This window comes from Agromyces sp. NPDC029043 (assembly GCF_055564615.1).
This window is the reverse complement of the sequence record NZ_JBVHVX010000001.1, coordinates 448642-561958: the sequence shown is the minus strand read 5'-3', so window position 1 is coordinate 561958 and position 113317 is coordinate 448642. Positions and strand designations below refer to the sequence as shown.

112 protein-coding genes, 1 tRNA gene and 2 pseudogenes (1 of these 115 cut by a window edge) are annotated in these 113317 nt (G+C 70.8%); 48 read left to right on the top strand and 67 right to left on the bottom strand.

Annotated elements, in window-relative coordinates; all coding sequences use genetic code 11:
• On the bottom strand, positions 1-513 hold the 5' portion of the coding sequence (locus tag ACZ4TW_RS02690; RefSeq protein WP_465539871.1) for a DUF4166 domain-containing protein. 159 nt of this gene lie to the left of the window's left edge; only the first 513 of its 672 coding nucleotides appear in the window; it begins with the start codon at positions 511-513; the stop codon falls past the left edge of the window.
• Between the two features lie 694 nt (positions 514-1207).
• Positions 1208-1414, bottom strand: a complete 207-nt coding sequence (locus tag ACZ4TW_RS02685) for a hypothetical protein (RefSeq protein WP_465539869.1) — start codon at positions 1412-1414, stop codon at positions 1208-1210.
• Positions 1415-1529: 115 nt separating this feature from the next.
• On the opposite strand from ACZ4TW_RS02685, the gene ACZ4TW_RS02680 reads away from it, so the two are divergent.
• The 8 genes from ACZ4TW_RS02680 (at position 1530) to ACZ4TW_RS02645 (ending at position 7190) form a co-directional block, all read left to right on the top strand.
• A complete protein-coding gene (locus ACZ4TW_RS02680; RefSeq protein ID WP_465539867.1) occupies positions 1530-1757 on the top strand; it encodes a hypothetical protein in 228 nt (75 codons plus the stop codon).
• Positions 1758-1889: 132 nt separating this feature from the next.
• A complete protein-coding gene (locus ACZ4TW_RS02675; RefSeq protein WP_465540259.1) occupies positions 1890-2213 on the top strand; it encodes a response regulator transcription factor in 324 nt (107 codons plus the stop codon).
• A gap of 145 nt (positions 2214-2358) precedes the next feature.
• Positions 2359-2697 (top strand): hypothetical protein, encoded by a 339-nt coding sequence (locus tag ACZ4TW_RS02670; protein WP_465539866.1) that lies wholly within the window; start codon positions 2359-2361, stop codon positions 2695-2697.
• A 259-nt stretch (positions 2698-2956) separates the two neighbouring features.
• Positions 2957-3027, top strand: a tRNA-OTHER gene (locus ACZ4TW_RS02665).
• Positions 3028-3130: 103 nt separating this feature from the next.
• Positions 3131-4336, top strand: coding sequence for a hypothetical protein (locus ACZ4TW_RS02660; RefSeq protein ID WP_465539864.1), 1206 nt, complete (start codon positions 3131-3133; stop codon positions 4334-4336).
• A 27-nt stretch (positions 4337-4363) separates the two neighbouring features.
• Positions 4364-5023: a hypothetical protein gene (locus ACZ4TW_RS02655; protein ID WP_465539862.1), complete on the top strand. Its 660-nt coding sequence runs from the start codon at positions 4364-4366 to the stop codon at positions 5021-5023.
• A 53-nt stretch (positions 5024-5076) separates the two neighbouring features.
• Positions 5077-6243, top strand: a complete 1167-nt coding sequence (locus tag ACZ4TW_RS02650) for a serine hydrolase domain-containing protein (protein WP_465539860.1) — start codon at positions 5077-5079, stop codon at positions 6241-6243.
• 254 nt (positions 6244-6497) lie between these two features.
• Positions 6498-7190, top strand: a complete 693-nt coding sequence (locus ACZ4TW_RS02645) for a hypothetical protein (RefSeq protein WP_465539858.1) — start codon at positions 6498-6500, stop codon at positions 7188-7190.
• 239 nt (positions 7191-7429) lie between these two features.
• Here ACZ4TW_RS02645 and ACZ4TW_RS02640 read toward each other — a convergent pair whose 3' ends face one another.
• On the bottom strand, positions 7430-7552 hold the full coding sequence (locus tag ACZ4TW_RS02640) for a hypothetical protein (RefSeq protein WP_465539857.1): 123 nt from the start codon (positions 7550-7552) through the stop codon (positions 7430-7432).
• A 182-nt stretch (positions 7553-7734) separates the two neighbouring features.
• Between ACZ4TW_RS02640 and ACZ4TW_RS02635 the strand changes: the two genes are divergently transcribed.
• Positions 7735-8193, top strand: coding sequence for an SRPBCC family protein (locus ACZ4TW_RS02635; protein WP_465539855.1), 459 nt, complete (start codon positions 7735-7737; stop codon positions 8191-8193).
• A 40-nt stretch (positions 8194-8233) separates the two neighbouring features.
• Here ACZ4TW_RS02635 and ACZ4TW_RS02630 read toward each other — a convergent pair whose 3' ends face one another.
• Positions 8234-8908 carry a TetR/AcrR family transcriptional regulator gene (locus ACZ4TW_RS02630; protein ID WP_465539853.1) on the bottom strand — a complete coding sequence of 225 codons (675 nt, stop codon included), beginning with the start codon at positions 8906-8908 and terminating at the stop codon, positions 8234-8236.
• Positions 8909-9021: 113 nt separating this feature from the next.
• Here ACZ4TW_RS02630 and ACZ4TW_RS02625 point away from each other — a divergent pair, with 113 nt between their 5' ends.
• From ACZ4TW_RS02625 to ACZ4TW_RS02600, 6 genes are all read left to right on the top strand, one after another.
• Positions 9022-10065 carry an NAD(P)-dependent alcohol dehydrogenase gene (locus tag ACZ4TW_RS02625; protein WP_465539851.1) on the top strand — a complete coding sequence of 348 codons (1044 nt, stop codon included), beginning with the start codon at positions 9022-9024 and terminating at the stop codon, positions 10063-10065.
• Positions 10066-10162: 97 nt separating this feature from the next.
• On the top strand, positions 10163-10654 hold the full coding sequence (locus tag ACZ4TW_RS02620) for a DUF6326 family protein (RefSeq protein WP_465539849.1): 492 nt from the start codon (positions 10163-10165) through the stop codon (positions 10652-10654).
• A gap of 131 nt (positions 10655-10785) precedes the next feature.
• Positions 10786-11316 (top strand): thioredoxin family protein, encoded by a 531-nt coding sequence (locus ACZ4TW_RS02615; RefSeq protein ID WP_465539847.1) that lies wholly within the window; start codon positions 10786-10788, stop codon positions 11314-11316.
• Between the two features lie 4 nt (positions 11317-11320).
• Positions 11321-12061: a cytochrome c biogenesis CcdA family protein gene (locus tag ACZ4TW_RS02610; RefSeq protein WP_465539845.1), complete on the top strand. Its 741-nt coding sequence runs from the start codon at positions 11321-11323 to the stop codon at positions 12059-12061.
• Positions 12051-12794, top strand: coding sequence for a response regulator (locus ACZ4TW_RS02605; RefSeq protein ID WP_465539843.1), 744 nt, complete (start codon positions 12051-12053; stop codon positions 12792-12794). Before ACZ4TW_RS02610 ends, ACZ4TW_RS02605 begins: the two co-directional genes overlap by 11 nt.
• Positions 12791-13942 carry a sensor histidine kinase gene (locus ACZ4TW_RS02600; RefSeq protein WP_465539841.1) on the top strand — a complete coding sequence of 384 codons (1152 nt, stop codon included), beginning with the start codon at positions 12791-12793 and terminating at the stop codon, positions 13940-13942. Before ACZ4TW_RS02605 ends, ACZ4TW_RS02600 begins: the two co-directional genes overlap by 4 nt.
• 92 nt (positions 13943-14034) lie before the next feature.
• Here the strand turns inward: ACZ4TW_RS02600 and ACZ4TW_RS02595 are convergent, their stop codons facing one another.
• On the bottom strand, positions 14035-14781 hold the full coding sequence (locus ACZ4TW_RS02595) for a patatin-like phospholipase family protein (protein WP_465539839.1): 747 nt from the start codon (positions 14779-14781) through the stop codon (positions 14035-14037).
• 272 nt (positions 14782-15053) lie between these two features.
• Here ACZ4TW_RS02595 and ACZ4TW_RS02590 point away from each other — a divergent pair, with 272 nt between their 5' ends.
• Entirely contained in the window at positions 15054-16193 is a 1140-nt protein-coding gene (locus tag ACZ4TW_RS02590) for an endo-1,4-beta-xylanase (RefSeq protein ID WP_465539837.1), read from the top strand.
• Between the two features lie 154 nt (positions 16194-16347).
• Complete coding sequence (locus tag ACZ4TW_RS02585) at positions 16348-17346, top strand: aldo/keto reductase (RefSeq protein ID WP_465539836.1); 999 nt, start codon at positions 16348-16350, stop codon at positions 17344-17346.
• A 44-nt stretch (positions 17347-17390) separates the two neighbouring features.
• Here the strand turns inward: ACZ4TW_RS02585 and ACZ4TW_RS02580 are convergent, their stop codons facing one another.
• Positions 17391-17660, bottom strand: coding sequence for a hypothetical protein (locus ACZ4TW_RS02580; RefSeq protein ID WP_465539834.1), 270 nt, complete (start codon positions 17658-17660; stop codon positions 17391-17393).
• A 67-nt stretch (positions 17661-17727) separates the two neighbouring features.
• Complete coding sequence (locus tag ACZ4TW_RS02575; protein ID WP_465539832.1) at positions 17728-18186, bottom strand: YdeI/OmpD-associated family protein; 459 nt, start codon at positions 18184-18186, stop codon at positions 17728-17730.
• 331 nt (positions 18187-18517) lie between these two features.
• On the opposite strand from ACZ4TW_RS02575, the gene ACZ4TW_RS02570 reads away from it, so the two are divergent.
• From ACZ4TW_RS02570 to ACZ4TW_RS02560, 3 genes are all read left to right on the top strand, one after another.
• Complete coding sequence (locus ACZ4TW_RS02570; protein WP_465539831.1) at positions 18518-18877, top strand: PRC-barrel domain-containing protein; 360 nt, start codon at positions 18518-18520, stop codon at positions 18875-18877.
• Positions 18878-19163: 286 nt separating this feature from the next.
• Complete coding sequence (locus tag ACZ4TW_RS02565) at positions 19164-20357, top strand: globin domain-containing protein (protein WP_465539828.1); 1194 nt, start codon at positions 19164-19166, stop codon at positions 20355-20357.
• Positions 20358-20368: 11 nt separating this feature from the next.
• Positions 20369-21142 (top strand): DivIVA domain-containing protein, encoded by a 774-nt coding sequence (locus ACZ4TW_RS02560; protein ID WP_465539826.1) that lies wholly within the window; start codon positions 20369-20371, stop codon positions 21140-21142.
• 66 nt (positions 21143-21208) lie between these two features.
• Here the strand turns inward: ACZ4TW_RS02560 and ACZ4TW_RS02555 are convergent, their stop codons facing one another.
• Positions 21209-22429 (bottom strand): globin domain-containing protein, encoded by a 1221-nt coding sequence (locus ACZ4TW_RS02555; protein WP_465539824.1) that lies wholly within the window; start codon positions 22427-22429, stop codon positions 21209-21211.
• A gap of 96 nt (positions 22430-22525) precedes the next feature.
• Positions 22526-23542 carry a LacI family DNA-binding transcriptional regulator gene (locus ACZ4TW_RS02550; RefSeq protein WP_465539822.1) on the bottom strand — a complete coding sequence of 339 codons (1017 nt, stop codon included), beginning with the start codon at positions 23540-23542 and terminating at the stop codon, positions 22526-22528.
• 200 nt (positions 23543-23742) lie between these two features.
• Here ACZ4TW_RS02550 and ACZ4TW_RS02545 point away from each other — a divergent pair, with 200 nt between their 5' ends.
• The 8 genes from ACZ4TW_RS02545 (at position 23743) to ACZ4TW_RS02510 (ending at position 32666) form a co-directional block, all read left to right on the top strand.
• The gene (locus ACZ4TW_RS02545) at positions 23743-24678 is read left to right on the top strand and encodes a dihydrodipicolinate synthase family protein (protein WP_465539820.1); all 936 of its coding nucleotides are present in this window, start codon (positions 23743-23745) and stop codon (positions 24676-24678) included.
• 148 nt (positions 24679-24826) lie between these two features.
• Positions 24827-26137: an Nramp family divalent metal transporter gene (locus tag ACZ4TW_RS02540; protein ID WP_465539818.1), complete on the top strand. Its 1311-nt coding sequence runs from the start codon at positions 24827-24829 to the stop codon at positions 26135-26137.
• A gap of 74 nt (positions 26138-26211) precedes the next feature.
• On the top strand, positions 26212-27087 hold the full coding sequence (locus tag ACZ4TW_RS02535) for a hypothetical protein (protein ID WP_465539816.1): 876 nt from the start codon (positions 26212-26214) through the stop codon (positions 27085-27087).
• Between the two features lie 11 nt (positions 27088-27098).
• On the top strand, positions 27099-27866 hold the full coding sequence (locus tag ACZ4TW_RS02530; protein WP_465539814.1) for a hypothetical protein: 768 nt from the start codon (positions 27099-27101) through the stop codon (positions 27864-27866).
• The gene (locus ACZ4TW_RS02525) at positions 27863-28069 is read left to right on the top strand and encodes a hypothetical protein (protein WP_465539812.1); all 207 of its coding nucleotides are present in this window, start codon (positions 27863-27865) and stop codon (positions 28067-28069) included. Before ACZ4TW_RS02530 ends, ACZ4TW_RS02525 begins: the two co-directional genes overlap by 4 nt.
• A 148-nt stretch (positions 28070-28217) precedes the next feature.
• On the top strand, positions 28218-29414 hold the full coding sequence (locus tag ACZ4TW_RS02520; protein WP_465539810.1) for an NAD(P)/FAD-dependent oxidoreductase: 1197 nt from the start codon (positions 28218-28220) through the stop codon (positions 29412-29414).
• 82 nt (positions 29415-29496) lie between these two features.
• On the top strand, positions 29497-31842 hold the full coding sequence (locus ACZ4TW_RS02515) for an arylsulfatase (RefSeq protein ID WP_465539808.1): 2346 nt from the start codon (positions 29497-29499) through the stop codon (positions 31840-31842).
• A gap of 113 nt (positions 31843-31955) precedes the next feature.
• Entirely contained in the window at positions 31956-32666 is a 711-nt protein-coding gene (locus ACZ4TW_RS02510) for a hypothetical protein (protein ID WP_465539806.1), read from the top strand.
• Positions 32667-32712: 46 nt separating this feature from the next.
• Here ACZ4TW_RS02510 and ACZ4TW_RS02505 read toward each other — a convergent pair whose 3' ends face one another.
• Positions 32713-33864, bottom strand: a complete 1152-nt coding sequence (locus ACZ4TW_RS02505; RefSeq protein ID WP_465539804.1) for a BtrH N-terminal domain-containing protein — start codon at positions 33862-33864, stop codon at positions 32713-32715.
• On the bottom strand, positions 33861-35129 hold the full coding sequence (locus tag ACZ4TW_RS02500; RefSeq protein WP_465539802.1) for a haloacid dehalogenase type II: 1269 nt from the start codon (positions 35127-35129) through the stop codon (positions 33861-33863). Before ACZ4TW_RS02500 ends, ACZ4TW_RS02505 begins: the two co-directional genes overlap by 4 nt.
• A gap of 154 nt (positions 35130-35283) precedes the next feature.
• Here ACZ4TW_RS02500 and ACZ4TW_RS02495 point away from each other — a divergent pair, with 154 nt between their 5' ends.
• The 6 genes from ACZ4TW_RS02495 to ACZ4TW_RS02470 all read left to right on the top strand — a co-directional run bounded on the left by ACZ4TW_RS02495 (position 35284) and on the right by ACZ4TW_RS02470 (position 40307).
• Positions 35284-35520 carry a hypothetical protein gene (locus tag ACZ4TW_RS02495; protein ID WP_465539800.1) on the top strand — a complete coding sequence of 79 codons (237 nt, stop codon included), beginning with the start codon at positions 35284-35286 and terminating at the stop codon, positions 35518-35520.
• A gap of 160 nt (positions 35521-35680) precedes the next feature.
• On the top strand, positions 35681-36418 hold the full coding sequence (locus ACZ4TW_RS02490) for an AfsR/SARP family transcriptional regulator (protein ID WP_465539798.1): 738 nt from the start codon (positions 35681-35683) through the stop codon (positions 36416-36418).
• Between the two features lie 102 nt (positions 36419-36520).
• Entirely contained in the window at positions 36521-37267 is a 747-nt protein-coding gene (locus ACZ4TW_RS02485) for a hypothetical protein (protein WP_465539796.1), read from the top strand.
• A 93-nt stretch (positions 37268-37360) separates the two neighbouring features.
• Positions 37361-37546, top strand: coding sequence for a hypothetical protein (locus ACZ4TW_RS02480; RefSeq protein WP_465539794.1), 186 nt, complete (start codon positions 37361-37363; stop codon positions 37544-37546).
• Positions 37547-37609: 63 nt separating this feature from the next.
• Complete coding sequence (locus ACZ4TW_RS02475) at positions 37610-37813, top strand: hypothetical protein (protein WP_465539792.1); 204 nt, start codon at positions 37610-37612, stop codon at positions 37811-37813.
• Between the two features lie 76 nt (positions 37814-37889).
• The gene (locus ACZ4TW_RS02470) at positions 37890-40307 is read left to right on the top strand and encodes an AAA family ATPase (protein WP_465539790.1); all 2418 of its coding nucleotides are present in this window, start codon (positions 37890-37892) and stop codon (positions 40305-40307) included.
• A gap of 28 nt (positions 40308-40335) precedes the next feature.
• Here the strand turns inward: ACZ4TW_RS02470 and ACZ4TW_RS02465 are convergent, their stop codons facing one another.
• From ACZ4TW_RS02465 to ACZ4TW_RS02390, 16 genes are all read right to left on the bottom strand, one after another.
• Complete coding sequence (locus tag ACZ4TW_RS02465) at positions 40336-42000, bottom strand: FAD-dependent oxidoreductase (RefSeq protein ID WP_465539788.1); 1665 nt, start codon at positions 41998-42000, stop codon at positions 40336-40338.
• A gap of 54 nt (positions 42001-42054) precedes the next feature.
• On the bottom strand, positions 42055-43725 hold the full coding sequence (locus ACZ4TW_RS02460; RefSeq protein ID WP_465539786.1) for an ABC1 kinase family protein: 1671 nt from the start codon (positions 43723-43725) through the stop codon (positions 42055-42057).
• 116 nt (positions 43726-43841) lie between these two features.
• Positions 43842-44609, bottom strand: coding sequence for a hypothetical protein (locus ACZ4TW_RS02455; protein WP_465539784.1), 768 nt, complete (start codon positions 44607-44609; stop codon positions 43842-43844).
• 1 nt (position 44610) lies between these two features.
• Entirely contained in the window at positions 44611-45261 is a 651-nt protein-coding gene (locus ACZ4TW_RS02450; protein ID WP_465539782.1) for an RNA polymerase sigma factor, read from the bottom strand.
• 158 nt (positions 45262-45419) lie between these two features.
• Positions 45420-45803: an SHOCT domain-containing protein gene (locus ACZ4TW_RS02445; protein ID WP_465539780.1), complete on the bottom strand. Its 384-nt coding sequence runs from the start codon at positions 45801-45803 to the stop codon at positions 45420-45422.
• A 102-nt stretch (positions 45804-45905) separates the two neighbouring features.
• Positions 45906-46100 carry a hypothetical protein gene (locus ACZ4TW_RS02440; protein ID WP_465539778.1) on the bottom strand — a complete coding sequence of 65 codons (195 nt, stop codon included), beginning with the start codon at positions 46098-46100 and terminating at the stop codon, positions 45906-45908.
• Between the two features lie 76 nt (positions 46101-46176).
• On the bottom strand, positions 46177-47958 hold the full coding sequence (locus tag ACZ4TW_RS02435) for a SulP family inorganic anion transporter (protein WP_465539776.1): 1782 nt from the start codon (positions 47956-47958) through the stop codon (positions 46177-46179).
• 43 nt (positions 47959-48001) lie between these two features.
• On the bottom strand, positions 48002-48808 hold the full coding sequence (locus ACZ4TW_RS02430; protein WP_465539774.1) for a phosphatase PAP2 family protein: 807 nt from the start codon (positions 48806-48808) through the stop codon (positions 48002-48004).
• On the bottom strand, positions 48789-49607 hold the full coding sequence (locus ACZ4TW_RS02425; RefSeq protein ID WP_465539773.1) for a phosphatase PAP2 family protein: 819 nt from the start codon (positions 49605-49607) through the stop codon (positions 48789-48791). The genes ACZ4TW_RS02430 and ACZ4TW_RS02425 overlap by 20 nt, the downstream gene beginning before the upstream one ends.
• A gap of 95 nt (positions 49608-49702) precedes the next feature.
• Entirely contained in the window at positions 49703-49870 is a 168-nt protein-coding gene (locus ACZ4TW_RS02420; RefSeq protein ID WP_465539772.1) for a methionine/alanine import family NSS transporter small subunit, read from the bottom strand.
• Positions 49867-51471: a sodium-dependent transporter gene (locus ACZ4TW_RS02415; RefSeq protein ID WP_465539771.1), complete on the bottom strand. Its 1605-nt coding sequence runs from the start codon at positions 51469-51471 to the stop codon at positions 49867-49869. The genes ACZ4TW_RS02420 and ACZ4TW_RS02415 overlap by 4 nt, the downstream gene beginning before the upstream one ends.
• Positions 51472-51579: 108 nt before the next feature.
• Positions 51580-53064 carry a DUF2252 domain-containing protein gene (locus tag ACZ4TW_RS02410; protein WP_465539769.1) on the bottom strand — a complete coding sequence of 495 codons (1485 nt, stop codon included), beginning with the start codon at positions 53062-53064 and terminating at the stop codon, positions 51580-51582.
• Positions 53061-54746 (bottom strand): MFS transporter, encoded by a 1686-nt coding sequence (locus ACZ4TW_RS02405; protein ID WP_465539767.1) that lies wholly within the window; start codon positions 54744-54746, stop codon positions 53061-53063. The genes ACZ4TW_RS02410 and ACZ4TW_RS02405 overlap by 4 nt, the downstream gene beginning before the upstream one ends.
• Positions 54721-55560: a class II glutamine amidotransferase gene (locus ACZ4TW_RS02400; protein WP_465539765.1), complete on the bottom strand. Its 840-nt coding sequence runs from the start codon at positions 55558-55560 to the stop codon at positions 54721-54723. The genes ACZ4TW_RS02405 and ACZ4TW_RS02400 overlap by 26 nt, the downstream gene beginning before the upstream one ends.
• A gap of 88 nt (positions 55561-55648) precedes the next feature.
• Positions 55649-56932, bottom strand: a complete 1284-nt coding sequence (locus tag ACZ4TW_RS02395) for a serine hydrolase domain-containing protein (RefSeq protein ID WP_465539763.1) — start codon at positions 56930-56932, stop codon at positions 55649-55651.
• Positions 56933-57125: 193 nt separating this feature from the next.
• A complete protein-coding gene (locus tag ACZ4TW_RS02390; protein ID WP_465539761.1) occupies positions 57126-58445 on the bottom strand; it encodes an ATP-dependent DNA helicase in 1320 nt (439 codons plus the stop codon).
• A gap of 175 nt (positions 58446-58620) precedes the next feature.
• Between ACZ4TW_RS02390 and ACZ4TW_RS02385 the strand changes: the two genes are divergently transcribed.
• Positions 58621-59670 carry a hypothetical protein gene (locus tag ACZ4TW_RS02385; RefSeq protein WP_465539760.1) on the top strand — a complete coding sequence of 350 codons (1050 nt, stop codon included), beginning with the start codon at positions 58621-58623 and terminating at the stop codon, positions 59668-59670.
• Between the two features lie 14 nt (positions 59671-59684).
• Here the strand turns inward: ACZ4TW_RS02385 and ACZ4TW_RS02380 are convergent, their stop codons facing one another.
• From ACZ4TW_RS02380 to ACZ4TW_RS02320, 13 genes are all read right to left on the bottom strand, one after another.
• Complete coding sequence (locus ACZ4TW_RS02380; protein WP_465539758.1) at positions 59685-60221, bottom strand: gluconokinase; 537 nt, start codon at positions 60219-60221, stop codon at positions 59685-59687.
• Positions 60218-62131 (bottom strand): bifunctional copper resistance protein CopD/cytochrome c oxidase assembly protein, encoded by a 1914-nt coding sequence (locus tag ACZ4TW_RS02375; RefSeq protein WP_465540257.1) that lies wholly within the window; start codon positions 62129-62131, stop codon positions 60218-60220. Before ACZ4TW_RS02375 ends, ACZ4TW_RS02380 begins: the two co-directional genes overlap by 4 nt.
• A gap of 221 nt (positions 62132-62352) precedes the next feature.
• Positions 62353-62640, bottom strand: coding sequence for an HU family DNA-binding protein (locus ACZ4TW_RS02370; protein WP_204391098.1), 288 nt, complete (start codon positions 62638-62640; stop codon positions 62353-62355).
• A gap of 248 nt (positions 62641-62888) precedes the next feature.
• Complete coding sequence (rpsN, locus tag ACZ4TW_RS02365; protein WP_465539756.1) at positions 62889-63194, bottom strand: 30S ribosomal protein S14; 306 nt, start codon at positions 63192-63194, stop codon at positions 62889-62891.
• Positions 63195-63197: 3 nt separating this feature from the next.
• Entirely contained in the window at positions 63198-63365 is a 168-nt protein-coding gene (gene rpmG, locus ACZ4TW_RS02360; protein WP_021760158.1) for a 50S ribosomal protein L33, read from the bottom strand.
• Positions 63365-63601: a 50S ribosomal protein L28 gene (gene rpmB / locus ACZ4TW_RS02355; protein ID WP_465539754.1), complete on the bottom strand. Its 237-nt coding sequence runs from the start codon at positions 63599-63601 to the stop codon at positions 63365-63367. Before rpmB ends, rpmG begins: the two co-directional genes overlap by 1 nt.
• A gap of 202 nt (positions 63602-63803) precedes the next feature.
• On the bottom strand, positions 63804-64442 hold the full coding sequence (locus tag ACZ4TW_RS02350) for a hypothetical protein (RefSeq protein WP_465539751.1): 639 nt from the start codon (positions 64440-64442) through the stop codon (positions 63804-63806).
• A gap of 4 nt (positions 64443-64446) precedes the next feature.
• Complete coding sequence (locus ACZ4TW_RS02345; protein ID WP_465539749.1) at positions 64447-65832, bottom strand: glutamate decarboxylase; 1386 nt, start codon at positions 65830-65832, stop codon at positions 64447-64449.
• 104 nt (positions 65833-65936) lie between these two features.
• Positions 65937-66335 (bottom strand): Fur family transcriptional regulator, encoded by a 399-nt coding sequence (locus tag ACZ4TW_RS02340; protein ID WP_465539748.1) that lies wholly within the window; start codon positions 66333-66335, stop codon positions 65937-65939.
• Complete coding sequence (locus tag ACZ4TW_RS02335; protein ID WP_465539746.1) at positions 66332-67174, bottom strand: metal ABC transporter permease; 843 nt, start codon at positions 67172-67174, stop codon at positions 66332-66334. Before ACZ4TW_RS02335 ends, ACZ4TW_RS02340 begins: the two co-directional genes overlap by 4 nt.
• A complete protein-coding gene (locus ACZ4TW_RS02330; RefSeq protein WP_465539744.1) occupies positions 67174-68118 on the bottom strand; it encodes a metal ABC transporter permease in 945 nt (314 codons plus the stop codon). The genes ACZ4TW_RS02335 and ACZ4TW_RS02330 overlap by 1 nt, the downstream gene beginning before the upstream one ends.
• Before the next feature lie 67 nt (positions 68119-68185).
• Positions 68186-68953, bottom strand: coding sequence for a metal ABC transporter ATP-binding protein (locus tag ACZ4TW_RS02325; protein ID WP_465539742.1), 768 nt, complete (start codon positions 68951-68953; stop codon positions 68186-68188).
• Positions 68954-68957: 4 nt separating this feature from the next.
• Positions 68958-70019: a metal ABC transporter substrate-binding protein gene (locus ACZ4TW_RS02320; RefSeq protein WP_465539741.1), complete on the bottom strand. Its 1062-nt coding sequence runs from the start codon at positions 70017-70019 to the stop codon at positions 68958-68960.
• 129 nt (positions 70020-70148) lie between these two features.
• Here ACZ4TW_RS02320 and ACZ4TW_RS02315 point away from each other — a divergent pair, with 129 nt between their 5' ends.
• Complete coding sequence (locus tag ACZ4TW_RS02315) at positions 70149-70646, top strand: GNAT family N-acetyltransferase (protein ID WP_465539739.1); 498 nt, start codon at positions 70149-70151, stop codon at positions 70644-70646.
• A 3-nt stretch (positions 70647-70649) separates the two neighbouring features.
• Here the strand turns inward: ACZ4TW_RS02315 and ACZ4TW_RS02310 are convergent, their stop codons facing one another.
• The 4 genes from ACZ4TW_RS02310 to ACZ4TW_RS02295 all read right to left on the bottom strand — a co-directional run bounded on the left by ACZ4TW_RS02310 (position 70650) and on the right by ACZ4TW_RS02295 (position 75363).
• The gene (locus tag ACZ4TW_RS02310; protein WP_465539737.1) at positions 70650-72038 is read right to left on the bottom strand and encodes a dihydrolipoamide acetyltransferase family protein; all 1389 of its coding nucleotides are present in this window, start codon (positions 72036-72038) and stop codon (positions 70650-70652) included.
• 25 nt (positions 72039-72063) lie between these two features.
• Positions 72064-73023: an alpha-ketoacid dehydrogenase subunit beta gene (locus ACZ4TW_RS02305; RefSeq protein WP_465540255.1), complete on the bottom strand. Its 960-nt coding sequence runs from the start codon at positions 73021-73023 to the stop codon at positions 72064-72066.
• A gap of 80 nt (positions 73024-73103) precedes the next feature.
• Positions 73104-74237: a thiamine pyrophosphate-dependent dehydrogenase E1 component subunit alpha gene (locus ACZ4TW_RS02300; protein WP_465539734.1), complete on the bottom strand. Its 1134-nt coding sequence runs from the start codon at positions 74235-74237 to the stop codon at positions 73104-73106.
• Positions 74238-74253: 16 nt separating this feature from the next.
• A complete protein-coding gene (locus ACZ4TW_RS02295; protein WP_465539733.1) occupies positions 74254-75363 on the bottom strand; it encodes a histidinol-phosphate transaminase in 1110 nt (369 codons plus the stop codon).
• Between the two features lie 52 nt (positions 75364-75415).
• On the opposite strand from ACZ4TW_RS02295, the gene ACZ4TW_RS02290 reads away from it, so the two are divergent.
• Entirely contained in the window at positions 75416-75796 is a 381-nt protein-coding gene (locus tag ACZ4TW_RS02290) for a phage holin family protein (protein WP_465539731.1), read from the top strand.
• Here ACZ4TW_RS02290 and ACZ4TW_RS02285 read toward each other — a convergent pair.
• The 3 genes from ACZ4TW_RS02285 to ACZ4TW_RS02275 form a co-directional block, all read right to left on the bottom strand.
• The gene (locus tag ACZ4TW_RS02285) at positions 75793-77277 is read right to left on the bottom strand and encodes a hypothetical protein (protein ID WP_465539730.1); all 1485 of its coding nucleotides are present in this window, start codon (positions 77275-77277) and stop codon (positions 75793-75795) included. The two genes, ACZ4TW_RS02290 and ACZ4TW_RS02285, sit on opposite strands and share 4 nt — an antisense overlap.
• The gene (locus tag ACZ4TW_RS02280) at positions 77274-77579 is read right to left on the bottom strand and encodes a hypothetical protein (protein WP_465539728.1); all 306 of its coding nucleotides are present in this window, start codon (positions 77577-77579) and stop codon (positions 77274-77276) included. The genes ACZ4TW_RS02285 and ACZ4TW_RS02280 overlap by 4 nt, the downstream gene beginning before the upstream one ends.
• 111 nt (positions 77580-77690) lie before the next feature.
• Entirely contained in the window at positions 77691-78608 is a 918-nt protein-coding gene (locus tag ACZ4TW_RS02275; protein ID WP_465539726.1) for an aminoglycoside phosphotransferase family protein, read from the bottom strand.
• A gap of 98 nt (positions 78609-78706) precedes the next feature.
• On the opposite strand from ACZ4TW_RS02275, the gene ACZ4TW_RS02270 reads away from it, so the two are divergent.
• Together ACZ4TW_RS02270 and purB are read left to right on the top strand one after the other, a co-directional pair.
• Positions 78707-79234 carry a low molecular weight protein-tyrosine-phosphatase gene (locus ACZ4TW_RS02270; protein ID WP_465539724.1) on the top strand — a complete coding sequence of 176 codons (528 nt, stop codon included), beginning with the start codon at positions 78707-78709 and terminating at the stop codon, positions 79232-79234.
• Complete coding sequence (purB, locus tag ACZ4TW_RS02265; RefSeq protein ID WP_465539722.1) at positions 79231-80616, top strand: adenylosuccinate lyase; 1386 nt, start codon at positions 79231-79233, stop codon at positions 80614-80616. Before ACZ4TW_RS02270 ends, purB begins: the two co-directional genes overlap by 4 nt.
• Before the next feature lie 263 nt (positions 80617-80879).
• On the opposite strand, the gene ACZ4TW_RS02260 is transcribed toward purB, so the two are convergent.
• The 4 genes from ACZ4TW_RS02260 to ACZ4TW_RS02245 all read right to left on the bottom strand — a co-directional run bounded on the left by ACZ4TW_RS02260 (position 80880) and on the right by ACZ4TW_RS02245 (position 84850).
• Positions 80880-81158 (bottom strand): ABC transporter ATP-binding protein, encoded by a 279-nt coding sequence (locus ACZ4TW_RS02260; protein ID WP_465539720.1) that lies wholly within the window; start codon positions 81156-81158, stop codon positions 80880-80882.
• Positions 81155-81757: a DUF308 domain-containing protein gene (locus tag ACZ4TW_RS02255; protein WP_465539718.1), complete on the bottom strand. Its 603-nt coding sequence runs from the start codon at positions 81755-81757 to the stop codon at positions 81155-81157. The genes ACZ4TW_RS02260 and ACZ4TW_RS02255 overlap by 4 nt, the downstream gene beginning before the upstream one ends.
• 71 nt (positions 81758-81828) lie before the next feature.
• A complete protein-coding gene (pntB, locus tag ACZ4TW_RS02250; protein WP_465539717.1) occupies positions 81829-83244 on the bottom strand; it encodes a Re/Si-specific NAD(P)(+) transhydrogenase subunit beta in 1416 nt (471 codons plus the stop codon).
• Positions 83245-83284: 40 nt separating this feature from the next.
• The gene (locus ACZ4TW_RS02245) at positions 83285-84850 is read right to left on the bottom strand and encodes a Re/Si-specific NAD(P)(+) transhydrogenase subunit alpha (protein ID WP_465539714.1); all 1566 of its coding nucleotides are present in this window, start codon (positions 84848-84850) and stop codon (positions 83285-83287) included.
• A 387-nt stretch (positions 84851-85237) separates the two neighbouring features.
• On the opposite strand from ACZ4TW_RS02245, the gene ACZ4TW_RS02240 reads away from it, so the two are divergent.
• Positions 85238-85954, top strand: a complete 717-nt coding sequence (locus ACZ4TW_RS02240) for an IclR family transcriptional regulator (RefSeq protein ID WP_465539712.1) — start codon at positions 85238-85240, stop codon at positions 85952-85954.
• Between the two features lie 73 nt (positions 85955-86027).
• Here ACZ4TW_RS02240 and ACZ4TW_RS02235 read toward each other — a convergent pair whose 3' ends face one another.
• Both ACZ4TW_RS02235 and ACZ4TW_RS02230 read right to left on the bottom strand, forming a co-directional pair.
• Positions 86028-87932, bottom strand: a complete 1905-nt coding sequence (locus tag ACZ4TW_RS02235) for an FAD-binding monooxygenase (RefSeq protein ID WP_465539710.1) — start codon at positions 87930-87932, stop codon at positions 86028-86030.
• 173 nt (positions 87933-88105) lie between these two features.
• Positions 88106-89281: an aminotransferase class I/II-fold pyridoxal phosphate-dependent enzyme gene (locus ACZ4TW_RS02230; protein WP_465539709.1), complete on the bottom strand. Its 1176-nt coding sequence runs from the start codon at positions 89279-89281 to the stop codon at positions 88106-88108.
• Between the two features lie 126 nt (positions 89282-89407).
• Here ACZ4TW_RS02230 and ACZ4TW_RS02225 point away from each other — a divergent pair, with 126 nt between their 5' ends.
• The gene (locus ACZ4TW_RS02225; RefSeq protein ID WP_465539707.1) at positions 89408-89779 is read left to right on the top strand and encodes a hypothetical protein; all 372 of its coding nucleotides are present in this window, start codon (positions 89408-89410) and stop codon (positions 89777-89779) included.
• 69 nt (positions 89780-89848) lie between these two features.
• Here the strand turns inward: ACZ4TW_RS02225 and dnaB are convergent, their stop codons facing one another.
• From dnaB to ACZ4TW_RS02195, 6 genes are all read right to left on the bottom strand, one after another.
• A complete protein-coding gene (gene dnaB, locus ACZ4TW_RS02220) occupies positions 89849-91222 on the bottom strand; it encodes a replicative DNA helicase (protein WP_465539706.1) in 1374 nt (457 codons plus the stop codon).
• 490 nt (positions 91223-91712) lie between these two features.
• A complete protein-coding gene (gene rplI / locus ACZ4TW_RS02215; RefSeq protein WP_465539704.1) occupies positions 91713-92165 on the bottom strand; it encodes a 50S ribosomal protein L9 in 453 nt (150 codons plus the stop codon).
• Between the two features lie 11 nt (positions 92166-92176).
• Complete coding sequence (gene rpsR / locus ACZ4TW_RS02210) at positions 92177-92434, bottom strand: 30S ribosomal protein S18 (RefSeq protein ID WP_092673953.1); 258 nt, start codon at positions 92432-92434, stop codon at positions 92177-92179.
• A 78-nt stretch (positions 92435-92512) separates the two neighbouring features.
• Complete coding sequence (locus ACZ4TW_RS02205; protein ID WP_465539701.1) at positions 92513-93025, bottom strand: single-stranded DNA-binding protein; 513 nt, start codon at positions 93023-93025, stop codon at positions 92513-92515.
• Between the two features lie 5 nt (positions 93026-93030).
• Complete coding sequence (rpsF, locus tag ACZ4TW_RS02200; RefSeq protein WP_465539700.1) at positions 93031-93420, bottom strand: 30S ribosomal protein S6; 390 nt, start codon at positions 93418-93420, stop codon at positions 93031-93033.
• Positions 93421-93559: 139 nt separating this feature from the next.
• Positions 93560-95005 (bottom strand): CCA tRNA nucleotidyltransferase, encoded by a 1446-nt coding sequence (locus ACZ4TW_RS02195; protein ID WP_465539698.1) that lies wholly within the window; start codon positions 95003-95005, stop codon positions 93560-93562.
• 102 nt (positions 95006-95107) lie between these two features.
• Here ACZ4TW_RS02195 and ACZ4TW_RS02190 point away from each other — a divergent pair, with 102 nt between their 5' ends.
• The 6 genes from ACZ4TW_RS02190 to ACZ4TW_RS02165 all read left to right on the top strand — a co-directional run bounded on the left by ACZ4TW_RS02190 (position 95108) and on the right by ACZ4TW_RS02165 (position 102936).
• Positions 95108-97288 (top strand): DUF6049 family protein, encoded by a 2181-nt coding sequence (locus ACZ4TW_RS02190; RefSeq protein WP_465539696.1) that lies wholly within the window; start codon positions 95108-95110, stop codon positions 97286-97288.
• Complete coding sequence (gene murJ / locus ACZ4TW_RS02185) at positions 97285-98907, top strand: murein biosynthesis integral membrane protein MurJ (RefSeq protein WP_465539695.1); 1623 nt, start codon at positions 97285-97287, stop codon at positions 98905-98907. The genes ACZ4TW_RS02190 and murJ overlap by 4 nt, the downstream gene beginning before the upstream one ends.
• Positions 98908-99071: 164 nt before the next feature.
• Positions 99072-100079 carry a thioredoxin-disulfide reductase gene (gene trxB / locus ACZ4TW_RS02180; protein WP_465539694.1) on the top strand — a complete coding sequence of 336 codons (1008 nt, stop codon included), beginning with the start codon at positions 99072-99074 and terminating at the stop codon, positions 100077-100079.
• Between the two features lie 61 nt (positions 100080-100140).
• Positions 100141-100464, top strand: coding sequence for a thioredoxin (gene trxA, locus ACZ4TW_RS02175; protein ID WP_465539692.1), 324 nt, complete (start codon positions 100141-100143; stop codon positions 100462-100464).
• A 168-nt stretch (positions 100465-100632) separates the two neighbouring features.
• Entirely contained in the window at positions 100633-101955 is a 1323-nt protein-coding gene (locus tag ACZ4TW_RS02170) for an aminotransferase-like domain-containing protein (RefSeq protein ID WP_465539690.1), read from the top strand.
• Between the two features lie 21 nt (positions 101956-101976).
• Positions 101977-102936: a D-alanine--D-alanine ligase family protein gene (locus ACZ4TW_RS02165; RefSeq protein ID WP_465539687.1), complete on the top strand. Its 960-nt coding sequence runs from the start codon at positions 101977-101979 to the stop codon at positions 102934-102936.
• A 22-nt stretch (positions 102937-102958) separates the two neighbouring features.
• On the opposite strand, the gene ACZ4TW_RS02160 is transcribed toward ACZ4TW_RS02165, so the two are convergent.
• The 8 genes and pseudogenes from ACZ4TW_RS02160 to rpmH form a co-directional block, all read right to left on the bottom strand.
• A complete protein-coding gene (locus ACZ4TW_RS02160; RefSeq protein WP_465539686.1) occupies positions 102959-103933 on the bottom strand; it encodes a ParB/RepB/Spo0J family partition protein in 975 nt (324 codons plus the stop codon).
• The gene (locus ACZ4TW_RS02155) at positions 103933-104805 is read right to left on the bottom strand and encodes a ParA family protein (protein ID WP_465540253.1); all 873 of its coding nucleotides are present in this window, start codon (positions 104803-104805) and stop codon (positions 103933-103935) included. Before ACZ4TW_RS02155 ends, ACZ4TW_RS02160 begins: the two co-directional genes overlap by 1 nt.
• A gap of 3180 nt (positions 104806-107985) precedes the next feature.
• Entirely contained in the window at positions 107986-108639 is a 654-nt protein-coding gene (gene rsmG, locus ACZ4TW_RS02150; protein WP_465539684.1) for a 16S rRNA (guanine(527)-N(7))-methyltransferase RsmG, read from the bottom strand.
• Between the two features lie 26 nt (positions 108640-108665).
• Positions 108666-109163 (bottom strand): Jag family protein, encoded by a 498-nt coding sequence (locus tag ACZ4TW_RS02145; RefSeq protein ID WP_465539681.1) that lies wholly within the window; start codon positions 109161-109163, stop codon positions 108666-108668.
• Positions 109164-109168: 5 nt separating this feature from the next.
• Positions 109169-110146 carry a membrane protein insertase YidC gene (yidC, locus tag ACZ4TW_RS02140; RefSeq protein WP_465539680.1) on the bottom strand — a complete coding sequence of 326 codons (978 nt, stop codon included), beginning with the start codon at positions 110144-110146 and terminating at the stop codon, positions 109169-109171.
• 197 nt (positions 110147-110343) lie between these two features.
• Positions 110344-110631: pseudogene (yidD, locus tag ACZ4TW_RS02135) on the bottom strand (membrane protein insertion efficiency factor YidD); the annotation flags it as partial.
• Between the two features lie 89 nt (positions 110632-110720).
• Positions 110721-111038 (bottom strand): annotated as a pseudogene (gene rnpA, locus ACZ4TW_RS02130) (ribonuclease P protein component); the annotation flags it as partial.
• A gap of 8 nt (positions 111039-111046) precedes the next feature.
• Complete coding sequence (gene rpmH / locus ACZ4TW_RS02125) at positions 111047-111184, bottom strand: 50S ribosomal protein L34 (protein ID WP_019181680.1); 138 nt, start codon at positions 111182-111184, stop codon at positions 111047-111049.
• Positions 111185-111596: 412 nt separating this feature from the next.
• Here rpmH and dnaA point away from each other — a divergent pair, with 412 nt between their 5' ends.
• A complete protein-coding gene (gene dnaA, locus ACZ4TW_RS02120) occupies positions 111597-113102 on the top strand; it encodes a chromosomal replication initiator protein DnaA (RefSeq protein ID WP_465539677.1) in 1506 nt (501 codons plus the stop codon).
• The last annotated feature ends 215 nt before the right edge of the window (positions 113103-113317 follow it).

The window sequence follows — 113317 nt, the reverse complement described above, 5'->3', positions numbered from 1 at the left end:
GCGTTCGCGCAGGGTCGCCCGCCCGCTGAAGGACATTGGGAAGCGGAAGCCGATGACTCCTTCGTAGAATCGCTGCGCGTCCGAGGTCAGCAGCAACCCACCGTCCTTATCCAAGGTGAGGTCGAGGTCGACGGCGAGGTGCTGGTGCGTGCCGAGGTAGTCGACGATCCGATCACCGGCCAGGATCATCGTCGCGTCGAACCTGCGCCGCCGTCCGCCGACGGTGTACTCGCGTACGAAGGTGACCGTCTCACGGCCGAACGGGTCGACGTAGGGGTAGTTCTCGATAGTGAAGGGAACGTCGGTGCCGACATCCGGTACCAGGATGTTGCGGAGCCGGCCGATCTGCAGGAAGGGCACGGTCCACCACGGGCCGCGCCGAATCTCACTCATTACGCCCCTGCCGATGCAGGCCTCGCCGCGGTCCAGGCCGACGCCGAACCTGCGCTGCATCATCGGGTGCAGCCGCGCGAACGCTTCGGCCCCGAGTGCGCTCTCGAACATGGAGGTCATCGCCGCGTCTGCGGGTCGGGCAGTGCCGATAGCGTCGCCGGCGCCGTTCGCAGGTGGTCGGCGCGCCTTCGCTGCCCCTCAGGCGCCCGCCGGCACCGGGACGCGCGGGGGCGATCCGGTCGCCACAGCCAGGCGGCGCTCGCCAGCGGCCAACGCTCCGGCGGTGCACCCTGCTCGAGCCAAATCCGGAGCCGGTCGAAGCTCCAGGCCGTGGCCCACCCGATGACAGGTCGGACCAGCACATCGAGCGGCCCCCAACCCGGCTCGTAGTCGTACCCGGTGATGAAGCGCACGCCGCCGGGCACCGGCTCGTACCGCCAGTAGCCGCGCCCGGAGCGGATCGGTGAGAACCGGTCCGGGGTCTCCAGAACCGAAGGGCGGAGGTGCGGGTCCCGTCCGGGCGGGAGACCTCCCCCAGGTTCACTCCCGTGCCGTGCACAGTGCGAAACGGTGTGCGGCGGACGTACTCAAACCGCGCGGCACCGGCCTCGGCGACGCCCGCCGGCCGGATCTCGGAGAAACGGACGTCCCACCTCGCATGCTGGGCCGGGTCCTGCGTCGCAGCCCAAACTGTGTCGAGGTCCGCCCGGATGGTCGTCTCGACGTAGATGCTGCGGGAAGACACGCCTCGACACTAAACGAGCAGCGCGCTTCGGATCCCTCAGCCCGCTTCGGCAATTCCTCAAACGATCGGTTACTCGGCCACGCGACGGCGACGGCCGAGGGCGAAGCCAACTACGGCAGCACGTCCGCTGAGTCCTACGACCGCCAGGACGCCACCGACGATGGCCGTCTGCGTCAGGACGATGAATCCGCTGGGGATGAACGCCGCATCGGAGAGCGGCTGGTAGGCGAACCATCCGAAGGACGCTGATGCCTGAGGCGCGACGAGAATCACCACCGCTCCAGCCACTACGAGAACGCCCGAAAGGATAAGCGCTACGAGTAGGGGCGCCGGCATTCGCTGTATGGCGGCACACTACTGAGCGTCGCCACCTTCTAGGCTCATCCCAGCCATGATCCTCTTCGCACTGATCACCGTCTTCGACCTACTGGTCTCTGTGTTGCTCGTGGCGGCCCCAGCCCGGGTGAACGACGTGCTCGACGCGATTCAGCACCGAGCACTCGGACCGGGCCGGGGCGTCATGCTCTCCAACGGGCTGCTTCGGGCAGTTGGGCTGTTCGGCCTGCTGCTGTCCTCCATCTTCGTTGCCGCGCTGATCGGGTTCTTACTGGCTCGTTAGCCGGTCCGCGTTCGCGTTGGAGATCGCCCCGCCATCCCCGGTGCGAACGGATGGCCGTTTCTCCTCGCGCATCCGGCTCGAATATGGTGAACGGCTGCGACGGGCAAGGTCGGCCACGGTGCGCGGCACCAGCTGCTCACCGCCGCCGAGACATTCGACTCGCTCGAAGCGACGTGGTGGGCTACGCGGGCGCGAACCGAGCTACGCGCGACGGGCTGGGCTTCAGAGATTTCTTCCGCCGAAGAGCTCACCCCGCAGGAGCAGGAGATCGCGAAGCTCGCTGCCACGGGGCCCACGAACAAGCAGATCGGCCAACGCCTCTACCTGTCGCCGCGTACGGTCGGCGCACACCTGTACCGAGCGTTCCCGAAGCTCGGCGTCACCTCACGCGCCGGACTGCGCGACGCCCTCAACACCCATAGTGCCGAGTCGGGACCTGGGGCTGACAGATCCTGAGCATGACGAGTCTTCGCTCGGACGTGCTGACGCTCCTCGTCCTTCCCCCGGCCGTCGTCAGCATGCCGTTCGAGCCGCTCGAGACTCCCGACGCCTTCGCCATAATGGGTCCTAACCAACCGGCCGTACCGTCCTGGGAGGGGTCATGCCGTTCCGCACGATCGCCACGTTGCAGTCCTGGGTTGAGGAGTTCAGGACCCTCGGGCGTTCGAGTTTGAGCTCGATTCGGGTGATCCCGCAGGATGGGGAGGGTGGTGCCGACACCGGTCTCGTGGCGGTTCGTATACCTGATTCCCCGACCGAGATCGTCATCGAGCCCCCGTCGCCCACAACAGGACCGGAGTGGTCGATCACATTCGAACCTCGCGAGGAACCAGTGACCTTGGGCGCTTCGGCAGTCGCCCGGATGGCGGCGGAAGTCGGAGCGCTCGCGGAGCTGTGCGCGTTCCTGCAACGCAAGTCAGACGAGTTCCTCGCCCGGTGATCACCAACTCGGTACCTATCTTCGCCGTCTGACCTCGGAGCAGGCCGCCTGAGCGGCTGCCCTTCTCGCCGACACCGCGGCATCAACGATGAGCTGCGCCGGAACATGGAAGCCGGCTCCCGCGACGTTACGCTCGAACCGAGCCCGTGAGCGCGAAGCAGACGGGCTAGTGGTCACTTAATGGTCACAAATTCCGCATCACAGTGATTCACTCGAGTTCACACTCCCCCAGGTTCCGGGGCTCGTGAGCCCCGGTGAAGCCGATGAATCACTACCGGATAACTTCTGCTTCCCAAGCAGACAGCGCGGGTTCGATCCCCGTCATCGGCTCTTTTCTGATGTCTCACGACAGCGTGAACGGCTGAACCCCGCGGATGGCGCGGCTTCAGCCGTGTTTCGCTGCCGGTTGATACGTACGTTCGGGGTCGATGCGGTGCTGCGCACGGTGTTCGCGTCCACACCGAGCGCATGGGCGATGTCCTTCGAGGGCGGCAGTCGCTCGTCGGGCGCGGCCTCCCCGTCGGCGATGGCTCGATCTCCGCGGCAACTTGCTCGTAGATCGGTCCGATCGTTTCGATCGAGGTTGACATCGATCATGATGCTAATCATAATAGCGTCATTGGTAGGAGCGGCAAAGATGACCATCTTCCTGACCGGCCGTCCGCCAGACCACTCACGGCCCGACGGACGAGACGGAGAACAGCACGACGAATCGCTCGCCCGGAACGGTGAGCATTCGGCCACGCTCGATGCGCAGGTCATCCGCGAAGTGTCCACGGTGCGCTCCGCGCGGCCCGACGTCGAAGACACGCCGCCGGTCATCGAAGACGGCGTGATCGCCGATGCCCGACGGCGCACCCGGCGACGACGGGCCCGGTACGGGATCACCGCAGCGGTCTCGGCGCTCGTACTCGGAGCCGGGGCGTTCATGATGCTGAGCGGACCCTCCGACACCGATCGCACGACGGTCGACCCGGAGCCTGGAGGGGCCGCCTGGCCGGCGCCGCCGGCCGATGCGGCCGAGGTCGTCGCCGAGTGGGTACAGTTCCACGCGGGTTGGGCGTACGTCTACGACGACGGGCGTGTGTTGTGGCGAACTGATGGCGGCCGCATCACCCAGCAACGCCTCAGCACTGAGGGTCTCGACCTCGTGCGCGAAGGCGAGATCGATCCGGCGTCCTTCGTCGTCGGCGGGCGTGACTCGATCCCGGCCTACGCCTGGGCGGAGCCGGTGCCGATCGTGTACCGGCCGTCGAACTACGCGATCTGTGCGATCGACAACTCGTCAGAACGCGGGGCGGCCGGTCCCCCGGCCGATCAGGTCGAAGCTCGTCTGCCGGTGGCCGTGCGGGCGCTGGTCGCCGGAACTGCGGGGAGGTTCAGGCATGGCGATTGGGGCGGCAACCCCGGCCCCCCAGGTGGCGCAGGCCCCATGCAGATGTGCTTCATCCTCGGCGCGGAACGAGCGAGCGCGGTGTGGGCGCACACGAGCGCCGACCCGAACGTGCCCGGGGCGGACGGCGTGATGCAGGTCAACGACCTCACGTTCGGGACGTTGAGGATGACGGACGGCACGACAGCGCAGTTCTGGTCCCTGCCGATCCTGCCCCACGGTGTCGGGGGCAGTTGGGGCGGCTGAGCAGGCCATCACCCGAGGAGGGTCGACATGCCCCACAATCGCAGGAGCCGCGCACTCCGCCCAGCCGTCATCGCCGCGGTGATCGGCGCCCTGTCGCTCGGTTCGCTCTTCGTCGCGAGTCCGGCGGCCGCCGACGACGAGATCACCTACGGTGATGTCCTCTCGCACTTCCAAGCGGCCGAGGGCGCGGGAAGCGTGATCGATCAGCTCGCGGGGCCGCCGGCGGCCGACCTGGCCGGTCCCGCGGCCTTCTTCGAACACGGCATCCGCCCGTTCGCCGACTTCCCGTGGAACGGGTCGTCAGTATGCGAGCACGACTGGCAACTCCTGGTCTTCTCGTTGATCGTCGGCGCCCTCGAGGGCGAGCCGCCGGTCAAGCGTGAGGTCGGAGTCGCAGTGCTCGAACCCGTCATGGTCGACCTGTACCTCGACGGCACGAGACTCGACGACACCGTGCGCTCACCGATCAAGCGCCTGATCAGCGGCATCGCCGCCCTCGAGGACGGAACGATCGTCGAAGTCACCGACGGGTGGTGGACCCAGACCGGTGCAATCCGCGCACCCGGCGACCTCGCGATCGGGAGCCACACGTTCGGCGCTGTGATCACCATTCCCGATTTCGGCGAGTTCGTGCTGGAGGAGATCACCTTCTCGGTCATCGCCTCGGGCACGGGGAGCTGTCTCTGACCCGCCGAGCTCGGATCGGAGGTGTGCAGATGTCGCACCATCGGAGCCTGGCCGTGAGAATCGGTGCGGTGCTCGCCGTCGTCCTGCTGGCCGGGGGCTGCACCGCGACGAGACCCCTCGACGACACTGCGTCGGCGGCCTCACCGACCACGCTCGCCCCGCTCCTGCCCGCCGCGCCATCGGAAGCCGACCTCGCGGTGGACCAGCAGCTGGCAGCGGTGCTGGATCAGGAGTTCGCCTCGGACGACTACGCCGGGCTTGCCTCCGTCATCGTGCTCGCCGATGGCCGGACCGCGTACGAGCGGTACTACGACTCGGTGGCGACCGACCACCACCACGTCTGGTCGGTGACGAAGAGCATCATCAGCACGCTGGTCGGCATCGCGATCGGCGAGGGGAAGATCCCCGGGGTCGACGCGACACTCGCCCAGCTGCTGCCCGACCACGCCGAAGACATGACAGCCGCCGTGGCCGGAATCACCCTGGAACAGCTGCTGACCATGACCGCCGGCCTCGCGGACGACCTCCCGAGCTCGGACGACGCAGTGGCCTCCATCCTCACGAAGCAGGCATTCGACCCGGGCATCCAGTTCTCCCACGCCAACAACAGCGCCCACCTCGTCGCGGCGATCCTCGTCGAAGCGACCGGCAGGCCGCTGCTGGAGTACGCCCGATCCACGCTGTTCGACCCATTGGGCATCCCGACCCGCCCGGCCGATCAGCCCACGTTCGCCGACTGGTCGGACCTGGCCGATCCCTCGGGCTTCGGGTGGTACGTCGACACCCAGGGAATCAACCTCGGGGGCCTCGGCATCTCGCTCCGCGCCCAGGATATGGCCAAGATCGGCCTGCTCTACCTCAACCACGGAGAATGGCAGGGACAGCAGGTCGTCCCCGCCGCCTGGGTGACGACCGCCACAACCGAGCACGTCCCGCTCGACGCCGGCGTCGAGGGCTTCGCTCCGACCGGTGAGGTGGGCTACGGCTACCTGTGGTGGACCAGCGACGTCGACGGCGACGCGGCCTATTCGGCCAACGGAAGCTTCGGGCAGAGGATCCTCGTGGTCCCCAGCCGACACCTCGTCGTCGTCACCCAAGCGAGCTTCACGTCCACAACGCGCGATTGGGCGCCCGGCGACACTGCACTCAACGACGCCCTTCATCTCCCTCATCGTCCCTGCCCTCGGATAACCCTGCCCACAACAGCCGGACTTCGATGAGCCCGAAGGCCGGCCCGCGGTATTCGATGTCGACCGCTTGGGAGCAGTGAAGCAGACTGGTCGACCGTTGGCCGCCCCTCGACCTCGAGCAGCTGGCGTTCCCCGCCGCTCCCCTGGGCGCACGCACGCGCGAGGTTCAACCCACATGCCACGCGGTCTGCCCCCATCGCGACTCGGGGCATGCCCCGATGGAGGCTCGGCATCGTCTCCGTAGACTGACCGCCGTCATCCATCGAGATCGGGGGTGCGTCGACGTGTATGCCTCGAGGACCGGACTGGGAACCGCCCGAGCGGATGCGTCCCCGCGCGCGTCAGGGATCGCCTCGATCCTCGTCGGCACGGTGTGCGGCGTGGTGTGGGCCGCCGCCTTCCGGGCGTACATGTCCGAGATCGCGGGTGGAGGGTCGCGATTCGACTGGTACGGCACGTTCGTCGCGATCCTTCTCGCCGGGGCGATCACGGGCGCATTGCTCGGGCTCGCCGAGTACTTCCGCCGTACCGGCGGCAGGCCCCACTGGCGTTGGCTGGCCCTCGCCCCGCTCGCGTTCGCGATCCTGCCGCTGACGATGCCCGACGCGATCCTCGCTCTCCTCACCATGGGACTCGGTGGTGGAGCCGTGGCCGTCCCGCTCACCGGGATGGCCGGCGGATTCGCCGTGTCCGGCCGTGGTCCGATCTGGGCTCGGCTGGTATGCGGTGTGCTCGCCCTTGCCGTCCTCGCCGGCATCGTGGCCACCGTTCCCGCCGTCGGCGGCCTCCGACTGGGGCTCGACCAGCCGCGCGGCGCCTGGGTGGCGATACTGGGGGCCGGATGTGTCGTGGCGCTGTGCCTCGCGTGCTCGATCCCATTCCGTCGAGTCGAGCAGGCACCCGACACCTCGACCGCACGCGATGCAGTCGAGGTCTCCTCGCCGATGCGCCACGAGACCCGGCGCGCCGCTCGATGATGCCGTCGTTCATGCCGAGCGCGTCCGCACCGTTCTCGATCGCGACACCGACCAGTTCGGCCAGGTCCGCGCCGGCCCCGAGGGTGACGACCTCGATTCCCAAGTCCACTGCCCGCTCGACCACCCCGGCGCGGGCAGCGGCACCGTTGCCCGAGCGCGGATTCACGAACAGCGCCCGCGACGGGACCCGGAGGAGAGCCACACCGAGCCCCCGACCGCATCGGTCCAGGCGCCGGGGGTCAGCCGCGGATGATCTGCTGAAGGACCTGGAAGGCGACAGCCACGACGAGTGCGTTGTAGCGAATGGCGAAGACGGTCAGCCTCCATGCCTTCGTCGTGCTCCTCGTGATCACGGCAGGCACGCCGTCGGCAGCGTGATCGGAGCCTTGCTCGCCGTCCCGCTCACGGCGCCGTGTGGGGCGGAGTCCAGGTGTGGGACGGCGATGACGTGCCGGCGCGGTGGGCGCGCCCGAAGGCTCGCGGCATCCTCGCGTCCTGAAGGGGTGCTCTCTACAATCGGCGTCAGGCAGAGAACGGGGATCAGATGTCCAGCGCCGCGTCCGATGGAGTCGCCTCGACGACCCGGACCACGTTCAGTCGCTCCACCCGGATCGCTCAGCACATCGACGCCGACGTCGCCACAGTATGGCGACTGCTGACCACTGGAGTGGAGTACCCGAGGTGGAACTCGACGGTCGTCTCGCTGGACGGCCGGATCGCACTCGACTCGACCATCAAGCTCGTCTCGAAACTCGACCCGAGCCGCACACTCACGCTGAAGGTCAAGGAGTTCGAGCCGAACGCGCGCCTGACGTTCGGCAATGCGCTCTTCACTCGCACGTGCTCCCTCACCGGCGAGGCTGGAGGCACGCGAGTGGTGATCGTCGAGCGCATCGGCGGTCCGTTCTACCCGTTCGTCGCTCGGATGATCCCCCCACTGGAGAAGAATTTCGAGCAGTTCACCGCCGACCTGAAGGGGGCAGCGGAGGCCGCCGCGTCCTGACCAAAGGGATCCGCGAGCGTCGCCGAGTCGATGAGCGTCGCTACCCGGAGGCCCTCAGGGGCTCGAGGGCGGCGAGGACGAGGTCGAGGCCGAACATGAACTCCTCGGCCGGGTCGTAACCGGACGCGACGAGCGCCGCGGCCGACTCGTTGAGGAAGGGGAACTCGTCAGGAGGAAGCTGGGGCAGGTAGACATCCTCGGTCATCTCCGCGAGCTCGTCGGCGGTGTCGAACGGCAGGCTGGCCTCCTGCAGGGCGTGACCGTAGACATAGCTGTTGAGGAGCCAGTTGGCGTGCGTCGCCGCCAGGACCGAGAAGCCGGCAACTCGCAGGCAGGCGGTGAACGCCTCGCGGTGGCGGAGATTCGCGGGCCCCGGCGATGTCCTCGACTCCATCAGGCCGATCGCCCAGGGGTGGCGTGCGAGAGCCTGTCGGGTCGATACCGCGAGCCCTCGCATCGCCGACTGCCAGTCGGTTCCTCCGGGCGGGAGTTCGATCTCCTCGAACACGACGTCGATCATGGCGTCCAGCAGCTCGTCCTTGCTCGCCACGTAGTGGTAGAGCGACATCGCGCCCGCACCCAACGAGACAGCGAGCCGGCGCATGCTCAGCCCGTCGACCCCCTCGCGGTCGGCGAGCCGGACCGCCTCGTCTACCAGCCGCCGTTTGCTCAGCCCCGCCTCGGACGCGACCTGGCGTTGTCCCTTCGCAGCCACCGGCCCCCCTCCGCTCGAACCGCTTGACAATCGTACAGCGTACGCGCCATAGTACGGTGTACGACGTACGGTGTACGGGCCGGCGGATCCAGCTCGGACGTGAGGAGTCTTCTATGGGAATCGATCAGGGACCGCATGCCGCAGCACCCTCTGGGCCGCGGGCGAGTCGGGCTGGGGCGGCGACGACGATGCGGGCCGCCGTCCAGCACCGCTACGGCCCGCCCTCCCTGCTCCAGTCGTCCGAGGTGGGCATTCCGTCGCCCGGTCGAGGCGAGGTGCTCGTCCGTGTGAGGGCGGCCTCGATACATCCGGGCGACTGCTTCGTCATGACCGGGGAGCCGTACGTGGTGCGCCTGGTGTTCGGACTCCGCCGACCGCGCCACGGCGTCCCCGGTAGGGATCTCGCCGGCGAGGTGGCAGCGGTCGGGGACGAGGTCACGGCTCTCCGCCCCGGCGACGAGGTGTTCGGTTGGAGCACCGCGGGAACGCTCGCGGAGTACGCCTGCGCCCCGGCGGCGAACCTCGCGCCCGTGCCGGCCCCCCTGTCGGTCGCGGAGGCGGCCGCGGTGCCCACGTCGGCCGTGACGGCGTTGCAGGCACTGCGCGACATCGCGAAGGTTCGACCGGGCCAGACGGTGCTGATCACGGGCGCGTCGGGCGGCGTGGGCTCCTTCGCCGTGCAGATCGCCAAGGCATTCGGCGCCGAGGTGACGGGTGTGTGCAGCACCCGCAACGTCGAGTTGGTCCACTCACTCGGTGCCGACCACGTCATCGACTACACGAGGACCGACTTCACCCGCGCCGAGGAGCGCTACGACGTCATCCTCGACAACGTGGAAGCCCAGCCCCTGGCGGCCGTCCGCCGAGCGCTGACGCCGATCGGCACGCTGATCCCCAACAGCGGTCGCGGCGGCCGCTGGCTCGGGCCCCTCGGCCGGATCGCCGAAGCGCGTGTGCGGTCCGGGTTCACCCGTCAGCAGCTGAAGCCCTTCACCTCGTTCGCGAGGCGCCCGGACCTGCTCACCCTGGCCGAGCTGCTCGCGAGGGGGCAGGTCAGGCCCGTCATCGATCGCACCTACGCCCTCGACGAAGCCGCCGACGCCCTCCGCCATGTCGCGGACGGCCACACCCGAGGGAAGGTCGTGATCACCGTCTGACGACCGGACCGACGAGAACGACCCAGGCTCCGCGCAGGCCCGCGCGACCCCGCCGCCACTCGGGCGGACGGACCGCTCGAGTCGAAGGAAAGAACCGATGACCACCACGACGACAACCCCGAACCAACTCGACGATCCGCCGATCCCCGTACGGGTCAAGCTGGCCGCGGCATGGTCCAGCTTCATGTTCCTGTACGTCTACGTGGACTACTACCACCTCTACAAGCCCGGCGCGGTCGACGACATCCTCGCCGGCGTCGTCTTCGAGTTCGACATCAGCCCCCCATTGCTGACCGCATTCCTCGCGCTGATCGCGATCCCGGCCCTGATGGTGATGCTCTCCATGACGCTGCCCGCCCGAATGAACCGAGCCACGAACCTCGTCGTGGCGTCGCTCTACATCCCCGTCACGGTGTTCAACGCGGTCGGGGAGTCGTGGGACTGGGCCTCCTTCTTCGCCCTCTCCATCGGACTCGAGTTGCTGCTGCTCGCCTTCATCCTGCGTTCCGCCTGGGCTTGGCCTCGAACGTCCGCCGCCCTCAGCCCGGTGTCGGCGAGGCGATCACTGGCCGGTGGGCACCGCCCGTGATGGCACCGTCGCGCCGGAACCATCCTCATCCGTCAGGGTTTCGTAATCGTGCGGTCGGGGTGGCGGGCGATCGGCCCGCGTAGCGTCGTGGATCGGAGGCGGGCCGAGGAGCTCGCGGAAACGAGGGCATCATGGGCGCACGAGCACACGGGCACGTCTCCCGTGTGGGATGGGTCGTGCTGCTCGCCGGTGCGCTCGCGCTGGCCGGGTGCGCGACGACGGATGGCTCCGGCGCTGGCGCCGACCCGGCGGCCACGTCGCACTCCGAGGCGATGACAGCGGAGCCGATGGACGGCGCGACGGAGACGCCGGCGGCATCCGCCGAGTCGATGAACGATGCGGAGGCGGCGCCGGCCGAGGGCGCCTACCTCGACTACGAGGACGGCGCGATCGAGGCGACGCCCGGTGCGAAGGCGCTGTTCTTCCACGCGAGCTGGTGCCCGAAGTGCCGGGCGCTCGACGAGGACCTGAAGGCGCAGGGCGCACCCGACGGGCTCACCGTCTTCAAGGTCGACTACGACTCCCGCACCGACCTGCGTCAGCGATACGGCGTGACGCTCCAGACCACGATCGTGTTCGTCGACGAGGCCGGCGAGAAGGTCTCGAGCGTGGTGCTGTACGACGACCCGTCGGTGGAGTCCCTCGTCGCGGCGATCCCCTGACCCGATGACCGCATCACTCACCCTCGCGCTCGCGGCGGGCGTTCTCACGGTCGCGGCGCCGTGCGTGCTGCCGCTCCTGCCGGTGGTGGTCGGCGGCGCGATCGTGCAGGGCGGAGACGCGCGTCGTGCGCGGTGGCGCCCGTACGTGATCGCGGGGTCGCTCGCGGCATCCGTCGTCGCCTTCACGCTGCTGTTGAAGGCGACCACCGCCCTGCTCGGCGTGCCGCCGCAGGTCTGGCAGGTGGTGTCGGGCGGCATCGTGATCCTGCTCGGCGTCGACCTGCTGTTCCCGCAACTCTGGGGCCGGGCCTCGACCGGGCTCGGCCTCGGCGCGCGCAGCGGCGCGATGCTCGACCGGTCCGTCCGCCGGCAGAGCGTGGGCGGCGACATCCTCACCGGCGCGGCCCTGGGCCCCGTGTTCTCGAGCTGCAGCCCGACGTACGCGCTGATCGTCGCGGCCGTGCTGCCGGTCTCGTTCGTCGAGGGGTTCGCGTACGTCGTCGCCTACGCGATCGGCCTCGCGGGCATGCTGCTGCTCATCGCACTGCTCGGCCGGCGCCTGGTGCGCCGCCTCGGCTGGCTCGCGAACCCCGACGGATGGTTCCGCCGAGCGATCGGCGTCGTGTTCATCGTCGTCGGCGTGATCGTCGTCACCGGCCTCGACAAGCAGTTGCAGACGTGGATCCTCGATGCCGGGCTGTACGATCCGATCGCACGCCTCGAGGAGGTGATCGGTGGCGGCTGACGCAGACCTGCTGCTCGACGGGCGCCTCGTGCTGCTCGTCGACGACGACCCGACCGTACTCGAGGTGTGCCGCAGCTACCTCGAACAGGCGGGCTTCCGCGTGGCCGACGCCTCCGATGCCTTCGCCGCCCTCGATCGCGTCGCGCGCGACCGTCCCGACCTCGTGGTGCTCGATCGGATGCTCCCAGGGCTCGACGGCATCGAGGTGTGCCGCCGCATCCGCGCATCGTCGCCCGTGCCGATCATCATGCTCACCGCGCTCGGCGCCGAGGGCGACCGCATCGCCGGACTCGAGGCGGGCGTCGACGACTACCTCGCCAAGCCCTTCTCCCCACGCGAGCTGACCCTGCGCGTCCGCACGGTGCTCCGACGATCGCTCGCGGTCGAAGCCGCGAGCATCGCGCCGTCCCACTCGGCGACCGCCGTGATCGAGCGCGGCGGCCTGCGCATCGACACCTCCGCACGCACAGTCGATCTCGACGGGGCACCGATCGCACTGACGGCGCGCGAGTTCGATCTCCTCGCGTTCCTGGCGCGCCGGCCCGGCCACGTGTTCTCCCGCGACGAGCTCCTCCGCGCCGTCTGGGGCTGGAGTCACGGTGACCTCTCGACCGTCACCGTGCACGTTCGCCGGCTCCGGGAGAAGGTCGAGGCGGATGCCGCGCACCCGCGCCTGCTCGTCACCGTGTGGGGCTACGGGTACCGGTTCGATGCGCCCGAGGAGGCTCCGTGACCGGATCGGACCTCCTCCTCGTGGTCGCCCTGTCGGCGGTCATCGCCGCCGCGGTCGGAGCGGCGGCCTGGCTCGTGCTTCGATCGATCGCCCGGGCGCCGATCGTCGTGCACCTGGTCACGGTGGTGGTCGCCGCAGTGGCCGCGGTCGTCGGCGGAGTGCTCATCGCCGCACAGGCGATGTACCTCTCCGAACACGACGCCCGCATCACGATCGCGATTGCCGCGGCCAGCGGAACGGTCGCCGTGGTCACCGCGTCGATCCTCGGGTCGCGCATCTCGCGGGCGGCACGTACGCTGCGGTCCGCGGCGGAGGACGTCGGGCGCGGTGTGCCCGTGCAGCCGCGACCGCTGCCGGTGCGCGAGTTCCGCGAGGTGCTCGACCAGCTCGCGGCATCCGATGCCCGCCTGCGCGACGCGCGCGAGGCGATCACCCGGCAGGAACGCGCACGCAGCGATCTGGTCACCCGCATCGCGCATGACCTGCGCGTGCCCCTGGCCGGGATCCGCGCGCAAGCCGAGGCGCTGCAGGACGGACTGGCACCCGACCCCGACCGCTACCTCGCCCAGATCGCGGCGCAGGTGGACCGCGTCGACGCGCTCGTCTCCGACCTGTTCGCCGTGTCCCAGATCGACGCGGGCACGCTCGCGCCACGGCGCGAGCGCATCTCGCTCGCCGACCTGGCCAGCGACGCCGCCTCGGATCTGCGCACGATCGCCGACGCCGCGGGCATCCGGCTCGACGTCGAGGTGGCCGACGCGGGCGTCGTCGAAGCCGATCCCGGCCAGCTGACCCGCGCCGTCGCCAATCTGCTGGCGAACGCACTGCAGCACGCCCCGACCGGAGGGCACGTGCTGTTGACCGTCCGCACCGAGGGCGACCGCGTACTGCTCCGTGTCGAGGACGACGGGCGGGGCTTCGCGCCGGGCGAGGCGACGGTGGCGTTCGAGCCCGGATGGCGCGGATCATCAGCGCGTTCACCGCACCACGTCGACCTCACGGGCGGCGCCGGGTTGGGGCTCGCCATCGCCCGCGGCATCGCCCGAGCCCATGGCGGCGACGCGAGCGCCGCCAACCGACCGGAGGGCGGGGCCCGTGTCGAGATCGGACTGCCCGCGGCGACAGGAACCGGCTCACGGAGTCACTGAAGGTCGCCGAATCGAGGCCACCTCGATCCGCTGGGGTCAGCCGGGGCAGCCATGACGGCGCCCTCGCATACGGCCGACTGAGGGTGCGGCCGTCATCTCGCGTCCGAGGCCCGCCGCCCATCAAGTGCCAGCTCAGCCGCACGCCGGCCCTCGTCGATCAGGCGAGGCACATCCGTCATCCTCCACTGGGCCATACGTTCCATCTCCGGCTGGATGAGCACCACGGACGGATCCCTGACGAGTTCGGCGGTGCGCGTGACCGTGCGCATCATGCGCACGGTCTCCCATTTGGCATGCAACCGCACGACGATGAGGCGGTCGGCGCCCAGCCCACGAGCAGCGGCGATGGGAACGTTGTCGACCATCCCGCCATCGGCGAGCAGGGTGCCTCGGTGCGGAACCGGTGGGAGCAGACCCGGCACGGCGATGGTCGAGCGCAGGGCACGGCTCAGGGGTCCCGCGTCGATGACCACAGCACGACGGGTACGAAGGTCCGTGGCGACCGCCGCGAAACGGCGAGGCAGCTCCTCGATCAACGGGTCGCGGCCGAGCACGCGGCGCACCGCGTCCTCGATGCCCCGCGTGTCGAGCAGGCCCCACCTCGGGCGCATCGACCACGCCGCGACGCTCCGCCATCGGAACTCGCGCGTCGCGTGCTCGATCGTCGTCAGCTCGAGGTCAGCGGCATAAGCGGCGGCGACGAGCGCTCCGGAGCTGGTGCCGGTGACGATCCCGGGTCGTACGCCGCGCTCGGCCAATGCCTGGAGGACGCCGACATGCGCGGCGCCGAACGCGCCGCCACCGCCGAGCGTCAGCCCCAATGAACGATCGTCGCTCACGGTGCCGCCGCGCCGCCGCATCCTCGAAGGAGCCCGCCGCGATGGTCAGGGGCACATCCGGTTCGAACCATGGGCCGAGCGTACAGCGCCACCTCCCTGGGCAATGCAGAGCGTGCGAAACGACAGATGATGGTCCATTCGATGTTTCGGAGTCAAGCCCAAAACATATTTGTTGACGGCTCCTACTTATCTCTGCCTACCATTCCGAGGGTCGCTGGCCGGCGGAGGTCCGGCACGCGCCATCCAGCTCAGAATCATGCAAAGGAGCATTCATGCGCACATCACGTCCCCTGCTCGCCGGTGTCCTCGCACTGGCCTCTGTGGCCATCGTCCCGGGCACGGCGTTCGCGGCCCCGGCTCCGCCGGCCGACCCGAACGCGTCCGAGCACTCGGCGGTCATCGGCGACAACACGCTGCGAGCACTCGCCGAAGCCGCCGGCATCGAGATCGGCGTTGCCGTCAACGCCGACCTGCTCGAGAACAGCGTCAAGTACCGAAACATCGTCAACACCCAGTTCTCGAGCGTGACGGCCGAGAACGTCATGAAGTGGGAGGCCCTGAACCCACAGCCCGGCGTCTACGACTGGGCGGCTGCGGAGGCGCTCATCGCGAACGCCGAGGCGAACGACCAGGTCGTCCGCGGCCACACGCTCGTGTGGCACAATCAGCTGCCGACGTGGCTGACGACCGGCGACTACAGCGCCGAGGAGCTGCGCGCCATCCTCGAGACCCACGTCAAGACGGTCGCAGCGCACTTCGCCGGTGACATCCAGCAGTGGGATGTCGTCAACGAGATCTTCAACGACGACGGCACGTTCCGCGAGACGATCTGGTACCAGGCCTACGAGGAGCTCGGCCTGCCGGGCGAGCAGTACGTCGCCGACGTGTTCCGCTGGGCCGACGAGGCCGACCCTGAGGCCCTGCTGTTCTACAACGACTACAACCTCGAGTTCACCGGCCCCAAGAGCAATGCCGCGTACGCGTTCGTGCAGGAGCTGCTCGCCGCCGGCGTGCCGATCGACGGCGTCGGCTTCCAGGGTCACCTCGATACGCAGTACGGGTTCCCCGACCTGCAGAACAACCTGCAGCGGTTCGCCGATCTCGGACTCGAGGTCGCGCTGACCGAGGTCGACATCCGCACCTTCGTCACCCAGAAGCCGAACGGCACGTACACCAACACCCCTGCCGACCCGGCCGAAGGTGCGCAGCAGATCGACTGGTGGGCGCGCACCCTCGAGGCGTGCCTCGCGGTGGAGGCGTGCAACTCGTACACCGTCTGGGGCGTCTCGGATGCGAACTCGTGGATCCCGGGCTGGTTCACCGGCCAGGGCGCGGGCCTGCTGTACGACATGCACAACAACCCCAAGCCGCAGTACGACGCACTTCGCGAGGTCCTGCGCGAGGCAGTCTGACGACGATCACGCTAGGCCCACGAGGGGCACGTCCATACGGACCTGCCCCTCGTGGCGATCGGGAGGGCGGACCCCATGCGGCACGGGGATCGGGCAGTCGCCCGGTCCCCGCGTCCCATTCAGGAACGCCCCGCACAATGATTGAGAGGCGAACATGAGAACCGATCTGCCGGTCGTCCCCTTCGGCCGCACCGAACTCGAGGTCACCCGCGTCGGGTTCGGCGCCTGGGCGGTCGGGGGCCCACGCCGCGGAGACTGGGCCTTCGGCTGGGGTGCGCAGGACGATGACGAGTCGATACGGACCATCCGGCACGCGATCGAGAGCGGCGTCAACTGGATCGACACCGCGGCGATCTACGGGCTCGGGCATTCCGAGGAACTCGTCGGACGCGCGATCCGCGGCTTTCCGGCCGAGGACCGACCGTACGTCTTCACCAAGGGCGGCGTGGTGTGGGACGACGACGACCACACGAAGCCGTCCCGGCGGATGGCGGACGCGCGTTCCCTGAAGCGCGAGGTCGACGACTCACTGCGGCGCCTCGGGGTCGAGCGGATCGACCTGTACCAGGTGCACTGGCCGCCGACGGACGGAACGCCCATCGACGAGTACTGGCAGGCGATGCTCGACATCCGGGCGGCGGGCAAGGCGCGCGCCGTGGGACTCTCGAACCACTCGGTGGAGCAGCTCGAGCGTGCAGAACGCCTCGGTCATGTCGACTCGCTCCAGCCGAAGTTCTCCGCGATCGCGTCGCAGAGCGCCGCCGACGTGCTGCCCTGGTGCGCCGACAACGGCACCGCGACGATCGTCTACAGTCCCATGGGATCCGGGCTCCTCAGTGGTGCATTCACGGCACAGCGCGTCGAGCGGCTTCCCGACGACGACTGGCGCAAGCGGAGCGAGGACTTCACGGCGAACCTCGACGGCAACCTCGCCATCGCGGAGGCGCTCGGCAAGGTGGCGGACCGACACGACGTTCCGCACGCCGCCGCCGCAGTGGCGTGGACCCTCGGCTTCCGGGGCGTGACCGGCGCCATCGTGGGAGCCCGCCGCCCGGACCAGGTCGATGGATGGCTGCCCGCCGCATCGCTCGAGCTCACCCCCGAGGACTACGCCGAGGTTCGCGCGGCGGGCGCAGCCGCCAGGCCGGCCTGAGCACCGACCGGCGACCTCTGCGACAGGACCTCCGGTGGGCGGACCTACCAGACGGTGCCGCCGCCGACCGAGATGCCGCCCCACGTGAGCGCGATGAAGATCGCGGCGAATACGACGGGCGCGATGCCCTTGCCGTTGCGTGCGAGGCCCTTGAAGAGGCCGATCACGGCGAGGACCGCGGCGATGATGGAAAGGCCGCCGCCCAGGATCAGCCCGATGAACAGCGGGATTGGCATGAGCACGAGGCCGGCCAGTGCGACCCAGAACGCGGCCCAGGCGGTCGGGTTGGAGCGGGGTTCGACGGAGGACGACATGCGTCCAGTATGTCGCGTCCGTGGGCCGCGGGCCGTGAGACGCGGCGGCCGCGCGTCAGGCAGTGCATCACCTGAGCTCGTCGATGAGGGCGTCGAGTCGCCGCGCCCGGGTATCGGGGCGAGCGGCCGACTCGATCGGGTACAGGCGGCGACGGCGGTCCGCCGGGGGCAGCCCCTCCCACCGCTCGAGCAGGTCTTCGTCGGCGAGTCGCGCCGCGACATCCGGGGGAAGGAGCACATCGTCGTCGTGGGCGGGCCGCAATCGGCACTCGACCACGGCCCCGGCCTCGGCGCCGATGCGGCGGAGCAGCGACCGTCCGGCCCACACGAACGGTCCGTCGACGACGGGCGCTCGGGTCACCGCGAGGTTCACGGAGACGCCGCGGATGGTGCCTTCCAGCCGGCGCGAGCCGGCCTGCCGTGCCGCTTCGGCGAGCTCCTCCGGGATGCGGATGACGGTGTAGGTGCTGCGGCCCCACGGCACGGGCTCGATCGACGCCACGAACGCCGTCTCGTCAGGCGGCATCCGCTGCCCCACCCGTCGAGCCCGCGTCGTGCAGCGGGAGGTGGCCTGTCTCGGCCACGATGGCGGACCGCTCGCGAGTGCGAGCGAGCATGCGGATCACCCCCGTGAGCCTCGACGGTGCAGCCGGAACGTTGCGAACCGGGCCGTGCGAGAAGACTACGCATTCCGAGGATCCGCCGCGCGGGCGGGCGCGATCCGCGCGGCGATCGCACCGGGGCGGCCGTGGACCGGCGCCGCAGCTGTCAACCCCCTTCAGGCGCCTCGGGCGCCGACGTACGGTCGCCGCATAACCCGAGCATCAGGGCCACCAGCCCTGAGGGAAGGAGGAGAGATGAGCGCGACATGGGACGCATGGAGCTACCGCTCCTCAGCCGCGCGCACGCCGCAGACCGCAGACATCGTGGGGTACGAGGTGCACGCGAGCGACGGTCACATCGGCAAGGTCGACAAGGCGAGTTACGACGTCGGCTCGAGCCAGATCGTCGTCGACACCGGTCCATGGATCTTCGGCCGGAAGGTCCTGCTGCCGGCGGGGACGATTGACCGGGTCGATGACGCCGACAAGAAGGTCTACGTCGACCTGACCAAGGACCAGATCAAGGCGTCGCCCGAGCTCGACGAGGGAGTCACGTGGGAGGACCCCGCGTACCGCGAGCGAGTGGGCGGCTACTACAGCGGTCTCTACCGCTGATCACCGAATCCACACCGCTGATCACCCAATCCACGCGCCCGCCGCCCCGACTGCACCGGTCGGGGCGGCGGGCGCCCGTCATCTCGAGCAGCGAGGGCCTCGCCTCCACACCGCACGCGCTCCAGTCACCGACGTGGGCCGACCTTCCGTACTGACGGAGGTCGGACTCTGCTATGAAGGGTAGATCCCCTGCCCTGCCAGTGATTGGATGAACCGATGGATGCCAGCGGGCCGCGCAGCCTGATCCACGCGCGCAGCGACGACGACACGGCGGGCGGGTGACGCGGTGAACACCGCCGCGCTGAAGGAGACGTGGGCGCTCGCGCAGAGCCTCGGCGACGAGGTGCCCCTCTACTTCTACTCGCACCTGTTCCTGTCCCACCCCGAACTGCGGAGCATGTTCCCCATCTCGATGGCGACGCAGCGCGACCGGCTCGTGGGGGCGCTCGGACGGATCGTGTCGAGCGTCGACCAGCTCGACGAGGTGGTCGACTTCATCGAGCAGCTGGGGCGCGACCATCGCCGCTTCGAGGTCATCGCCGCGCACTACAACGCGGTCGGCGCGTCCCTGCTCGCCACGCTGAAGCACTTCCTGGGCGAGAGGTGGACCGTCGAGCTGGCGTCGGACTGGGCCGAGGCGTACGGCGTGATCGCCACGGTGATGGTGAAGGCGGCCGAGGCGGCGGAAGAGACCAGTCCGGCGTCGTGGTCGGGCGAGGTGATCGCCGTGGAGCGGCGGGGCCTCGACATCGCGGTCATCCAGGTGCGCCCCGAGCCCGAGTTGCCATTCCTGCCGGGTCAGTCCATGGCGGTGGAGGTGCCGGCTCGCCCGCGGCTGTGGCGCTATCTCAGCCCCGCCAACGCCCCGCGCGCCGACGGCACCATCGAGTTCCACGTGCAGATGGTCGCCGGCGGGCAGGTCAGCAGCACCATCGTCCGTTCGCTCCAGGTCGGCGAGACCATCCGCCTCGGTGCTCCGGTCGGCCAGGAGCTGACCCTGAACGAGGAGGAGAAGCACCGCGACCTCATCATGGTCGCGGGCGGCACCGGCCTCGCCCCGCTGCGCTCCCACCTGGAGCGGATCGACCAGGAGTGGCAGTCGACCGGCCGGGCGCCCCGCGTGCGGTTGTTCCACGGGGCGCGCCTGCCCTGGAGCCTCTACGAGAACCGGCTGCTCCAGAACCTGGCCGGCAGGCCCTGGTTCGACTACACGCCGGTGGTCTCCGACGACCCGAGCTTCCCAGGCCGGAAGGGCCTGGTCGGGGATGCCGCGGCCGAGAGCGGTTCGCTGCACGGGCTGCTCGCGCTCGTGTGCGGGTCGCCCGAGATGGTCCGGCACACGGTGTCCCGCCTCCGTGCCGCGGGTGTCGCGCACACCGATGTCCGCTTCGAGCAGTTCGCGACCCTCGACGAGGACAGCCACGACCTGCACCACCACACCCACGAATCGCAGCCGTCCGGGCTGCCGCAGAGCGACTAGGGGGACCACTCATGGAGCAGAACGGGACCGACCCCGACCACGTTGCCGACACGTCCGGCACCGCACCCGAAGATGCCCTCGACCTCGCGGTGAGCCACCTGCCCGACACCCGGACCGTGGACTTCACCATGAAGGTCCGGGGCGGCGCGTACGACCGGCTCGAGGTCGACACGTTCATGGGTCGGCTGTCGCAGGCCGTCACCGAGGTCAGGGCCGCTGCGACGAGGGTCCGGCAGGAGCTCGCCACGCTGCGCGCCGAGAACGCGAAGGGCGGCACGTCTGGTGCCGACTCCGAGGATGAGATCACGGCCGGTGCGGTCGGACTGCTGACGCAGGCCCAGCTGATCGCCGACAAGGCGGTCGCCGACGCCGAGCTGTACGCCCGCGACCTGGTGCTCACGGCTCGCAACCAGTACCGCGAGATCCTGGAGCGCGCCGAGAGCACCGCCAGCCAGACGACCGCGACGATGCCGACGCAACCCGGCCCTCCCGTCCCCGAGATCGAGTACGTGCGGACCTACGCCCAGGTGGCGCAGATCCAGCTGCGCTCGGTGCTCGATGCGCTCACCGAACAGGTCGACCGACTGGGCAACCTCCCGCAGCCCTCAGGCGAGTCCGCACCCCAGGCCGGTGCCCAGCCGGACTCCGAGGACGGCCCCGCGGGCGAGCCGGACTGGACGCCCTCGACCTCTGCCGCGACCGCGACCTCCACCGCGCAGGCGGCCGGCGAGGAGCCGGAGTGGGCCCCTTCGACGTCGCGGCCGACCGGCGAGCAGTCGGGCTGACCTGCGCCTGACGCCGGGAGGCAGTCGACGTCCGCGTCGCGGTGGTCGACTGCCTCCTCGTCGGCGTCAGGCGGCGACGGTGGGCGGGTTGTGCGCCCAGAGGTCCGGGCCGAACACCTCGTAGTTGATCCGTTCGCCCGGGATGCCGCGATGGATGAGCGTCTCGCGCATGCTCCGCATGAACGGCAGCGGGCCGCACATGAACACCGTCGCGTTGCTGGGCAGTTCGACGGCGCTCAGATCCATGAAGCCCGGCAGCGCGGGCTGCAGCGTCGGGGCCTCCGACGCGTCCTCCTCGTACCAGTTCTGCGCTCGGGCATCGCCCATGGCGAGCACCTGGCGCCGGAGCGATTCGTAGAGCGCGTGCGTGTCGTGGCTGCGGTCGGCGTGGAACAGCCGCACCGTTCGCTGCGGCTGGCGACGAGAGAGATCCTCCAGGATCGCCGCGATCGGCGTGATGCCGATGCCCGCCGAGACGAGCACCAGCGGGGCGTCCGACTCGTCGAGCAGGACATCGCCCGCCGGCTGGGAGACGTCGAGGATGGCACCGGGCTGCGCGTGCTCGTAGAGCCAGTTCGAGACCTGGCCGTCGGGTGCCCCATCCACGCCGCGCACCCGCTTGATCGTCACTCGCAGCGAGTCGCCGCGCGGCCCGGACGAGATCGTGTACTGGCGCGGTTGGCGCGACCCATCGGGCAGGTCGACGGCGATCGCGACGTACTGCCCAGTGTGGTGCGAGGGGACCATGCCGTCGACGGGAACCATGAGCAGCGAGAAGACGTCCTCGGATTCCTCGAACCGTTCGACCACTCGGTACCGCCGCCACGGCTGCTCGGGGTCGGTGCCGCCGAGTGCGTAGAGCTTCGCCTCCTCCGCGACGAGCGAGACCCCGAACAGCCAGTACACCTCATCCCATGCGTTGTGCACCTCCGGGGTGACGGCATCGCCCAAGACGGTGCCGACGGCCTCGAGCAGGTACTTGCCGACGATCGTGTAGTCGCGCGCCTTGATGCCGAGTGACACGTGCTTGTGCGCGATCCGTCGCATCACCGGGCTGAAGTCGGGAGCATCGGGATCGATCAGCTGCACCGCGAAGGCGACGACGGATGCCGCCAGCGCCTTCGGCTGGTCGCCGATCGCCTGGTTCGCGCGGTTGAAGACCCGCAGCAGTTCTGGGTGGGCGGCGAACATCGCCGGGTAGAACTCGCGGGTGATCTCCTCGGCGTGCTCGGCGACGACCCCGGCGGTGGCGCGGACGATCGCTTCGGACTCTGGTGAGAGCTGCATCATGTTCCTTTCCGTTCGCGAACGCATCGGTTCGAGTCTGGCGTCGCGGATGCGCGACGCGCCAGTCGGTTGCAGCGGATTCGGACGAGCCCGCGGCTAGGGACGGGACGTCGGCGCCGTCGACGCCCGGGGCATGAGGGTCGGCAGGGCGAGGCGGATGCCGCCGCCGGCGCCGTCGGGCGCGAGGAGCAGCTCGAGCGCCGTCGCGGCGATCTGCTCGAACGGCGTGCGGACCGAGGTGAGCGGCACGGGCAGGCGCGAGACCAGCGGGATGTCGTTGTAGCCGACGATCGAGAGGTCGGCGCCGATTCGCAGTCCGAGGCCGCTCGCCGCCGTGAGCACGCCGAGCGCGAGGTTGTCGTTCGCCGCGAAGACGGCCGTGGGCCGGTCGGGGCGATCGAGCAGGCGCGTGCCGGCGGCGATGCCGTCGTCTATGCCGTACCCGACCGAGAGCATCCGCTCCTCGACCACCGGGATTCCCGCCTCACGCAGGGCGCGCTCGGCCCCGGCCCGCCGATCGCGCGCGCTCGAGGTGAACCACGGCCCGGTCACCATGGCGATGTCGCGGTGCCCGAGATCGACGAGGTGCCGCGTGGCGAGGTAGCCGCCCGTCTGGTCGTCGCCCAGCGACGACGGGCTGATGCGGTCGGTGCGCAGCACGAGCACGTGCGGGATGTCGCGGGCTCGGAGCGATGCGGGCAGCTCGTCGTCGAGCCGTGCGGTGGCGAGGATGACCCCGTCGACGCTGCGGTCGAGCAGGGTCTCGGTGGCCCGGCGCTCATCCTCGGGCTCGTCGCCGCAGGTCGCGACGACGGCGAAGTAGCCCCGTCGGCCGGCGGCCTGCTCGATCGCCTGGAACATGAGCGCCATCACGGTGTCGGTGAGGCGAGGTACAAGCACGCCGATCGTCGCGGTCGCACCGCGCCGCAGGCTCGACGCGAACACGTTGCGGCGGTAGCCGAGCTCCTCGGCGACGCGTCGGACACGCTGGGCCGTCTCGCTGCGTGAGGCCGGGGTGCGGTCGTCGAGGATGCGGCTGACGGTCGAAACGCTGACTCCAGACGCCAGGGCGACCTCGCGCAGGGTCACCGGCCCCCGTTGCGTGCGCTCCACGCTCCACCTCCTGCCACCGCGAGTCTACGGGCGGCACGTGCGGTCGCTGCGGGTCGAAGGATGCCGCGCCCCGCGCCATCCGGAATCAGGTGTTGACATCGACTCACATGTCGAGCATACTTGCAAACGTTCCCGCAATCGTTCCCGATAACGTTTCCATCCAGCGGGTCTCGACGAAGAGAAAGAGAAGGAGTCGAACGATGGCACTCGACCTTCGCGGACTGAACCCCGCCCCCGTGACCCCGTTCACCACCGACGGCGACATCGACTTCGCCGCCATCCAGCGCCTGGGCTCGTGGCTGGGCTCGATCGACGGCGTCAAGAGCCTCGTCGTGCTCGGCCACGCCGGCGAGGGCACGTTCCTCACCATCGACGAGCAGCTCGACGTGATCCGCGCGTTCGTCGACTCGACCGACGGCCGCGTGCCCGTGATCGCCGGCATCACCGGCGAGGGCAACAAGGTCGCCGCGCTCGAGGCCGAGCGTGCGAAGGCCGCCGGCGCCGCCGCCGGCCTCGTGTACCCCTCGCACGGCTGGCTGCGCTTCGGCTACCAGAAGGGTGCGCCGCAGAGCCGCTACCGCGAGATCTACGAGACCAGCGGCCTGCCGTCCATCCTGTTCCAGTACCCCGACAACACCAAGGCCACCTACGACCTCGACACCCAGCTCGAGATCGCCGGCCAGGAGGGCGTGTTCGCGACCAAGAACGGCGTGCGCAACATGCGCCGCTGGTACACCGAGATCCCCGCGCTCCGCGCCGCGTATCCCGAGCTGCAGATCCTCTCGTGCCACGACGAGTACCTGCTGCCGACGATGTTCGACGTCGACGGCCTGCTCGTCGGCTACGGCAACATCGCTCCTGAGGCGCTCATCGAGCTCATCGAGGCGGGCAAGGCGCAGGACTACCCCCGCGCCCACGCGATCCACGAGCGCCTGCTCCCGGTCACGAAGAACGTGTACCACCGCGGCTCCCACATGGAGGGCACCGTCGCTCTCAAGTGGGGCCTCGTGCACCGCGGCATCCTCGACCACGCCACGGTCCGCACCCCGCTGCTGCCGCTGCCGGATGGCGCGGACGCCGAGATCGCCGCCGCCTTCGCGTCGGCGGGTCTCGAGAAGGTCGCGGTCACGGTCTGATCGCGCGGCAGGGGTCGGCGACGTCCGGCCCCCGCCCATCCCTCACCGATCCCGCCGACGAGGCGTAGGATCGGCGCCGTCGAAGTGCGGCACCCGAGTCAATGACGACTGAGCGGCCCGAGCCGCACTCCGAAGAAGGAGGCTCGCCATGAGTGAGCGCACCAAGACCCGCCACACCTCCACCACCCCGGGCACCGGATACGGACGCGTCTCGACCGAGTCGATGCGCACCATCGTCGAGTCGAGCGGCCGGCGCCGCTCGTTCTGGCAGCAGCTCGCGCTGATCGGCCCGGCCTTCGTCGCCGGCGCATGGCAGTTCGGCCCCGGCAACCTCACCACCGCCGTGCAGGCCGGCAGCGGCTACCAGTACACGCTCATCTGGGTCATCGTCGTGTCGACGATCCTCATGATCTTCCTCACCGACATGAGCGTGCGGCTCGGCATCAAGTCGCCCGTCTCGCTGATCGCCTCGATCAAGGACCACCTCGGCAAGCCCGTCGGGGTCATCGCCGGCATCGGCGTGTTCCTCATCACCCTGATGTTCTCGGTCGGCAACGCGGTCGGCTCGGGCCTCGGCCTCTCGATGCTGTTCGGCGGCGCGCCCATCATGTGGACCGTCATCTGCACCATCGCGGTCGCCTCGCTCCTGCTGTTCCGCAACGTCTACCGCGTGATCGAGAAGGTGCTCATCGTGATCGTCGCGGCCATGGCCGTCGCGTTCGTGCTCAGCGCCTTCATCGCCAACCCCGACTGGGTGCAGGCCGCGTCCGGCCTGATCCCGACGGTTCCGGATGGCTCGTGGCTCCTGGTCGTCGCACTCGTCGGCACCAACTTCAGCGTCAACGCCGCGTTCTACACGTCGTACGGCACCAAGGAGCGTGGCCGCACCGAGGAGCAGTACCGCGACGTCACCATCGTCGACACGATCCCCGGCATCGTCGCGCCCGGCGTCATGACCTCGCTCGTCATCGTCGTCGCCGCGGCCGTGCTCGGTGCCACCGGCCAGGCCGCCGACACGATCGTCGCCCTCGCGGGCATCTTCGAGCCGCTGGCCGGCCCCGTCGGTTCGACGCTCTTCGCGCTCGGCTTCTTCGGCGCAGCGTTCTCGTCGATGATCGCGAACGCGACGGCCGGCGGCACGATGCTCTCCGACGGCCTGGGCCGCGGTGCCTCGTCGGGCTCGCGCACCGCGAAGATCGTGAGCGGCACCATCCTCGCCTTCGGGGTCGCCGTCGCGCTGATCTTCCAGCAGGCGCCGGTCCAACTCATCGTGATCGCCCAGGCGCTCACGGTGCTCGTGGCGCCCGTCCTGGCGGTGCTCATCATCGTCATGGCGAACCGCCGCAGCCTCATGGGCGAGATGCGCAACCGCTGGTGGCAGAACGTCTTCGGCGTCGTCGGCCTCGTCTCGGTGGTCGCGCTCTCCGTGCGGCTGGTGATGAGCCTGCTCGGCGGATAGCCGGAGGTGCGACACCCCCGTTGCCCGGGCAACGGGGGTGTCGCCGTCCCTCCGTGCTCGGTAGGGTGCGGTCCATGGACGACCGTCGCGGTGCCGCGGATGTCGCTGACCGACGGGTGCGGACCTGGCTCCGCGCCGCGTCGGTCGCCATCGCGGCGCTGGTGGCGTTCGCGAGTCTGCTCGGCCTCGTCGCGTCATGGCCCTACCGGGAGGAGACGCAGAACTGGATCCTCCAGGCACGAGGGCAGGACCTCGGCAACCTCATCGCCGTCGTGGTGCTCGTGGTGAGCGCGATCAGGATGCACGCCGGTTCCGTGCGCGCCGCCCACGTGTGGATCGGCACCATGTTCTACTTCCTGTACGCCTACCTCGTCTACGCCTTCGCGGTGCACTTCGGTCGTCTGTTCCTCGTCTACGTCGCGATCCTCGGGCTCGTCTTCTACGCGCTGATCGTCATGCTCGCGACCAGGAGGTGGTCGGCCGAGTACCCGCGCGGGGCGGCCCGCTCGTTCGCGGGCTGGGTGCTGATCGGCACCGGCGCGCTCTTCGCCCTGCTGTGGTTGAGCGAGCTGATCCCGGCGACCGTCTCCGGGCAGGCACCGCCCGGACTGGCGGTTGCGGGGCTGATCGTGAACCCCATCCACGTCATCGACCTGTCGGTGGTGCTGCCGGGCATGATCGTCATCGGAGTGCTCGCGGTGCGCGGGCGGGACGTCGGCCTGTTCCTCGCCGCGCCGGCGCTCGTCTTCTCGGTGCTGATGGGCGCGAGCATCGTCGCGGCCATGGTGCTGGTCGTCGGGAGCGGCGACGCGAGCGGCCTGGTGCCGATGGGGCTCGTCGCGGTCATCGTCGGAAGCAGCCTGGCCGCGGCCATCGCGTTCCTGCGCCGCGTGCACGACAGCGGAATCCGCTCCGCGGCCGACGGTGGCCGTATGCGGCGGCACTCCTGAAGGAGGCATCCATGGCCGCCGACGAACGCGAACTTCTAGCCCACACCGCTCAGTGGAGGGGTCTCCTGCGCCTCGGCGCCTGGGCGGCGCTGGCGAGCGTCGCGCTGATCGTCGTGCAGGTCGCGATCTACCTCGCCTGGCCGCCGCCGGTCGACACCGCCGAATTCTTCGAGCTGCTCCTCGACGATCCGCTCATGGGCGTGATCGCGCTCGACGCGATCTACATCGTGAGCAATCTCCTCGCGTTCCTGCTCTACCTCGCACTCGCCGTCGTGCTGTGGCCGGTCTGCCGCTCGGCGGTCGTCGTTGCGATCGCCTTCGGGGTGCTCGGGATGGCGGCGTACATGGCATCGCCTCGGCCGGTCGAGATGCTCAGCCTCGCCCGGGCGTACGGTGAGGCGGGCGACGCCGAGCGGATCGCGCTCGTCGCGGTGGGCGACGGCATGCTCGCCACCTGGACGGGTACCGCCTTCGACATCTACTACTTCTTCAACCTCGTGACGCTGCTCGTCTTCGCCATCCTGATGTTCCGCAGTCCCGCGTTCACCCGTGCGACCGCGGTGTGGGGCGTGATCGCGGCCGCGTTGATGGCGGTCCCCTCGAACTTCGGCGTGGTCGGCGTGGTGTTCGCGCTGGCGTCGCTCGTTCCGTGGGCGGTGTTCGCGGTCCTGGTCGCACGCCCGTTGCTCCGGCTCGCCGCGACTCCCCGCCCGCGGGATGGCGCCTCCGCAGGTCCATCCGTCACGCGACCGCAGCCGGGAGGGGGCGGCGATGGGTGATCCAGTGGGCGACATCACTGATCCTCCTCGCCGAACCGCTCCGCGTGCTCGACGGCAAGGAGATGCCGCTCATCGAGCTCATCCCGCCCGTGCACCAGCGCGTCGAACTGCAGGGCGGAACGTTCGACGGCATCCGCCATGTCGAGGGCTGGGTGCCGCAACGGCTGGTCACGGCGACCGGTCCGAACCCGCTGCCGCGCTGAGCGGAGGCGCGTCGACGACGCGACCGCCGTCGCTCGCGACCGGGCGGACAAGCACTCGACGATCCCCCAGTCAACGGGTCGCGTCGCCGCGGACCGACGCATAGGGTCGGACGTCGGTCGACCGTTGAGCTGCCGAGGAGGTCGAGCCATGACTCATCACCGCATCGTGGTCGTCGGAGGGGGCAACGCCGGGCTCTCGGTCGCGGGCCGGCTGCGTCGGCACGGCGTCGACGACGTCGTCGTCGTCGAACCGCGTGACGAGCACCGATTCCAGCCCCTGTTCTCGCACGCCGCCGGTGGCGTCGCCCGCGCGAGCACGACAGTACGGCCGCAGGCGTCGGTCATGCCCAGAGGCGTCGGATGGATCCGGGATTCGGTCGCGGGCCTCGAGCCCGACTCCAGCACCGTCGTCCTCGAGTCGGGCCGCCGGATCACGTACGACCACGTCATCGTGTGCCCGGGGATCGAGTTGGACTGGGACCGCATCCCCGGCCTCAGCGACGCGCTGGCGACGCCATCCGTTGCCTCGCACTACGAGTTCGAGCTGGTGCCGAAGGCGTCGCGCCTGCTCCGCGACCTCCGCGGGGGTACCGTCGTCTTCACGCAGCCGCCGGGGCCGGCGAAGTGCGCGGGCGCATCGCAGAAGCCCATGTACCTCGCCTGCGACTACTGGCGCGCGACGGGCGTGCTCGGCGACATCCGGGTCGTGATGATCGTTCCCGATCCGACGGTGTTCGGGATCCCCGAGATCGACCGCGAGCTCGAGCGGAAGATCCAGGAGTACGGCATCGAGTTGCGATGCGGCACCGAGCTGCGCTCGGTCGACGGGGCGGGCCGCGCGGTCGAGATCGGCCCCGTGGGCGGCGGACCCGGCGAGCGCCTGCACTACGACGTGCTCAACGCCGTGCCGCCGCAGGCGCCGCCCGACTGGCTGGGCGAGACCGGCCTGGCGGCGGCCGGGGACCCGGCCGGATTCGTCGAGGTCGACCCCGAGACCCTCCGCCACGTTCGCCACGGCAACGTCTGGGCGCTCGGGGATGCCGCCGCAACGCGCAACTCGAAGTCCGGCGGCGCGCTGCGGAAGCAGACCAAGGTCCTCGCCGAGAACCTGATCGCGGTGCTCGACGGGAAGGAGCCCGCCGCCCGGTACGACGGCTACACCGTCTGCCCCATCACGGTCTCGCGTTCGACGGTCGTGTTCGCCGAGTTCGACGACCGCTACCGACTGAAGCCCACGATCCCGTCCTGGACCTCGCTCTCGCGCGAGCGACGCCTCTCGTGGGTCTTCGATCGGCACATCCTGCAGTGGGTGTACTGGCACATGATCCTCAAAGGTCGCGCCTGAGCCCTCCCCCGTCGAACCTTGACACGAGCGCCGGGCGCGGGCAGGGTCGAGCCCATCGGGTGAACGCGGGGGGACGGGCATCATGACGGATGAGACGCGCACATCGGTGATCGGGACGCCGCTGCCGCCAGCACGGACGCTCCCGTTTCCACCGGCCGCATCGGGCAGTGTCGCCGGACGCACCATGCAGGAGTCCACGTACAGTCCGAAGCCGCCTGAGCGTCACCTCCCGGCGGATGCCCCGAACATCCTGATCATCCTGATCGACGACGCCGGACCGGCACTGCCGACCACGCTGGGAGGCGCGGTGCGCACTCCCACGCTCGACCGGGTGAGGGCGAACGGGGTGGGATACAACCGGTTCCACACGACGGCCATGTGCTCGCCGACTCGGGCCTCGCTGCTCACCGGCCGGAACCACCACCGCGTCGGGAACGGCCAGATCGCCGAGCTGGCCAACGACTGGGACGGCTACTCCGGACACATCCCGAAGAGCAGCGCGACCGTGGCCGAGGTGCTCCGCCAGTATGGCTACACCACGGGCGCGTGGGGCAAGTGGCACAACACGCCGGCCGAGGAGACCACGGTGGCCGGCCCCTTCGATCGATGGCCGACCGGCTACGGGTTCGAGTACTTCTACGGGTTCCTCGCCGGCGAGGCATCCCAGTACGAGCCGAACCTCGTGCGCAACACCACCTCGGTGCTCCCGCCGAAGTCGCCCGAGGAGGGCTACCACCTCAGCGAGGACATCGCAGACGACGCCATGTCGTGGCTGCGGAACCACAAGGCCCTCGCGCCCGACCAGCCGTTCTTCATGTACTGGGCGACCGGTGCGCTCCACGGGCCGCACCACATCATGAAGGAGTGGGCTGATCGGTACGCCGGCGAGTTCGACGACGGGTGGGATGCCTACCGTGAGCGCGCCCACGAGGGAGCGAAGGCGGCGGGATGGATCCCCGAGGACGCCGTGCTCACTCCGCGGCCGGACTCCCTCACCGCGTGGGACGACATCCCCGAGCATCAGAAGCCGTTCCAGCGTCGCCTGATGGAGGTCGCGGCCGGCTTCGGCGAGCACGCGGACGCGCAGGCGGGGCGGCTCATCGACGAGGTCGAGCGGCTCGGATACGGCGACGACACGATCATCATCTACATCTGGGGCGACAACGGATCCTCGGGAGAGGGCCAGAACGGCACGATCAGCGAACTGCTCGCGCAGAACATGATCCCGTCGACGGTCGACCAGCACATCGCAGCACTCGAGGAGCTCGGCGGACTCGACGCGCTCGGCACCCCGGCCACCGACAACCAGTACCACGCGGCGTGGGCGTGGGCGGGCTCGACGCCGTACCAGGGCATGAAGCTGCTCGCGTCGCACCTCGGCGGCACGCGCAACCCGATGTTCGTGCAATGGGCCGGCCGGATCGAACCCGAGCGCGTGCCGCGGACCCAGTTCCACCACGCCATCGACGTGGTCCCCACGATCTACGAGATCCTCGGCATCTCGCATCCCGAGAACGTCAACGGCATCCCCCAGGACCCCATCGACGGCATCAGCCTGGCGTACTCGATCGACGACCCGGATGCCACAGGCCGCCGCCGCACCCAGTACTTCGAGATCATGGGCAGCCGCGCGATCTACGCCGACGGTTGGATGGCGTCGGCGCTCGGCCCGCGCCTGCCCTGGGTGCCCGGTTCCCCGCCCGGGATCCACACCTGGACGCCCGACCAGGACGCATGGGAGCTCTACGACCTCGAGCACGACTGGAGCCAGGGACGCGACCTTGCGGCCGAGCACCCCGAGAAGCTCGCCCAGCTGAAGGAGCTGTTCGCGATCGAGGCGGCGCGGAACGACGCGTTGCCGATCGGCGGCGGGCTCTGGGTCCCCGCCATGCACCCCGAGGACCGGATCACTCCGCCGTACACCGAGTGGGAGATGAGCGGCGACACGGTCCGCGTGCCGGAGTTCTGCGCGCCGGCGCTCGGCAACCGCCCGAACACGGTCACCCTGCAGGTGCATGTGGGCGACCGCGCCGACGGGGTGCTCTACAAGCTCGGGGGAGCGGGAGGCGGCCTCACCTGCTTCTTCGACGACGGCGTGCTGACCTACGAGTACAACCTCTTCCTGATCCAGCGCACCCGGATCGCCTCCGAGGCGCCGGTCGCCGCCGGCGACGTCACGATCGAGGTCGAGACGCGCTACGTCGAGCCTCGGCCGGGAGGTCCGCTGGAGGTCGTGCTCCGTGTCGACGGGACCGAGGTCGGTTCCGGCACGGTGCCCGTGAGCGCGCCCCTGCTGTTCTCGGCGAACGACTGCCTCGACATCGGGCGCGCGTACGGCGGGGCCGTGTCGCGGCACTACGCCGACCGCATGCCGTTCGCATTCGACGGCCGCATCGACCGGGTCCACATCGCCTACGCGGCGCCGTGATCCGCGCATCGACCGGGCAGGACCGCCCGTGCGCGTCGGCTCGAGACATCCGGCCGAAGGGCTTGAAACGGCGCCGCGTCAGGCGCACAGTGGAATGAGCGAGGGAGGGCCCCATGCGCGACCTGAACGTGTATCCGGATGTCATGCCGATCCTCTCCCCGGGCCGGCACCGATCACCGCGGCGGGGGGCGTGCTTCATGGAGTTCGCGTCGTACCTCGCCGGTGAACGCTGGAGCGACCATCCCGCGTGCACGCACGGCACGCTCGCGCACCTCGCCCGGCTCGTCAACGACCGCACGAGCGACGCCGCGCGAGCCCGGCTCGCGCCCCTCATCCCTGCGGTCATCGGGCTGACCAGCGACGATCCGCTGCTCGACGTCCTGCTCGCCGTGCGAGCGGCCGGTGCCGCCGTGCCGATCGCCGCCGAGGAGCGCCAACGGTCGCAGGCGGTCGGACTGCGCATGGCGCTCAGGGTGCTCGCCGAACGCGACGACCAGCTCGCCGTCGAATCGCGCGAGTACGCCGAGTCCGCCCTCCGCACCGCACCCGCGGCCGACGAGTGGGCGACGCGGTTCATCGACCAGGTCGGGCCCGGCCGCACCGCCATGTCGCAACGACAGTGCCGCGACATCGTGACCGGCGCGGTCGACGGGATCGCACGCGCCTGCGTCGCAGACCCGGACGATCGACTCGTCGCGCTGCTCACGGCCGCGGTGTCCGACACCGCACGCTTCGTGGGGGTCTCACCTCCCGGTCGGGACGATGCCCTGCGCGCCGCGCGAGCGCCTCGCGAGCACGTCCGTCGGAATGTCGAGGTGCGCTGAGAGGCGACCCGCCACATCGCGACGCGTCCGGCCGAGGCGCCGAGGCTCAGATCGCCGCGCGAAGCCGCTCCACGGCGGCGGTCTCGGCCTCCCACATCGCCGTCACGAGCTCGCCGACCGCCGACAGCTCGTCGGCGCCCTCGTCGCGCCCGCGCTGGAGCTCCCAGCGCGCTGCGGCCACGTCGGCGGCATCCTCCCCGCGAGCGACGAGCTCGTCGGTCCGGTCGATCAGCGCGCGGAGCTCGTCGCCCGGCGGCAACGCCGCGTCGACGATCGGCTCCCACGCCTCGGCCGCGGCCCGCCACGCATCGGCGTCGAGCTCCCGGCCCAGCAGCTCGGTCGCCTCGTCGAGGAAGTCGGCGTACAGGCCGCGCAGGTGCGCGCCGTGGGCGGCCTCGCCGTAGATCGAGGCGCGGAGGCTGCCGATCCCGCGCCCGTCGGCGAACACCGTCGGCCATCCCTTCGCATTCCGGGTATCCACGGTCATCCGCGCCCACTTCCGCCACGCCGGCAGCGAGAACGAGTCGGATCGGTCGCTCAGGTGCTCGACCTGCAGCCGCAGACCCTCCTCGACCGCCGTCCGCAGATCCAGGTCCAGGTCGACCGGTTCGGGGTCGAGGGTGATCAGCCGGTGCTTGTACGAGCCGACCCGGGCCCGGGCCGCGGCCAGTCGGTCCCCGTCGACCGTGATCCTCGCCGCCGAGCGGTCGTCGATCGCGTAGCGGTCGCCGGTGCGCTCGTAGACGATCACGGGCGGCCCGCCGTAGCCGCTGCGCCATTCCGGCTGGAACCGGTGCCCGAGCGTCGCCGTGTCGACCCAGGCGATGGCCGGCAGCCCCTTCGCCAGCCGGGCGTCCAGTGCCGCGGCGGCCGACTTCGCGCCCGCCGTCTCGTCTACCTCGGCGTGCAGGCCGAGCCGCTCGGCGGTACCGCGGACCCAGCGGTCCGGGTACTGCCACAGGCGCCCGAACCCGAGCGTGAGCACACGCGCGCGGTGCGGGAGCGAGTCGAACTCCCACAGGATGTAGCCCGCGCCGAGTCCGCCGCCGACGCCGAGCACCATCGCCTCGGTCAGCGGCTCACCCGTGTGCGGCGCGACGACACCGATATTGGCGAGCACGTTGGCCACCGCGGCCGTTTCGCCGTGGACGCCGCCGCGCAGGTCCCACGACGAATCGGCGCCGAGGATGGTGGTCACCTCGCCCGATCCGCTTCGGCGTCATGCGGGCGTGGGATCCGCACCATCCGGATCTCGCGCACGCCGTCGTCGACCTGCGTCGTGCCGTCGGCCTCGAACCCGTGCTTCCGGTAGAACGCCTGCGCCCGGGGGTTCGGGTCGGCGACCCACAGCGCGGCGGCGGCGTCCGGCTCGAGGACGGCGTCGAGCAGCGCCGGGCCCGCACCCGAGCCGAGTTCCTCGGCCACGACGTAGAGCACGTAGAGCTGGAACGCCCAGCCCTGGCCCTCGTCCTCGACCGGTCCGGCCATCGCCGCCCCGATCACCGACCCGTCGCGCTCGGCCACGGCGATGCGGTTCGCACGCCCGCGCTCCTCGGTGAACACCGCGTTCCAGAATCGCTCGCGGGCGGGGAGGAGTCCGGGGTCGTCGAGCACGCGATCGGGCACGACGCCGCGGTAGGTCTCCCGCCACGACCGCACGATCACCCGCGCGATCTCCGCGGCATCCTCGGCGCGAGCGGAGCGGACGGACAACTCGTGGTCGGCGTCCGTCGCGCCTGTAGCGGCGAACGCCGCGTCGACCGCGTCGGCGAACGCCGCGAGCGAGGGGAACGTGAGGTCGGGCGACACGGACGCGCGCGGCTCAGGCGTGGCGCCCCATCCCGGACGGGCGTGCCGGCGGTCGATCCACACGGTCGGCAGCGCGGCCGCCTTGGCGGGCACGTGATCGTGGAAGAGCGACTGAGCGACGTGCAGGAGGCGACCGCGCGCGCCCATCTCGTCGATCCGGCGGAGCAGTGCGGCGAAGTTGGCCGGATCGGGCTTGTACGACCCGATGTCCTGCGCGGTGAGGATCCCGTCGAACTCGACTCCCAGCCGGAGGTTGCTGCCCTCGAAGCTCCTGCGGTCGACGTTGGAGAGGATGACGAGCCGGTAGCGCCGCTTCAGGCGCGCGAGTGCCTCGGCGGAATCGGGGAATGCGGGCCAGTCGGGAACCGAGGCGGCGAGCGCGTCGGCATCCGCCTCCGCGACGTCGAACCCGAGCCCTGCGCCGGTGCGTCGGAACGCCTCGCGCAGCACGTCGGGGTACGGCATCCGCGGGTTCTCCGCCTCGACGGCGGCCTCGTGACCGGCGTACTCGGCGAGGAGGTCCTCGTCGGCGAGCGACCCGTCGTGACGGCGCGCTCGGGGCCCGAGGACTTCGGCGATGCCGGCCTCCCAGTCGATGAGCGTCCCGTAGCAGTCGAAGCTGAGCACCTCGAACGTCGTGAGGTCGAGCGTCATCGTCACCTCCGACCGGCACGCCGAGCGGCCCCCGCTGCCATGAGGGTACGCCCCCAGACCGTGGACCGGCAGCCCGTCCCAGCCGACTGGCCTCCGAACGGGGGCGGCGAGAAGCACAGACACCGACGCTGCTCATGTGGAAATGTAGGCGGGGATGAACGACGTCACGGAGTCCCCCGCGCCGCCGAACGGCGGCATCATGGTCATCCGCGTGTGGAACGAGCCCGATGCCCCGAACGGCTTCCGGGCGCGGCTCACCTTCGGCGCCGGTGAGGACGCATCGCGCTCGACCGTCTCCGCCGACGCCGACGAGGTCGCCCGGACGGTGCGGGAGTGGCTCTCCACCTTCGCCGGGCCGCCCGAGGCCGACGCCCCCGGGCCGACCGGCTGACGAGGCGCGCATCGGATGGGCGTCTCCGTGAGGGGTTGACAACCCAGGCGTGCGCGCGCCAGCCTGAAAGCTCCAGCAGATAGAGACCACCCTCGGGACCCGAACCTGGGATGGCACCGCGGGCGGTCTCGGCCGGGGGGTACTGGTGGAATCATCATGCGTGCCGAGGTGGCGCCTCGGCGTACTGGGACACTGGCGTCTCGTCCGCGATGCGGTGACCGTCGACGTGGGCGCACGCCAGCAGCGGTGCATCGCCGCGCTGGCGCTCTGCGGCCCCCGCTCGCGCGGCAACCTCGCCGGCCTCCTCTGGCCGGACAGCTCGGAGGCGCACGCGGCGGGCAACCTGCGGACCTGCCTCTTCGAGATCTCGCACCGGCTTCCGTCGCTGGTGCGATCACGGTCGGGCGTCCTCGAGCTCGACGACGTCGCGGTCGACCTCGACGACGTGCATCGCCTGATCCACGACATCGAGACGAGCCGAGGTCTCGCCGTGTCGGCCGACGCCGTCGACGCGCTCGCCGCCGCGGAGCTGCTGCCCGGGTGGTACGACGACTGGGTGGTCTTCGAGCAGGAACGGCTCACCTACCGCCGGCTCGTCGCATTGGAGGCGCTCGCGGAGGCCGCGCTGGACTGGGGCGACGGCGACCACGCGGTTCGCGCGGCCGAAGCCGCCGTCGCCATCGAGCCGCTCCGCGAGAGCTCGCACCTGCTGCTCATGCGCGGCCACCTCGCCACTGGGAACCGCGTCGCCGCGTTCCGGGCGTACGAGCACCTGCGGAACCGCCTCGAGCGCGAACTCGGCATCGGGCCGTCGTGGGAGTTCGCCGAGGTGCTGTCGCGGGCGACGGATGGCGCGACGCGCGCCCGTGCCCGCGGCCCCTCGGCAGGCGTGCCCTGACCGGAGTGATGCGCCCGACGCGCGGCCAGACCGGAGCGACGCGCGACCGACCCCAGTGAGACCACGAGATCGAGAGCACCACCCGGAGAACGGAGCCGTTCCATGCGAGTGAACATCCGCATCGCCTCCATCAGCGCCGCCGCCGCGATCGCGGGCATGCTGCTGGCCGGCGCATCCCATGCATCGCCGGTGGAGCGGGCCGCGAACCCGTCGACCGGCGGGGGCGACCGGAGCTCGTCGAGGCTCGACACGATCGCGTCCGCGATCCCGAGCCCGGCGAACCCGGTGGCGGCGGACCATGCGATGTCGAGCGTGCACGCGGGCAGGACCGACGCCAAGGGCGTGGCCTCGGCGATCGCCACGAGCGACTGCGACGGATGCGCGGCGACGTCGACCACCTTCCAGGTCATCCACTACGACGCGGCGAGATCCGCCGCCGCGGCCGACAACAGCGCCGCCGCCTGGGCGAGCTGCGTCGACTGCTCGACCTCCGCCGTGTCGGTGCAACTCCTCATCGTCCGCGACCCGGCCGGACTGACCGTGAACAATCGTGCGCTCGCCCTCAACGTGGCATGCGAGGCGTGCGCGACCTCGGCCACCGCGATCCAGTTCGTCCTGGCCGGCGGTCCGAAGCGCGAGCTGACGAGCGGGTCGAGGGACCTGATCGCGCAGCTCGAGCAGCAGCTCGCCGAACGCCTCGCCGGCTCCGCCACATCGTCGAGCCTGCGCGACGAGTCGACGGTGCGCGGTCTCGCCGACGAGACGGCGCGGCAGCTCGAGGAGGTCATCGTGTCGGACCTCGGCGGAACGACCGCGCAGCGCTCGATCGACGTCCAGGTCGCCGGGTGACCCCGATAACGCGGCGATAACGCGAGGTCCCTTTCATGGTGCCTGAGGACGATCCGTCGGGGATCGCCCACGGAGTGAAGGGGTGAGTGGAACATGCAGCACCTGACCATCACCGAGCTGGACGCCCAGTCCGTCGAGCTGCTTCCCGCCAGGGAGACGCTGTTCTGGGACAACTGGTCGGCCATCTACGCGACGAACTCGTCGGTCGCGCTGAACGCCGCGACGGTCGCGTCAGCAGCGTACAGCGCCGCCGTGCAGACCATCGTCGTATCGCAGTAGTCCTCACAGGGATCGGCCCGGTGCCTGCTCCGGCAGGCCCGGGCCGGCAGGAAGGAGACCGACATGGATGACCGCGTCATGACCCTCGAATCACTGGATGCCGAGACCGCGGAACTGCTCCCGAGGCGGGAGACGCTCCACTTCGACTTCGACATCAACGTCGCCCCGGTCATCGGGGTCAACATCGCCATCGCGGTGAACGCGGCGACGATCGGGTCCGTGGCCAACGCCGGCGCGTGGCAGGAACTCGTGTCCGTCCAGTACTGATTCCTCGGCACCCCGCGGGGCGCGCGCCTCGGCGTCCATCCGCCTCGCGGGGTCCGATCCGGTCCGGAGGTGCGTCATGACGATGCAGGCCGCACCGGCGCCCGGCAGCACGTGGCGTCGCTCGCCGGGCGTCACGGTGCTCGGACCGGTGAGCGGGTCGGGCCTGAACCATCCCACGAGCCTCGTCCGGCGCGCGGACGGACAGGTCATCCAGCTCTCCGAACTGCTCACGCTGATCCTGGTCCTCGCGGCCACCGACGCCGGCAAGCCCACGGCGGAGCTCGCACGAGCGGTCAGCGACCAGTACGGGCGGGAGCTCACCGCCGACGGGCTCACGCACCTCATCGACACGAAGCTCGCCCCGCTCGGACTCATCGAGGACGGCTCGAGAGGGTCGAGCACGACCGCGCCCCCCACGGCCGATCCCCTGCTCGCGCTGCGGCTGCGCGGCACGATACTGCCGGCGGGGGCGGTTCGGCGCATCTCGGCCCTGCTGGCGCCGCTGTACCATCCGTCGGTCGTCATCGTGGCCCTAACGGCGTTCGTGGCCGTCGACGTGGCCGTGCTGGTGACCGGTGACGGCCTGGCCGCCCTCGAGCAGGTCCTGCTCACGCCGACGCTGCTGCTCGCCCTGTTCGGGCTGCTCACGCTGGGCGCGCTGGTCCACGAGCTCGGCCATGCCGCGGCCTGCCGTTACGGAGGCGCCCGTCCCGGCGTGATCGGCTTCGGCCTGTACCTCGTCTTCCCGGCCTTCTTCACGGACGTGACCGACAGCTACCGGCTCGGCCGGGCCGGGCGCCTCCGCACCGATCTCGGAGGCCTGTACTTCAACGTGCTCTGCGTGATCGCCGCGGGCACGGGCTACCTTCTCAGCGGGAACGGGCTGCTCCTGCTCATCGTGATCCTCATGCAGTTGCAGATGCTGCAGCAGCTTCCGCCGACGATCCGCCTCGACGGGTACTTCATCCTCGCCGACCTCGCCGGCGTGCCCGATCTCTTCGCACGCGTGCGACCCGTCTTCCGGAGCCTGCTGCCCGGACGCGCGCCCGACCCCAAGGTCGCCGAACTGCGGCCCGCAGCCCGGCGGATCGTCACCGCCTGGGTGCTGATCGTGATCCCCCTGCTCGTCGCCGTCCTGCTGTGGACGCTGTGGATGCTCCCCGGCATCCTCGCCTTCGCCGCGCAGGCGGCGACCACGCATGCGCAGAACGCGGTCGCCGCGTGGGGCGACGGTCAGCCGGTCGACGTCGTCCTCGCCGTCCTCTCGATCATCCTGCTGCTGCTGCCGCTCGCCGGCCTGGCCATCGTGCTGGCGAGGATGGCCCGCATGCTCTGGGGATGGCTGGCCCGCACCATCCGCAGAACGACCCCGAGTTCGAGCCGATCGACCGATCATGTGGAAAGGACCGCAACGATGAGCACCTTCAGCCCGGTATCGTCCGACCGGACGCCCGCACCAGTCCAGCCCGACGGCGCACCCCGCCCGACGGAACCGCCCCGGATCGCGGTGGCACCGGAGCGCGCACCCCGCGAGCGGCCGGCCGAGCCGCCGCCGGAGCCGATCGAGCGACCGGCGCCACGACCCTCCTTCATCGCCGAGGAGCGCATCGCGCTGCCCGCGACCGAGGGGCTGCGCGGCGCCGTGGTCCGCGCGACGGGCCTGCGCGTGCGCCCCTCGGCAACGGAGGCGGATCGCCGGCGTCGCATCGAGCAGGTCAGCACGCAGTGGCCGCGCGCGCGCACCATCTCGGTCGTCAACGGCAAGGGCGGAGTCGGGAAGACCGTCACCACCGCCATGCTCGCGGCGGTCTTCGCGCGCAACGGCGGCACCGGCGTGCTGGCGTGGGACAACAACGACACCCGCGGCACCCTCGGCTGGCGTACCGAGAAGAGCGCCCACGACGCGACGGTGCAGGACCTGATCCCGCAGACCGGTGCGCTGCTCGCGCAACGGGCGCAGATCGCCGAGATCGCCCGGTTCGTGCACCACCAGACGACCGACAAGTACGACGTGCTGCGCTCGAACCCGGCGCTGCTCGCGACGAATCAGCGGCTCACGCGCGAGCAGTTCGACGCACTGCACGAGGTGGCGACGAAGTACTTCCGGATGGTGCTCTTCGACTCGGGCAACGACGAATCCGCGCCTCGATGGCTGCGCATGATCGACGTCACCGACCAGCTCGTCGTCGCCACGACGGCTCAGGGCGAGTCGGCCGAGTCGGGTGCGCTGCTCCTCGAGGCGCTCCACGACCGGGATCCGGCGTCGGCCGCGCTGGCCCGGAACGCCGTCGTCATCGTGCTGCGCGCCGAACAGGAGGCGTCGGCGGCCGACGTCAAGCGCGTCGCGCAGGGGTTCGCGCCGATGGTGCGGGCGGTCATCACCGTCCCATTCGACCGGGCACTGCACGCCGGCGCCCTTCGATTCGATTCGCTCGCGCCGGAGACGCGCGACGCATGGCTCCGGGCCGCCGCCGCGGTCGCCGAGGGTCTCTGACGGGGCTCCGGGTGGGGCGGATGGCGCGTCAGGCCGCGATCGCGTCGGCCTCGACGGCCGCGCGCGAGGCCGTGCCGGCCTTCCAGGTCAGATAGCCGCCGTCGAGGTTGACGGCATCGCGGCCCAGCTGGGCGAGCAGGCGCACCGCGGTGTGCCCGCGCTGGCCGACCTTGCAGTGGACGACGAGGCGGCCCGACGGCAGCTCGTCGGCGCGCGTGCGCAGCTCGTCGAGCGGGATGCGGAGCGAACCCGGGATCGCGCCGTCGGCGACCTCCTCGGCCGTGCGCACGTCGACGACGGTCGCGCCGGCATCGACCGCGGCGTCGAGCTCGTGCCACTGGATCGACGGCGTGAGCCCCTCGAACGCGTTGAGCGCCACGTAGCCGAGCATGTTCACCGGGTCCTTGGCCGACGAGTACTGCGGCGCGTACGCCAGCTCGAGGTCGGCGAGCTCGGACGCGGTGATGCCGCCGGCCATCGCGGTCGCGATCACGTCGATGCGCTTGTCGACGCCGTCGCCGCCGACCCCCTGGGCTCCGAGGATGACGTCGGTCGCCCCGTCGACGATGAGCTTGAGCGCCATCTGCTCGGCACCCGGGTAGTACCCGGTGTGCGAGGCCGGGTGGGTGTGGATGACACGGATGTCGCGGTCGCGCGACCGCAGCAGCTTCTCGTTCCATCCGGTGGCCGCGACGGTGAGGCCCATGACGCCGACGACCGCGGTGCCGAGCGCCTCGCGCACGCGGACGGGCCGCCCGGTGATCGCGTCGGCCGCGAGCCGGCCGTGGCGATTGGCGAGGCCCGCGAGCGCCACGAGCCGGGGCTCGCCCGTGATCGCGTCGACCTTCTCGACGGCGTCGCCGATGGCCCAGATGTGCGGGTCGCTGGTGCGCAGCGCCTCGTCGACCCGGATGCCGCCGCGCGGGCCGAGCTCGAGGCCGGCGCCCTGCGCGAGGCTCGTGTCGGGCCGCACGCCGATGGAGCCGAGCACGAACTCGGCGGGCACGGTGGTGCCGTCGCTGAGCGTTGCGGTGTCGGCCCCGAGCGCGGTCACCTGCGTGCCGAGGCGCACGTCGACGCCGGCCTCGCGGAGCCGGTCGGCGACGGGCGACGCCATCTCGGGGTCGAGCGGCGGCAGCACCTGGTCGCCGAGCTCGACGAGCGTGACGTCGAGGCCGCGGTGGGCGAGGTTCTCCACCATCTCGAGGCCGATGAAACCCGCGCCGATCACGAGCGCGCTGCGCGGTGCGACGTCGAGGGCCGCCATGGCGGCGTCGACGTCGTCGATGTCTCGCAGCGTGAGCAGGCGCTCACCGCCCGCGATGGGCGGGCGGACGGGTGTCGCGCCCGGCGAGAGCACGAGCGCGTCGTAGTGCAGCGTGGTCTCCTCGCCGGTGGCGAGGTCGCGTGCGCGCACGGTCTGCGCGTCGCGGTCGATCGAGACGGCCTCGGTGCGGACGCGCACGTCGAGGCCGAAGCGGCTGCCGAGCGAGGCCGGCGTCTGCAGGAGCAGGCTCGACCGCTCCTCGATGACGCCGCCGAGGTAGTACGGGAGCCCGCAGTTCGCGAACGACACGTGGCCGCCGCGCTCGAGGACGGTGATCTGCGCGTGCTCGTCGAGCCGTCGGAGACGGGTCGCGGCGGACATGCCGCCCGCGACGCCGCCGATGATGAGGTACCGCTGGGAAGTCATGAGCCCATCGTACGGATACCCCTGGGGTATTGTCAAAATAGCCCCAGGGTATCGTCAGCGCGGACGCCGCCGGCCGCCTCGGCGCGCCGTCCAGGCGAGGTAGGCGCCGAGCGAACCGAGCATCCCGAGCCCGGTGCCGAGCATGACGCCCTCCCACGACCGGTACCGACGCTCGCTGGCGACGAGGCCGCCGACGCCCGAGATGAGCGCAGCGCTGATCATGCCGGCGACCAGCCGATTGCCGATGCGCTCGGCCCGGCCCATCAGCGGCTCGAGCTCGGCGGCGCGAAGATGCACCTGCATCCCGGCCCCGTCGGCGTGCCCGAGGAGCCGTCGCAACGCGCCCGGCATCTCGAGCGCGAGCTCGCCGAGATCGGCTGAGGCGCGCGCGATGCGCCGGGCGAGCACGCCCGCGCTGAACCGCTCGCGAGCCAGCCGCTCCGCGTACGGTTCGAGCGACTCGCCGAGACGGAACTCGGGATCGAGCCGGAGCGCCAGCCCCTCGATGAGCAGCAGCGCCTTGAACAGCAGCGCCATCTCGCGCGGCAGCCGGAGCCGGTGATGACGGAGGATCGCGAAGAGCTCCGCGATCATCCGTGCGAACGGCGTCTCGCGGAGCGAGTGCAGGCGGTACCGGGAGAGGAAGATCGCGAGGTCGTCGCGCAGCACCTCGCGGTCGACGCCCGTCGAGCCCGGCGACATGTTCACGAGGGATGCGCCGAGGAGGTCGGCCTCACCCCGCACGAGCGCTATGAACAGCGCACTGAGGTGACCCCGGAGCTCTTCCCCGATCTCGCCCACCATTCCGAAGTCGATGAGCGCGATCGTGCCGTCGTCATGGATGAAGAGGTTGCCCGGGTGCAGGTCGGCATGGAAGAAGCGGTCCTCGAACGTCATCTTCAGCACGATCTCGGCGCCCTTGCGCGCGACGCGCTTGCGGTCGACGCCGGCCCGGTCGAGCCCCGCGGAGTCGCTCACGTTCCGGCCCCACATCCGCTCGAGGGTCAGCACTCGCGAGGTCGTGTAGTCCCAGAACACCCGCGGGATGACGACATCGGGGTCGTCCGCGAAGTCCTCGGCGAAGCGCTCGGCGTTGGCCCCCTCCTGCAGGTAGTCGAGCTCCGCGCGGAGCGTCTGGGCGAACTCATCGGCGATGCCCGGAGCGTCGTAGTCGCGCGCGAGGCTCCACGTGCGGCTGGCGCGCAGCGCGATGTTCCGGAGGATCTCGAGATCCTCCTGCACCTGGGCCACCGCGCCGGGGCGACGGACCTTCACGACGACCGGAGTGCCGTCGCGCAGCGTCGCCGTGTGGGCCTGCCCGATCGACGCGGATGCCATCGGAACGTCGTCGAACGTCGCGAACAGCTCCTCGGGCTCGCCGCCGAGCTCGCGGCGGATCACCGCGCGGATCTGCTCGGTCGGCACGGGCGGCGCCGAGTCCTGCAGCTTGGCCAGCTCGTTCGCCAATGCCGGGGGTACGAGGTCGGAACGCGTCGAGAGCAGCTGCCCGAACTTGATGAAGGTCGGGCCCAGCTCCTCCAGCGCCCGGCGGACGTGCTCGGGCGACGCCTCGGCGTTCGCCGGCTGGGATCCGTTGCGCCGGAACGGCTTGAGGCGCCCCGCCCCCATGAGCCCGGCGAGGAAGCCGAAGCTGTGCCGCCGCAGCACCGCGGCGATCTCGCGATAGCGCGCGGTGTGCCGCGTCTCGGCCTGGCCGACGCTCACGCCGCCGCACCTGTCGTCATCGCTCCACCCCCGTGGGTCCGAGGCTACGCCACCCGGTCCCGCACACGAAAAGGGACCCCCGCCGTGTTCGACGAGGGCCCCGCGCGATCTCGGCGTCAGTCGCCGGCCGCGCCGTTCCCGGCCTTCTCGTCGGCGACCGAGCCGGCCTCGTCGGCGGCGTCGCCCGCACCCTCCGGAACACGGGAGCCGTCGCCCGCGCCCTCGGGAGCACCTGCACCGGCGCCCTCGCCGGTCCCGACACCTGCGCCCGCGTTCTCGCCGGCGATCTCGAGCCCGCCCTCGGCGTGCTCGTCGGCGTGCTCCTCGGCGACCTCGATGCCGTTCCCGGCGTGCTCCTCGGCCGTCTCGAGCCCGGTGCCGGCGTGCTGCTCGCCCCGGCCTGCCTCCTCCGCCCGCTCGGAACCGACCTCGGCGTGCTCGACGCCCGTCTCGCTCACGTGCTCAACGCCCGTCACCTGCTCGAAGACCGCCTGCGCGGGCGCGGGCAGTACGCCCGCCGCACCGGCCGCACCGGCTCCGGTCACGCCGGCCACCGCGGCCGCCGTCGCTCCGACGGCGATCTTCGCTGCGAGGCCCAGGCCTGCGAACCACTCGAGTGCCAATCTGCTTCTCCTTGCCGACGACGCCGTGAGGGCCGGCATCGCCATGTCGGGGTTCTCTCGGGGGAAGGCCCCGACGGTCGACACGCGGTCGAGATCGAGGCGGGATGCCACCGCGGCGCTCGGCCGCGGTGGCACCCCGAGTGAGGACGCCCGGAACTCGGCGACGGCCACGGCAAGGGGGGAGAGCTCGTCGCGGGCGTGGGGGGTACGCCCGCGGAGCACGGCCGCGGCCTCGTCGTCGGTGATCCGGTGATTCCTCATCTCACTCCCTGCCATCGCCCGCGCCCCCTCCAGGGGTACGGCCCGGAGACAATCTCCTCCGCAACGTCTCGAGCGCGCGGCGCTGCAAGGCCTTCACGGCCCCGGTGCGCTTGCCGAGCACGGCCGCGACCTGCTCGATCGTCAGGTCGCCGAGGATCCGCAGCACCATGACGTCGCGCTGGTCGGGCGAGAGCCCCTCGAGCAGCGCGCGCGTCGATTCATCCGCCAACCGCGAGAGCGCCTCGTGCTCGGCGCTGGGCGTCCGGCGCTCGTCGAGCTCCTGCTGCCACTCCTCGTGCTCGCCCCGCCGGGAGCGCCGGCGCAGCTCGTCGGTCAGCCGTCGGTACGCGATCGTGAACACGAACGCCCGGAACTCCGGCTCACCGCCGGAGAACGCCCCCAGGCGGTCGAACACGGCGAGGAACACCTCGCTCGTGAGGTCGTCGGGCTCGCGTGATCCGCGTGCGCGGAGGAACGCCGCGACCGCCGGCGCGTACTCGTTCCACAGGGCGGTCGAAGCCCAGCGCGCTCCGGCCTGGGCGGCCAGTAGCACGGTCTCGAACCCGTCGGCGCCGATCGCGCTCGGGCGGACGCGAGCCACGCGCTCCGCGGGGAGCGAGGCCCGCGCGAGTGCGCCCTCCGGCTCGGTCACCCGCCCGAGTGTAGGCCACCCGAACAGGGGATGGCAGTCCCGTCCACAGCGGCGGGGGGGGGGGGGAGCCCCGCGCCCCCCCCCCCCCCCCCCCCCCCCCCCCCCCCTGCGCCCACCCCCCCCCCCCCCCCCCCCCCCCCCCCCCCCCCCGCCCCCGGTCAGAACTTGGAGCCGAGCGCCTTCGCCTTGATCGCCTCGAACTCGCCGTCGGTGATCACGCCTTGGTCGCGCAGGGCCTGTGCCTTCGTGATCTCCTCCGCGGGGTTCGCGAACGAGATCTTCCGGTACTCCTCCTGGCTGTACTCCTGGTACTCGACCTGCTTGCGCGCCGACCGCTCGGCCATGCCCTTGCCACGCACGATCAGGTAGACCAGTCCGGTGATCCATGGCAGGAACAGCAGGAGGAGCAGCCACAGCGCCTTGAGCCATCCGTTCAGCTGATGGTCCCGGAAGATGTCGATGACGATGTAGACCAGCACGAGGATGTACGCCACGTAGGCGAACATCCAGAAGAAGAACCAGATCCAACCCCACAGGTCCACAGCCCGCCCCCTTTTCGACACCGTCCTCCGGCCTGGCCACACGCTACTCCCCCGCGGTCGCGGTCGACGGTCTTTGGTCCCGTACCGGCGCCAGGGGCGCGCCTATCCGAGCCGACTCAATCCGGCGAACAGCTCGTAGACCATGAAGCCCGGCCACACGAATCCCTGGAAGAACGCGCCCACGTACTCCCAGAAGCCCTCGGCCTGCCCCCAGAACCATACCCACGATCCGATGATGCCGAGGAAGTAGACGAACCCTCCGCCGGCCCAGCCCGCGCTCGAACCCCTGTCGCTCATGGCGCACCTCCTGGGCCGACGCTACGCGCGAGCGTGTCGCTCGCTGTGGGCCGAAGGGCCCGCACGACCGGCGCGGTCAGCGCGCCCGCTTCCCCCCGCTTCCACCGGGGCCGCCGTCGTCGCCCTCGCCCTCGCGCTCCCACTTCGTGCCCTCGAGGTCGCCGCGCAGCGTGCCCGTCACGTCGTCGACCGCGGCGCCGACGGTCGGCGCGAATCGGTCGGGCGTGAACCGGTCGGCCAGCCCGTAGTCGCGCAGCACGTCGATGACCGGGTCCTTCATCTCGGCGATCACGAGGCGGATGCCGCGCTTGGCCAGCCAGTCGTCGACGTCGACGAGCTCGTCGACGGCCGTCGTGTCGATGTCGGTGATCGGCTCGGCCGCGAGGATGACCGTGTGGATGCCCGGCCCGGCCGCCTCCACGCGCGACCGCACGAAGTCCTCGAAGATGCCCCCGTTCGCGAAGAACAGCGGCGCGTCGAAACGCAGGATCACGACCCCCGGGATGCGCTCGCCCTCGGGGTTCCGGGAGAGGTCGTGATAACCCCGCAGTCCCGTGACACGGCCGAGCTCGGCCCGGTACGGCTGCCACGCCTGGATCACGAATGCGAGCAGCGACAGGCCGATCGTGACCGTGATACCGCCCAGCACCCCGAAGGCGAAGACCCCGACGAACGCGGCCGCCGACAGCAGGGCGTCGACGCGATCCATCCGGACCAGCCGGATGAAGCCGCGCACATCGATGAGCCGCGACGCCGCCATGATGACGACCGCGGCGAGCGTCGCCGACGGGAGGAAATCGGTCAGCCAAGGAGTGAGCAGCATGAAGAGCATGATCAGGACCGCGCCGACCACGCCCGTCAGCTGCGACTTCGATCCGGCCTGCTCGGCGACCGGCGTGCGCGACGACGACGCCGAGATGGGGAAGCCGCCGAGCAGGCCGCCGGCGAGGTTCGCCGTGCCGATCGCCGCCATCTCGCGGCTGCCGCTGACGGTCTCGCCTCGGCGCGCCGCGAGCGTGCGGGACAGCACCGCGGAATCGGTGAACGCGACGAGCGCGATGCCGGCCGCCGGCAGCGCGAGTGCCGCGACATCCGACAGCTCGAGCCCGCCGAGCGCGGGCGCCGGCAGGCCTTGCGGCAGCGCGCCGACCACCGGCAGGGCGTCCGAGAGACCCAGCACCGCGGTGAGGACCATGGCCGCGACGACCGCGACCAGCACGCCAGGCACGCGCGACTTCACGACGGTGAGCACGATGATGACCGCGAGCGAGCCGAGCCCGAACGCCAGCGCGACCGGCTGCACCTCGCCGGCCGCGATGCCCTCCCAGATCGCAGCGACCTCGGTGAACGGCGTGTCGGCGTCGGTCGAGAAGCCGAGCAGGGTCGGCACCTGCGAGATGATCACGATCAGTGCGACCGCGTTGAGGTAGCCGATGCGGATCGGCTTGGACAGCAGGTCGGTGACGAAGCCCAGGCGGAGGATGCCGCCGAGCAGGAGGATCGCGCCGACCATGATGGCGAGCAGGCCGGCGAGCGCGACCGCCCGCTCGTCGTCGCCCATCGCCAGCGGCAGGATCGCGGCGGCGATGATCGGAGCGAGCGCCGAGTCGGGCCCCAGCACCAGGATGCGGCTCGGCCCGACGAGCGCGTACACGATGAGCGGCACGATGGTGGCGTAGAGGCCCGTCTCGGGCGGCAGCCCCGCGACCTGCGCGTAGCCCATCCCGGCCGGGATGAGGAGCGCGGTGACCACGAGGCCGGCGCGCAGGTCGGACACGAGCCACTCGCGGCGGTAGTGCAGCGCGGTGTCGACGCCCGGCAGCAGCCGCCGCATCCGCCCGCCCGTCGTCGCGCTCATCTCGGCCCCCAGGGCTCCATCATGGCGGATGGCGGCGACGACGTCAGGAGGCGGGAGACGGACCGCCGGCGCCGGCGCTCGCCGCGGCGTCGGCACGCCGCCAGATCGGCGGGTGCCGCAGCCGGTTCTCGCGATAGAGCCGGTACGCGAACGGCGCCCACACGATCAGTGCCACGCCGGCGCCGATCAGCATGCCGGCGACCGTGTCGGACACCCAGTGCGCGCCGAGGTACATGCGGCTCAGCATCATGAGCACCGTGTACGCGGCGCCCGCGACCCACACCCAGGTGCGCATGAAGATCAGGCCCAGGGCGGTCGCGATGACGGCCGCGTTGGAGCTGTGGCCCGAGGGGAACGAGCCGAAGTCGGGATGGACCAGGATGTCCTCGGGTCGCACCCGCCCCACCAGCACCTTGACGACCTGCGTGACCGCGCCGCTCGCGACGACGGCCACGACGAAGAACGTCGCTCCCCACGGACGGCGCCAGAGCAGCAGCGCGACCACGACCACCGCCGGCACGACCACGCCGGAGACGGCGCCGCTGCCGATCCAGTCGAGCGCGAGCGCCGGCGCGGTGAGCCATGGGACCCTGCCGGCGACGAGGGCCGACATGATCGCCGACTCGAACCCGAACGACTCGCGGGCCCGGTCGATCACGATCACGATGCCGACCGCTGCCACAGCGATGATCGCGAAGACCCCCGCCGCGATCCAGGGGCGCCGGCTGATGCGGACGGGCGCCGGCGCATGGTGCGCGTGCGGTTCGGCGGGCGAGCCCTGGTCGGCGGCCTTCGCCTCGTCTCCGGATGCCGCCGGCACCCCGCTCACCTCATCTGCGTCGTCGCTCATCGCGCCCCCATGCCTCCGCCCGGCGGTCGGACTCCTCGACCTGGTCGGCCGAGCCGACGCGCACCGTCCGCCACGTGTCGACGATGATGACGAGTCCGAGTACCGAGAGCGAGAGGAAGATCGAGCCGACCGCGTCGGTCGCCCAGTGGTAGCCGAGGTAGATCCGGCACGCGGCCGTGAGCAGCACGATGAACGCCGCGGCGGCGAAGGCGAGGGTCGTGATGACCGGGCGGCGATGGCGCGAGAAGACGAGGTACGTGCCGATGAAGAGGAAGTCGGCGACGCCCATGACATGGCCCGACGGGAAGGAGGACGTCGGGTCGTAGCCGATCATCATCTCGTCGGCCGGCGGACGATCCCGGGCGATGATGGGCGCGAGCAGCTGCACGATGATGACGCCGAGGATCATCCCCCCGGCGAGCAGGATCGGCCGCCACGCGTGCTTGGCGAGGAGGCCCCAGGCCACGGTCGTCACGAGGATGATGATGGGCATCGCGATCGGGCCGAACACGATCGCGAGCACGATCATCATCGTCGTCAGCCAGCCGTCGCGCCCCGACTCGAGCCACGCCTCCACGGGCGCATCGATGTACGACAGGTCGTCGGACTCGGTGATCGAGTCGAGCACGATGAAGAACCCGACGAGGCCGAGCACGATGAGCGCCGCGCCCGTGAGGTAGAGGTTGCGCTTGGCGGCGGCCGAGAGGTAGCGCTCCTCGACCATGAACCGCTCGTGGAATCGGCGCAGCCGACCGGGTTTCTCGTCGGCCTCAGTGCCGGCATCGGTGGAGTCGGTCACCGCTGCTCCTCCTCGTCGATCGCCCCGCCGTGTGCGGGATCCCCACAGTATGGCGCGAGGACGACCCGCTCGTCGCCCGGTTGACGGCGCCCCGCTCAGGTGTCGCGCTCGACCGGCGCGACGTCCTCGCGGTGGTCGTCCTCGCCGCCGGGCGGGAACTCATGGCGGTCGGGCTTCCGACTGAGATACAGGACGCTCACGAGGAATCCGCCCCAGACGAGCGCGATCGCGAGGACCAGGAAGAAGATCGCGGTGCCGGTCATGGACGGCCTCCCTCCCTGGTGGTGGACGCATCACGGCGTGCCGCACCCTCGGGCAGCGGAGGCCACGGCCGGAAGGCGTCGGGCCGTTGCCGCCACGGCACCACCGTGAGCACGACGGCGCCGACGATGATGGCGAGCACCGCGCCCCATCCGACCGCGAGCAGGTACCAGTCGGGATACCCGGCGTAGCCCTCGACGATGAGCGTGATGATGCGGGAGACGAGCATGTAGCCGAGCACGACCGGGGCGAGCACACCGGCGAGGATCGTCCACACGCCGCCGACGCGGAAGGTCGACACCGAGTTGAGGTGGAACCGCAGCTCGGGCCCGCGCCGCAGCACCCAGAAGACGAAGATGCTCGTGATCACCGCCGACGCGACGATGCCGATGTTGTTGGCCCAGTTGTCGACGGTGTCGAGCGCGAGCAGGCCGGTCGTGGTCGAGAACAGCAGCACCGAGAGGACCATCGACACGAGTCCCACCCGCACCGCCGCCTGCCGCGGCGACAGCCCGAACTTCTCCTGGAAGCCGGCCGACACCACCTGGAGGACCGACAGCAGCGACGTGAACCCGGCCATCGTCAGCGAGCCGAAGAACAGGATGCCGAAGATCGGCCCGCCGGGCATCTGCGAGACGATGGCGGGGAAGGTGATGAAGGACAGCCCGACGCCGGTGAGGCCCTCGAGCTCCGCGACATCCACCCCCTGCTGGAAGGCGAAGAAGCCGAGCGTCGCGAACACGCCGATGCCGGCGAGGATCTCGAACGACGAGTTCGCGAACGCGACCACGAGGCCCGGCGTGGTCAGGTTGGCGCGCCGCTTGCGGTATGAGGCGTAGGTGATCATGATGCCGAACGCGATCGACAGGGAGAAGAAGATCTGGCTGTACGCGGCGATCCACACGTTCGGGTCGGCGAGCGCCGCGAAGTCGGGCGTGAACAGCGCGTTGAGCCCCTCGGCCGCGCCGTCGAGGAACAGGGCCCGCACGACGAGCGCCGCGAACGCGACGACGAGCAGCGGCAGGAAGATCACGTTGACCCGCTGCACGCCCCGGGCGACCCCGGCGGCGAGGACCGCGATCGTCACCCCCCAGATCAGCACGAGCGGAATGAGCACGCCGGGCACGAACGTCAGCGAGAAGCCCGGGTCGCTCGCCTGCAGGTAGTCCCCGACGAGGAATCCGGCCGTGTCGTCGCCCCAGCGGAGGTCGAACGAGAACACGAAGTAGCTCGCGGCCCACGCGATCACGACCGTGTAGTACAGCGCGATGACGAAGCAGATGGCGACCTGGAACCATCCGAGGCCCTCGAGCCACCGCTTGCCCGCGCCGCCGAGCCGGCGGAACGCGGTGGGGGCAGCGCCGCGGAACCGGTGCCCGATCGCGTAGTCGAGGAACAGGATCGGGATGCCCGCCGTGATGAGCGCGACGAGGTACGGGATCAGGAAGGCGCCGCCGCCGTTCTCGTACGCGACCCCCGGGAACCGCCAGATGTTGCCGAGGCCGACCGCCGAGCCGATCGCGGCCAGGATGAACCCGACCTGTCCGGTCCACTGCTCGCGCGGCTGCGCCGCCGTCGTTCCACCGTCTGTCGCCGCTGACATCGAGCCTCCTCGGTCGCCGTCGCCTGCCAGCACCGTATCAACGGTGGGGCCGACCCCGCAGCATCCGTCGACGTCCGCGCGCGCGACGCATCCGCTCGGGTCGTCGGGTCAGTAGCGCTCGGCGACCGTGAGGCGACCGGATGCCGCGGCCTCGGCGAACGCGGCGTAGTCGCGCTCGTTCTGGTCGGCGTAGTCGACGGCGAACCGCGCGATCGCCTCGTCGAACCGATCGGAGGAGCCGAGGTACGACGCGATCGCGACCCGGTCGCCCGCGCGCGCGTGCGCACGGGCCAGCGTCTGACCGCAGGCCCGGGCGTAGAGCTCCGCGCCCCGCGGGAGGATGATCTCGATGTCGGCCGAGCCCTTCCAGTCGTTGAGCTGCCGCAGGTAGAAGTCGCGCTCGACGCCGTCGGGGGCGAGCACCCGCTGCCAGCCGAGGAAGAGGTCGCTCGCGGCCTGCATGAGCCGCTGCCCGCGCACGACCCGCTCGCCGTGGTGGTCGTACCGGCTGGCCGGCAGGAACCGCTCGAGCACCGACGCCTCCGCCTGCTTCGCCTGCAGGATCAGCGGGTCGGCGTCATCCCGGCCGCGCAGCAGCACGATCCAGGCGCGCGTGCCGACGCTGCCGACCCCAACCACCTTCCGCGCCATGTGCACGTACGAGAACTCCTCGATCGGATGGCGCTCGAGGGGCAGCGTCGACCGGTACTCCACGAGCATGCGCTCCATCCAGCGCTCGATGTCGCCGCGCGTGCCCTCGCCGACCCCGAGGTCTTCCACGGGCATGATGAGCGGCGGGTCGGCGGCGATGCGGAGCTCGCCGTCGACCACCTGGACCAGCTTCGTGAACGCACGGACACTGGTGCGGGTGCGGGCCTTCGCGAGCGTGGCCTCGGTGCGCTTGACCTGCTTGGCGTCGACGCGGTTGGCCGCCGCCTCCTCGCGGATCCACTGCTCCACCCGCTCGGCGTCGAGCCGGTCGTACCACGCCTCGAGCACGCCGGCCCGGGCGGCCCGGCGCATCTGCTCCCGGTACCCGGCGACCGCGGCCAGGACGGCCCTCGTCCGCTCCCGCGCCGAGAACCCGCGATGCCGCCCGGCGATCTCGACGCTCGCGGCGAGGCGCTTGACGTCCCACTCCCACGGGCCCGGCAGCGTCTCGTCGAAGTCGTTGATGTCGAAGATGAGCGCGCGCTCGGGCGTCGCGAAGACGCCGAAGTTCGAGAGGTGCGCGTCGCCGCAGATCTGGGTCGTGATCCCCGAGACCGGGGTGCCGGCGAGATCGGAGGCCATGATGAGGGCGGCGCCGCGGTAGAAGTTGAACGGCGACACGAGCATTCGGGCATACCGGATCGGCACGAGCTCGGGCACCCGCGTCACGGCCTGCTGCTCCAGCAGCGAGACCGGATCGGGCCGGTCGGACGGAGCCGTCCAGCCGGCGTGCGACGAGCGCGGCACGCGGCGCCGGGCTGCGCGTCCGGCCTCGGCCCGCGCGGCGAAGTCGCTCCGGGGTGGGGCGGCGACCGCGGCGGCGGCGTCGTCCACCGGTCCCGGTGCGGTGTCGGTCGCGGGGTCGGGTGCGGTGTCGGTCACGGGGTGCCTCCTTCGGGTCGGGTCGCGCGCTCCGGGCGACGGCGCGCGGGTGCGTCATCCGGGATGCCGCGCGAGAACAGCAGCGCCCCGAGCGCGATCGCGATGAGTCCGACGAACGCGATCCGCAGCGACTCGATCTGCGCCTCGCTGTACGCGTCGGCCAGGGTCTCCGCGTCCTCGGCGGACAACCCGGCCTCCTCGCCGATCTCATCGACGCTCGACGCGGGCACGAGGTCGACGCCGCCCTCGGTCGCCTCCGCGACGGACTGCTTGACGTCGTCTGGCAGCTCGCTCTCGGCGACGGTGCCGGCGAACGACGTGGCCAGCGCGCCGATCAGCACCGAGCCGATGAGCGCGGTCCCGAGCGACGATCCGAGGTTCTGGAACACGCCCTGCATGCCGCCGACCGCGCTCGACTTCTCGGGACCCACGCTCGACATGTTGACGTTGCCGAGCTGCGAGGCGAGCAGGCCGAGTGCGGCGCCCGCCGTGAACATGCCGATGCCGAACGCGGGGATGCGCAGCTCCACGTCGACCGACGCGAGCAGCACCACCGCGGACAGCGCGAGGACCACCTGCCCGACGCGGACGATGCGCCGCGGCGACCAGAGATTGGAGAGCCTGGTCCCCGCGAACGAGAACAGGATGAGCGAGATCGACAGCGGGAAGATGCGCAGGCCCGTCTCGAGCGCGTCCATTCCGAGCGTCATCTGCAGGTACACGGGGATCATGAAGAACAGCCCCGCGGTCACGGCGTACTGCGCGCCGAGTGCGCCGAGTCCGCTGCGAAGCCGTTCGATGCGGAAGAGCGTGACGTCGAGGAACGGCGAGCGGCCCGTGTCGATGAGCCGCTGCTGGCGGCGGAAGAACCACGCGATCAGCGCGCACCCGGCGAGGATCAGCCAGGTCGTCAGCGACACCCCGAGCGGGGCGATCGTCACGCCGCCGATCTCGGGCGACTGCAACGGCTGGATCCAGCCCCACACCTTGCTCTGCAGCATGCCGTACACGATCGCGACGAGGCCGGCCGAGGAGAGCAGCACGCTCGGCAGGTCGATGGGCGTGCGACGGGGCGGCTGGCGGTCCGCGATCCGGCGGGCGAAGAGCACGACCCCGGCCATCACCACGACCTCGCCGATGAACACGTAGCGCCACGAGAAGTAGGTGGTCACGAATCCGCCGATGAGCGGACCGGCCGCGACCGCGGCGCCCGACGCCGCCCCGATCATCGCGAATGCGGTCACGCGCTGCCGACCGTCGTAGTTGTCGGCGATGAGGGCGGCGATCGCCGGGATCACGAGCACGGCGCCCATGCCCTCGACCACGGACCATCCGGCGAAGAGGACGTAGATGTTCGGGCTCAGCGCCGTCGTGAGGGAGCCCACCGCGTACACGATCGAGCCGATGACGAACGCCCGCAGCCGGCCCCACACGTCGCCGAGCTTCGCCCCCACGAGCATGAGCGCGGCCATCGTGAGCGTGTAGAAGGTGATCGCGGCCTGCATCGCCGCGACCGTGGTGTCGAGGTCCTCGACGACCGTCGAGATCGACACGTTCATGACCGAGCTGTCGAGGACCATCACGAACTGCGCGGCCGAGAGCGCGGCGACGACCGACCACGAGGCGTGCGCCTCGCCCGAAGGCGCGGCGACGGTCTCAGGCTGCGGATCGGAAGGGCTCATGGTGGTATCCCTCTCGGTCGAGGATCGCGATCGTGGCCTCCGGCACCTCGACGAAGATGCCGGGGAGGTCGTTGAGCGGCTCGGACACCACGACGTGCGCGTGCTCGCCGAACCGGCTGAGCCGCTCGGCGTCGGGATACATCTCGCGGATGGTGGGAATGTCCACCGAATGGAAGAGCGTGCGCGAACGGCCCTGCGACGAGTAGCGCAGCGCCCAGATCGTCGCGCCGTCCGCGACGGCGATCGTGCCCTGCATCGGGAAGAGGATGCCGTGCTCCCGGCCGACCCGCTCGACGTGGTCGACCGTCGCCGTCAACGCCTTCACGGGGTCGTCCACGAGCCCGAAGGTGATCGCGAGGTGGAAGAGCACCTCGGAGTCGGTCGTGCCCTTGACGTGCGGGTACAGCGAGGGATCGATCGCGAACGTGAGGTCGCGCTTGACCTTCGCGAACTCGCCGAGGAAGCCGTTGTGCATGAACAGCCAGTTCTCCCAGCGGAACGGATGGCAGTTCGACTGCTGGATCGGCGGCCCGCCCGCCGCACGCACGTGGCTGAAGAACAGCGGGCTCACGATCGACCTCGACAGCTCCCGCACGTTCTCGTCGTGCCACGCCGGCTCGATGCTGTGGAAGACCGCCGGGATGCTCCCGGACACCGCCCCTTGGGGATACCAGCCGATCCCGAACCCGTCGCCGTTGACGGTCTCGGCGCCGAGGGGCGAGTCGAGCGACTGCGCCACGAGCGAGTGTTTCGGGTCGAGGATCACCGCCGACGCCTGCAGCGGTTCACCCGAGTACGCCAGCCAGCGGCACATATGCGCTTCTCCCTCCGCCGTGGCGTGCACCTCGGCGTCCCAGCGCCAAGTCTGGCGGCCACGGCCGTTGGGCCGTGGGTCCAAAGTCTCACTCGGCGGGCGGAGCGGGAAGCGGACAGGTCGCCGCCTCCGTCATGCGCTGCGTCGCCTGCTCGAGCGACCAGGGCAGCTCGACGAGCGGCTGCTCGCTCCCGTCGGCGGCGTCGGCCTTCGACGCGATCGAGGCGAGCGCGAACGCCGCCTCGCGCACGAGCGCCTCGCCGCCGGTCGAGTTGTTCAGCGCGAGCACGACCGTCAGGCCCGACTCGGCGTCGGTGAAGGCGGCGGTCAGCGCGCCGGTGGACTCACCCGCCACCCCGCGCATCGGGCCGTACTGCTGTCCGCCGATGCCCTGCCCCTGCCAGAGCGGAGTCGATCCGCCGAAGGGCTCGACCGTCCACACGCGCCGGGCGGTCTCCTCCTCGAACAGCGCGCCGCTCGCGAACGCCTGGCTGAACTCGCGGGCATCCTCGAGCGTCGAGCGGGCGCCGCCCGCCGCTCCCCCGATCGAACTCGATCGCTCGGACACGTCGATCAGCGCCGCGCAGTCGGCCGTGCCGTCGGGAAGGATCCCCGCCGAGAATCCGCCGAGCGCGCCGGTGAAGTCGGTGTCGGTCGGAGCGGGCAGCGCCGTGGCATCCATCTCGAGCGGGTCGAAGACGTACTGTTCGGCGAGTTCGCTCCAGCTCCGCCCCGTGTGCTGCTCGAGCGCGGTCGCGAGGAGCAGCATGCCGGTGCGCGATTCGCTCCAGACGCTGCCGGGCTCGCCGATCCTGGCGAGCGCCATCCCGCTCGAGATCAGCTCGCCGCTCGGCCAGACCCGCGCGGGGTTGCTGACGAAGTGGCGGCGCAGCGACGGGTAGTAGTCGGCGAGGCCGGACTCGTTGCGGCAGAGCTGCTCGACGGTGATGGAGCCGATGCCGGGCAGGCCGCGGATCATCGACGCGACCTCGTCGTCGAGCTCGATCGCTCCGGCGTCGACGAGGCGCAGCATCGTCGCGCACGTGATCTCGCCCGTCGCCTCGGTGAGCTGGAACCGCGTCTCGGCGGTGACCGGCGCGGAGCCCTCGGCGAATCCCACGGCTCCCGTGCCGACCGTCCAGCTGCCGGCCCAGGGCGCCCACACGCCGGCGACCGCGCCGCTCGAGCCGCTCAGGCGCACGGCCTCGGCGAGCGCGGCGTCGAGCTGTTCGACGACCTCGGGCGCGAACTGCGCATCGACCTGCTGGTAGTCGGCGGACGGCTGCCCGGGAGGCATGCAGGAGGAGAGGCCGACGATCGCCGACACGGCCACGACGGTCGCGGCGATCCTCCGCCGAACGCGTGTCACCACTGCAGCCACCGTGCCCCCCGACGTGTGTCCGATGCGATTGTAACCCGCAGCGTCGGCCCTGACGTGTCGGCAGGGTATCCCCTCGGCGGATCGCCGCGCGAGTCCCCGTCTGCGTGTCCCCCGATCGGCACCGGCCGGGCCGTGGGCCGATCATCGGTGCCGGGCCGGACCCGGCGATGACGCCGCTCCGCCGCTACTCGACCACTGCGGCCTCGGCCGGCCCGATCTGGCGCATCGCACCCGACATGAACCGCTCGACGTCGCGATCGACGATGATGTCGCGCGGCACGAGCGGCCGTGCGAGGTAGAGCCCGTGGAGGCTCGTCAGCCGGGACAGCGCGACGTACGTCTGCCCTGGGCTGAACACGCGCGAGCCGAGGTCGACGATCGCGGTCTCGTAGCTCGCGCCCTGCGACTTGTGGATCGTGACGGCCCAGGCGAGGCGCAGCGGAAACTGCGTGAACTCGGCGACGATCTCGCGCTCGAGCTTCTTCTGCACCGGGTCCCACGAGTACCGGTACTTCTCCCAGGTGACGGGCTCGACCTCGTGCTCCTCGCCCTCGACCTCGACGCGCACCGCGCCCTCGAGCGACGTGACGGTCCCGATCGTGCCGTTGACCCACCGCGGGGCCTCGCCCCAGCCGCCGGTGTCGTTGCGCAGGAACATGACCTGCGCGCCGACCTTGAGCTCGAGCTTCTCGTCGGCCGGGTAGCCTCGCCCGCCGAACTCGCCGTTGACCTCGGCCTCGTTGGCGATGGAGTGCCCCGGCAGGCGGTGCAGCGCCGTGCGGTTGATGCGATTCACGGTCTCGTTCGTGGTGGCGAGCGTGATCGCGCCCTGCTCGGGCAGCGGTCGCCGCGCGCCCGTGTCGTTCAGCACGCCCGCGATCTCGGCCGTCACCATGCCGTGCCGCACCGCGTTGAGCATGTGCTTGAACGCGTCGTCGTGTTGCCGGTGGATCTCGCCGAGCTCGTAGATGCGCAGGTCGGCCTCGTTCCAGACGTTCGCGTCGAAGAACCACATCGAGCGGTACGTGTCGGCGAAGTACCGCCGCTCGTCGCCCGACCCGGGCACCGGCGCGAGCTGGTACGGGTCGCCGAACAGCACGACCTGCACGCCCCCGAACGGATCGTGCGGGCGCTGCCTCGCCTGTCGCAGCGAGCGGTCCATCGCATCCATGAGGTCGGCGTTGACCATCGACACCTCGTCGACGACGAGCGTGTCCATGGCGTTGAGGAGCTTGCGGACCGCGTCGTTCTGGTCGATCTCGTGGTCGGCCACGACGCCGATGGGGAGCCGGAACAGGGAATGGATCGTCTGGCCGCCGACGTTGAGCGCGGCCACGCCCGTCGGCGCGCAGATGACGATCTGCTTGCCCGTGTACCAGTTGAGGTGGTTCAGCAGGGTGGACTTGCCGGTGCCGGCGCGACCCGTGACGAAGACGTGCTCGCGCGTGTGCTCGATCGCATGGAACACCGCCTGCTGCTCGGCGGTCAGCGTCACGTGCTGCACGGGTCGCGCCTTCGGTTCGGGGTCGGTGCCCGGTCGGGCGGGTCGGATGCCGCGTTCGGCGTCTTCACTGTAGACCGGCCGGCTGGACGGCAGGGGGCTGCCGCGGCATCCGTGGACCCACGGGTTTCGCTGTGGACGACCGGGAGCAGACAGGGCCCGTGTCTAGACTTGCCGGGTGGGGAGATCGGGCCGACGCGATGGCCGCCTGTCGCCGGCCGCGATCGCGGGGTGGACGGGCCTCGCGATCATGCTCGGCGGCGCGTTCCTCGCCGCGCTCGGCGGCCTCAACCAGACGATCTACGGCGCCTCCTCGTTCGTCGAGCGGTACCTGGGGGCCATCGCGAACGACGACATCGTCAGCGCGGCCGCCACTCCGGGGGTCCGGCTCGACGAGGGCGCGATCGCCGCGAGGGGCCTGCCCGCCGACGTGTCCACGGCGATGCTGCGCTCCGGGGTGGTGGAATCGGGTCCCGAAGACGTGCGGATCGTCTCCGACGTCGCGCACGACGATGGCTCGCACACCGTGACCGCGAGCTACCGGCTCGAGTCGGCGATCATCGAGACCGCGTTCGACGTGCGGCCGATCGAGCCCCTCTACGGCGTGCTCCACCGGTGGGAGTTCGCGACCAGCCCGCTCGCGGTCATCGAGGTGACGGCCGCGCACAATCCGCTCTTCACGGTCGGCTCGCTCACGCTCGACACGCGCGCGACCAAGACTCCGGAGGAGCTCGCCGCGTTCACGCACCAGGCCTCCTATCTCGCCATCGCGCCCGCCGTGTACGAGTTCGGCTACGACTCGACGCTGCTCGAGGCGGTGCCGACCGAGGTGGTGGTCGAGCCCGGCGCGACCGTGGCCGTCACCGTCGACGCGCTGCCGACGGCCGCGTTCGTGGATCGCGTGCAGGCGAAGGTCGACGAGTACCTCCAGGAACAGTGCGCCGGCCAGGCGGTGCTGCAGCCCGCGGGCTGCCCGTTCGGCGTGGTCATCGACGACCGCGTGGTCGGCGAGCCGACATGGACCATCGTCGCCCCGCCCGAGGTCACGCTCGTGCCGGGCGAGACGACGTTCGAGATGCCGGCGACGCCCGGCGTGGCCCGCATCACGGTCGACGTGCAGTCGCTCTTCGACGGCGAGCTCTCCACGCTCGAGCAGGATGAGGCGTTCACGCTCGCACTCGACGCCACCGTACGGCCCGACGGCTCGATCGCCATCCAGCTCCGCTGAACCGAGCTCGATCCCTAGCCTTCGAGACGCTCGATCCCCGCGACCGCGGCCTCGACGATCCGTTCGATCGGCACGTCCACCGCGCACACCACCGCGCGCTCATCGGCGGCGGGCGGCTCGTACAGCGCGAGCTGCGACGCGAGCAGCGTCGCCGGCATGAAGTGCCCGGCGCGGGCTCCCATGCGCTCGGCGAGCAGCCCCGGGTCGGCGTCGAGCGCGACGAACACCACGTCGGGCGCGGCCGCGCGCAACCGGTCGCGGTACGCGCGCCGCAATGCCGAGCACGCGACCACGACGCCCGGGCCGGTCGCCTCGGCGAGCGTGGCGCCGACGAGGTCGAGCCACGGCATGCGGTCGGCGTCGACGAGCGGCGTGCCCGCCCGCATCTTCGCGATGTTCGCCGGCGGGTGCAGGTCGTCGGCGTCGACGAACGGCGCGCCGAGCCGGCGCGCGAGCGCCGCGCCCACGGTGCTCTTGCCGGCGCCCGAGACGCCCATCACCACGATCCGGCGGATGCCGTCGTCGCGGCGCGCCATCGGCTCGCCGCTCACTGCACGCCGTCGCGTTGCGCGAGCGCGGCGAGGCGCGCGTTGTACTCCTCGAGCTCGGCCTCACCGGTGCGGTCGGCGTGCCGGTCGCGGCGCCGGCTCTCCTTGGCGTCGGTGCGCGCCCACTGGATCGCCACGGTGATCGCGAGCGCGACGGTCGGGATCTCGCCGATCGACCAGGCGATGCCGCCGCCGAACTGCTGGTCGGCGAGCGCATCGGTGCCCCAGCCCATCGCGCCGTACCAGTCCGCGAGCAGCAGGCCCGTTCCCATCATGATCGCGAGGCCGAAGAACGCGTGGAACGCCATCGTGCCGAGCAGCAGGACGAGCCGGAACGGGTACGGCAACCGGTACGGCACCGGGTCGATGCCGATCAGCGACTGCACGAACAGGTAGCCCGTGATGAGGAAGTGCACGACCATCCACTCGTGCCCGATGTGGTCCTCCATGGTCCACCGGAACAGCGGCGAGTAGTAGAACACCCACAGCGATCCCGCGAACAGGACCGCCGCCACGATCGGGTTCGCGATGATGCCGGCGAAGCGCGAGTGCACCGCGAGCAGGATCCATTCGCGGCCGCCGCGGCTGCCGTCCTTGCGGGGGCGGATGGCGCGTGCCGCGAGCGTCACGGGCGCGCCCGGCACGAGCAGGACCGGCACGCCCATCGTGAGGACCATGTGCGCGAGCATGTGCGCCGAGAACAGGTACTCCTCGTACACGTTCACGCCGCCGCTCGTCACCCACGCGAGGAGCAGGAGGCCCGCGACCCACAGGACGGTGCGGTACACGGGCCAGTGGTCGCCGCGGCGACGCAGCCGCATTACGCCGGCGACGTAGAAGAAGATGCCGAACCCGCAGAGCAGCAGCCACAGCAGGTCGGGGCTCCACTCGGTGAGGTAGCGCCACGCGTCGGGCCAGGGCGGCAACGGCTCGCCCGTGAGGATCTCGGCGGGCGTGCGAGCGAGCTGGCCCGCCGCCTCCTCGGAGACGGGGGTGGCGGTGCGCGCGAGCGCCGCGGCGACCCCCGACGCGAGGCCCATGAACGCGAGCTCCACCACGACGAGCAGCCAGAACGTGCGGGTCGTCGACGCGCCGGCGCGCGTCATCCGCCCGATCATGACCCGGCGCTGCGCCGCTCCGAACAGGCCGAGCGCCACGAGGGCCGCGACCTTCACCACCACGAGGAGGCCGTACCCGGTGGTCAGCTGGGCCCAGGTGCCGATGCGGAGCGCCGCGCCGGCGTAGCCCGAGATCGCGACCACGATGAAGCAGATCAACGCGACCGTCGAGTAGCGCGCGAGCACGACCGCGAGGCGATCGCCGTCGAGGCTCGGCTTCAACAGCACGAGGGTGAGGAGGCCGCCGAGCCACGCGGCGACGAACGCGAGGTGCAGCCCGAGCGCGACGATCGCCTCGTTGTGGCCCGCCGTGCCCGCGGCGTGGCCCTGCTGCGCCATGGGCACGAGGGCGACCACGGCGAGCGCCGTCACGAACACGAGCGCGGTGTGGTTGCGGACCGCGAAGCAGAGGACGGTGACCGCCGCCGCCACGAGGGTCGTCGTCAGCCAGGCCCGGCCGAGCTCGATCGACGTCGCGAACTGGCCGAGCTGCTGGCCGAACCGGTCGCTGAGATCGAACGGCACGCCCGTGACGAGCGTGAACGTGAGCACGCCGGTCGCGGCGCTCGCGACGGTGAGCACGGCGGCCGACGCCGCGGCCACGTCGAGCGCGAGGCCGAACTCGCGCCGCTTGGGGCTCAACGCCCAGACGGCGAGCACGAGCGCGCCGATCATGCCGGCCGCGCCGAGGTTCACGAACAGCTTGGCGACAGGGACGCCCCAGCGCGCGACCGGCCCCGGGTCCTGGATCGGGTACGGCGCCGCTCCCCCGCCGTACGCCAGCGCCGCGACCATCGCACCGAGTGCGACGGCGACGAGCGCGGCAGGGCCGAGGACGCGGACGGAACGGGGCACCGGACAAGCCTAGGCGAGCCGGCTGGGAGCGGCCCGCCCGGGCCCTGCTCGCTTCGCCCCGCGCCATCCGCCCCTTGCGGAGACGACACGCCGAAGGGGCGCACCGGATGACCGGGCGCCCCTTCGGGAGTCTCGGGATGCGTCGTGCGACGCGCCGCGAGTTACTTCGCGGCGGCCTTGAGCTTGGAGCCCGCGGTAACCTTGACCGAGTTGCCGGCGGCGATCTGGATGGTTTCGCCGGTCTGCGGGTTGCGGCCCGTGCGGGCGGCGCGGTGGGTGCGCTCGACGGCGAGCCAGCCCGGGATGGAGACCTTGGTGCCCGATCCGACCGAGTCGGCCAGCGTGTCGAAGAACCCGTTCAGCACGGAGTCGACGGTGCTCTGGCTCTGGTTCGTCGCCGCAGCGATCTTGGCAACGAGCTCGGACTTGTTGAGCGACTTGTCAGCCATGGAATGTCCTCCTCGGACCTTCGCTGTGTCTACAGCTGTCGTGTGGATACGCGGAGTCGACCTCGCGATCGCCCCCGTGGCCGTTCAGGCCGCCTCGAATGTAGCAGAGTCCCGCGGAAACACGCGGATTTCCGGGTCTTCTGGGCAGGTTCGTCCGGGGGTTGACGGATGGCGCGACAGCGCCCTCGACGACGAGAGGGGCGCCCCGGATGATCCGGGACGCCCCTCTCGGAAGCGGATGCCGCTGCTTACCAGCTCGACTTGGTGATGCCGGGCAGCTCGCCGCGGTGCGCCATGTCACGGAAGCGGACGCGCGAGACGCCGAACTTGGTGAGCACGCCGCGGGGGCGGCCGTCGATGGCGTCGCGCGAGCGCACGCGCACCGGCGAGGCGTTGCGGGGCAGCTTCTGCAGGCCGACGCGGGCGGCCTCGCGGCTCTCGTCGGTGCCGTTCGGGTCGACCAGGGCCTTCTTCAGCTCGGCGCGCTTGGCCGCGTAGCGGTCGACGACCACCTTGCGCTGCTCGTTGCGCGCGATCTTGCTCTTCTTCGCCATGTCTTAGCGCTCCTCTCGGAAGTCGACGTGCTTGCGCACCACGGGGTCGTACTTCTTGAGCACGAGACGGTCGGGGTTGTTGCGACGGTTCTTGCGGGTCACGTAGGTGTACCCGGTGCCGGCCGTCGAACGGAGCTTGATGATCGGACGGATGTCCTGCTGCTTCGCCATTAGAGCTTCACCCCACGAGCCTGGATGTCCTTGACGACGGCCTCGATGCCACGGGCGTCGATCACCTTGATGCCCTTGGCGGACACGTTCAGGGTGACGTTACGACGCAGCGACGGCACGTAGTAGGTCTTCTTCTGCACGTTCGGGTCGAAGCGGCGCTTCGTCCGGCGGTGCGAGTGCGAGATGTTGTGTCCGAAGCCGGGAGTGGCTCCGGTCACCTGGCACACTGCTGCCATTGGTCTTCCTCCAATACCGAGGGGCCGGACGGCCCCTCCCAAGGTCACTTGTCTGCAGACGAGCCCCTCCGCTCGCGCGGTAGATACAGGGGGATTCATCCACGGTCTGGACGGTGGAAGCGCCCAGCCAAACGTCGAGTCTAGCAGAGGGCCGGATCAGGCCCGAATCCGATGTCGCGGCATCCGACCCGTGGTCGTGGGCTCAGCCCGCCGGGATCGTGCGACGCGAGAGCAGCGCCGCGACGAAGAAGCACACCGCGCCGAGCACCGTGCCCGCGTTGGCGAGGACCTCGTTGAGCAGGTCGCCGCTGTCGGGGATCACGTACGCGCCGACCGCCGAGGCTCCGAACGCCACCGATCCGGCCAGGTTCAGCCAGGTGCCGTGCCAGGTGCGTGCGTCCCTGTCCCAGAGGCGACCTCGGTCCTTCGTGGCGACCACCGCGAGCGTCGACGACACCAGGAAGGCGATCGAACCCCAGGCGTCGGGCCGCCATCCGATGCCGACGGCGTCGGGCCGGGCGATGGCGGCGAGCAGCGCGGCCGCGGTCGAGATGTTGAACAGGAGCGTGCCGGCGAACTGCACGGCGGCCGCCCACCAGTCCGCGCGGTCGGCGGAGTTCATCCTGGCGTGCGGCAGGATGCGGCCGCTCAGGCCGAGTTGGATGAACGCGGCGAGCGTGAAGAAGATCGAGCCGACGAAGAACGTGAGGTTCGCGCCGACCACGCCGAGCCAGTCGGCGTACCACGGCAGCGCCCCCGCGAAGAAGCACGCCGAGCCCACCGCGAAGCCCCAGGCCTCGCGGCGCAGCCGGCGGATCGCGGCCCGGCCCGGTGCGGTCATCGACTCAGTGGTGGAATGCCGCGCGCGGCCCCATGTCTGGCATGGGGGAGGCGAGCTTCTCGAGGTACTCGGTGGACTCGCGGATGTCGTCGAGCAGTTCGTCGGCGAGATCCATCGTGAGGCCGTTGCGCACGACGATGCGCTGCACCGTGACGTCGGCGAGGTCGTCCGGCATGGGGTACGCCGGGACGAGCCAGCCCTTCATCCGCAGCCGGTCCTGAAGGTCGTACAGGCTCCACTTCCGGCGATCGGCATCGCGCAGCCGCCAGGCGAACACCGGGATGTCGCTCCCGTCGTTCCACATCTCGAACGGCCCGAGGTCGCCGATGCCGGCGGAGAGGTACTTCGCGACATCCTGCGACGCCTGCTGCACCGCCTGGTAGCCGTCGCGCCCGAGCCGCAGGAACATGAAGTACTGCAGGAGCACCTGGGCACCGGGACGTGAGAAGTTCAGCGCGAGCGTCGGCATGGAACCGCCGAGGTAGCTCACCTCGAAGATGAGCTCCTCGGGAAGGACGTCGCGGTCACGCCACACCACCCACCCGATCCCGGGATACACGAGCCCGTACTTGTGGCCCGAGGTGCTGATCGAGTGCACCCTCGCGATGCGGAAGTCCCAGGGCAGGTCGGGCTGGAGGAACGGCGCGACCATCCCCCCGGATGCGCCGTCGACGTGGATCGGCACGTCGATCCCCTTGCGCTCCTGGATGTCGTCGAGCGCGGCGGCGATCTGCGCGATCGGCTCGTAGGTGCCGGTGTAGGTGACCCCCATGATCCCGACGACGCCGATGGTGTGCGCATCGACGTAGCGATCGAGGTCGTGCCCATCGAGCGTCGGATGCTCCTCGGTGATCGGCACGTACCGCGGCTCGACCTCGAAGTAGTTGCAGAACTTCTCCCAGCAGACCTGCACCGCGCTCGACATCACGATGTTGGGCCGCTCCGTCGACTTCCCGGCCGCACGCCTGGCCTGCTGCCAGCGTCGCTTGAGTGCGAGCCCGCCGAGCATGCACCCCTCGCTCGAGCCGATGGCGGAGGTACCGATGGCCCGGCTCGGATCGGGTGCGTTCCACAGGTGGGCGAGCATGCGCCAGCAGTGCTCCTCGATCGCGGCCGTGCGCGGGTACTCGTCCTTGTCGACCATGTTCTTGTCGAACGAGTCGACGTAGAGCCGGCGTGCCTCGTCGTCCATCCAGGTGCCGACGAACGTCGCGAGGTTCAGTCGCGCGTTCCCGTCGAGCATCGTCTCGTCGTGGATGATCTGGTACACCGTCGACGGCAGCGACTCGCCCCCTGGGAACTGATCGCGCGACTCCACCGTCGCCTCGCCCGGCCTCAGGAACCTCGGCGTGAGCTCGTCCCCCCGGTACCTGCGTCCCTGCTCCACCATGACCGTCCCCTCCCCCGTCGACGAACCCGCCCACAGTAGACGCGCCGCAGAGCGGCCGTTGGGACTTTCGGTCCGGCAGGCGGATGCCGCGGTCCGGCCGGCGCTCAGGCGTCGGCGTCGAGCGTTCGGGAACACTCGGCGCAGAGCCCGAACACGTCGACGACGTGCGCGGCCCTGGTGAAGCCGTGCTCACCCGCCACGCGGCGCGCCCAGGCCTCGACCTCGTCGGCCGCGATCTCGACCGTCAGGCCGCAGTTGCGGCAGATGAGGTGGTGGTGGTGCCCGGTGCTGCACGCGCGGTACAGCGACTCGCCCTCGGGCGACTGCAGCGAGTCGGCCTCGCCGCTGGACGCGAGGTCGCCGAGTGCGCGGTAGACCGTCGCGAGTCCGATCGGCGACCCGCTCGCGTGGAGTGCCGAGTGCAGTGCCTGCGCGCTGATGAACCCCTCGGTGCCGTCGAGCGCCTCGCGCACCGCTTCGCGCTGCCAGGTGTTGCGTTTCATGCGATCCGTGCGTCCTCCGCGGTCTCCACCGGGATGGGAGCCCGCCTCGAGGGTAGTCGCCGCAGCTGGGAGCCGCCGAGGGCGAGCAGGAAGAAGGCGGTGGCGGCGAGCGCGATCGAGGGGCCCGCCGCGACGGCAGCGTAGCGCGAGACGAGCACTCCGAGCACCCCCGACGCCGCGCCGATCACCGGGGCCACCACCAGTACGCCGCGGAACGTGGGCACCACGAGCCGGGCCGCCGCGGCCGGCGCCGCAAGCAGGGCGATGGCGAGGATCGCTCCGACCGCCGGCAGCGAACTGACGACCGACGCCGCGATGAGCGCGAGCACGAGCAGCTCGATCGGCCACTCCCTGAATCCGGCGGCCCGGAACCCGGCACGGTCGAACGTCGAGAAGACGATGCGCGTGCCGAATGCGGCGACGAGGGCGACGGATGCCACGAGCACCGCCGTCGCGAGCAGGATGTCGCCGTCGGTCACCGTGAGGATCGAGCCCACCAGGAACGACTCGGGCTGGACGGGAAGCCCGGGCACCACGGCCTGCAGCAGCGCGCCCGCCGCGAACCCGCCCGTGAGGACGATGCCCGCCGCGACCTGGGCGCCCTGGCGGCGCGCGCGCGCGATCGCCGACATCACCGCGACGATGGCCACCGCTGCGACGGCGGCGCCGAGCGGCACGCTGATCCCGAGCGCCGCCGCGGCGACCGCGCCGGGGTACGTCGCGTGCGTGAGCGCCTGCGCGAAGAACGTGCGGCGGCGCAGCACGACGAGGGCGCCGACGAATCCCGCGCCGGCTCCGATGACGATCGCGGCCAGCAGCGCCCGCTCGAAGTAGCCCATCAGCGCTCCCCCGCCGCCGCCTCGATGACCGCGTCGAGTCGCGCCCCGCGCGGTGCACCGGCACCGGAGCCCGCCCGTCGCCGGCCGTCGGCCCGCGCCATCTTGTCGCGCACGAGCCGGATCGCGAGCAGCACCCCGTAGACCAGCACGAACGCCGCGACGACCGTGCTGCCGGCCGGGAGGTCGATGCCCGCGCCGACCGACACGGCGAACCCGAGCGACAGGCCGACCCAGGCGCTCACCGCGCCGACCGCCGCCGCGGCGGGGAACAGCCACCAGAGCCGATCGGTGAGGAGCCGGGCCGACGCGCCGGGCACGATCAGCAGCGCCAGCACGAGCAGCGTGCCGACGGTGCTCGCGCCGGCGACGACGACGAGGGCCACGGCGCAGTTCAGCACGAGGTCGAGCACGAGCGGGCTGTCGCCCGCGGCCCGGCCCGCCTGCGCGTCGAACGCACGGAGCACCTGCTGCTTGAGCGTGATGCCGACCGCGAGCGCCGCGGCGAGCGAGACGATCACGAGCGGCAGCACATCCTGCGGGGCGATCGTGAGCACCCGCCCGAAGAGCAGCGCCTCCAGTTCGCCGGCGTAGTCGTCGCTGCGCGACACCACGATCACGCCGACGCTGAACGCGCCCGTGAGCACCACGGCGACCGCGGCATCGGAGGTGACCCCGGCACGGACGAACAGCGTCAGGACGACCGCGCCCGCGAGCGCGGCGATCGCGGCGCCGGGCACGAGTCCCGAGGTTCCGCCCACGGCCAGCCCGATCGCGAGCCCCGGGAAGACCGCGTGCGTGAGGCCGTCGCTGATGAACTCGAGCCCGCGGAGGTTCACGAGCACCCCGACGAGCCCGGCGACGACGGCGAGCACCAGCAGCACCACGAGCGCGCGGCCCATGAACGGCAGCGCGTAGGCGCCGAAGAGGGCGTCCCACGCGGTCATCGGGCGCCGCTCCCCCGCGTCGGCGGTGACGACGGACGGCCCGGCGCCGCGTATTCCCGTAGCGGCATCAGTGGCCCTCGTGGCCGGGCACGACGAGCGTGTGCTCGTCGAGCTCGACCTCGACGCCCTCGAAGCACTCCTGCACGTTCGCGAGCGTGAGCACGTCGTCGATCGCGCCACAGCTCAGCTGCGACCCGTTGACGAGCAGTGCCGCATCGCACACCTCGCGCGCGAGCTCGAGGTCGTGCGTCGACACGATCACGGCGACGCCGCGCTCCTTGAGCGCCCGGAGGGTGCCGATGAGCGCGTCGCGATTCGGCTGGTCGAGCCCGTTGAAGGGCTCGTCGAGCAGGAGCAGTCGAGGCTCCGCTGCGAGCGCCCGGGCGAGGAAGCCGCGCTGGCGCTGGCCGCCGGAGAGCTCCCCGAACCGGCGGTTCGCGAGGTCGGCGAGGCCGACGGTCTGCAGGGCGTCGCGCACGACCTGCCGGTCGTGGCGTCCCGGCCAGCGGAACAGGCCCAGCCGCCGGTACCGGCCCTGCGTCACGACCTGGGCGAGACTGATCGGGAAGTCGGGATCGAGCTCGACCGACTGGGGCAGGAACCCGATCATGCCGTTCGAGGCATCCGAACGCCCGTCGATCCGCATCTCACCCGCCGTCAGCGGGACGAGGCCCAGGATGCCGCGAAGCAGCGTCGACTTCCCGGCACCGTTCGGACCGATCACCGCCAGCGCCTGGCCCGCGACCACGTCGACCGACACGCCGGTCACGCCGCTGCCGCCGGGGTGCCGGAACGCGGCATCGCGGAGGCGCAGGACGGGAGCGACGTCGGTCATGGCGTCATCCTCGCAGGGCCTCGGGCAGCGTGGAAGGCTCGACGCCCCACGACTGGAGGATCAGGCTCGCGTTGTGCACCTGGCTGCCGACGTACGTCTCGCCCTCGGTGCCCGGCCGGCCGAGCGAGTCACCGTACAGCGCGTCGTCGCCCGAGTACACGGCGACGCCCGCCTCGCTCGCGATCGTCTCCGCCGCCTTCGGCGAGATCGACGCCTCGGAGAACACGGCGCCCACGCCGGTCGCGCGGATCCGCTCGACGAGCGCGTCGATCTCGGCCGCGCTCGGCTCGGCGTTGTCGTCGAAGCTCGGGATGACGCTGCCGACGAAGGTCACGTCGTAGGCGTCGAGGAAGTAGGTGAACGCGTCGTGGTTCGTCACGAGCAGCCGCTCGTCGACCGGCACCTGGGCGACGTTCTCCTCGATCCAGGCGTCGAGGGCGTCGAGCTGTGCGGTGTACTCGGCTTCGCTCGCCCGGATCGCGTCGCCGTCGATGCCGTCGACGTCGGCGAGGCCGTCGGCGATGTTCGCGACCATCCGCTCGGCGAGCTCGGGGTCGGTCCAGATGTGCGGGTTGCCCTCGTCGTGGGCGTGCTCGTCCTCCTCGTGACCGTGCTCGGCCTCGTCGGCCTCGTCGGCGTGGTCGTCGCCCTCGGCGTGGTCGTCGTGGTCGTCGTGGTCGTCCTCGGTGGATGCGAGCTCGATGCCGGTGGCGGCGTCGATGAGCACGCCGTCGAACCCGGACGCCGCGACCGCATCGTCGAGCCAGCTCTCGAGGCCGCCGCCGTTGACGACCAGCGCGTCGGCCGAGCCGAGTGCCATGAGCTGCGCCGCCGAGGGGTCGAACGAGTGCGCGCTCTGGCCGGGCTCGAGCAGCCCCGTGACGTCGGCCTGCTCCCCCGCGAGCTGCCGGGCGAAGTCGGCGACCTGCGTCGTCGTGGCGACGATCTGCGGCTCGGCGTCACCGGCGGCCGATCCGTCGCTCGCGCATCCGGTCAGCGCGAGAGCGGATGCCGCCGCGAGGGCGGGCACGAGCAGGCGGGCGCGGCGGGATGAGGCATCGGGCATGACGCAACCGTATCGCTTATTGATAATGGTTGTCAAAATCAGTTCATCGGGTGAACGGATGTCGCGTGGTGACGGAACATTGTGGACAAGGTTCTCCGTTCGACGGTGGTCCGTGCGAGAGTGTCTGCCGTGGAACTCGCCACGATTCCGATCGCCCTGCACCCGTTCACCGTCGCCGACGCCGAGCGCCTGCTCGCCGGCGACGTCGACCCCCTCGACGGCTGGGAGGGCGGGTACTCGTTCACCGACGAGCCCGAACTGCTCGCCGAGTTCGTCGGCACCGTGCGCCGCAACGGCGACCCGGCGCCGTTCGGCCCGTACCTGGTGCGCCGGAGCGACGGGGGAGTGGAGGATGGGGCGGCCATCGGCGGCGTGAACCTCTTCGGCCCTCCCGACGAACGCGGCGCGGTCGAGTTCGGTTTCGGCCTCGTGCCCGCGGTCCGGGGCGAGGGCCTCTCGCGTCACGTCGTGGCCGAGACGCTCGAGCTCATCCGCTCGACCGGTGCGGCGATCGCGCGCGCCGAGTGCGAGGTCGCGAACCTGCCGGCGCGGCGCGTGCTCGAGCAGGCGGGCCTGGTCGAGGTCGCCCGCACCGACGACGCGGTGACGCTCGAGATCCGCCTGTAGCCGCTACTCGAGCAGCAGCGCGGGCTCCTCGATGATCGAGGCGACATCCGCGAGGAAGCGGCTGGCGACGTCGCCGTCGACCACGCGGTGGTCGAACGAGCCGCCGATCGTCGTGACGTAGCGCGGGCGCACCTCGCCGTCGACGACCCACGGCTTCTGCCGGATCGTGCCGAGCGCGACGATCGCGACCTCACCGGTGTTCAGGATCGGCGTCCCGGTGTCCATGCCGAAGACGCCGATGTTCGTGATGGTGATCGTGCCGCCCTGCATCTCAGCCGGCTGGGTCTTGCCCTCGCGGGCCGTCAGGGTCAGCTGCTCGAGGGCCGCGGCGAGCTCGACCATCGACATGGCCTGCGCCTCCTTGACGTTCGGCACGATGAGCCCGCGGGGCGTGGCCGCCGCGACGCCGAGGTTCACGTAGTGCTTGACGATGATCTCGTCGTCGGTCCACTGCGCGTTGACCGTGGGGTTGCGACGCGCGGCCCAGATCATGGCCTTCGCCATGATCAGCAGCGGCGAGACCTTGACGCCGGCGAAGTCGGCCGAGGCCTTCAGGCGCTTGACGAACTCCATCGTGCGCGTGGCGTCGACGTCGACGAACACGGATACATGCGGTGCGGAGTATGCGCTCTGGACCATGGTCTGGGCGATGGCCTTGCGCACGCCCTTGACCGGGATGCGCGTCTCGCGGTCGGCCGGCAGCTCGGGCGTCTGGATGTTGCGGAACACGCTCGCCTGGCTCGCCTCGCGGATGACGTCGTCGCGGGTCACGTCACCGATCGGGCCGGTCGGCGTCACACGCGAGAGGTCGACGCCGAGGTCCTTGGCGAGCTTGCGGATCGGGGGCTTGGCGATCACCGGCACACCGTCGTCGGGGCGTTCGACCGGGCGCCCCGGTTCAGCGACCGCACCGGTCGCCGGCGCCACGGACGGTGCGGCGACGTCGGCCGGCGACGGCGGGACGAGGTGCTCGTGCGCGCCGCCTGGAGACGGATGGCGACGACGACGGCTGCGCGATGGACCCGTGCTTCCATGGCCGACGAGCACCGCACCTCCCTCGGCCTCGGCGGCGGGGGCCGCGGAGGGTGCCTCGGGCGAGACGGCCTGCGGGGCCGGCGACGCCGGCTCGGCGGGAGACATGCCGCCAGCGGCATCCGTTCGGATGACCAGGATCGGGGTGCCGACGTCGACCGTCCGGCCCTCCTCGACGAGGAGCTCGGCGACCGTGCCCTCGAAGGCGCTCGGCAGCTCGACGAGCGACTTCGCCGTCTCGATCTCGACGAACACCTGGTCGAGCGCGATGCGATCGCCGGGCGCGACGCGCCACTGCACGATCTCGGCTTCGGTGAGTCCCTCGCCCACATCGGGAAGGGGGAACCGGATCTCGCTCATCGTGCTCCTCGGGTGGTCGATCGGATCAGTACGCCAGCGCGCGGTCGACGGCCTCGAGCACGCGGTCGGCGCTCGGGAGGTACTCGGTCTCGAGCGCGGCGGGCGGGAACGGGGTGTCGAACGCTGAGACGCGCAGCGCGGGCGCCTCGAGCGAGTAGAAGGCGCGTTCGGCGACCGTCGCGGCGATCTCGGAGCCCACGCTGACCGAGCCGTACGCCTCCTGCGCGACGACGAGCCGACCGGTGCGCTGCACGGAGTCGACGATGGGACCGTAGTCGATGGGGGAGAGCGACCGAAGGTCGACGACCTCGAGGCTGCGGCCTTCTCCGGCAGCGATGTCGGCGGCCTGCAGGAGGGTGGCGACCATCGCGCCGTGCCCGACGACCGTGACGTCGTCGCCCCGCCGCACCACGCGACTCGCGTGCAGTGGGGACCCGGAGTGGTCGTGGTCGACGGGACCCTTGGGCCAGTACCGGCTCTTCGGCTCGAAGAAGAGGACCGGATCGTTCGAGGCGATCGCCTCCTGGATCATCCAATACGCGTCGTGCGGGCTCGACGGACTGACCACCCGCAGGCCGGGCGTGTGCGCGAAGTACGCCTCTGGGCTCTCCTGGTGGTGCTCGATCGAGCCGATGTGGCCGCCGTAGGGCACGCGGATGACGACCGGCATCGACACCGTGCCGTCGTGCCGCAGGGTCTGCCGGGCGAGCTGCGTGGTGATCTGGTCGAACGCGGGGAAGATGAACCCGTCGAACTGGATCTCGAGGACCGGGCGGTAGCCGCGCATCGCGAGCCCGATCGCCGTGCCGACGATGCCCGACTCCGCGAGGGGGGTGTCGAGCACCCGCTTGTCGCCGAACTCGGCGAGCAGCCCCTCGGTCACGCGGAACACGCCGCCGAGCGCGCCGATGTCCTCGCCCATGAGCAGCACCTTCTCGTCGGAGCGCATCGCCTCGCGCAGGCCGGCGGTGATCGCCTTGGCCATCGAGAGGGTGTGCACGCCGCGGAGCCCGCCCGCATCGGCCTCGGCGGGCGCACCCGCGAGCGTCTGGGCCGTCTCGACGGTCATGCCTGGTCTCCTTCGAACGAGTTCTCGTACTCCTCGAGCCACGCCGCCTGCGCCTCGATCAGCGGATGGGGCTCGCTGTACACGTGCGCGAAGATGTCGCGACGCGGGGGAGCGGTGATCTCCAGCGTGCGTGCGCGCACGTCGGCGGTGACATCCGCCGCCTCCTCGTCGACCTCGTCGAAGAAGGCGGATGGCGCACCGCGGCCCTCGAGCCACGTGCGGTAGCGCGTGATCGGGTCGCGCGCCGTCCAGTACGCGACCTCGTCGTCGGTGCGGTACTTCGTGGGGTCGTCGGCGGTGGTGTGCGCGCCCATGCGGTACGTGACCGCCTCGATGAAGGTCGGCCCGTCGCCCGCACGGGCCTCCTCGAGCGCCTGACGCGTGACCGCGTAGCTGGCCAACACGTCGTTGCCGTCCACGCGGATGCCGGGCATGCCGAAGCCGCCGCCGCGGAGCGAGAGCGGGCTGCGCGACTGCCGTGAGACCGGTACGGAGATGGCCCAGTGGTTGTTCTGCACGAAGAACACCTGCGGAGTGTTGTAGCTCGAGGCGAACACGAGCGCCTCGCTGGCGTCGCCCTGCGACGTCGAGCCGTCGCCGTAGTAGACGAGCACCGCGGCATCCGTCTCGGGGTCGCCCGTGGCGGTCGCGCCGTCGAACTGGAGGCCCATCGCGTACCCGGTGGCGTGCAGGGTCTGCGACGCGAGCACGAGCGTGTAGAGGTGGAAGTTGCCGTTCTCCTCGGGATTCCAGCCGCCGAGGGTCGCGCCCTTTAGCAGCCGCAGGATGCCGACGGGGTCGAGGCCGCGGACCATGCCCACGATGTGCTCGCGGTAGGAGGGGAAGATGTGGTCCTGCGGGCGGGCGGCGCGGACGGAGCCGACCTGCGCGGCCTCCTGGCCGTGGCTCGGCACCCACAGTGCGAGCTGGCCCTGCCGCTGCATGTTCGCGCCCATGACGTCGAGGCGGCGCGAGAGCACCATGTCGCGGTAGAACTGCTCGAGCGTCGCGTCGGGCAGCGCCTCGACGAGGGAGACGTAGCCTTCAGCCTCGGGGGTCGGACGCAGGTCGCCCTCGGGCGTCAGGAGCTGGACCGTCGGTGCGGTGAAGTCGCGTGAGGGGGCTGCCACCGTTCCACGGTACCCGCTAGGTGGAGGGCCCTTCTTGTGAAGGTCCGACAAGCTCCCCGAGAACCCTTAGGAGTACGTCCACAGACTCCGGTTCGCCGACGGAGACCCGGATGCCGTCGCCGGGGAACGCCCGCGCGACGATCCCATGCTCGAACAGACGCTCGGCCACTTCCGTCGTGCGGTCGCGCGTGGGCAGCCACACGAAGTTGCCCTGCGCCACGGGAATGGCCCACCCCTGGGCGACGAGCGCGTTGCGGAGCGCGTCGCGCCGCTCGACGAGCGCGTCGACGCGACGGAGCAGCTCGGCCTCGGCCTCGGGCTCGAGCGCGGCGAGTGCGCCGGCCGTGGCGACCCCGGTGACGCCCAGGGGGATCGCCGTCGCCCGGGCGGCATCGAGGATCTCCACCGGCCCGATCGCATAGCCGACGCGGACGCCCGCGAGGCCGTATGCCTTCGAGAACGTGCGGAGCACGACGAGGTTCGGGTGTCGTCGGATCAGCCGGCTGCCGTCGACGGACTCCTCGCCGCGCACGAACTCCGCGTACGCCTCGTCGAGCAGGACGAGTCGGTCGGACGGCACGCGCGCCATGAACCGGTCGAACTCGTCGCGCGTGACGGCGACGCCGGTGGGGTTGTTCGGGGAGCACACGATGATCACCCGCGTACGCTCGGTGACGGCGTCGGCGAGCGCATCGAGATCGTGCCCGTGGTCGTCGCGGTTCGGCACCTGCACGCTGCGCGCGCCGGCCACCGTCACGAGACCGGGATAGGCCTCGAACGAGCGCCACGAGTAGACCACCTCGTCGTCGGGTCCCGCGGCCGCGAGCACGAACTGGGCGAGGAGCGCCACCGACCCGGCGCCGACCAGCACCTCGTCGGCCGTGACGCCGTAGCGCTCGGCGAGCTTCTCGCGGAGCGTGAGCGCCGTGGCATCCGGATACCGGTTCACCTGGGCGGCGGCGGCGGCGATCGCCCGCTCCACGGCCGGAACGGGCGGCCACGGGTTCTCGTTGCTGGAGAGCTTGAAGCCGTCGGCAGGAGCGGGGCGGCCCTGTCGATACGGGGGGAGGGCGGCGATCTCGGGGCGCAGGCGTACGTGTGCGGTCGTGGGCTCCGGTGCGGTCACGGATTCCACCGTACCCCTTCGGCGTGCCGGGGTCCGCTGCCATACTCGGGGCATGCGCTTCCTGCTGAAGGTCCTCGTCTCGGCGTTCGCACTGTGGCTGACGACGCTCATCGTGTCGGGGGTCCGGGTGGTGCCGTACGAGGAGACCGAGCTCGCCACGGTGCTCACGTACCTGCTCATCGCGCTCATCTTCGGCATCGTCAACGCCACCGTCGGAACCTTCATCCGCATCGTCGGATTCCCGTTGTACGTGCTCACGCTCGGGCTCATCTCGTTCATCGTGAACGGCCTGCTGCTGCTCATCGTCGACTGGATCAGCGGCCTGATCGGCTTCGGGCTCGAGGTCGAGAGCTTCTGGTGGGGCGTCCTCGGCGCGCTCGTGCTCGGCATCATCAGCTGGCTCATCGGCCTGGTGGTCCGTCCGCGCAACTAGTCGGGTGGGCTGCGCTCGGCGTGCCAGAGCGACACCTCGACGGCGGACCGGCCGCCGGTGAACGAGCTCACGAGGTCGTGGAACTCCCGCAGCCGCGGATCGTCGTCGCGATCGATCAGGCGCGCGGTGCCCTGGTACTGCGCGAGCGCGTGCGCCGGCACCGAGTCGCCCGCCTTCGGCGTCAGTTCGCCGACGCTGCGCTCGACCTCGATGCGACCGGCGGCCGCCACGCCGGAGCCGCCGGTCGCCGGGACGAGATCCTCGCTGTGGGCGACCGCGAGCACCGGGGTCTCGCCCGTCGTCACCTGCTCGACGGGCCCGCCCAGGCTGACGGCGGCGACGACGTCGAGGTCGCGACCGCGGTCGGCGGCGAGGTTCGCCGCCACCATCCCGCCGGCGGAGTGCCCGACGACGATCACGGGCTCGTCCGGGGAGACGCCGGCCTGCCGCATCGCGTCGCGCACCGCGCGTTCGGAGGCGGCCGCCTCGACCGGGAGGCCGACGAGGTCGCCCAGAACCGACGCATCGGCGGCGCCGTGGAGGTTCGCCGTCATGTCGTACGGCTCCCGGGCGGGAGTGAGGCCGAAGTCGACGGTGCCGCCGGAGTACACGATCCACCGCGCCCCTGCCTCGGTCTCGTACCGCTCGATGCGGATCTGGGGTTCCCCGGGCTCGGACGGCGGGATCCGCGCGGCCAGGTCGCCGACGCCGCGCACCGGGCCCGGCCGGCTCGCGGTCGTCGCCGCGGCGGGGTCGTCGCGGCGGTCCGCGACCTCCGTCACCGTCACGGACGTCTCCCGTACTGCCCGAGCGCCCGTGACCAGGCCGACCACGCCCGCGGCGGCGAGCAGCAGGTTCGCGTTCTCGGGCGCCTCGAGCGCCGTGCCCGCGGCGAACAGCGGCTGGCTCCGGAACAGCCCGGCGAGGAACTCGTCGGCGTGATCGGCCGCGGCACGCACGAGCCCCACGAAGGAGGGGTCGGACAGGATCGGCAGACCGTGCTCGCGGACCAGGCGGTCGACGGCCGCCGCATGCTCGACGGGGGAGAGGATCATCTGGACCAGGCTGTACGCCGCGGGCGGGCCGAGGGCGAGGGCGGCCGCCGAGGTTCCCGCCACCAGCAGGGTCGGCGCGGCCATGCCGAGCAGACCGGCCGCGACGCGGCGTGCCGCCTCGGCGAGACCCGCCGCAAGCGTCTCGGCGGCGGCGTAGGCGCCGCCGCCGAGGAGCAGTGCCTCGGCGAGGGCGGACGCGGATCGGCCGGCCGCATCGAAACCGGCCTGTGCGGTGTCGATCGCGAGCCCGGCGGCCCATCCGGTTTCGGCCACGCCCAGGTCGTCGAGACGTCGCCGCAGGGCCGAGGCACGCGCCGCCCATTCCGCCATGATGTGCGCGGCTGCCGTGAGGCGCACGGCCTCGGCGAGCAGCGCATCGGTCTCGACCGACGTCTCGCCGCCCCCGCGGACCTCGAGTTCGCTCATCGGCCCCCCTCGAGAAGTCGGTCGCGCGCAGCGACGAGCTCGGCCTCGGCATCGAGCAGGAACTGCTCGGCGCCGGCGAGCGAGTAGCGCACCTCGACCGCGCCCGCCGAGTACCGGTCGGCCGCCATGGAGTGCCAGCCCTCGATGCGATCGAGCACGAGCCCGGGCCGGACCTGCTCGACCTCGGCGCGGAACGCGCGGAGGCCGAACAGCACGTGGTCGATGGCCTCGAGCCGGCGATCCGCGGCAGCGGCTCCGACGTCGAACGCGATCGGGAACGGCGCGGGGTCTAAGGTGGTCACCCGGCGAGTCTCCGTCGGCCGCGGGGCCGTCCCGGCGGACTCACCCCATGAGGTGGTGTCGATGCGCGACCGCCGGCCTGGGGAGGACGGGTCCTCCCGCACGCGGGGCGATCAGTCCGCCAGCACCTCCGACAGCGCGTGCGCGCCCACCCGGCCGATCGGTCCATCCACGCCGATCGTGTCGACGATCGCGGAGCCCATCGCGAGCGCCCAGCCGCGCGCCCGCGCCCAGTCCGACGCCTCCGTCGCCCGTAACCGCTCGACCCGGTGTCGGAACACGGCGCGGCCGGGCGCATCGAACACGAGCCACGCCGCCGCCAGGTCGGTCGCCGGGTCGCCCGCCGTGAGGTCGCCGAAGTCGAGCACCGCCGCGAGGGTCCACACGCCGCCGCCGGCGCGGCCGAGCAGCAGGTTGCCCGGGTGCGGATCGCCGTGGACCCACCGCGGCGAGCCGTCCCACGGTCGCGCGGCGAGGGCCTCGGACCACACCGCGGCAAGCCCCGCGACATCCGCCGCGACCAGCCGCTCGAGCCGACCCGACGCGAGCCGCTCCGCGACGACCTCGTCGCGCTCGGCCAACGGCACGCCGCGGTACGCGTTCGTCGGCGCCCCGCCGGGTGCGGGCTCCCCGATGGCCACGATCACGTCGGCGAGCGCCTGGGCGATGGGTCGGCGCTCGGCCGGGCCGACGGATGACGCGGGCACGCCCTCGAACCACGGCGTGATGCTCCACGCGTACGGGTAGCCCTCGCCCGGCTCGCCCATCGCCACGGGAACCGGCGCACGGACGCCGTCGGGAAGCGACCCGGCGACCACGGGAAGCCACCGCTGCTCCGAGCGCACGAGCCGATCGCCGAGCGCGCGCCGCGGCATCCGCACCGCCCATCGGTCGCCGAGGCGGAAGATCGCGTTGTCCCACCCGTTCGCGACGAGCTCGACCGGACCGGCGAACGACGGATGCTGCGCGGCCACCAGGCGCGCGACCAGCGCCTCGTCGACCTGCACGTCGGCGTCCGGCGCATCCGCCATCGCCACCTCCACCGTCGCGCGCTCGCCCCCGTCCCGGGGATACCCCCACCGGATCCGACTCTGTTCCGAACGGGCCGGACTCCTCCACAATAGGTGCCATGACGCGAGCGGAACCCGGGGGGGAGCCCGCGCAGCGATTCCGAGTCTCGTTCGTGTGCACCGGGAACATCTGCCGGTCGCCCATGGCCGAGGTGGTGCTGCGCGCGCTGGCCGAACGCGCCGGCCTCGAGGAGCGGATCGCCATCGAATCGGCGGCGACCGGCGACTGGCACGTCGGCGAGCGCGCCGACGCGCGCACCATCGATGCGCTGGCCCGCGCCGGCTACGACGGCACCAGGCACCGCGCCCGCCAGTTCGACCCCGACGACTTCCCGCAGCTCGACCTCGTCGTCGCGTTCGACCGCGGGCAGTCGCGCGTGCTCCGCAACTGGGCGCGCAGCGCGCACGACGAGCACAAGGTGCGGCTGCTGCTCGAGTTCGACTCCGAGCTCTCGCCGCTGCAGGACGTGCCCGACCCGTACTACAGCGACGATGCGACCTTCGATCGGGTTCTTGGGATGATAGAGCGGTCGACGTCGGCGCTGTTCCGGCAACTCGCTCCCGCTCTCAGACAAGGACTCCGATGACTTCGCTGCCTCCCCAGCCGCTCAGCCCCCTCGACGGCCGGTACCGCGCCGCCGTCGGCGAGCTCGGCGAGCACCTCTCCGAGGCGGGCCTGAACCGGGCGCGCGTGCACGTCGAGATCGAGTGGCTCATCGCCCAGACCGACCGCGGCTTCTTCGGCACGAGCGCGCTGTCCCACGACGAGAAGCAGGCGCTGCGGGCGATCGTCGCCGACTTCGGCCAGGCCGACATCGACGAGTTGGCGCGCGTCGAGGCGACCACGCGGCACGACGTGAAGGCCGTCGAGTATTACGTGCGCGGCAAGCTCGACCAGCTCGGGCTGTCGAACCTCGCCGAGCTCACGCACTTCGCCTGCACGAGCGAGGACATCAACAACCTCTCGTACGCGATCACCGTGCGCGATGCCGTCGCGCAGGTCTGGCTGCCGAAGTACCGCGCCGTGATCGCCCGGCTCGCCGAGCTGGCGCGCGAGCACCGCGATGCGCCGATGCTGTCACGCACGCACGGGCAGCCGGCGACGCCGACGACGATGGGCAAGGAGCTCGCGGTCTTCGCCCACCGCCTGCAGCGCATCGCCGCGCAGGTCGAGGCGACCGAGTACCTCGGCAAGTTCTCCGGCGCGACCGGCACGTTCTCGGCGCACCTCGTCGCGGCACCGGATGTCGCGTGGCCCGAGGTCTCGCGCGAGTTCGTCGAGTCGCTCGGGCTCACCTGGAACCCCCTCACGACGCAGATCGAGTCGCACGACTGGCAGGCCGAGCTCTACGGCCGCATCTCGCACGCGAACCGCGTGCTGCACAACCTCGCGACCGACATCTGGACGTACATCTCGCTCGGCTACTTCCGCCAGATCCCCGCCGCCGGCGCCACCGGCTCGTCGACGATGCCGCACAAGGTCAACCCGATCCGGTTCGAGAACGCCGAGGCGAACCTCGAGCTGTCGTCGGCCGTGCTCGACTCGCTCGCGGCGACGCTGGTGACCTCGCGCCTGCAACGCGACCTCACCGACTCGAGCTCGCAGCGCAACATCGGCGTCGGCTTCGGTCACTCGGTGCTCGCGCTCGACAACATCCTGCGCGGGCTCGGCGAGATCGACCTCGACAGCGCACTGCTGCTCGAGGACCTCGACGGCAACTGGGAGGTGCTCGGCGAGGCGATCCAGACGCTCATCCGCGCCGAGGTCGCCGCCGGCGATTCGACGATCGCCGATCCGTACGCGCTGCTCAAGGAGCTCACGCGCGGCAAGCGCGTCGGCGCGACCGAGCTCGCCGAGTTCGTGCAGGGCCTCGAGATCACGGATGCCGCGAAGCAGCGCCTGCTCGCGCTGACGCCGGCCACCTACATCGGCCTCGCCGACGAGCTCGTCGACCGCCTCGACGCGTAACCCCCTCGGGCGGTCGCGTCCCGAGGCCCTCGCGCCCCCACGGCTCGCGCCCATGCCCGTTCCCTCCCGTCACCCGAATCCCGGGTTTCTGCGGGTGCACCCGCACGAACCCGGAACTCGCGTGCCCGGAGCGGGCGACACCCCCCACAGGCGGACCCGAGCCATCCCTCGAATCCCGGGTTTCTGCGGGTGCACCCGCACCAACACGGGACTCGCGTGTCCCCCGCGGGCGCCGTGGAAGCGCGGAGCTCGACGCCGTCGCGTCAGTCGGCGGACGGATCCTTGCGCGCCGGATCGCCGCCCGTGCCGTCGCCGTGCTCGCCCGGGTTGGGCTTGATCGTCATCGCGAGCAGGGCGAGCACCATGAGCACCACGATGAAGGTGCCGCCGGCGGTGATCAGCGTGATGGTCCAGTCGCGCGTCGTCATCAGCACGATGAGCGCCGTGAAGACGGCCGCGATCGCCGCGCCGCCCACGTACTCGGCGGGGCGCAGCACCTCGCGCCGGCTGGGGCGGTAGTCGTCGCCGGGAGGCTGGGTCACGAGTGCTCCGATCCGGATGCCGCGTCGCCGGTGCCGACCGGCCCGGTGGCGGCCCACTTGAGCGAGAACCCGCCGATCAGCAGCAGCACGCCGAGCACCACGAAGTACGCGCCGAGCAGGCCGACCGCGGTGACGGGATCGAGCGGGAGGAGGACGAACACGAGCGCGAGCACCGCGGTGAGCGCGCCCGCGGTGATCCAGTCGCGGGCGGCGGCGATCCGGCCGCGCGATCGCAACCCGGCGATCAGCTCGAGGATGCCGGTGACGGCCGCCCACACGGCCACGGTGAACGTGAACGCGGCGACACCGTTCGGTGCGGTGTCGCGGAGCCCGAGCGCCGTGAGACCGGCAGCGGCCGTGAGCACGCCGTTCACGACGAACGTCCATCGGGCGAGGCGGTCGGCGACGAGCCGCGCCGACAGGGCGCCCACGATCACGCCCGAGGCGACCGCCCACGCGCCGAACACCGTGAGGCCGAGCGCGGGGGAGTGGTCCTGCGAGAACGTGATCACCGCCGACGGCACGAGCGCCAGGGCGCCGCGCACGACCGGGACGAGCCAGGCGGCGCGTTCGGGGGCGGCATCGCGGGCATCGGCCACGGAGACCTCTTTCGACGGGGAACCGTTCAATCCTACGCGGCGCGTCGTGGCGGCGATGCCCGTGCCCGTGCTCAGAGCGCCTTGAGGATGTCCTCCACGCGCTCCTTGGCGTCGCCGAAGAGCATCTGCGCGTTGTCGCGGTAGAACAGCGGGTTGGCCACGCCGGCGTAACCGCTCGCCATGGACCGCTTGAACACGATGACGTTGTCGGCCTCCCAGACCCGCAGCACCGGCATGCCGGCGATCGGGCTGCCCGGGTCCTCCGCCGCAGCCGGGTTGACCGTGTCGTTCGCACCGATCACGAGCACCACCGACGTGGAGGCGAGGTCGTCGTTGATCTCGTCCATCTCCTCCACGATGTCGTACGGAACCTTGGCCTCGGCGAGCAGCACGTTCATGTGGCCCGGCAGGCGGCCGGCGACGGGGTGGATGCCGAACCGCACGTCGATGCCGCGCTCGCGCAGCTTCGACGTCAACTCGGCCACGGGGTACTGCGCCTGCGCGACGGCCATGCCGTACCCGGGGGTGATCACCACGCTCGAGGCATTCACCAGCAGCTCCGCGGCATCCTCGGCCTGGATCTCGCGGTGCTCGCCGACCTCCTCGTCGCCCTTCTTCGGCGCCTCGATGCCGAACCCGCCGGCGATGACCGAGATGAACGAGCGGTTCATGGCCTTGCACATGATGTACGACAGGTAGGCACCCGAGGAGCCGACGAGCGCACCGGTCACGATGAGCAGGTCGTTGTTCAGGAGGAAGCCGGCCGCGGCCGCGGCCCATCCGGAGTAGCTGTTCAGCATCGACACGACGACCGGCATGTCGCCGCCGCCGATCGAGGCGACGAGGTGCCATCCGAGTGCCAGTGCGAGCGCGGTCACCGCGATCAGCAACCACAGCTGCGGGGTGATGACGTACCAGACCGTCAGGCCGACGAACACGACGAGCGCACCGAGGTTGAGCACGTTCTTGCCCGGCAGCACGAGCGGCGCCGACTTCATTCGCGCCGACAGCTTGAGGAACGCCACGATCGAACCGGTGAACGTGACGGCGCCGATGAACACGCCGATGAAGACCTCGGCGTGGTGGATGTCGGCGAGCGCGCCCTCGAGGCCCGGATCCTCCAGGTGCCCGTTCCAGCCGACCAGCACGGCCGCGAGGCCGACGAAGCTGTGCAGCAGCGCGATCAGTTCGGGCATCCCGGTCATCTGCACGATGCGGGCACGCCACAGGCCGATCGCCGCGCCGATGAGCATCGTGACGACCAGGATGATCAGGCCGACGGTGGCGGAGGGCTCGCCCCAGGCGTCGGTGAACGTCAGCCACACGGTCGCGACGAGCGCGATCGCCATGCCGATCATGCCGTAGACGACACCGGCTCGGGCGGTCTCGTGCCGGCTCAGGCCGGCGAGGCTCAGGATGAACAGCAGGGCCGCGACGAGGTACGCGGCGCCGGCGACGGAGTCGGGGGTCAACAGGGATTCAGGCACTCTGGGGGCTCCTCAGCAGGGACGGAAAGTCGTGTCGCGGTCAGCTCGTCGTCCGGTCGCCCCTGGCGAACATGCCGAGCATGCGCCGGGTGACCGCGAACCCGCCGAAGATGTTGATGCTGGCGATCAGGATGGCGACCGCCGAGAGGACCTGCACGATGGGCACGTCGCTCGTGACCTGCAGGATGGCGCCCACGATGATGATGCCCGAGATCGCGTTCGTCACGCTCATGAGCGGGGTGTGCAGCGCGTGCGCGACCTTGCCGATCACGTAGAACCCGACCACGACCGAGAGCGCGAGCACTGTGAAGTGCTGCGGCAGGGGATCGGGCGCGACCGCGTTCACGAGGAAGAGCACCGCGATGCCCGCGGCGATGAGCCCGATGCGGCCGCCCGTCGTGAGTCCGCGCTTCGGTTTGGCAGCGGATGACGCGGCCGCGACATCCGCTGCCGGCTTCGCCGCCGCCGGGGCCGAGGCCGCCGAGACCTGCACCGGCGGAGGCGGCCATGTGATCTCGCCGTCGCGCACGACCGTGACCGAGCGCTGCACGATGTCGTCGAAGTCGATGGCCAGCCGGCCGTCCTTGCCGGGCGTGAGCAGCTTGACGAGGTTCACCAGGTTGGTGCCGTACAGCTGCGACGCCTGGGCGGGAAGCCGCGACGCCAGGTCGGTGTAGCCGAGGATGATCACGCCGTTCGGGGTGACCACGCGCTCGCCCGCGACCGATCCCTCGACGTTGCCGCCCTGGCCGGCCGCCATGTCGACGATCACGCTGCCCGGCTTCATCGACGCGACATCGGCCGCCGTGATGAGCCGCGGCGCCGGACGGCCCGGGATCAACGCGGTGGTGATGATGATGTCGACGTCGGCCGCCTGCTCGGAGTAGATCTCGGCCGCCCGCCGGTCGTAGGCCTCGCTCGTCGCCTTGGCATACCCGTCGGTGGACTGCTCGACCTCGACCTCGACCTTCAGGTACTCGCCGCCGATCGACTTGACCTGGTCGGCGACCTCGGGCCGCGGGTCGGTGGCGCGCACGATCGCGCCGAGGCTGGATGCCGCGCCGATCGCCGCGAGCCCGGCCACGCCCGCGCCGGCCACGAGGACCTTCGCCGGCGGCACCTTGCCCGCCGCGGTCACCTGGCCCGTGAAGAACCGGCCGAACTCGTGCGCCGCCTCGACGACGGCCCGGTAGCCCGCGATGTTCGCCATCGAGCTCAGCACGTCCATCGACTGCGCACGCGAGATGCGCGGTACCGCGTCGAGCGCGAGCGCCGTCACGCCGCGCGCGGCGAGCGCCTCGAGCAGGTCGGGGCGGAGGGCAGGACTCAGCAGCGCCACCACCGTGGTTCCCGGCTGCAGCAGCGCGATCTCGTCGGCCGTGGGCGCGTTGACCTTCAGCAGGATGGCGCTCGCCCATGCCTCGGTGCGCGGCACCACGATCGCACCCGCGTCGGCGTACGCCTCATCGGGGAACGACGACCGCGCGCCCGCTCCCTGCTCGACCGCCACCTCGTACCCGAGGCCGACCAACTGCTTCACGGTCGCCGGCGTGGCGGCGACCCGGGTCTCCGAGCCCTGCTCGGTGACGACGCCGATGCGCGTCATTCGCTCTCCTTCTCGTCGCGGCGACCATGCTCTCGATGCGACGCGGCATCTCCGGATGGATCGGTGCGGGATGCCGTCCGGCGGGGGAGCCGGGCGCGGCGGCACTGCTGCTCGATCACGATACGTCCCGCCGCGGACGTTCCTCCATCATTACGCCGCGATCGGCGTGAAACTCCCGCGGTTCTTTCACGCGGCGAAACTGCGGGGACGCTCGATCGCCGGATCTCGGCCACGGTCTCGCCGAGAGATCCCGCTGGGCGAGTCGTCCTTCCGGCCGAGTGTTCGGAATCCGTTCGTCGCGTCCTACTATCGAACGAGCCCCGGGCGTCGCATCCCCGGGTCGGGACGACCGGGAGAACCAGCACGACGACCGACGAAGGGCGGGCGATGACCGCAGACAAGCCGGCCGGGGGAGCGGGGTCGCAGACGCTGAGCCGCGGCATCCGGGCCCTCGAGATCCTCGCCGACGCCGAGCGCAACCTGTCGATCGACGAGGTGGCCGCCGGGCTCGGGGTGCACCGGTCGGTGGCGTATCGCCTGCTGCGCACCCTCGAGGAGCACGGCCTCGTCGCGCGCGACGGCGCGGGCCGGCTCATGCTCGGCACTGGGCTCGCCGCGCTCGCGTCGGGTGTGGCGCGCGACCTCCAGCAGGTCGCGCTGCCCGAGCTCAGCGCGGTCGCCAACGAGTTCGGCATGACGTGCCTGGTCGCCGTGCTGGTCGATGCCGAGGAGGCCGTCACGCTGGTCAGCGCGGCGCCCCGCCAGACGACGGCCGTCGTCTCGTATCGACCGGGCCACCGCCATCCGATCACCCGCGGAGGGCCCGGCAAGGCCATCCTGCTGGGCCTGCCCGAGAGCGCATGGCCGGCGGATGTCTCCGACGACCTGCGCGCGGAGATGGCCGACAGCCGCGCTCGCGGTTACACGCTCAGCCAGGACGAGGTCGTGCCCTCGCTGCGGTCGGTCGCCGTGCCGCTCACGCTGCCGGGCCAGCCGCCCGCCGCAATCGCCGTGATCCACGTCTCGTTCCCGCGTCCGGAAGCGGAGATCGCGGAGCGGCTGAAGGCCGCGGCCCGCAGCGTGGCGCGCAACTACGGCGCCTGAAATGGAAGGGCCGGATCGCTGCTCGCGACCCGGCCCTCATGCGTCGGCGACAACGCGGCCGCGCGCGCTGAGGTCAGTGCGCCACGAGGCTGCGCCGCGCGACCAGGTTCTGCCGGAAGAACGCGGCCAGTTCGTCGTCCGCGGTCAGCGGCAGCACGTGCGCGACGTACTGGTCGGGACGCACCACCACGACGACGCCACCGCGGTCGATGCCCCGCAGGTCGAAGATGTCGTGCTCGGGATCGACGGCGTAGACCTTCTCGTAGTCGATGAGCTCGAAAGGTCCCGTACGTGGGAGGAACAGCGGAGGAACCTTCCCGAGGTCGACGTCGCCGTGCGCCTGCTGGTACACGACCTTCACGTCGAAGACGCTGTCGAGCTCGGCGCCCTGGGGCGTGTGGGTGTTCACGGGAGAATCGGAGGCCTCCGCCATCCAGCTCGCCCACTCGGCGAGAGCCGACGACTCGCCGGGCGCCGCGGCATCGGCGAATGCGTAGATTCGCCACCGCCCATCCGCCCGGTGGTGGTGGCCGAGGTGGACGGGGTTCCCGTCTGCGACTCGCGAGGCGGGCGCCGACTTGAAGCGCTTGCCGACCGGGAAACCCGACGCGAGCTCCTGGTGCTCGGCCCCGCCGACGATGAGCGACGGTGCGTACTGCGTCATGAACCCGGCGGGGAACTCCGCCGTGCGGACGTAGAAGTCCTCGAGCTCCGACGGGTTCTCGAACTCCTCGGGCTTCTTCGCCATCAGGGTCGACCACTCGCGGTCGAAGTCGATGAGGTCCTGCGCGACGACGTGGCGCTCCGCGTGGTAGGTCGCCAGCAGCGACTCCGGGCTGCGCCCGTCGAGCACGTGGCCGAGCTTCCAGCCGATGTTCCAGCCGTCCTGCATCGACACGTTCATGCCCTGGCCCGCCTTCGCGCTGTGCGTGTGGCACGCGTCGCCCGTGATGAACACGCGGGGCGTGCGGGTCCCCTGCAGCTCGACGGGCACGTCGTCGAACCGGTCGGTGACGCGGTGGCCCACCTCGTACACGCTGTGCCAGGCGACGTTGCGCACGTCGAGCGTGTACGGGTGCAGGATCTCGTTCGCCTTCGCGATGACCTGGTCGAGTGAGGTGCTCCGGATGCGACCGTGGTCCTCGGGGCTCACCTCGCCGAGGTCGACGTACATGCGGAACAGGTAGCCGCCCTCGCGGGGGATCAGCAGGATGTTGCCCGCCTCCGACTGGATCGAGCACTTGGTGCGGATGTCGGGGAAGTCGGTGACGGCGAGCGTGTCCATGACGCCCCAGGCATGGAAGGACTGGGCGCCGATGTGCTTCGCCCCGATCGCCTCGCGGACGCCGCTGCGGGCGCCGTCGGCGCCGACGACGTACTTGGCGCGCACGACGCGCTCGCTGCCCGCGTGCTCGCCCGCGGTGTGCGCGAGCGTGACGGTGACCGGGTACTCCGCACCATCCGTGATCTGGAGGCCCCTGAACTCGTAGCCGTAGTCGGGCGTCATCCGCGTCGGGGAGTTCCGCATGAACTCGCAGTAGTAGTCGAGCACGCGCGCCTGGTTGACGATGAGGTGGGGGAACTCGCTGACTCCCGCGGGGTCGTCGATCGTGACCGCGGCGCGATGGATGTTGCGGGGGTTCGCGGGGTCGGGCTTCCAGAACGCCATCTCGGTGATGCGGTAGGCCTCGGCGATGATGCGCTCGGCGAATCCGAACGCCTGGAAGGTCTCGACGCTGCGCGCCTGGATGCCGTCGGCCTGGCCGATCTCGAGACGGCCGGGGCGACGGTCGATGATCCGCGTGACCACGTTCGGGAACTGCGAGAGCTGCGCCGCCGCGACGACGCCGGCCGGTCCGGTGCCCACGATGAGCACGTCGACCTCGTCGGGCAGCTCGTCGGGCCGGTCGAGTCCGACGCCCGCGGCGGGCTGCACCCGCGGGTCTCCGGAGACGTATCCGTGGTGGTGGAACTGCACGAGGTGCTCCTCACGTCGTTGTGTGGTGTGGGTGACGGCTTCGGCGTGTTCGATAATAGAATTTGGTATTCAACTATCGCGCGGAGACATGCTAAGCCTGGATGCGTCGTTGCACAAGCCGCATGAGCGTTCCGATCGAGCGGAACCCCTCCGGCGAACGTCGTGGAGTGCCGTCAGGCGGATGCCGCGGCTGCGTCGATGAGTGCCGGCAGCGCGCGCTCGATCGTCTCCATGGTCGCGGTGAGCGAGATGCGGAAGTGCGCCGGCTGGTCGAACAGGGTGCCGGGCATGAGGTGGACATTGCGCTCGGCGAGACCCGCGCAGTAGGCGACCGCGTCACCGCCCGGGGCCCGGCCCCACAGGTAGAAGGTGCCCTCCGGCCTCGTCAAGTGGTATCCGACGTCGCGGAGCGCACCGTACAGCCGATCGCGCTTGCGGGTCAGCTCGGCGACGTCGATCGACACGGCCTCGAGCGCCGGCACCGAGTACTGCATGAGCGCGTCGGGAAAACCCCAGCCGATCGCCAGCTGCATCGGCATGCACGCCTCGCGCAATGCCCGCCGTTCGGCGGGCTCGAGTAGGGGCGAGATCGCCAGGTATCCGAGGCGCTGGCCTGGCGCGAGGAGGACCTTGCCGTAGCTGTAGTCGATCACGGTCCAGGGGTATGACCCGGCCGGGCTGGAGAAGCCGATGCCGTCGAAGCGGATCCGCCGGTAGGGCTCGTCCGACACCAGCCAGATCCGACGACCGTGTCGGCGGGATGCCTCGTCGAGGACCGCCGCGAGGGCATCCCACGTCTCCTTCGGGTACACCCTGCCGGTCGGATTCGCCGGCGAGTTGACGATCACGATCCGCGTGCGCGGCGTGATGGCGCGGGCGATCTCGTCGACGTCGAGGTCGAAGTCCACGGGTGCGAGCGGCGCACCCACGGGGACCAGGTCAGCCGCGTGGAGCATGGGGGCGTAGCAGAACCATCCCGGATTCGGGATCACGACCTCGTCACCCGCATCGGCCAGCATGGCGAGCGCGAGCGAGATGGCACCGAATGCTCCCTGCGTCATCGCGATGTCGTCGGGTTCGAAGTCGAGCCCGAGCTCGCCTCGGAGCCCCGCGGCCACCGCCTCCTGCGCGCCGCGCTCACTGGACTTGTAGGCGTACCAGTCCACCGACCTCGGCTCGAGCTGCGCGCGCATGGCGTCGACGAGCCCCGGCAGGGCCATCTCGTGCGGATTGCCGAACGTGAAGTCCATCGCGTCCGGGTCGCCCGCGACATCCTGCATGCTCGCGAAGGACGAGGTGACGATCGCGATGGACCGCTTCGCATCCATCGCCCGTGTGGACAGGACCATGTCGACCGCCTTCCGGCTGCGCTGCGTCACGGGTCGGTGCCAGCATCGCAAGCGCACTCGCCTGAGTCAATCGGAGTTCATCCGACTGCTCTGGTCGCGCGCGACGAACGCGCGTACCGTCGGATCATGGGGAAGCTCATCGAGAACCTGGCGGAATCGGTCCCCTCGTGGGGCGCGAGGGTTGCATACGGCGAGAAGACCACGATCGGCGGGCAGGAGGCCGTGCCCGTCGCGTTCGTCGTGTTCGGCTTCGGCGCCGGCGAGGGCTCCGGCGACATGCCGGAGGCCGGCAAGTCGATCGCAGGACACGGTGAGGGGAGCGGCGGGGGCGGCGGGGGCTTCTCGGTGCCGATCGGGGCCTACATCACTGGCCCCGACGGGTTGCGTTTCCGGCCGAACACGATCGCACTCGCCGTCGCCGCGGTACCGCTCGTGTCGGCGATCGGCGGGGCGCTCGCGCTGATCGTGGGCGCCGCGCGGTTCCGGTCGCTGCGCTGAGCACGGCCCATTCCGTCATCGCGTGGCGACGGTGTCGTCAACGTTCGGGGCCGTCGGCAAGTCGAAGAGCTACACCTGCACCATGTCGGCGAACCGCGAGAAGTGCCCGTGGAACGCCACCGTCACGGTGCGGGTCGGACCGTTGCGGTGCTTGGCGACGATGAGGTCGGCCTCGCCCGCGCGCGGGCTGTCGCGCTCGTAGGCCGACTCGCGGTGGAGCAGGATCACCATGTCGGCATCCTGCTCGATCGAGCCCGACTCGCGAAGGTCGGAGAGGGCCGGCATCTTGTCGGCGCGCTGCTCGGGGCCTCGGTTGAGCTGCGAGAGCGCGAGCACCGGAACCTGCAGCTCCTTCGCGAGGAGCTTCAAGGCACGCGAGAACTCCGACACCTCCTGCTGTCGGCTCTCGACGCGCTTGCCGCTCGTCATGAGCTGGAGGTAGTCGATCACGACCATCTTGAGCCCCACGCGCTGCTTGAGCCGGCGGCACTTCGCCCGGATCTCGACGAGCGTCATGTTCGGCGAGTCGTCGATGTACAGCGGCGCGTCGTTGATGCGCCCGCGGGTCGAGGCGATCGTGGTCCAGTCGCGGGTGTCGACGGTGCCCTTGCGCATGTTCTGCAGCGGCACGGATGCCTCGGCCGACAGCAGGCGCATCGCGATCTCGCTGCGCCCCATCTCGAGCGAGAAGAAGATCGTGGGCATGTCGTTGGTGATCGCCGCTGAGCGCGCGAAATCGAGCGCCAGCGTGGACTTGCCCATGGCCGGACGTGCCGCGACGATGATCATCTGCCCGGGGTGGAAGCCGTTGGTGAGGTCGTCGAGGTCGGCGAAGCCGGTCGGCACGCCGGTCATCTTGCCGTCGGTGTGCTTGGCCGCCTCGATCTCGTCGATCGCGGTGCCGATCGCATCGGTGAGGGGGACGTAGTCCTCGCTCTCGACCGAACCGGTCACCGAGTAGATCTCGGCCTGGGCGTTGTTGACGAGCTCGACGACCTCGCCCTCGCCCGCGTAGCCCATCTGCACGATGCGCGTGCCGGCCTCGACGAGTCGGCGCAGCAGCGCCCGCTCGGCCACGATCGCCGCGTAGTAGCCGGCGTTCGCCGCGGTGGGCACGATGCTCGTGAGCGTGTGGAGGTACTCCACGCCGCCGGCGCGCTGCAGCTCGCCGGTCTTGGTGAGCTCGTCGGTGACGGCGATGACGTCGGTCGGCTCACCGTGCGAGTACAACGACAGGATGGCGTTGAACACGACCTCGTGCTTGGGCACGTAGAAGTCGACGCCTCGGAGCGTCTCGATGACGTCGGCGACGGCATCCTTCGAGAGCATCATGCCGCCGAGCGCACTCTGCTCTGCGAGCAGGTCGTGCGGCGGTGTGCGCTCGCCCCGGCGAGCCTCGGGGTCATCGAGGGGTTCGGCGATCCCGATGTGCGCGATCGACAACTGATGACCTCCGATTTGCCTCTCAGGGCTCGTCGCCCCGTCCCCCGATCCAGTGTCGACCGGACCCCCGACATGCCCTCGAGACGAGCAGTGCGAGGGCCGCACGCGACATCGTTCGTGGACGCTGACTCACCCTAGGGAAGGGTCATTCGGGGCACAAGCCAGCCTGTGGATAACTCTGTGAACAGTCTGCGCGAAACACCGCGGAACGTGTGCACACCACCTGTGGAGAACTGTGGAATTCGGTCGAATCACACAACCTGAATTCCCCGCTCATCAGGCCTTGTGAGATTCCACACCTGTGGGGGAAAACTTTCTTCCGCTTCTCCGCCGGCCCGTTGTCCACCTGTGGACGAACATGAGGACAACGCCCCTGAAGAGGGGACATGCGAATGTGCGTCGAACGGGTGTAGGAGCCTCTCGTAGCCGGGCCGAACACGACGACGCGGCGACGGGCCGGAGCCCGCCGCCGCGTCGAGTGCGTGTGCGACTACTTGGCCGCGACCACCTGGAGGATGATCGTCGCCGTCACGTCGTCGCGCAGCTTGATCGTCGCCTCGTGGTCGCCGACCGACTTGATCGGCGTGGGGATCTCGATCTTGCGCTTGTCGACCTGGCCGAGACCGGCGTCGGCGACCGCCGTCGCGACATCCGCCGTCTTGACCGACCCGAACAGGCGGCCGCCGAGGCCGGCCTTGACGGCCAGCTTGACCTTGCCCGACTCGAGCTTCGCCTTGAGCGCCTGCGCGTCCTCGATCGAGTGCAGCTCGCGCGCGGCGCGGGCGGCCTTGATCTGGTCGACCTGCTTCTGGCCACCGCGGGTCCACGGGGTCGCGAAGCCCTGGGGAACGAGGTAGTTGCGGGCGTAGCCGTTCTTGACCTCGACCACGTCGCCGGCGGCGCCGAGACCCGAGACCTCGTGCGTGAGGATAACCTTTGCCATTTCCGTGCTCCTTAGCGGCCGGAGCCCGAGTAGGGCAGGAGGGCCATCTCGCGCGCGTTCTTCACGGCGCGGGCGATGAGGCGCTGTTCCTGCACGGAGACACCGGTGATGCGGCGGGCGCGGATCTTGCCGCGCTCCGAGATGAACTTCCGAAGGGTCGCGACATCCTTGTAGTCGATGACGCCGACCTTGACGGACTTCGCGGGGGCGGCGTTCTTCGCGCCCTTGCCGCGAGGCTTGCGGCGGTCGCCGCTGCTCTTTCCAGCCATTACTGATCCTTTGATGTGTACTCACTGGTCGAGGAGCGGCCGGCGGGGCCGGACGCGTCTCGAGACCAGTCGTGAATGTTAGAAGGGCGTCTCGTCGCCGTAGGTGGTGCCCGGGGTGTTCCAGACGTCGCCGCCGCCCGAGGACTGCTGTGCGGGAGCGCTGGGCGCCCATGCGTCATCGGACTGCTGGCCGCCCCCGAAGGAGCCGCCGCCGACGCCGCGGTTGGACTGGGCGCGCGTCACGGACGCGGTGGCGTAGCGCAGGCTCGGCCCGATCTCGTCGATCTCGAGCTCGATGCTGGTGCGCTTCTCGCCCTCCTTCGTCTCGTAGGAGCGCTGCTTGAGACGCCCGGAAGCGATGACCCGGGTTCCCTTGGTGAGTGAACCTGCGACGTGCTCGGCGAACTCGCGCCAGCAGCTCGCGCGCAGGAACAGTGCCTCGCCGTCCTTCCACTCGTTCGCCTGGCGGTCGAACGTGCGGGGGGTCGACGCGATCGTGAAGTTCGCGACCGCGAGCCCGTTCTGCGTGTAGCGCAGCTCGGGGTCGGCGGTGAGGTTGCCCACCACGGTGATGATGGTCTCGCCGGCCATGGGGACTAGGCGTCCTTCTTGGCGGCGGCGGCCTTGCTCGCTGCGGCGGTCGCCTTCTTGGCGGCGCGCTTGGCGTCGGCGGCCTGGATCTTCTCGGCGCGCGCGACAGCCTCTTCGGCACGGAGGACCTTGGTGCGCATGACGGCCTCGCTGAGGTTCAGCTGGCGGTCGAGCTCGTTGGTCGTGGCCGACTCGGCGGTGAAGTTCACGACGGCGTAGATGCCCTCGGACTTCTTGTCGATCTCGTAGGCCAGGCGACGCTTGCCCCAGATGTCGACGGTGTCGACGGTGCCGCCATCGTTGCGGATGACGTTGAGGAACTTGTCGAGGCTCGGAGCAACGGTGCGCTCATCGATCGACGGATCGAGGATGACCATCAGCTCGTACTGGTGCATGACAGACCCACCTCCTTCGGACTCAAGCGGTCACAGACGGTCTGTGACAGGAGGGTGTACATGCGTCGACCCGAGGAGGCCGCGAATGCGGCGCACGGGCAACCTTCACATCGTAACGGATGTCACCTCGACGCGCACATCAGGCGCCGGGGGCGGCCGACTGGCGGGCTGCCCACCAGGCGAGGAGGCGCTCGCGCGCGACATCCGGCCCGACCGGGCCCTCGTCGAGCCGCAGGTCGAGCAGGAACTTGTACGCCTCGCCCACGATCGGTCCCGGGCGCACGCCGAGCGCCGCCATGATCTGCTGACCGTCGAGCTCGGGACGCACTGCGGCGAGCTCCTCCTCCTCGGCGAGCTGCGCGATGCGCTCCTCGAGGTCGTCGTACGCGAAGCCGAGCCGGTCGGCCTTGCGGCGGTTGCGGGTCGTGACGTCGGCACGGGTGAGGATGTGCAGCCGCTCGAGCTGGTCGCCCGCGTCGCGCACGTACCGGCGCACGGCCGAGTCGGACCACGCGGCATCCGTGTACCCGAAGAATCGCAGGTGCAGCTCGATCAGCCGCGAGACCGCGGCGATCGTGTCGTTGTCGAAGCGCAGGGCGCGCAGGCGCTTCCGGGCGAGCTTCGCGCCGACCATGTCGTGGTGGTGGAACGACACCGCCCCGCCGGGCTCCAGCCTCCGCGTCGCCGGCTTGCCGATGTCGTGCAGCAGCGCCGCGAGCCGCACGACCAGGTCGGGCGAGGAGAGGTTGCCTCGGGAGACCTCGTAGTCGATGGCCTGGTCGAGCACGGTCAGCGAGTGCTCGTAGACGTCCTTGTGGTGGTGGTGCTCGTCGATCTCGAGCATGAGCGCGGGGATCTCGGGCAGCACCCGGGCGGCGATGCCGCTCTCGACGAGCAGCCGGATGCCGTGGCGCGGCGCCGACGTGATCAGCAGCTTCGACAGCTCGTCACGCACGCGCTCGGCCGAGATCCGGTCGATCTCGGCTGCGAAGGCCGACATCGCGTCGAGGGTGCCGGCCTCGACCTCGAACCCGAGCTGCGAGGCGAACCTCGCGGCGCGCATCATCCGGAGCGGGTCGTCGCCGAACGAGACCTCTGGCGGGGCCGGGGTGCGCAGCACGCCCGCGATCAGGTCATCGACGCCGCCCGACGGGTCGACGAGCTCGAGGCGCGGAAGGCGCAGCGCGAGCGCGTTGACGGTGAAGTCGCGGCGTTCGAGGTCGTCGACGAGCGAGGTTCCGAACGCCACCTCGGGCTTGCGCGAATTGCCATCGTACACGTCGGCGCGGTAGGTCGTGATCTCGACGGTGTGTCCGTGCACGAGCGCGCCGATCGTGCCGAACGCGCGGCCGATGTCCCAGTGCGCCTCGGCGATCGGCTTGACGACCGCGAGGATCTCGTCGGGCGTGGCATCCGTCGTGAAATCGAGGTCGTTCGTGCTGCGGCCGAGGAACGCGTCGCGCACGGGCCCGCCCACGAGCGACAGCTCGTACCCGGCGGCGTCGAAGGCGTGCGCGAGCGTCGCGACCGTCGGCGAGGCCGCCAGACCACTGAGCCGGTCGAGGGCCTCCGCGACACTCTGCATTGCTCCATGTTAGGCAAGGGCCGGGGGCGGGCCGTGTCCGGGGGGCGGATGGCGCGTGCGATCCCTGCGGCCTCCCGGAGCGCACGCCGTAGAATCGCCTCCATGCCGGCCGAGTCGACCCTCCTTCGACGTGTCCGCCGACTCCTCTCCATCTCCGCCGCCGGGGCGGCGTGCGCCGCGCTCGGGCTCGGGGTCGTCGGCATCGGCGTCCCGCTCGCCGGCCCCGCGGCGCCGCATGCCGTCGCGGCCGAGTCGAGTGCCGAGGAGGGCGTCGAGGGCGTGCGGCTGAGCGTCGCCCCCGCCGACGGCACGGCGATCGCCGCGGGCGAACCGGCCGACGTCGTGATCGAGATCGTGAACGGCACGGATGCCGCGATCCGGGCCGGCACGCTGCGACTCGGCGTGGCCGCCGACACGCTCGACGACCGAGCCGCGCTCGACGCGTGGACGACGCCCGACGAGGAGGCGACCGACGGCGCCGACGCGACCCCCGACGCCGACGTCGTCGCCGAACGCGCCACCGCCTCGCTCGCGGCGGGCGCGGCCACGGCGCTGACCTTCACCGTGCCCGCCGATGCGACCGACGCGAGCGACCCGGTGATCGGCCTGACGGCCGAGCTCGAGGTCGACGGCCAGGCGGTCTCGTCGGCAACGGCGATCGTGCCGAACTCGCGCGTTCCGGCGTCGTCGCCCGCCGGCCTCGCCCTCGCGTACCCCCTCACGGTGCCCTCGCAGTCGACGGGGTTGATCCCTGCTGACCGCCTCGAGTCGTGGACGGGCCCGACCGGCCTGCTCACGCGCCAGCTGGAGGCGGTCGCCGGCCGGCCCGTGGCGATCGGCCTCGACCCGCGCATCCCCGCCTCGATCCGCGTGCTCGGCAGCGCCGCGCCCGAGAGCGCCGTCGCCTGGCTGGGGGAGCTCGCACTCGTGCCCAACGAGGTGTTCCCCCTCGCGTACGCCGACGCCGACCTCGCCGCCCAGGCCCAGGTGGGCCTCGACGGACCGCTCGAGCCCGTCGGATTCGACGACGCCATCGACCCGGCGAACTTCGCGGGCGAGACCGACGGCGAGGCGGGCGGCACCTCGGCGCCCCGCGAGCTCCCGAGCACGTCCGACCTGCTGGAGTGGGACTTCACGCGCACCGACATCGCATGGCCCGCCGACGACACCGTCGCGACCGGCGACCTCGACCAGTTCGCGGCCGGCGGCCTGACGACCGCCATCCTCTTCCCGTCCAACGCCGAGCCGGTCGAGGAGGCCGTGAACGCCCGGGCGACGATCGACGGGCGGGCGGCGATGGTCGCCGACGGGCCCGTGACCAGTGCGCTGCGCGCGGCGGCGGCAGCGACATCCGACACCGCGTGGCGCAGCGCCACCGCGCGCCTGCTCGCCGAGCTCGCCCTGGTCGGCGATGACGACGGGGTGACGCTCCTCGGCACCTTCGCCCGATCCGCCGGGCTCGACGCCGACCGTGCCGCCGCCACGCTCGCCGCGCTCTCCGAGGGGCAGTGGGCACGGCCGGCGACGCTCGTCGAGGCCGTCGGCGCGCCGCCCGCGACCCGCACGCTCGCGTCGATGCCCGAGGATTCCCAGCGGCTCGAGAACGTCGAACGCCTCCTGCAGGCGGAGCGATCCGTCGACGAGTTCTCGAACGTGCTCGCCGATCCCACCGTGCTCACCGGACCCACGCGGCGCGACCTCCTCGCCCTGCTCGACGTCGGGTGGCTCGACGAGCCGGATGCCTGGACCGAAGCCGTCGGCGAATGGCTCGTCGACCGTCGGGCCGTCACGAACACGGTCTCGATCGTGCCCAGTAGCAGCGTGCTGGTGGTCGCCACCGAGACCGGCATCCCGATCACCGTCGAGAACGACCTGCCCTATCCGGTCGACGTCGTCGTCGAGGTCGCCCCGTCGAACGGCCGGCTCATCGTCGAGGACACCGTCGAGGCCACCGTCGAGGCCGAGAGCCGGAGCACCGTGGGCGTGCCGGTCGCCGCCGGCGTGGGCAGCGGCGAGGTGACGCTCGTCGTCTCGCTCAGCTCGCCCGACGGCACGCCGGTCGGCATGAGCGTGCAGGTCCCCGCGAACGTGCAGGCCGACTGGGAGGGCGTCGGCGCCGCGGTCATCGCCGGCATTGTCGTGGTCGTGTTCGCGGTGGGCGTGCTGCGCGCGTTCCGCCGGCGGCGCCGCGAGCGGGCGCAGGCGGCGCGGGCGGAGCAGGAGACGCCGGCGCCGGCGGCCCCGCCGGCCGACGAGGCCGCCCCGGCCGGTGAGCGCGCATGAGCGACGACCGCATCGCGCGGGCGAGCCTGTTCCTGGCCTCGGGCACGATCGTCTCGCGCATCCTCGGCTTCCTGAAGGCGATCGTCCTCGCCGCGACCATCGGCGTCGTCGGCTCCGCCAGCGCGGACGCCTTCGCGGTCGCGAACGGCCTGCCGAACACCGTCTACGTGATCGTCGCGGGCGGCGTGCTCAGCGCCGTCCTGGTGCCGCAGATCGTTCGCGCGGCCGCGCACGAGGACGGCGGCAGCGCGTACATCAACAAGCTCGTGACGCTGGCGCTGGTCGTGATCGGGGCGGCGACCGTGCTCGCGACCGCGCTGGCGCCACTCCTCGCGTGGATCTACGGCGGCGGCTTCCCGCCCGACACCCTCGCCCTCGCGACCGCCTTCGCGTTCTGGTGCCTGCCGCAGATCTTCTTCTACGGCCTCTACACGCTCCTCGGCGAGGTGCTGAACGCCCGTCGCAGCTTCGGCCCGTTCACGTGGGTGCCGGTGCTGAACAACGTCGTCGCGCTCATCGGCCTCGTCGTGTTCGGCGTGCTCTTCGGGTTCGACCCCGACGGCACGCGCGCGGCCGACGCGTGGACGCCGGGCATGATCGCGCTGCTCGCCGGCTCAGCCACCCTCGGCATCGCCGCGCAGGCCCTCGTCCTCTTCTGGTTCTGGCGCCGCATCGGCCTCCGCTACCGGCCCGACTTCCAGTGGCGCGGCGTCGGGCTGCGCTCGGCCGGCCGCATGGCCGGCTGGACGTTCGGGATGCTGCTCCTCACGACGTTCGCCGGCATCGTGCAGACCCGCGTGGTGAGCAACGCCTCGGGCGAGGGCGCGTCGATCGCGGCGATCGAGAACGCGTGGCTCGTCTTCATGCTGCCGCACTCCGTCATCACGGTCTCGATCGCGACCGCGTACTTCACGCGCATGAGCGAGCACGCCCGCGACGGCGAACTGGATCGCGTGCGGGCCGACCTGTCGGGCGCGGTGCGCGGCGTCGGGCTGATCCTCATGCTCGCGTCGGCCGTGCTCGTCGTCGTGGCCTACCCGTTCGCCGCGGTGTTCCAGCCGGGCAACCTCGCCAACGCGTCGGCGCTCGGCAACGTGATCATCGCGTTCGCGATCGGGCTCGTGGGCTTCAGCGTACTCTTCGTGGTCCAGCGCACCTTCTATGCGCTCGGCGACACGCGCACGCCGTTCCTGTTCACGCTCGTGCAGGTCATCGTCTTCACGCTCGCGGCGCTCGCCTGCCTGCTGCTGCCCGTGGAGTGGATCGCCGTCGGCGTGGCGCTCGCCACGACCGTCGCGGGCACGGTGCAGCTCGGCCTCGCGGTCGGGCTGCTCCGCACGAAGCTCGGCACGCTCGACGGGCGGCGCGTGCTGACGAGCCTCGGGCGCGACCTGCTGGCGGTCATCGTGCCGGTGGCCGCCGGGCTCGCGATCGTCTGGGCGTTCGGCGCGTTCCGCGACGGGGGCTTCGCGATCGCCGATCGCTGGAGTGCGATCGCCGTCATGGCGCTCACCGGCACGGTCATGGCCGCGCTCTACGGCTCCATCCTGTGGCTGCTGCGTTCGCCCGAGCTGCGCGGCTTCGTCACGCCCATGCTCGCCCGGCTGCGCCGACGCTGACCCGAGGGCAGCGGATGGCGCGCCATCGGCGTGCTCCGCGGCACCCTGTGACCCGCCCGTGAGCGCCCGTCACCCGGAATAGGCGCCGCCTAGACTGTGTTCACCATGTCGTGGCATCCGCTCGACGGATGCCGCAGCGACGCAGGAGAACGACAGGAGCGGCTTTGCGCGACATCATCATCATCGGATCGGGGCCCGCGGGCTTCACCGCGGCGATCTACGCGGCCCGTGCCGAGCTGAAGCCGATGCTCGTGGCGAGCTCCGTCGAGATCGGCGGTGAGCTCATGAACACCACCGAGGTCGAGAACTTCCCCGGCTTCCCCGAGGGCATCATGGGCCCCGACCTGATGGGCAAGATGCAGGCGCAGGCCGAGCGCTTCGGCACCGAGGTCGTCTACGACGATGTCGTCGAGCTCGAGCTCGACGGGCCCGTCAAGCGCGTCAAGCTGGGCAACGGCGGCGAGCACGAGGCGAAGGCGATCATCTTCGCGACCGGCTCGGCCTACCGCAAGCTGGGCCTTCCCGAGGAGGAGCGCCTCTCCGGACACGGTCTGTCGTGGTGCGCGACCTGCGACGGCTTCTTCTTCCGCGAGAAGACGATCGCGGTCGTCGGCGGCGGCGACTCGGCGATGGAGGAGGCGACGTTCCTCACCCGCTTCGCCGACAAGGTCTACGTGATCCACCGTCGCGACGAGCTCAAGGCGTCGAAGATCATGCAGCAGCGCGCCTTCGACAACCCGAAGATCGAGTTCATCTGGAACGCGGCCATCGACGCGATCCACGGCGACACCGCCGTGACCGGTGTCACGCTGCGCGACACGGTCACCGGCGAGGTCCGTGGGCTCGACCTCGACGGCCTGTTCGTCGCGATCGGCAACGACCCGCGCACGCACCTCGTGCACGGCAAGCTCGACCTCACGCCCGAGGGCACGATCGCGGTCCAGGGACGTTCGTCGCGCACGTCGGCCGTCGGGGTCTTCGCCGCCGGCGACGTGATCGACCCGACCTACCGCCAGGCCGTCACGGCGGCCGGATCCGGCACCGTCGCGGCGCTCGACGCCGAGCACTACCTCGCCGCCCTCGAGGATTCCGAGTCGCCCGAAGCGGCCGAATCCGAGGCCGAGGCCGTCGACGAGGCCGTGGCCATCGACCGGCTCGCCGAGGTGGGCTGACCGGGCTCGCCCCGCGCACGCCCCGCCCCGCGACATCCGCTTCACCGAGAAGGAGAAACCCATGACTGCACGTGCAGTGACCGAGGCCACCTGGGAGCAGGAGGTCCTCAACAACGACAAGGCCGTCCTCGTCGACTTCTGGGCCGAGTGGTGCGGCCCGTGTCGCGCGGTCAGCCCGATCCTCGACCAGATCGCGACCGAACACTCCGACAAGCTCGACATCGTCAAGCTCAACGTCGACGAGAACCCGGGCCTCGCGATGAAGTACCAGATCACCGCCATCCCCGCGTTCAAGGTGTTCGAGAACGGCGAGGTCGTCAAGACCGTCATCGGCGCCAAGCCGAAGCCCGCCCTCGAGGCCGACCTCGCCGCCTACATCGCGTAGTCGGCCGCCTCGCAACGCTTCGAGACCCGCCCGGCACACGCCGGGCGGGTCTTTCGCGTATCCGCGGGCGGATGGCTCCGCCGCCCCCCGCTCGCGCCCGGGCACCCTCGCGTCATCGGCCCCACGGCGATGACTAGCATGAGAATCCTGAACAGAACGGAATCAGCAGTGACCTCTGACGGCGTCCCCCAGCGGACCGGCAACAACCTCGACCCCTGGTACGCGAACTACGCCGACCGAGCCGCCGGCTTCGCCGCGTCCGAGGTGCGAGCGCTGTTCGCCGTGGCGTCGCGGCCCGAGGTCGTCTCGCTCGCGGGCGGCATGCCGTACGTGTCGGCGCTGCCGCAGCAGTTGATCACGACGGCGTTCGAGCGGGTCATGCGCGAGCAGGGGCCGGTCGCGCTGCAGTACGGCTCGGGGCAGGGCATCCCGTCGCTGCGCGAGCACATCCTCGACGTGATGTCGCTCGAGGGCATCCGCGCCTCCGTCGACAATGTCGTGACCTCGACCGGGTCGCAGCAGGCGCTCGACTTCGTCGCCAAGCTGTTCCTCGATCCGGGCGACGTCGTGCTCGCCGAGGCACCGTCCTACGTCGGCGCGATGGGCGTGTTCCGCTCGTACCAGGCGTCGGTCGTGCACGTCGCGATGGACGACGACGGCCTGATCCCCGAGGCGCTGCGCCAGACCATCGCGCACCTGCGCGGCCAGGGTCGCCGGATCAAGTTCCTGTACACCATCCCGAACTTCCACAACCCGGCCGGCGTCACCCTGTCGGCCGACCGCCGGCCCGAGATCCTCGAGATCTGCCGGTCGAACGAGATCCTCGTGCTCGAGGACAATCCGTACGGCCTGCTGCACTTCGACGAGCCGGCTCCCGAGGCGCTGCGGTCGATGGACCCCGAGGGCGTGATCTACCTGGGCTCCTTCTCGAAGACGCTCGCGCCGGGGTTCCGCGTGGGGTGGGCGCTCGCGCCGCATGCGATCAGGGAGAAGCTCATCCTCGCGGCCGAATCCGCGATCCTCTCGCCGTCGTCGTTCAGCCAGCTCGTCGTATCCGAGTACCTCTCGCAGGCCGACTGGCGCGGGCAGATCGACGCGTTCCGCGGCGTGTACCGCGAACGCAAGGATGCGATGATCGAGGCGCTGGGGGAGCACCTGCCCCAGCTGTCGTGGACGAACCCGAACGGCGGGTTCTACGTCTGGGTGACGCTGCCCGACGTGCTCGACTCCAAGCAGATGCTGCCGCGTGCGGTGCGCGAGCTGGTCGCCTACACGCCCGGGACCGCGTTCTTCGCCGATGGACGCGGTCGGCATGCCATGCGCCTGTCGTTCTGCTACCCCACGCCCGACGCGATCCGGCTCGGCATCCGGCGACTCGCGACGGTCGTCAACGGCGAGCTCGACCTGCTCGACACGTTCGCCGGCACCGGCTCGCTGCAGTCGCCCGATCGTCCCGGCATCGAGCCGGCCCCGCCCACCGACCTCAAGTAGTACCGGAGAGAATCCCTGATCATGAGCGAATCCACTGGTCTCACCGTCGTCGTGCTCGCTGGCGGGATCTCGCATGAGCGGGATGTCTCGCTCCGCTCCGGACGGCGGGTCGCCGACGCCCTCGTGCAGGCGGGGCACCGGGTCGAACTCCGCGACCCCGACGCGTCGCTGCTGCCCTACCTGGCCGAGCGGCGACCCGACGTGGTCTTCCCCGCCCTGCACGGCTCGAGCGGTGAGGACGGCTCGCTGCTCGAACTGCTCGCCGCGCTCGGCGTGCCGACGGTCGGCTCGACGGGCGCCGCTGCCCGGAGGGCGTGGTCGAAGCCCGTCGCGAGTTCGCTGCTCGCCGAGGCGGGCGTGGCGGTTCCCGAGTCGATCGTGCTGTCGCACGAGGCCTTCCGCGAGCTCGGGGCGGCTAGCGTGCTGCGAGTGGTGCGCGAGGCGCTCGAGGGCGACCTCGTGGTCAAGCCGGCGTCCGGCGGATCGGCGCAGGGCGTGACCATCGTCGAGGACCCGACCGAGCTGCCGCGAGCGATGGTCGACGCGTTCACCTACGACGACCTGGCGGTGGTCGAGCGGCGAGTCGTCGGCACCGAGCTCGCGATCGCCATCGTCGAGACGGATGGCGCGCCCCGCGCGCTCACCGCCGTGGAGATCGTGCCGTCGACCGGGGTGTACTCATTCCAGGAGCGCTACAACGCGGGGGAGACGACCTTCTTCGCGCCGTCCCGGCTCGATGACGCCGCCGTCGAGCGGGCGACCGACGCCGCCCTCCTTGCACACCGGACGCTCGGCCTGCGCGACCTGTCCCGGGTCGACCTCATCGTCGACGCGGAGGGCACGCCGTGGTTCCTCGAGGCCAATGTGCTCCCCGGCCTGACCGAGACCTCACTCGTGCCGCTCGCGATCGAGGCCTCCGAGACGGATGCCTCGGCCGTCTACGACACGCTCGTCCGGGCGGCGTTGGCGCGCGCCGCCTGACTGGGCGGGCGACCGCGATCGGTCACACGCCGTCGAGGTCCTCGCCGAGCTCGCCGAGGATGCGGCGGAGATCCTGCACCGTTGCGAAATCGATGCTGATCTGGCCTTTGCGGGCTCCCAGCGTGATCTTGACGCGAGTGTCGAGGCGGTCGCCGAGGCGAGTCGAGAGGTCGTCGAGGAAGTCCTGTCGCTTCCCTGCGGCCGGCTTGAGCCGTGCCGGCTTGGGCGCTTCGGCCACGATCGCCTCCGCGGCGCGCACGGAGAGGTCCTCGTTGACGATCTTGTCGGCGAGCTGCTGCATCGCCTCGGGGTCGCCCGCCGCGAGGACGGCCCGGGCGTGGCCCGCGCTGAGGACGCCGGCGGCGACGCGGAGCTGCACCGGCTCGGGCAGCTTGAGCAGCCGGAGCGTGTTCGAGATCTGCGGGCGCGACCGACCGATGCGCGTGGCGAGTTCCTCCTGCGTGATGCCGAAGTCGGCGAGGAGCTGCTGGTAGGCCGACGCCTCCTCGAGCGGGTTCAGCTGCGAGCGGTGCAGGTTCTCGAGCAGGGCGTCGCGAAGCATCGCGTCGTTCGCGGTGTCCTTGACGACCGCGGGGATCGTGTCGAGCCCGGCCGCCTTGGTGGCGCGGAGGCGCCGCTCGCCCATGACGAGTTCGTACTTGCCGGGCCGATCGGGGTGCGGGCGGACGACGATCGGCTGGAGCACGCCGAACTCGCGGACGCTGTGCACCAGTTCGGCGAGGTCGTCGGGATCGAAGACCGACCGCGGTTGCTGGGCGTTCGGGACGATGTCGTCGGGGTCCAACCGAGCCAGGTGGGCTCCCGGCACGGTGAGGAGGTTCGCGTCGGCGGCGTTCTCGACCGCGGCGACCGCCGTCTTCGGTGCTTCGCTCTCCGTGAAGAAGACGTCGACCGGCCTCGTCGCTCGGGGCGCATCCTCGTTGGTCGGGATCAGTGCGCCGATCCCGCGACCCAGACCGGTGCGCTTCGTTGCCATCAGTCGGACTCCTTCTGTTCTGATGCGTTCCGCCATGCGATCTCGGCGGCCGCTTCACGATACGAGAGCGAGCCGCTCGACGCGTAGTCGTAGCTGATGACGCTCTGGCCGTAGCTCGGCGCTTCGGAGACACGAACCGAGCGGGGGATGATCGTGCCGAGCGTCTGGGTGGGGAAGTGGTCCCGCACCTCCTGCGCGACCTGCTGGGCCAGGTTGGTGCGCGAGTCGTACATCGTGAGCAGGATGGTGCTCAGCCGGAGTTCCGGGTTGAGGTGCTTCTCGATCAGCTCGATGTTGCTGAGCAGCTGCGAGAGACCCTCGAGCGCGTAGTACTCGCACTGGATCGGGATCAGGACCTCGCGCGCGGCCACGAACGCGTTGATCGTGAGGAGGCCGAGCGACGGCGGGCAGTCGATGAAGACGTAGTGGTACGGGTCGTCCATCTGGGCGAGATGCGCGTCAAGTGCCCGGCGCAGGCGCTGCTCTCGGGCGACCAGTGAGACGAGCTCGATCTCCGCGCCGGCGAGGTGGATGGTGGCGGGGACGCAGTCGAGGTTGTCGTGCTCGGTGGATCGGCGGACCACGTCGGCAATGGGAAGATCGCCGACGAGGACGTCGTAGACGCTCTGCTGGTCGGATCGGTGCTCGACTCCGAGCGCCGTCGACGCGTTGCCCTGCGGGTCGAGGTCGATCACGAGGACCCGGGCTCCAGCGCGCGCCAGGGCCGCGGCGAGGTTCACTGCGGAGGTCGTCTTCCCGACGCCGCCCTTCTGATTCGAGATCGTCAGGATCCGCGTGGACGCCGGCACCGGAAGCACCGCTTCCTCGAGCGCGAGACGCCGACGCGTCTCGTCGGCAAGCTGGTCAGCCAGTGGAGTTCCTCCATTTGAATCGGATGTTTCACGTGAAACATCGCCCGGGAGCGGGGCATCGTCGACGCTCGTCGCAGCCGGCGCCGACTCGGATGCGGCGTGGTCTGGCGTGGAGGCGGATTCGCTTGGGAACCCGGACTCGCCCACCGGTTCGGTTTCGCGGGCCGGTTCCGTCGGGCGCGCCGGCTCGGGCTCGGCGGCCGGCTTCGGTTGGCCTACCGGCTGGGGTTCGCGTACCGGCTCGGGTTCGCGAACCGGGTCGGATCGTCGCGCCGGCTCGGAGTCGGATGGCGCGGGCGATTCCGCCGTATCGGGTCCGTGCTCCTGCGCGACGACGGGGTCGTGGGCACTACCGGGCGGGGGAGTCACCGGTTCGTCGAACACCGAATAGGTCTCATCCTCGACCGCGACGTCGGTCGTCTGGTCGGCGTTCCACCCGTTCGTCGACTCGGCCACCCGAACCTGGGCGCGCTGTGCGTCGGGTTCGGACGAATCGACCGGTCGTGGCTGATGGAGGCTCGAGACCGTCTCGGCGGTGGCATCGCCGACGATCTCGCGGATGATGTCCTCGAGCAGCTTGTCTGGGTCGCTGTGATGGAGGACCGGCGCCGGTCCGTGGGGGACCTCCGGTCCGGTCTCGCCGGCGAGCGCTGCTGCCGTCGCGGCATCCCAGTCGTATGCCGACGGTGCGGCGGCCGTCGAATCGCCGGCGCCATTCGTCGCGCGGCTGCCGGATCCCGACGGCGCGAATCGATCAGCCGGCGCCCCGCCGGCGCCGGGGGAGCCGAGCTGGACCCCACCGGCGGAATGCTCATCGGTCCCGGAGAACGGCGGTCGTCGCAGCGCACCGACGTCGCCGCCCCCGTTCGACGGCGTGTGGCTCGGCGCGCCGCCACCGCCTCGCGGATCGGCGAGCTGCTGCGCTTCGTAGGCCTCAAGGCGTGTGGGCTCAGGCTCATGCACGGGCTCGGGATCGGGTTGCGGCTTCCTCCGGTGGAACCAGCCACGCCCCCCGCCCTGCGCCATGCCACCACACTCCCTGAGCCGTTCGACGTTGCCGATTCGTCGACGGCGATCATCGACACCCAAGCCTAACCGCCGCCTCGGACGGCCGACGGGGTCGCCGCCGAAGTTTCGCCTCTCCGCCACGGAGGATCGCGCCCGCATGCACCGGAACTCGGTTCGCCTGTCGTTTCACGTGAAACGTCGGCCACCTGCCCCGCCCGGAAGTTCGGATGTCCCACCCGCCGCTCTTCTGAGTCGACCCAGTGCTGCTGTTCCGGCTCACGGCGACGCCATCCTCGGGCAGCTGGGGTGACTGACCCGTCACGAGCGCGTTTCACGTGAAACGCTCCTTTCCGAGGAAGTGAAATGACGGTACTCGTGAGCACACTGCCCGAGGGACCGCCCGCAGAAGCCATGGCGGTGCTTCCGGTCGACGTGCGTGCCCGTCGGTATTTCGATCGCCCCGCGCGACCGCCCGCTTGGAAGGGCCGGCGAGCAGCAGCCGGGCACGACCTCGGTGCACGGCGCCGGCTGCTCTGGCTCCAGGTGACCGCATCCAGACACGAACGGTTCGACACGCACCCTCGTGACCATGCTCCGAGCGCTCGCCTCTGGACGCAGCCTGAACATCGCGGCCTGGCGCGCGATGCGACAGCATGTGTAGGGCAGCAGGGCGCCATCGGGAGGCCCCGGTCGGCGCGAGAGGGCTCGGCGCCCGGACGGCCTGGGGTCTCACGGGCGGCTGGTGGCGGCCTGCGGGAGCTGACCACGCGCTCCGCCGACCAGTCCGCTCTCCTGCCGACCGCGCACGACTCGCTTGCACCGGCCCCTTCGGTTGCCCAGGCAAGCAGCGCATCACGGCCCTACCCGCGGGACCGTGTTGTGCATCGCCTCAGCGCAGCACCGAACGAATCACGGGCTCACCCCAGGAGGGTGACCGATGGAGAGAGGGGCCGGGATGAATCAACTCGAATACCTCGATCAGTCCGACGAGGGCTCGCCTCGAGGCGTCCGGGAACGTCGGACGGACGGCTGCGGGGAGTGCCGGCTGAGCGGACGAGGCCGTGGCGACCTCCCTTCAACGCGGTCTGCGGCGCGAGTTCAAGCGGCTGTGGAGCGAGCGGTCGTCGTTTCACGTGAAACGCCGATCGGGCCCCCGGAAACTCTCGTCCGCTCGTCAGAGGTCGTGTCTCGCGGGCGCGGCCTGCGTTGGTGGTCGGTCCGCAGCTGCGGCGGCGAGCGTGTGGTCGGTGGACCACCCCGCCGTTTCACGTGAAACGCTGAACTGCCGGGAAGCCGGGGGCCCTTGTCAGTCCCCGCGCGCAGGAGATCGGATCGGGCGGTCGCCCGCCAGGGCGCACCGATCAGCGCGAGCTTCTCATCGAGGCTGGTCTCGACGATCCGCGAGGCGGACGATCTGACCCCGTACGAGGAACGAAGCGCAGACGACGCTCGAGTCGAGTCCAGCGAGCAGTTGAGTATCGAGATGCAGCCCCACCGTCGGCGGGCCCGCCGGCGTGCGAGGGCATCGCGGGCGCTCGGGTACCGCCGCGCGAGCTCGCGTCGGGAGCTGACACGCTGCCGCGCTCCATTGAGATGATTGCGCCCGGCACACGTCGAGACGTATGCGCTTTGTCGGCGACCCAGCTCATCGCGCCGCTCGCGCATACTCGGAAGCAAATCGGCCCCGAACGAGTTGGACGGGATATCGACCATCTCGCGGCGCCCCCGTGGAGCGAGCATGCGGTCGCGTGGATCGAAGACGGTCTCGCTCCGTGGCCCCTGTGCGGGTGAGGGGCAGTGGATGCGTCGCCCGGCGGTCCTCATCATCGCCACGGATCGGTGGCCCTGGCCGCATGGACTGCGGCAGTCCCGTTCCACGGCGGCCTCTCCGGGACCCGCGGGCGCCACCTCGACGGCGTGGCCGAGTGGATGTTTCACGTGAAACGCACTCACGATCAGCGCGCCGTGAGCCGCCGCAGAAAGTGCGCTGGGCACGACGACGACGCGATCTCCTCGAGCGAGCGGAAGGGCGCAAGGCGGTCGCGTCGACTGCGGCCGGCACGCACACCGGAACGCCAGCGCCGCGTACCGGCTGTCCGCTCGTCCTCGGCCGTCTTCTACGAAAACTGGCACGAGCGGCCGAGGCTGCCGACGCGTTGGACGCTTGGCGGGCTACGCCGGAACGCGCGCGCGGAAGACACGCGTGACGTCGTCGACGATTCCTTCGCCGACGATCACGACTTCGACTCGCTCCAGCCGGAACTTGCGGATCGTCTTCTCGGCGGCACCGATCTCAGCGTCGACGCCGCCGCCCTTCATGAGGATCAGCTCGCCACCGGGGCGAAGCAGGGGAGCGGTGACCGGGATCAGGGTACGCAGCGCGCTCACGGCCCGAGCCGTGACCTGGTCGAGCTGCCCCTTGAGCTTCGCCTCTTCGGCTCGAGCCCGCACGACGTCGACGTTCGCGAGCTCGAGCTCCTCGACCTGATGGGTGAGCCAGGCCACCCGTCGTTCCATCGGCTCGATGAGCGTGAGATGCACGTCTGGACGGGCGATCGCCAGCAGGATGCCGGGAAGACCGGCACCCGAGCCGACGTCGCCCACACGGCCGGGACGAAGCAGCGGAGCCACGAGGCCGGAGTTCACGATGTGCCGCGTCCAGAGTCGCGGAAGCTCAAGCGGACCGATGAGGCCGAGCTCCTCGCCGTGCTCGGCCAGGTTCTCCGTGAACTGCCGCGCCGTGGTGAGATGTTCGCCGAACACGTCCGCAGCGGAGCTCGGCTCCGGCTCGAGCGCCTCGCGCCAGCTGAGCGATCCGTCAGTCATGTTTCACGTGAAACGTCGTGCGATGTTCAGCCGAGGCGCGTGATGACCGTGTGACGCTCCGCACCCTCGCCGCGCGATTCGGAGTGCAGGCCGCGCTCCGCGACGAGATCGTGCACGAGCTTGCGCTCGTACGACGACATGGGAGGAAGGGCCGCCTCGGAGGCTCCCGCCTCGATGCGCTCAGCGGCTCGCGCGACCAGCCGGCCGAGCTCGTCGCGGCGGGCGTCGCGCGAACCGCCGATGTCGAGGATCAGCCGGGAGAACGCCCCGGTCTTGGTCTGCACCGCGAGACGCGTGAGCTCCTGCAGCGCGGACACGGTCTCGGAGCGAGAGAGGACCGAGAGGTTCGCGCTCTCACCGGCATGCACCGCGATGTACGCGCGGCCGTTGCGCGCGTCGATGTCGATGTCACCGTCGAGGTCGCAGATGTCGAGGAGTTCCTCGATGTAGTCGGCCGCGATGTCGCCCTCCTCCTCGAGCTGCTCGAGGGTGCGGGTCGCGGCGTCGGGCTGGACGTCGGTCATCGGGGTCACTTCCTGTTCTGCTTCTTCGCGCGGTTCTTGCCCATCGGCTGCTGCCGCTGCGTGGTGCTCGGCTTCTTCGCGACATCCTGGCCACCGTCGGCCGGCGGCTCGATCACGAGCTTGCCCTTCTTCGCCAGACGAGCCTCGCGCGCCTTCGCGGCCTCACTGCCCGGGGTGGGCATGTTGCGGATCACGATGAACTGCTGGCCCATGGTCCAGAAGTTCGAGACCAGCCAGTAGAACATCACGCCGAGGGGGAATGCGACGCCCGAGACGGCGAACACGAGCGGGAGCAGGTAGAGCAGGATGCGCTGCTGACGGAACATGGGGCTCGCCTTGGTCTCGGGCGACATGTTCTTGGAGACGATCTGCAGCTGGGTGATGAACTGCGACGCGGTCATCAGGATGATCATCGTCACGGCGACGAGCATGGTGGGGAGGCTGAACGGCTCGCCCGCGATCATCGCGTTCCACTCGCCGATGAAGGTCGAGTTCAGGGGGGCGCCGAGGAACGTGGCCTTCGAGAACGATTCGGCGAGTGCAGGGGTGAGCGCACCGACTCCGCCTCGCTCGGCGTGGATCGACGCGTCGTTGAGCACCGAGAACAGGCCGAAGAAGATCGGCATCTGCAGCAGGAGGGGCAGGCACGACGAGAGCGGGTTCGTGCCCGTGCGCTTGTAGAGCTCCATGGTCTCGCGCGACATCGCCTCGCGCGAGAACTGGTCCTTCTTGCCCTTGTACTTGTCCTGGATCTTCTTGAGCTGCGGCGCGACCTCGAGCATTCGGCGCTGGCTCTTGATCTGGCGCACGAAGATCGGGATGAGCGCCGCCCGAACGACGATGACCAGGCCGACGATCGCGAGCACCCAGGTGATGCCGGCGTCGGGGTCGAGCCCCAGGAACGTCCACAACGAGTGGAACGCGACGAGGATCAGCTCGATGGCCCATTTGATGGGCCACAGGATGATGCTGAAGATGTCCATGGAGCGGGTCAGTCCTTCCGGGACGTGGTGGGGGAGAGCTCAGGACCCGCGGGCTCGCGGGTGACGGGGGCCGCCGCGTCGACCGCGGGCGGAGTCGGATGGCCGTGATCGGCGTGATCGGCGTGATGGGCGTGATCGGAGCCCGACGGAACCACATGACGACCGCGGGCGCGCTCGTCGGGCGCCCATCCGGCGGGAACCACGAATCCGAATCGCGTCACGTGGAACCGGCGCCGCCGAGGCATCCGGACGTCGTCGACGCCGCCCCGAGACCAGGGGTTGCAGCGGAGGATTCGCCAGCCGGTGAGCAGCGACCCCACGACCAGGCCTCGGTGCTGCACCGAGCCGAGCCCGTACGCCGAGCACGACGGGTAGTACCGGCACACGTCGCCGTACAGCGGTGAGACCACGGCCCGGTAGGCGCGGATGAGCAGCACGCCCGCATTCCGGGGGAGGAGCCACACGAACCAGGCGAGATCGCGCATGGTCAGCCGTCTTCCGCTGCGGGGTGCGAAGCGGAGCCCACGCCGGCACGGGCGGCGGCGTCGGAGGTGCGGCGGCGCCCACGCGCGGCCAGGGCGGACGAGACATCCGCCCGAAGGGTGGGGAAGTCGGCGGTCGCCGCCGTCGGCAGCGCGCGCACGACGACGTCGACGGCGGTCGCGCCGCCGTCGACGAGCTCGCGGCAGGCGGCCTTCAGCCGGCGGCGCACGAGGTTGCGCCGCACGGCCGAGCCGACCTTCTTGGACACGATGAAGCCGAAGCGCGCGTCGGTGCCCGCCTCACGTGAGCGGAGGTAGCTCACGGTGTGGGCACCGGCGACCTTCGCACCGCGGCGCACGATGAACCGGTAGTCATCGGCGCTCGTGATGCGGTTGGCTTTGGCGAGCACCGAGGAACTTACGCGGAGAGCTCGGTGCGACCCTTGGAGCGGCGGGCCGCGAGGATGGCGCGACCGGCGCGGGTGCGCATGCGGGCGCGGAAGCCGTGCTTCTTGGCGCGACGACGGTTGTTGGGCTGGAAGGTACGCTTGCTCATTCTTCTTCTCCGGCTTGGGATCCTCCGCGCACGGACGCGTCACAGGTGCGTCGGCGGGGAAACTCGGTGCCCGAAAGGGCTGCGGTCAACTGATTAAAACTACGGCCTGCGGATGCCGCGGTCAAACCGAGGCGCACTCCCGAACGGTTATTCTCCACCGATCCACAGCTTCGACCGCGGACCGACACGCCGGGAGCGCTTCGATCCTCCAATCGGCATTTGTCGGCGGCAGTCCGATTCGCTAGCGTGTGAGACCAGTTATCCCCAGCCTGTTCGGCGGAATTCCGCGCCTCTCGCGGCGTCGCTCACAGGTGGGGACAACGCTGTGAACATACACCTCGGGCCGCTCGACCTGTCGTTCGGGGGGACGACGAGCAGCCCACCGACGGTGCCTTGAAGATTGCGGGGAGCGATGACCGAACAGCCCATTTCCGACACGTGGGCCACCGTCCTCGAGCGGCTGTCGGACGATGAGGCGATCACGCCGATGCTCCAGGGCTTCCTCAGCCTGGTCGAGCCGAAGGGCATCGCGGCCGGCACGTTCTACCTCGAGGTGCCGAACGACTTCACGGCGAGCATGCTGAACCAGCGCATGCGCGTGTCCCTGCTGTCGGCGATGAGCGTGATCGATGCGCCGTCCCCGGTCACGTCGTTCTACGTGGTCGTCAATCCCGAGCTCGAGGAGACACGTCAACCCGAGCCGCAGCCGGTCGGCAGCGGCCTGGCCGGCGGCGGCCTCGGCATGGGCGGCGGGCTGGGCATGGGGGGCGGCCTCGGCGGCGGCGCACTCACCGCCGTCGGCGACGGCCCCGGTCCGGGAACCGACCTGCCCGCGCCATCCGCGCCGATCTTCGACACGGCCAATCCCGACCGGCCCCGCGACGCGCGGCTGAACCCGAAGTACTCGTTCGACAGCTTCGTCATCGGGCAGTCGAACCGGTTCGCGCATGCCGCGGCGGTCGCGGTCGCCGAGGCGCCGGCCAAGGCGTACAACCCGCTGTTCATCTACGGCGATTCCGGCCTCGGCAAGACCCACCTCCTCCACGCGATCGGCCACTACGCGATGAGCCTGTACCCGGGCATCCGCGTGCGGTACGTCTCGTCCGAGGAGTTCACGAACGACTTCATCAACTCGATCGCGAACAACCGCGGCTCGCTCTTCCAGCAGCGCTACCGCAACATCGACATCCTGCTCATCGACGACATCCAGTTCCTGCAGGGCAAGGCCGAGACGCAGGAGGCCTTCTTCCACACCTTCAACACGCTGCACGACCACAACAAGCAGGTCGTGATCACGAGCGACGTGCCGCCGAAGCACCTCACGGGCTTCGAGGACCGCATGCGGAGCCGCTTCGAGTGGGGCCTCATCACCGACGTGCAGGCGCCCGACCTCGAGACCCGCATCGCGATCCTCCGCAAGAAGGCGCAGAACGAGCACCTCCAGGTGCCCGACGACATCCTCGAGTACATGGCCTCCAAGGTCTCGAGCAACATCCGCGAGCTCGAGGGCACCCTGATCCGCGTGACCGCGTTCGCCAGCCTGAACCGCACGCCGGTCGACATGCCGCTCGTGCAGACGGTCCTGAAGGACCTGATCACGGATGACACCGACAACGTCGTCGCGCCGGTCGACATCATCACGGCCACCGCCGACTACTTCAAGCTCACGGTCGACGACCTGTACGGGTCGAGCCGCTCCCAGGCGGTCGCGACCGCGCGCCAGATCGCGATGTACCTGTGCCGCGAGCTGACGAGCCTCAGCCTGCCCAAGATTGGGCAGCTGTTCGGCAACCGCGACCACACGACGGTGATGTACGCGAACAAGAAGATCTCGGAGCTCATGAAGGAGCGCCGCTCGATCTACAACCAGGTGACGGAGCTCACCGCACGCATCAAGCAGAACTCGCGCTTCCGCTGATCCCGGCTCGTCCCGAGCAATTCCACACAGTTGTGGAGAATCTGTGGATTGTTAACGAGCAACCGCGCCACGACTGTTGAGACGGGCCGTCGGCCTGTGTACAACTCCGAACACCCGACGGCGCTCGGCAGAGCCATCCGCCACCGTTTCCACACACCGTGCACAGCCGTGCCAGCCCTCTGGCCCGCCGTCCCGGGGATCACCGCACGCCATCC

Bases quoted from the DNA above. Each gene is read 5' to 3' on its own strand.
- ACZ4TW_RS02470 (WP_465539790.1), top strand. From the start codon at position 37,890: ATGACGATGCAGGCCGCACCGGCGCCCGGCAGCACGTGGCGTCGCTCG.
- ACZ4TW_RS02585 (WP_465539836.1), top strand. From the start codon at position 16,348: ATGAGAACCGATCTGCCGGTCGTCCCCTTCGGCCGCACCGAACTCGAG.
- ACZ4TW_RS02330 (WP_465539744.1), bottom strand. From the start codon at position 68,118: ATGACCGCGTGGGACGCCCTCTTCGGCGCCTACGCGCTGCCGTTCATG.
- ACZ4TW_RS02520 (WP_465539810.1), top strand. From the start codon at position 28,218: ATGACTCATCACCGCATCGTGGTCGTCGGAGGGGGCAACGCCGGGCTC.
- ACZ4TW_RS02190 (WP_465539696.1), top strand. From the start codon at position 95,108: ATGCCGGCCGAGTCGACCCTCCTTCGACGTGTCCGCCGACTCCTCTCC.
- ACZ4TW_RS02435 (WP_465539776.1), bottom strand. From the start codon at position 47,958: ATGAGCGCGACGACGGGCGGGCGGATGCGGCGGCTGCTGCCGGGCGTC.
- ACZ4TW_RS02230 (WP_465539709.1), bottom strand. From the start codon at position 89,281: ATGGTCCTGTCCACACGGGCGATGGATGCGAAGCGGTCCATCGCGATC.
- ACZ4TW_RS02475 (WP_465539792.1), top strand. From the start codon at position 37,610: ATGGATGACCGCGTCATGACCCTCGAATCACTGGATGCCGAGACCGCG.
- rplI (WP_465539704.1), bottom strand. From the start codon at position 92,165: ATGGCAAAGGTTATCCTCACGCACGAGGTCTCGGGTCTCGGCGCCGCC.
- ACZ4TW_RS02570 (WP_465539831.1), top strand. From the start codon at position 18,518: ATGAGCGCGACATGGGACGCATGGAGCTACCGCTCCTCAGCCGCGCGC.
- ACZ4TW_RS02305 (WP_465540255.1), bottom strand. From the start codon at position 73,023: ATGGCCAAGGCGATCACCGCCGGCCTGCGCGAGGCGATGCGCTCCGAC.
- ACZ4TW_RS02590 (WP_465539837.1), top strand. From the start codon at position 15,054: ATGCGCACATCACGTCCCCTGCTCGCCGGTGTCCTCGCACTGGCCTCT.
- ACZ4TW_RS02310 (WP_465539737.1), bottom strand. From the start codon at position 72,038: ATGAGCGAGATCCGGTTCCCCCTTCCCGATGTGGGCGAGGGACTCACC.
- ACZ4TW_RS02370 (WP_204391098.1), bottom strand. From the start codon at position 62,640: ATGGCTGACAAGTCGCTCAACAAGTCCGAGCTCGTTGCCAAGATCGCT.
- murJ (WP_465539695.1), top strand. From the start codon at position 97,285: ATGAGCGACGACCGCATCGCGCGGGCGAGCCTGTTCCTGGCCTCGGGC.
- ACZ4TW_RS02610 (WP_465539845.1), top strand. From the start codon at position 11,321: ATGACCGCATCACTCACCCTCGCGCTCGCGGCGGGCGTTCTCACGGTC.
- purB (WP_465539722.1), top strand. From the start codon at position 79,231: ATGACTTCGCTGCCTCCCCAGCCGCTCAGCCCCCTCGACGGCCGGTAC.
- ACZ4TW_RS02500 (WP_465539802.1), bottom strand. From the start codon at position 35,129: ATGACGCTCGACCTCACGACGTTCGAGGTGCTCAGCTTCGACTGCTAC.
- rpsN (WP_465539756.1), bottom strand. From the start codon at position 63,194: ATGGCGAAGAAGAGCAAGATCGCGCGCAACGAGCAGCGCAAGGTGGTC.
- trxA (WP_465539692.1), top strand. From the start codon at position 100,141: ATGACTGCACGTGCAGTGACCGAGGCCACCTGGGAGCAGGAGGTCCTC.
- rpmB (WP_465539754.1), bottom strand. From the start codon at position 63,601: ATGGCAGCAGTGTGCCAGGTGACCGGAGCCACTCCCGGCTTCGGACAC.
- ACZ4TW_RS02530 (WP_465539814.1), top strand. From the start codon at position 27,099: ATGGCCGCCGACGAACGCGAACTTCTAGCCCACACCGCTCAGTGGAGG.
- rpmG (WP_021760158.1), bottom strand. From the start codon at position 63,365: ATGGCGAAGCAGCAGGACATCCGTCCGATCATCAAGCTCCGTTCGACG.
- ACZ4TW_RS02420 (WP_465539772.1), bottom strand. From the start codon at position 49,870: ATGACCGGCACCGCGATCTTCTTCCTGGTCCTCGCGATCGCGCTCGTC.
- ACZ4TW_RS02345 (WP_465539749.1), bottom strand. From the start codon at position 65,832: ATGGTGGAGCAGGGACGCAGGTACCGGGGGGACGAGCTCACGCCGAGG.
- ACZ4TW_RS02225 (WP_465539707.1), top strand. From the start codon at position 89,408: ATGGGGAAGCTCATCGAGAACCTGGCGGAATCGGTCCCCTCGTGGGGC.
- rpmH (WP_019181680.1), bottom strand. From the start codon at position 111,184: ATGAGCAAGCGTACCTTCCAGCCCAACAACCGTCGTCGCGCCAAGAAG.
- ACZ4TW_RS02670 (WP_465539866.1), top strand. From the start codon at position 2,359: ATGCCGTTCCGCACGATCGCCACGTTGCAGTCCTGGGTTGAGGAGTTC.
- ACZ4TW_RS02485 (WP_465539796.1), top strand. From the start codon at position 36,521: ATGCGAGTGAACATCCGCATCGCCTCCATCAGCGCCGCCGCCGCGATC.
- ACZ4TW_RS02195 (WP_465539698.1), bottom strand. From the start codon at position 95,005: ATGCAGAGTGTCGCGGAGGCCCTCGACCGGCTCAGTGGTCTGGCGGCC.
- ACZ4TW_RS02405 (WP_465539767.1), bottom strand. From the start codon at position 54,746: ATGAGCCCTTCCGATCCGCAGCCTGAGACCGTCGCCGCGCCTTCGGGC.
- ACZ4TW_RS02375 (WP_465540257.1), bottom strand. From the start codon at position 62,131: ATGGTCGCGGCGCTGGCGTACGGCGGGGGAGCGGCGCCGTACCCGATC.
- rpsF (WP_465539700.1), bottom strand. From the start codon at position 93,420: ATGCACCAGTACGAGCTGATGGTCATCCTCGATCCGTCGATCGATGAG.
- ACZ4TW_RS02340 (WP_465539748.1), bottom strand. From the start codon at position 66,335: ATGAAACGCAACACCTGGCAGCGCGAAGCGGTGCGCGAGGCGCTCGAC.
- ACZ4TW_RS02680 (WP_465539867.1), top strand. From the start codon at position 1,530: ATGATCCTCTTCGCACTGATCACCGTCTTCGACCTACTGGTCTCTGTG.
- ACZ4TW_RS02535 (WP_465539816.1), top strand. From the start codon at position 26,212: ATGGACGACCGTCGCGGTGCCGCGGATGTCGCTGACCGACGGGTGCGG.
- ACZ4TW_RS02545 (WP_465539820.1), top strand. From the start codon at position 23,743: ATGGCACTCGACCTTCGCGGACTGAACCCCGCCCCCGTGACCCCGTTC.
- ACZ4TW_RS02285 (WP_465539730.1), bottom strand. From the start codon at position 77,277: ATGAGCGAACTCGAGGTCCGCGGGGGCGGCGAGACGTCGGTCGAGACC.
- ACZ4TW_RS02320 (WP_465539741.1), bottom strand. From the start codon at position 70,019: ATGCCCGATGCCTCATCCCGCCGCGCCCGCCTGCTCGTGCCCGCCCTC.
- ACZ4TW_RS02165 (WP_465539687.1), top strand. From the start codon at position 101,977: ATGAGCGAATCCACTGGTCTCACCGTCGTCGTGCTCGCTGGCGGGATC.
- ACZ4TW_RS02455 (WP_465539784.1), bottom strand. From the start codon at position 44,609: ATGAGGAATCACCGGATCACCGACGACGAGGCCGCGGCCGTGCTCCGC.
- dnaA (WP_465539677.1), top strand. From the start codon at position 111,597: ATGACCGAACAGCCCATTTCCGACACGTGGGCCACCGTCCTCGAGCGG.
- ACZ4TW_RS02245 (WP_465539714.1), bottom strand. From the start codon at position 84,850: ATGACGCGCATCGGCGTCGTCACCGAGCAGGGCTCGGAGACCCGGGTC.
- ACZ4TW_RS02580 (WP_465539834.1), bottom strand. From the start codon at position 17,660: ATGTCGTCCTCCGTCGAACCCCGCTCCAACCCGACCGCCTGGGCCGCG.
- ACZ4TW_RS02270 (WP_465539724.1), top strand. From the start codon at position 78,707: ATGACGCGAGCGGAACCCGGGGGGGAGCCCGCGCAGCGATTCCGAGTC.
- ACZ4TW_RS02620 (WP_465539849.1), top strand. From the start codon at position 10,163: ATGACCACCACGACGACAACCCCGAACCAACTCGACGATCCGCCGATC.
- ACZ4TW_RS02625 (WP_465539851.1), top strand. From the start codon at position 9,022: ATGGGAATCGATCAGGGACCGCATGCCGCAGCACCCTCTGGGCCGCGG.
- ACZ4TW_RS02560 (WP_465539826.1), top strand. From the start codon at position 20,369: ATGGAGCAGAACGGGACCGACCCCGACCACGTTGCCGACACGTCCGGC.
- rpsR (WP_092673953.1), bottom strand. From the start codon at position 92,434: ATGGCTGGAAAGAGCAGCGGCGACCGCCGCAAGCCTCGCGGCAAGGGC.
- ACZ4TW_RS02480 (WP_465539794.1), top strand. From the start codon at position 37,361: ATGCAGCACCTGACCATCACCGAGCTGGACGCCCAGTCCGTCGAGCTG.
- ACZ4TW_RS02655 (WP_465539862.1), top strand. From the start codon at position 4,364: ATGCCCCACAATCGCAGGAGCCGCGCACTCCGCCCAGCCGTCATCGCC.
- ACZ4TW_RS02275 (WP_465539726.1), bottom strand. From the start codon at position 78,608: ATGGCGGATGCGCCGGACGCCGACGTGCAGGTCGACGAGGCGCTGGTC.
- ACZ4TW_RS02430 (WP_465539774.1), bottom strand. From the start codon at position 48,808: ATGAGCGACGACGCAGATGAGGTGAGCGGGGTGCCGGCGGCATCCGGA.
- ACZ4TW_RS02240 (WP_465539712.1), top strand. From the start codon at position 85,238: ATGACCGCAGACAAGCCGGCCGGGGGAGCGGGGTCGCAGACGCTGAGC.
- ACZ4TW_RS02350 (WP_465539751.1), bottom strand. From the start codon at position 64,442: ATGACCGCACCGGGCCGGGCCGCGATCCGCCGGCTGCGCCGCGAGGCC.
- ACZ4TW_RS02510 (WP_465539806.1), top strand. From the start codon at position 31,956: ATGCGCGACCTGAACGTGTATCCGGATGTCATGCCGATCCTCTCCCCG.
- ACZ4TW_RS02335 (WP_465539746.1), bottom strand. From the start codon at position 67,174: ATGGGCTACTTCGAGCGGGCGCTGCTGGCCGCGATCGTCATCGGAGCC.
- ACZ4TW_RS02205 (WP_465539701.1), bottom strand. From the start codon at position 93,025: ATGGCCGGCGAGACCATCATCACCGTGGTGGGCAACCTCACCGCCGAC.
- ACZ4TW_RS02325 (WP_465539742.1), bottom strand. From the start codon at position 68,953: ATGACCGACGTCGCTCCCGTCCTGCGCCTCCGCGATGCCGCGTTCCGG.
- yidC (WP_465539680.1), bottom strand. From the start codon at position 110,146: ATGGACATCTTCAGCATCATCCTGTGGCCCATCAAATGGGCCATCGAG.
- ACZ4TW_RS02615 (WP_465539847.1), top strand. From the start codon at position 10,786: ATGGGCGCACGAGCACACGGGCACGTCTCCCGTGTGGGATGGGTCGTG.
- ACZ4TW_RS02465 (WP_465539788.1), bottom strand. From the start codon at position 42,000: ATGACTTCCCAGCGGTACCTCATCATCGGCGGCGTCGCGGGCGGCATG.
- ACZ4TW_RS02575 (WP_465539832.1), bottom strand. From the start codon at position 18,186: ATGCCGCCTGACGAGACGGCGTTCGTGGCGTCGATCGAGCCCGTGCCG.
- ACZ4TW_RS02555 (WP_465539824.1), bottom strand. From the start codon at position 22,429: ATGCAGCTCTCACCAGAGTCCGAAGCGATCGTCCGCGCCACCGCCGGG.
- ACZ4TW_RS02635 (WP_465539855.1), top strand. From the start codon at position 7,735: ATGTCCAGCGCCGCGTCCGATGGAGTCGCCTCGACGACCCGGACCACG.
- rsmG (WP_465539684.1), bottom strand. From the start codon at position 108,639: ATGACTGACGGATCGCTCAGCTGGCGCGAGGCGCTCGAGCCGGAGCCG.
- ACZ4TW_RS02515 (WP_465539808.1), top strand. From the start codon at position 29,497: ATGACGGATGAGACGCGCACATCGGTGATCGGGACGCCGCTGCCGCCA.
- ACZ4TW_RS02145 (WP_465539681.1), bottom strand. From the start codon at position 109,163: ATGACCGACGTCCAGCCCGACGCCGCGACCCGCACCCTCGAGCAGCTC.
- ACZ4TW_RS02495 (WP_465539800.1), top strand. From the start codon at position 35,284: ATGAACGACGTCACGGAGTCCCCCGCGCCGCCGAACGGCGGCATCATG.
- ACZ4TW_RS02415 (WP_465539771.1), bottom strand. From the start codon at position 51,471: ATGTCAGCGGCGACAGACGGTGGAACGACGGCGGCGCAGCCGCGCGAG.
- ACZ4TW_RS02290 (WP_465539731.1), top strand. From the start codon at position 75,416: ATGCGCTTCCTGCTGAAGGTCCTCGTCTCGGCGTTCGCACTGTGGCTG.
- ACZ4TW_RS02440 (WP_465539778.1), bottom strand. From the start codon at position 46,100: ATGAGCGACAGGGGTTCGAGCGCGGGCTGGGCCGGCGGAGGGTTCGTC.
- ACZ4TW_RS02400 (WP_465539765.1), bottom strand. From the start codon at position 55,560: ATGTGCCGCTGGCTGGCGTACTCGGGTGAACCGCTGCAGGCGTCGGCG.
- ACZ4TW_RS02160 (WP_465539686.1), bottom strand. From the start codon at position 103,933: ATGGCAACGAAGCGCACCGGTCTGGGTCGCGGGATCGGCGCACTGATC.
- ACZ4TW_RS02540 (WP_465539818.1), top strand. From the start codon at position 24,827: ATGAGTGAGCGCACCAAGACCCGCCACACCTCCACCACCCCGGGCACC.